This is a genomic window from Qipengyuania algicida (genome assembly GCF_009828025.1).
Taxonomy (GTDB): domain Bacteria; phylum Pseudomonadota; class Alphaproteobacteria; order Sphingomonadales; family Sphingomonadaceae; genus Qipengyuania; species Qipengyuania algicida.
Genome location: NZ_WTYA01000008.1, coordinates 112,943 through 199,368, shown reverse-complemented (window position 1 = coordinate 199,368; position 86,426 = coordinate 112,943). Strand labels below are relative to the sequence as shown.

The 86,426-nt window shown below is 59.3% G+C and carries 74 protein-coding genes, 1 tRNA gene and 5 pseudogenes (1 of these 80 cut by a window edge); 31 read left to right on the top strand and 49 right to left on the bottom strand.

Annotation, left to right across the window (positions count from 1 at the left end; genetic code table 11):
• Positions 1 to 232 (bottom strand): hypothetical protein (locus tag GRI58_RS15685; protein WP_237452267.1); only part of this gene is annotated, 232 nt, incomplete at its 3' end.
• Positions 233 to 341: 109 nt separating this feature from the next.
• Between GRI58_RS15685 and GRI58_RS11605 the strand changes: the two genes are divergently transcribed.
• Positions 342 to 1,337 carry a heavy metal-binding domain-containing protein gene (locus GRI58_RS11605; protein WP_160753757.1) on the top strand — a complete coding sequence of 332 codons (996 nt, stop codon included), beginning with the start codon at positions 342 to 344 and terminating at the stop codon, positions 1,335 to 1,337.
• Positions 1,337 to 2,158, top strand: a complete 822-nt coding sequence (locus GRI58_RS11600) for a heavy metal-binding domain-containing protein (protein WP_160753756.1) — start codon at positions 1,337 to 1,339, stop codon at positions 2,156 to 2,158. Before GRI58_RS11605 ends, GRI58_RS11600 begins: the two co-directional genes overlap by 1 nt.
• A gap of 16 nt (positions 2,159 to 2,174) precedes the next feature.
• Here GRI58_RS11600 and GRI58_RS11595 read toward each other — a convergent pair whose 3' ends face one another.
• Positions 2,175 to 2,891 carry a hypothetical protein gene (locus tag GRI58_RS11595; RefSeq protein ID WP_160753755.1) on the bottom strand — a complete coding sequence of 239 codons (717 nt, stop codon included), beginning with the start codon at positions 2,889 to 2,891 and terminating at the stop codon, positions 2,175 to 2,177.
• A gap of 177 nt (positions 2,892 to 3,068) precedes the next feature.
• Between GRI58_RS11595 and GRI58_RS11590 the strand changes: the two genes are divergently transcribed.
• The gene (locus GRI58_RS11590; RefSeq protein ID WP_160753754.1) at positions 3,069 to 3,788 is read left to right on the top strand and encodes a hypothetical protein; all 720 of its coding nucleotides are present in this window, start codon (positions 3,069 to 3,071) and stop codon (positions 3,786 to 3,788) included.
• A 342-nt stretch (positions 3,789 to 4,130) separates the two neighbouring features.
• Here the strand turns inward: GRI58_RS11590 and GRI58_RS11585 are convergent, their stop codons facing one another.
• Positions 4,131 to 5,306, bottom strand: coding sequence for an alpha-hydroxy-acid oxidizing protein (locus GRI58_RS11585; RefSeq protein ID WP_160753753.1), 1,176 nt, complete (start codon positions 5,304 to 5,306; stop codon positions 4,131 to 4,133).
• A 201-nt stretch (positions 5,307 to 5,507) separates the two neighbouring features.
• Between GRI58_RS11585 and GRI58_RS11580 the strand changes: the two genes are divergently transcribed.
• From GRI58_RS11580 to GRI58_RS11565, 4 genes are all read left to right on the top strand, one after another.
• Positions 5,508 to 6,149: a TetR/AcrR family transcriptional regulator gene (locus tag GRI58_RS11580; RefSeq protein ID WP_337190966.1), complete on the top strand. Its 642-nt coding sequence runs from the start codon at positions 5,508 to 5,510 to the stop codon at positions 6,147 to 6,149.
• Between the two features lie 104 nt (positions 6,150 to 6,253).
• A complete protein-coding gene (locus GRI58_RS11575; RefSeq protein ID WP_160753752.1) occupies positions 6,254 to 8,584 on the top strand; it encodes a TonB-dependent receptor in 2,331 nt (776 codons plus the stop codon).
• Positions 8,585 to 8,602: 18 nt separating this feature from the next.
• Positions 8,603 to 9,508: an MBL fold metallo-hydrolase gene (locus GRI58_RS11570; protein ID WP_160753751.1), complete on the top strand. Its 906-nt coding sequence runs from the start codon at positions 8,603 to 8,605 to the stop codon at positions 9,506 to 9,508.
• The gene (locus GRI58_RS11565; RefSeq protein WP_337190965.1) at positions 9,505 to 10,734 is read left to right on the top strand and encodes a cytochrome P450; all 1,230 of its coding nucleotides are present in this window, start codon (positions 9,505 to 9,507) and stop codon (positions 10,732 to 10,734) included. Before GRI58_RS11570 ends, GRI58_RS11565 begins: the two co-directional genes overlap by 4 nt.
• Before the next feature lie 9 nt (positions 10,735 to 10,743).
• On the opposite strand, the gene GRI58_RS11560 is transcribed toward GRI58_RS11565, so the two are convergent.
• From GRI58_RS11560 to GRI58_RS11545, 4 genes are all read right to left on the bottom strand, one after another.
• On the bottom strand, positions 10,744 to 11,718 hold the full coding sequence (locus GRI58_RS11560) for an NADPH:quinone oxidoreductase family protein (RefSeq protein WP_160753750.1): 975 nt from the start codon (positions 11,716 to 11,718) through the stop codon (positions 10,744 to 10,746).
• Positions 11,719 to 11,727: 9 nt separating this feature from the next.
• On the bottom strand, positions 11,728 to 13,689 hold the full coding sequence (locus tag GRI58_RS11555; protein ID WP_160753749.1) for a flavin-containing monooxygenase: 1,962 nt from the start codon (positions 13,687 to 13,689) through the stop codon (positions 11,728 to 11,730).
• A gap of 64 nt (positions 13,690 to 13,753) precedes the next feature.
• Positions 13,754 to 15,424, bottom strand: coding sequence for an AMP-binding protein (locus GRI58_RS11550; RefSeq protein ID WP_237452266.1), 1,671 nt, complete (start codon positions 15,422 to 15,424; stop codon positions 13,754 to 13,756).
• Positions 15,393 to 16,571 carry an iron-containing alcohol dehydrogenase gene (locus tag GRI58_RS11545; RefSeq protein ID WP_337190964.1) on the bottom strand — a complete coding sequence of 393 codons (1,179 nt, stop codon included), beginning with the start codon at positions 16,569 to 16,571 and terminating at the stop codon, positions 15,393 to 15,395. The genes GRI58_RS11550 and GRI58_RS11545 overlap by 32 nt, the downstream gene beginning before the upstream one ends.
• Before the next feature lie 140 nt (positions 16,572 to 16,711).
• Between GRI58_RS11545 and GRI58_RS11540 the strand changes: the two genes are divergently transcribed.
• Both GRI58_RS11540 and GRI58_RS11535 read left to right on the top strand, forming a co-directional pair.
• Complete coding sequence (locus tag GRI58_RS11540; protein ID WP_160753748.1) at positions 16,712 to 17,839, top strand: CaiB/BaiF CoA transferase family protein; 1,128 nt, start codon at positions 16,712 to 16,714, stop codon at positions 17,837 to 17,839.
• 775 nt (positions 17,840 to 18,614) lie between these two features.
• Positions 18,615 to 19,589, top strand: coding sequence for an IS110 family RNA-guided transposase (locus GRI58_RS11535; protein WP_337190963.1), 975 nt, complete (start codon positions 18,615 to 18,617; stop codon positions 19,587 to 19,589).
• 115 nt (positions 19,590 to 19,704) lie between these two features.
• Here GRI58_RS11535 and GRI58_RS11530 read toward each other — a convergent pair whose 3' ends face one another.
• The 6 genes and pseudogenes from GRI58_RS11530 to GRI58_RS11505 form a co-directional block, all read right to left on the bottom strand.
• The gene (locus GRI58_RS11530) at positions 19,705 to 19,908 is read right to left on the bottom strand and encodes an IS3 family transposase (RefSeq protein WP_160753747.1); all 204 of its coding nucleotides are present in this window, start codon (positions 19,906 to 19,908) and stop codon (positions 19,705 to 19,707) included.
• A gap of 361 nt (positions 19,909 to 20,269) precedes the next feature.
• The gene (locus GRI58_RS11525; RefSeq protein ID WP_160753746.1) at positions 20,270 to 20,953 is read right to left on the bottom strand and encodes a ZIP family metal transporter; all 684 of its coding nucleotides are present in this window, start codon (positions 20,951 to 20,953) and stop codon (positions 20,270 to 20,272) included.
• Positions 20,950 to 21,423 (bottom strand): Fur family transcriptional regulator, encoded by a 474-nt coding sequence (locus GRI58_RS11520; RefSeq protein WP_160753745.1) that lies wholly within the window; start codon positions 21,421 to 21,423, stop codon positions 20,950 to 20,952. Before GRI58_RS11520 ends, GRI58_RS11525 begins: the two co-directional genes overlap by 4 nt.
• Before the next feature lie 90 nt (positions 21,424 to 21,513).
• Positions 21,514 to 23,523 carry a TonB-dependent receptor plug domain-containing protein gene (locus GRI58_RS11515; protein WP_337190962.1) on the bottom strand — a complete coding sequence of 670 codons (2,010 nt, stop codon included), beginning with the start codon at positions 23,521 to 23,523 and terminating at the stop codon, positions 21,514 to 21,516.
• Positions 23,524 to 23,789: 266 nt separating this feature from the next.
• Complete coding sequence (locus GRI58_RS11510) at positions 23,790 to 23,975, bottom strand: hypothetical protein (RefSeq protein WP_202386942.1); 186 nt, start codon at positions 23,973 to 23,975, stop codon at positions 23,790 to 23,792.
• A 98-nt stretch (positions 23,976 to 24,073) separates the two neighbouring features.
• Positions 24,074 to 24,915: pseudogene (locus GRI58_RS11505) on the bottom strand (IS5 family transposase).
• A gap of 264 nt (positions 24,916 to 25,179) precedes the next feature.
• Between GRI58_RS11505 and GRI58_RS11500 the strand changes: the two are divergent.
• On the top strand, positions 25,180 to 26,142 hold the full coding sequence (locus GRI58_RS11500) for a GGDEF domain-containing protein (protein ID WP_160753744.1): 963 nt from the start codon (positions 25,180 to 25,182) through the stop codon (positions 26,140 to 26,142).
• 1,511 nt (positions 26,143 to 27,653) lie between these two features.
• Here the strand turns inward: GRI58_RS11500 and GRI58_RS15940 are convergent.
• Complete coding sequence (locus tag GRI58_RS15940; protein WP_419957044.1) at positions 27,654 to 27,797, bottom strand: hypothetical protein; 144 nt, start codon at positions 27,795 to 27,797, stop codon at positions 27,654 to 27,656.
• 156 nt (positions 27,798 to 27,953) lie between these two features.
• Between GRI58_RS15940 and GRI58_RS11495 the strand changes: the two genes are divergently transcribed.
• Positions 27,954 to 28,940 (top strand): alpha/beta fold hydrolase, encoded by a 987-nt coding sequence (locus GRI58_RS11495; RefSeq protein ID WP_160753743.1) that lies wholly within the window; start codon positions 27,954 to 27,956, stop codon positions 28,938 to 28,940.
• Between the two features lie 244 nt (positions 28,941 to 29,184).
• Positions 29,185 to 30,348 carry a hypothetical protein gene (locus GRI58_RS11490; RefSeq protein ID WP_160753742.1) on the top strand — a complete coding sequence of 388 codons (1,164 nt, stop codon included), beginning with the start codon at positions 29,185 to 29,187 and terminating at the stop codon, positions 30,346 to 30,348.
• Positions 30,349 to 30,495: 147 nt separating this feature from the next.
• Here the strand turns inward: GRI58_RS11490 and GRI58_RS11485 are convergent.
• Both GRI58_RS11485 and GRI58_RS11480 read right to left on the bottom strand, forming a co-directional pair.
• Positions 30,496 to 30,636: pseudogene (locus tag GRI58_RS11485) on the bottom strand (IS3 family transposase); the annotation flags it as partial.
• A gap of 277 nt (positions 30,637 to 30,913) precedes the next feature.
• Positions 30,914 to 31,369: a host attachment family protein gene (locus GRI58_RS11480; RefSeq protein WP_160753741.1), complete on the bottom strand. Its 456-nt coding sequence runs from the start codon at positions 31,367 to 31,369 to the stop codon at positions 30,914 to 30,916.
• Positions 31,370 to 31,552: 183 nt separating this feature from the next.
• On the opposite strand from GRI58_RS11480, the gene GRI58_RS11475 reads away from it, so the two are divergent.
• Entirely contained in the window at positions 31,553 to 32,605 is a 1,053-nt protein-coding gene (locus GRI58_RS11475) for a TIGR00341 family protein (protein WP_160753740.1), read from the top strand.
• 242 nt (positions 32,606 to 32,847) lie between these two features.
• Here the strand turns inward: GRI58_RS11475 and GRI58_RS11470 are convergent.
• Both GRI58_RS11470 and GRI58_RS11465 read right to left on the bottom strand, forming a co-directional pair.
• Positions 32,848 to 33,179 (bottom strand): annotated as a pseudogene (locus tag GRI58_RS11470) (transposase); the annotation flags it as partial.
• Between the two features lie 138 nt (positions 33,180 to 33,317).
• Positions 33,318 to 34,184, bottom strand: coding sequence for a LysR substrate-binding domain-containing protein (locus GRI58_RS11465; protein WP_160753738.1), 867 nt, complete (start codon positions 34,182 to 34,184; stop codon positions 33,318 to 33,320).
• A gap of 107 nt (positions 34,185 to 34,291) precedes the next feature.
• On the opposite strand from GRI58_RS11465, the gene GRI58_RS11460 reads away from it, so the two are divergent.
• From GRI58_RS11460 to GRI58_RS11445, 4 genes are all read left to right on the top strand, one after another.
• A complete protein-coding gene (locus GRI58_RS11460; protein ID WP_160753737.1) occupies positions 34,292 to 35,638 on the top strand; it encodes a proton-conducting transporter transmembrane domain-containing protein in 1,347 nt (448 codons plus the stop codon).
• A gap of 21 nt (positions 35,639 to 35,659) precedes the next feature.
• Positions 35,660 to 38,191 (top strand): putative inorganic carbon transporter subunit DabA, encoded by a 2,532-nt coding sequence (locus tag GRI58_RS11455; protein WP_160753736.1) that lies wholly within the window; start codon positions 35,660 to 35,662, stop codon positions 38,189 to 38,191.
• 15 nt (positions 38,192 to 38,206) lie between these two features.
• A complete protein-coding gene (locus GRI58_RS11450) occupies positions 38,207 to 38,569 on the top strand; it encodes a P-II family nitrogen regulator (protein ID WP_160753735.1) in 363 nt (120 codons plus the stop codon).
• 212 nt (positions 38,570 to 38,781) lie between these two features.
• Positions 38,782 to 39,453 (top strand): SOUL family heme-binding protein, encoded by a 672-nt coding sequence (locus GRI58_RS11445; protein WP_202386941.1) that lies wholly within the window; start codon positions 38,782 to 38,784, stop codon positions 39,451 to 39,453.
• 128 nt (positions 39,454 to 39,581) lie between these two features.
• On the opposite strand, the gene GRI58_RS11440 is transcribed toward GRI58_RS11445, so the two are convergent.
• Both GRI58_RS11440 and GRI58_RS11435 read right to left on the bottom strand, forming a co-directional pair.
• Entirely contained in the window at positions 39,582 to 41,048 is a 1,467-nt protein-coding gene (locus GRI58_RS11440) for a phytoene desaturase (RefSeq protein WP_160753769.1), read from the bottom strand.
• A 349-nt stretch (positions 41,049 to 41,397) separates the two neighbouring features.
• Positions 41,398 to 41,976: a PAS domain-containing protein gene (locus tag GRI58_RS11435; protein WP_160753734.1), complete on the bottom strand. Its 579-nt coding sequence runs from the start codon at positions 41,974 to 41,976 to the stop codon at positions 41,398 to 41,400.
• A 150-nt stretch (positions 41,977 to 42,126) separates the two neighbouring features.
• Between GRI58_RS11435 and folE the strand changes: the two genes are divergently transcribed.
• Positions 42,127 to 42,732 (top strand): GTP cyclohydrolase I FolE, encoded by a 606-nt coding sequence (folE, locus tag GRI58_RS11430; protein ID WP_419957043.1) that lies wholly within the window; start codon positions 42,127 to 42,129, stop codon positions 42,730 to 42,732.
• Here folE and GRI58_RS11425 read toward each other — a convergent pair.
• The 5 genes from GRI58_RS11425 to GRI58_RS11410 are packed head-to-tail and all read right to left on the bottom strand — an operon-like array spanning position 42,716 to position 45,670.
• Positions 42,716 to 43,081 carry a carbonic anhydrase gene (locus tag GRI58_RS11425; RefSeq protein ID WP_337190961.1) on the bottom strand — a complete coding sequence of 122 codons (366 nt, stop codon included), beginning with the start codon at positions 43,079 to 43,081 and terminating at the stop codon, positions 42,716 to 42,718. The genes folE and GRI58_RS11425 overlap by 17 nt on opposite strands.
• 46 nt (positions 43,082 to 43,127) lie before the next feature.
• Positions 43,128 to 43,208, bottom strand: a complete 81-nt coding sequence (locus tag GRI58_RS15935; protein WP_419957042.1) for a twin-arginine translocation signal domain-containing protein — start codon at positions 43,206 to 43,208, stop codon at positions 43,128 to 43,130.
• Positions 43,195 to 44,208, bottom strand: coding sequence for a calcium/sodium antiporter (locus GRI58_RS11420; RefSeq protein ID WP_160753732.1), 1,014 nt, complete (start codon positions 44,206 to 44,208; stop codon positions 43,195 to 43,197). Before GRI58_RS11420 ends, GRI58_RS15935 begins: the two co-directional genes overlap by 14 nt.
• Positions 44,205 to 45,401: a Na+/H+ antiporter NhaA gene (gene nhaA / locus GRI58_RS11415; protein ID WP_160753731.1), complete on the bottom strand. Its 1,197-nt coding sequence runs from the start codon at positions 45,399 to 45,401 to the stop codon at positions 44,205 to 44,207. Before nhaA ends, GRI58_RS11420 begins: the two co-directional genes overlap by 4 nt.
• Positions 45,402 to 45,460: 59 nt before the next feature.
• Positions 45,461 to 45,670 carry an HP1242/YdcH family protein gene (locus GRI58_RS11410; protein ID WP_160753730.1) on the bottom strand — a complete coding sequence of 70 codons (210 nt, stop codon included), beginning with the start codon at positions 45,668 to 45,670 and terminating at the stop codon, positions 45,461 to 45,463.
• A gap of 101 nt (positions 45,671 to 45,771) precedes the next feature.
• On the opposite strand from GRI58_RS11410, the gene GRI58_RS11405 reads away from it, so the two are divergent.
• Positions 45,772 to 46,743 (top strand): hydrogen peroxide-inducible genes activator, encoded by a 972-nt coding sequence (locus GRI58_RS11405; protein WP_160753729.1) that lies wholly within the window; start codon positions 45,772 to 45,774, stop codon positions 46,741 to 46,743.
• A gap of 204 nt (positions 46,744 to 46,947) precedes the next feature.
• On the opposite strand, the gene GRI58_RS11400 is transcribed toward GRI58_RS11405, so the two are convergent.
• Together GRI58_RS11400 and GRI58_RS11395 are read right to left on the bottom strand one after the other, a co-directional pair.
• Positions 46,948 to 48,234 (bottom strand): metallophosphoesterase family protein, encoded by a 1,287-nt coding sequence (locus tag GRI58_RS11400; RefSeq protein ID WP_337190960.1) that lies wholly within the window; start codon positions 48,232 to 48,234, stop codon positions 46,948 to 46,950.
• A gap of 131 nt (positions 48,235 to 48,365) precedes the next feature.
• Positions 48,366 to 50,636 carry a TonB-dependent receptor gene (locus GRI58_RS11395; RefSeq protein WP_237452265.1) on the bottom strand — a complete coding sequence of 757 codons (2,271 nt, stop codon included), beginning with the start codon at positions 50,634 to 50,636 and terminating at the stop codon, positions 48,366 to 48,368.
• 470 nt (positions 50,637 to 51,106) lie between these two features.
• Between GRI58_RS11395 and GRI58_RS11390 the strand changes: the two are divergent.
• A pseudogene (locus GRI58_RS11390) lies at positions 51,107 to 51,337 on the top strand (integrase core domain-containing protein); the annotation flags it as partial.
• 11 nt (positions 51,338 to 51,348) lie between these two features.
• Here the strand turns inward: GRI58_RS11390 and GRI58_RS11385 are convergent.
• Together GRI58_RS11385 and GRI58_RS11380 are read right to left on the bottom strand one after the other, a co-directional pair.
• Positions 51,349 to 51,621, bottom strand: a pseudogene (locus GRI58_RS11385) (IS3 family transposase); the annotation flags it as partial.
• Between the two features lie 32 nt (positions 51,622 to 51,653).
• The gene (locus GRI58_RS11380; RefSeq protein ID WP_160753727.1) at positions 51,654 to 51,917 is read right to left on the bottom strand and encodes a hypothetical protein; all 264 of its coding nucleotides are present in this window, start codon (positions 51,915 to 51,917) and stop codon (positions 51,654 to 51,656) included.
• 142 nt (positions 51,918 to 52,059) lie between these two features.
• Between GRI58_RS11380 and rpe the strand changes: the two genes are divergently transcribed.
• From rpe to dxs, 6 genes are all read left to right on the top strand, one after another.
• The gene (gene rpe / locus GRI58_RS11375; protein ID WP_160753726.1) at positions 52,060 to 52,722 is read left to right on the top strand and encodes a ribulose-phosphate 3-epimerase; all 663 of its coding nucleotides are present in this window, start codon (positions 52,060 to 52,062) and stop codon (positions 52,720 to 52,722) included.
• Positions 52,719 to 54,593 (top strand): heparinase II/III family protein, encoded by a 1,875-nt coding sequence (locus GRI58_RS11370; RefSeq protein WP_160753725.1) that lies wholly within the window; start codon positions 52,719 to 52,721, stop codon positions 54,591 to 54,593. The genes rpe and GRI58_RS11370 overlap by 4 nt, the downstream gene beginning before the upstream one ends.
• 8 nt (positions 54,594 to 54,601) lie before the next feature.
• Positions 54,602 to 56,191 (top strand): bifunctional phosphoribosylaminoimidazolecarboxamide formyltransferase/IMP cyclohydrolase, encoded by a 1,590-nt coding sequence (gene purH / locus GRI58_RS11365; protein WP_160753766.1) that lies wholly within the window; start codon positions 54,602 to 54,604, stop codon positions 56,189 to 56,191.
• Between the two features lie 262 nt (positions 56,192 to 56,453).
• Complete coding sequence (gene msrA, locus GRI58_RS11360; RefSeq protein WP_160753724.1) at positions 56,454 to 57,134, top strand: peptide-methionine (S)-S-oxide reductase MsrA; 681 nt, start codon at positions 56,454 to 56,456, stop codon at positions 57,132 to 57,134.
• Between the two features lie 51 nt (positions 57,135 to 57,185).
• Positions 57,186 to 57,647, top strand: a complete 462-nt coding sequence (locus tag GRI58_RS11355; RefSeq protein ID WP_160753723.1) for a Fur family transcriptional regulator — start codon at positions 57,186 to 57,188, stop codon at positions 57,645 to 57,647.
• Between the two features lie 47 nt (positions 57,648 to 57,694).
• Entirely contained in the window at positions 57,695 to 59,617 is a 1,923-nt protein-coding gene (gene dxs / locus GRI58_RS11350) for a 1-deoxy-D-xylulose-5-phosphate synthase (RefSeq protein ID WP_160753722.1), read from the top strand.
• A 51-nt stretch (positions 59,618 to 59,668) separates the two neighbouring features.
• On the opposite strand, the gene GRI58_RS11345 is transcribed toward dxs, so the two are convergent.
• The 6 genes from GRI58_RS11345 to GRI58_RS11320 form a co-directional block, all read right to left on the bottom strand.
• The gene (locus tag GRI58_RS11345) at positions 59,669 to 61,075 is read right to left on the bottom strand and encodes a right-handed parallel beta-helix repeat-containing protein (RefSeq protein ID WP_160753721.1); all 1,407 of its coding nucleotides are present in this window, start codon (positions 61,073 to 61,075) and stop codon (positions 59,669 to 59,671) included.
• Positions 61,076 to 61,206: 131 nt separating this feature from the next.
• Complete coding sequence (locus tag GRI58_RS11340; RefSeq protein ID WP_160753720.1) at positions 61,207 to 61,989, bottom strand: class I SAM-dependent methyltransferase; 783 nt, start codon at positions 61,987 to 61,989, stop codon at positions 61,207 to 61,209.
• A gap of 169 nt (positions 61,990 to 62,158) precedes the next feature.
• Entirely contained in the window at positions 62,159 to 62,842 is a 684-nt protein-coding gene (locus GRI58_RS11335) for an NnrU family protein (RefSeq protein ID WP_160753719.1), read from the bottom strand.
• A gap of 38 nt (positions 62,843 to 62,880) precedes the next feature.
• Complete coding sequence (locus GRI58_RS11330) at positions 62,881 to 64,224, bottom strand: amidohydrolase family protein (protein ID WP_160753718.1); 1,344 nt, start codon at positions 64,222 to 64,224, stop codon at positions 62,881 to 62,883.
• Positions 64,221 to 65,594, bottom strand: a complete 1,374-nt coding sequence (locus tag GRI58_RS11325; RefSeq protein ID WP_160753717.1) for an amidohydrolase — start codon at positions 65,592 to 65,594, stop codon at positions 64,221 to 64,223. The genes GRI58_RS11330 and GRI58_RS11325 overlap by 4 nt, the downstream gene beginning before the upstream one ends.
• A 28-nt stretch (positions 65,595 to 65,622) precedes the next feature.
• Positions 65,623 to 67,284: a peptide MFS transporter gene (locus GRI58_RS11320; RefSeq protein ID WP_160753716.1), complete on the bottom strand. Its 1,662-nt coding sequence runs from the start codon at positions 67,282 to 67,284 to the stop codon at positions 65,623 to 65,625.
• A 190-nt stretch (positions 67,285 to 67,474) separates the two neighbouring features.
• Here GRI58_RS11320 and GRI58_RS11315 point away from each other — a divergent pair, with 190 nt between their 5' ends.
• From GRI58_RS11315 to GRI58_RS11300, 4 genes are all read left to right on the top strand, one after another.
• The gene (locus GRI58_RS11315; RefSeq protein WP_160753715.1) at positions 67,475 to 67,816 is read left to right on the top strand and encodes a GntR family transcriptional regulator; all 342 of its coding nucleotides are present in this window, start codon (positions 67,475 to 67,477) and stop codon (positions 67,814 to 67,816) included.
• A gap of 177 nt (positions 67,817 to 67,993) precedes the next feature.
• Positions 67,994 to 68,275 (top strand): integration host factor subunit beta, encoded by a 282-nt coding sequence (locus GRI58_RS11310; protein ID WP_160753714.1) that lies wholly within the window; start codon positions 67,994 to 67,996, stop codon positions 68,273 to 68,275.
• Positions 68,276 to 68,348: 73 nt separating this feature from the next.
• Positions 68,349 to 68,433, top strand: a tRNA-Leu gene (locus GRI58_RS11305).
• A gap of 224 nt (positions 68,434 to 68,657) precedes the next feature.
• Positions 68,658 to 69,302 carry a PilZ domain-containing protein gene (locus tag GRI58_RS11300; protein WP_160753713.1) on the top strand — a complete coding sequence of 215 codons (645 nt, stop codon included), beginning with the start codon at positions 68,658 to 68,660 and terminating at the stop codon, positions 69,300 to 69,302.
• Here the strand turns inward: GRI58_RS11300 and msrB are convergent, their stop codons facing one another.
• From msrB to GRI58_RS11280, 4 genes are all read right to left on the bottom strand, one after another.
• Positions 69,303 to 69,803: a peptide-methionine (R)-S-oxide reductase MsrB gene (gene msrB / locus GRI58_RS11295; protein ID WP_160753712.1), complete on the bottom strand. Its 501-nt coding sequence runs from the start codon at positions 69,801 to 69,803 to the stop codon at positions 69,303 to 69,305.
• Positions 69,804 to 69,870: 67 nt separating this feature from the next.
• Entirely contained in the window at positions 69,871 to 71,205 is a 1,335-nt protein-coding gene (locus GRI58_RS11290) for a cytochrome P450 (protein WP_160753711.1), read from the bottom strand.
• Between the two features lie 93 nt (positions 71,206 to 71,298).
• Entirely contained in the window at positions 71,299 to 72,489 is a 1,191-nt protein-coding gene (locus tag GRI58_RS11285; RefSeq protein ID WP_160753710.1) for an ABC transporter permease, read from the bottom strand.
• A complete protein-coding gene (locus GRI58_RS11280) occupies positions 72,486 to 73,493 on the bottom strand; it encodes an ABC transporter ATP-binding protein (protein WP_160753709.1) in 1,008 nt (335 codons plus the stop codon). Before GRI58_RS11280 ends, GRI58_RS11285 begins: the two co-directional genes overlap by 4 nt.
• 45 nt (positions 73,494 to 73,538) lie before the next feature.
• Between GRI58_RS11280 and queG the strand changes: the two genes are divergently transcribed.
• The gene (gene queG, locus GRI58_RS11275) at positions 73,539 to 74,600 is read left to right on the top strand and encodes a tRNA epoxyqueuosine(34) reductase QueG (protein ID WP_160753708.1); all 1,062 of its coding nucleotides are present in this window, start codon (positions 73,539 to 73,541) and stop codon (positions 74,598 to 74,600) included.
• Here the strand turns inward: queG and GRI58_RS11270 are convergent.
• The 10 genes from GRI58_RS11270 to GRI58_RS11225 all read right to left on the bottom strand — a co-directional run.
• Complete coding sequence (locus GRI58_RS11270; protein WP_160753707.1) at positions 74,584 to 75,810, bottom strand: NAD(P)/FAD-dependent oxidoreductase; 1,227 nt, start codon at positions 75,808 to 75,810, stop codon at positions 74,584 to 74,586. The genes queG and GRI58_RS11270 overlap by 17 nt on opposite strands.
• Before the next feature lie 42 nt (positions 75,811 to 75,852).
• Positions 75,853 to 80,577 (bottom strand): NAD-glutamate dehydrogenase, encoded by a 4,725-nt coding sequence (locus GRI58_RS11265; RefSeq protein ID WP_160753706.1) that lies wholly within the window; start codon positions 80,575 to 80,577, stop codon positions 75,853 to 75,855.
• A 196-nt stretch (positions 80,578 to 80,773) separates the two neighbouring features.
• Complete coding sequence (locus tag GRI58_RS11260) at positions 80,774 to 81,754, bottom strand: LLM class flavin-dependent oxidoreductase (protein ID WP_160753705.1); 981 nt, start codon at positions 81,752 to 81,754, stop codon at positions 80,774 to 80,776.
• Positions 81,751 to 82,587, bottom strand: coding sequence for a tetratricopeptide repeat protein (locus GRI58_RS11255; protein WP_160753704.1), 837 nt, complete (start codon positions 82,585 to 82,587; stop codon positions 81,751 to 81,753). The genes GRI58_RS11260 and GRI58_RS11255 overlap by 4 nt, the downstream gene beginning before the upstream one ends.
• A 3-nt stretch (positions 82,588 to 82,590) precedes the next feature.
• A complete protein-coding gene (locus GRI58_RS11250; protein ID WP_160753703.1) occupies positions 82,591 to 83,331 on the bottom strand; it encodes an alpha/beta hydrolase in 741 nt (246 codons plus the stop codon).
• Between the two features lie 39 nt (positions 83,332 to 83,370).
• Positions 83,371 to 84,453 (bottom strand): M48 family metallopeptidase, encoded by a 1,083-nt coding sequence (locus GRI58_RS11245; RefSeq protein ID WP_160753702.1) that lies wholly within the window; start codon positions 84,451 to 84,453, stop codon positions 83,371 to 83,373.
• 2 nt (positions 84,454 to 84,455) lie between these two features.
• Positions 84,456 to 85,541: a YjgN family protein gene (locus tag GRI58_RS11240; RefSeq protein WP_160753701.1), complete on the bottom strand. Its 1,086-nt coding sequence runs from the start codon at positions 85,539 to 85,541 to the stop codon at positions 84,456 to 84,458.
• Between the two features lie 91 nt (positions 85,542 to 85,632).
• Positions 85,633 to 85,830, bottom strand: coding sequence for a helix-turn-helix transcriptional regulator (locus GRI58_RS11235; RefSeq protein WP_160753700.1), 198 nt, complete (start codon positions 85,828 to 85,830; stop codon positions 85,633 to 85,635).
• Positions 85,827 to 86,417, bottom strand: a complete 591-nt coding sequence (locus tag GRI58_RS11230) for a hypothetical protein (RefSeq protein WP_160753699.1) — start codon at positions 86,415 to 86,417, stop codon at positions 85,827 to 85,829. Before GRI58_RS11230 ends, GRI58_RS11235 begins: the two co-directional genes overlap by 4 nt.
• Positions 86,414 to 86,426: the final stretch of a hypothetical protein gene (locus tag GRI58_RS11225; protein ID WP_160753698.1), read on the bottom strand. It continues 173 nt past the right edge of the window; only the last 13 of its 186 coding nucleotides appear in the window; its start codon lies beyond the right edge, outside the window; it ends in the stop codon at positions 86,414 to 86,416. The genes GRI58_RS11230 and GRI58_RS11225 overlap by 4 nt, the downstream gene beginning before the upstream one ends.

Sequence of the window (86,426 nt, the reverse complement as noted above, 5' to 3'; positions counted from 1 at the left end):
ACCAAACGCACTGACGGTGCAATTGAGCGTTGTTCTCTTGGGGTTGCGCTGTTTGTGCCATTGACTGGACAGAATGCAGCACCGTTCGCAAGAGCTGGGCTAATCGATCGATCAATACCGATGTGTTATGGCGGGCCCATCGTATCGATATTTTGAACTTGCTGAACGACGTCCGCTTCCCCCGACATTTCAGCCATTCGGCCTCTGTGCTGAGTTTTCTGAGAGCGGTCAATCATTCAGATCGGAATTTGCCTAAGCAGTCTGGCGATGCGTATCTTCGGCCTCGCACTTGACGGTCTAGGTGGAACATTACCGGTTTGTCATTTGACCAGCATCGCTAAATGACCTTCATTTCCAGTGCATTGTCATATGGGGTCAAACTGAACACGATGACTGCAGAGTCGTTCGGACATGACCGTGAAGCTCGCAATGCAGCTTGGGAAGCTGCACTTGAGCAAGGCGTCTTGCCAGAGTTTGTTCACGATCGGCTCGAGAATGCTGCGTCGGGACAAGGCGCATGGGTCGCTACGATGACTCCAGCAGAATTGCTGTTGGCTCGCAGTCACGGCATTCGGCCTTTGGCGACGGTCTCTGGCACATGCTGGTTCCACTATGGCTGGAGCTGGACCCAAGGGCATGCACAAGGTTGGCATGAAGCACTTGAGCGGTTGCAGCGTGAGGCGATTGCGGTCGGAGCGAATGCCGTCGTCGATGTAAGGATGCGCACACTCAGGCACCGGCTGGCTAACAGTATGGACTACACTCTTATCGGGACTGCAGTTCGGATTGATCGCCTTACTCCCGGCACGGACCCGGTCGTGGCGACCGTTCCAGCACTCGAGTTCGTACGTCTACTCGAAGCGGACATTGTGCCGGTCGGGGTCGCTGTTGGTGCCAGTTATGACTGGCTCAATCGCGTGGGCTATGGGGGGTATGGCGTCGGAGCTTCGTTTAACAATACCAGTTGGCAAACCAACTGGAAGATGCAGTCCTGGTCCAATCAGCCCCTTACAGAACTAACTGATTTCTGGGAGCGCATCCGCCGCGATGCGCATGCTGATCTACGCGAGGCAGCTGGTCGCCAGGGAAACGGCGTCTTGGCACACACTCAATTCGGACAATTGCTTCGGCGCGAACAGGATAAGCAGCCACCAGCCTATCTTGGACGTCATATCGTCATTGGAACCGTGGTTGACACTCATCATGCGGCCGCAATTCCACACGAGATCGAAACAGTAATCGACATGCGCGACGACATCTCGCCACTCAACCAACCGGGCCGCCCGCGCCATTCGGGCTATGAGGCCGAAATTCAGGATCAAGAGGGAGGAATTTAGTGGCCGAAGAACAGTCCATTCCCGAACATGCTCTTTCGCGCCTTGCGGGTTTACGTCGCGAAGGTCATCCCGATGGCATCTTCACCTCTGATTTTTCAGTCAATGAGTTCCTTCTCGTGCGCAAGTCAGGCTTTGAGCCGATTGGTTTGTGCGTTGGAAGCTGCATATACCATGTCGGCTTTCAGTTCGCAGGGTGGAGCTCTTCACAGGAACTCGATGTTCTCTCGACCGCAATGTACGAGGCGCGCGCCCTGGCAATGGAGCGCATGCGCGAGGAAGCCAAGCAAATGGGTGCCGACGGGATCGTTGGGGTCCGCCTCACAGTCAAGCGCATGGAATGGGACTCGAAAGTACTGGAATTCGTCGCCATCGGCACTGGAATCGCCCATGCGAAAGGACATACCGGATTCAAGGGGCCGAACGGCGATCCCTTCACTTCCGATTTGTCGGGTCAGGATTTCTGGACATTGCTTCAGGCGGGTTACCGCCCGCTTGAAATGGTGATGGGAAGTTGTGTGTACCACGTGGCCAGGCGCGGCGCCTTCGCTTCGATGGGGAGTGTCGGTCGTAACATGGAGCTGACCAATTTCTCGATCGCTCTTTATGAGGCGCGTGAACTTGCGATGGAGCGCATGCAGCTAGAGGCGACCCAGGCAGGCGCAGAGGGCGTGGTTGGTGCAAATCTTCACGAAGGCAGCCACGGTTGGTCTACCCATGTGATCGAATTTTTCGCGATCGGCACTGCCGTTGTGCCCATCCAGGGCGGTTCGCATGCAGAGGCGATACCCGACCCCAAGCTCGTCCTGTCGGTCAATAGCTAACGAACAGGCGTACCCGCTAGCAGTTGGAGATCGCGTCGCTTTGATATTTGAGTTCGAGAAAGCGGTCCTGGGTAGCAAGTGAGTCGAAATCACCGAGTGCAAGCTGCTCGGCCATCCGGCTGACCTCCGCGCGTACAATCTCCAGCCCGTTTTGCAGATGATCGTTGGCACTTTGCCCTCCCGATTGAGGCAAATGACGGAGCTGTTCGGGAATCTGGGCGTGCCTATCAAGTAACGCAGGCAGTTCGACAGCCAGCAGCCGCTGTACCGACTGGGCTGCGGGTTTGCCCGGGTTGAGATGTGTCACCTGAGGCTCCATGGCTTCGATTTGCTTCGCAATGTCCAGCGCGAGTGTCTCGCATGGTTGGGGAAGCGATACGCTGCGAGCCTCCAGCCAGGCGCCGGCAGCTCGTGGAAGTTGCGGCAAAGCAATTTTCTGCCGAGATGGCGATTGCAAAACTCGTTCGCGCGAAGTCCACACTGACCAAAAGATCGCGGCGACAAGAGCGAGGGCTGCAATAGATATGGCAGTCGGAAACAATCCGCCGAATACGGTTTCATAGGCAAACAGCGCGCCGGCGATCAACAAGAGAGCGAGGGCAAGCTTGCCAAGCAAAATGGCCCGTCTTTTCTGCAAACGCTTGTGTTCTCGAAGAGCGCGAGCGCGTCCTTCGGGCGACACGCGTCGAAGCATGGCTTGGGCCTGACTGGAGCCTACAAGCGGGTCTGCCATCTATCATTCTCCACTAAACTTGGTTGAGTTCAGACTGAACGCTGTGCACCGGCAAGTTATCATGAGGATTTAGTCCCGACACTTGTCTTGGGTCAGCGTCAAGACGCTGTTTTGTTTGCCCCACCCGTCCTCCAAGTTAAAGCAACCAGAAAAATAATTCCTGCGGAAAGAGTGCGAATGAGTTCGAGGCAAATTTTTGGCGGGATTGCGACGTTGATTGGCGGCCTCGCTCTGGCACTACTCATCATGGTGGCGATCGCCGGAGAGCAAGTCAGTGATCCGATTCTTCTATTGATCACCGCTACGGTTTGCATCGGCGCGTTGATCTGGGGAGCAACTGGAGCATGGCAGCCACCAAAACTGATGAAAGCAGGCCTGCTGGTGCCAGGAATGATGCTTGGAATTTCTGCTCTGATGGAAGCATCGGATCGCTATCCGCCACTGTGGCCCTATTCAATTGGCGTGATGTCATCGTTGATTTTCGGCATATTAATGCTCGCCGTATCGTGGCGAAACATTCGTTCAGCTAGAAACGTGATAGCGGAAAATCCGAACCAACTTTCCCGAGGCGATATCTATTCCGTTTTGTCCGTTGGTGTGCTGGTCGGCGCCATGTTCTTTCAACCGATGTTGCTTCTGGCCAACGGTCAAAACGATGCTCGTGAACCACTCTCGATAAAGGCTCACGTAACGAGCGCATATAAAACAAAAGGAAGTCACTCCAAGGACTACGTTGATCTTTCAGGCCCAGCGAGAAAATTCAGTTCAACAATGACTTCAGGCGAATTTGAGGTTTCGCCTTGGAATTTTCACGATTTTCACGCGGGCGAGAGGGCCTGTCTGATGATACACTCAGGAGTCTTGCGTTTCGACTGGTGGTCCCTCAAGCCTCGCTAAGCTGCAAGCATGCGCGAGAATAAGGCTTGAGACCTCCCACCTAAGCGAATTGAAGGCTCCAGCTGGAACCGAGCGGCGTTACCGTGCCTTGCAAATCGATTGTCTTATCGCTGTCTCAATCAATGAATTGCATTCGGACGGGCGCGATCATTTCGTATTCGTCACGCAAGCGATAATGCGAAGGTTTTCGAGGTTAATTTGCAACCTCTGGACCGGTAGAGAATGGGCACAAAGTCGGCTTATTGACCCCGTTGAATAGAAATTTCCCAATGATTTGAGCGCCCATCACTTTCATGCCGGGTGCGCCATTTTCAGCGATTTACGCGCAGTTTCACCTCGGCGTCACTGCCGAATGCTACATCGTAAGTCTTTAAGACCAGCTTTTCTCACAGAAGCTAGGTCCGGATAACCATTCACAGCCAATAGCAAGTCAGCTTCTGCCAATATGGATCTAAGGACATGAGCTGCACCTTCTGCTCCACCCAGCGCCAGTCCATAGGAATATGGTCGGCCGATGCCGATCGCCGCTGCGCCTGCGGCGATGGCCTTGATGACATCGCTGCCAGAGCGAATGCCGCTGTCGAATAGAACAGGAGTATCTCCGGCAGCTTCCACGACCGCTGGCAACATGTCGATCGCTGCGATCCCACCGTTGGCTTGCCGTCCTCCATGATTGGAACAATAGATTGCATCGATGCCATGATCGACACAGCGCCGGGCATCTTCGGGATGGCAAATGCCCTTCAGGACAATCGGCATCTGCGTTGCCTCGCGGAACCAAGCGATATCGTCCCACGTCAGCACCTTGCCGAAAATCGCGCGCCACTGGCGGACCGCGCCGGCCAGATCATCTTCCGGTGGACGATCCAAACGGGACCGAAAGACCGGATCGCTGAAATAGTTTTCAAGCACCTTCCCGCGAAGTTGCGGGAAATTGGCGCTGTTGAGATCACGTGGGCGCCACCCTGTCAGCCAGGTGTCGAGAGTTATGACCAGCGCTTTGCTACCCGATTTCTCCGCGCGAGAAATAAGGCTTCGCGCCAACTCCTCGTCCTTTGGCGTGTAGAGTTGGAAAAACAGCGGAGTTTGCCCGCTTGCCTGCGATACATCCTCTATCGGTGTATTGGACAAGGTCGAAGCGCAAAACGGGACGCCGGTTGACGCGGATGCCTTGGCCGCGGCGATGTCTCCCTTCCGATCCTGCGTCATTTCTCCGTTCAAACCTATCGGCGCCATGAAAATCGGCGACGGCAAGTCGAGCCCGAACAGGCGAATGGACAAATCCCGAACGGTGCAGTCGACGAGCATTCGAGGCACCATCCCCCAATGATGGAATGCTTCGACGTTCGATCGTTGCGTGTGCTCATCCCCGCAGCCGCCCTGGACGTAATTGAGCAAGTCAGGAGCGATGGCCTGTTGTGCGCGAGCCTCAAGCGTTGCGAAATCGACCGGGTATTTGGGGAGAGTACCGCTTAAGCCGCCAAGATAAATTTCATTCTGGAAATCGCCGTAGTGCATCTCGTCTCATCCCTGCTTATGTAGCTATCTCTTCGATTTCGCAGGCCCATTTGCAAAGCCGAACAGGCTGCAGTCAGTACAATTTACCTAGTGGACTAAAAAACTACTGGGAAGTAGATCAATTTTGACGCATAGTGCTTCGCTAACGATAAGGCGGGAGGCTGGATTGGCAAATGGGCGATGCAAGATGGTGGCGCGAACGTGAAATCTGCGCTTGCCACAAATGATGCGGCGGACATGGGCGATGGAGCTTCGCTCAAGTCGGAGTTCGTTGCATTCAAGACCAATCGCATTGTCGAAGCTGCCAGTCGGCTATTTTACGAACGCGGTTATAGCAGTTGCACGCTCGACCATGTCGCTGCCGAACTTGGGGTGACCAAGCCGTTCCTCTATTCCTATTTCAAGAACAAAGAATCGATCCTGGCGGCGATCTGTGAATTAGGTATCCGCGAGGCGCTGACCGCACTCGAACAGGTCATGGCCGCCGACCATGCGTCGCACCGGGACCTGCTCGCTCAGGTCGTGGCAAAAGTTGGTCGCATCGTGATCCATCGTCAGGAATATGTGGTCGTCTATCAGCGCGAGATGAAGCATCTCAGCAGTGCAGACAGTGACCGCATCTTGCGGATGCGCGCATCGTTCGATCATCAGATTGGGAACCTCATTCGCGACGGCGTGAATGCGGGGGAGTTCGAAGCGGATGTCGATCCCTTCGTGTCGGTGTGGATCGGCGGCCTGATTAGCTGGATTCCCACCTGGTACAGCCGGAAAGGCCAACGCTCGGCCGAGGAAGTTATCGAGCACCTCGTGCAGGCATCACTGCGGCTGGCGGGCGCCAACTAAGACTTACTTTTGATTTCAAGAAGGCAAAAATGGTAAATTCATAACTGAATATACTCACCGGTAGAAAATTATAGAACCGGTAAAATGAGAGGGAGAGAACTGAAATGGCATTCACTGTCAAAACGGCGCTGCTGTGCGCCACCGCGGTTGCCGGACTGCAATTTTCCCAGCCGTTGGCAGCGCAAGAACAAACAGACAAATCCACTGAGTCATCAGTAAAACCGGCGAAGCCGGCCATGGAGTTCGGTGACACTGCAGCCACCCCGAACAATGAAATCATAGTCACCGCAACAAAATCGGGTCAGTCGCTTGAAAATACGGCGGCTGCAATTTCGGTTCTTGGCTCCGATGCGATCGGCCCGGGTGGCATTGAGAATGCCCAGGACCTGTCGACGGAAGTACCAAACGTTTCTGTCGGCGATCAATTTGGAGTCAACCGCACCTTCATTCGGGGTATCGGGCTAACCAGCATCGACCTCGGTGCCGATGGCGCGGTAGCCTTCCTGCAAAACGGCGCAATAATCAGCCGACCCGCAGCCCAACTCAGCGGGTTCTACGACATCCAGCAGATCGAAGTGCTGCGCGGACCGCAGGGAACGACTTACGGGCGCGGGGCTACTGGCGGTGTCATCAACATCGTGACCAAGCGCCCCACGTCCTATTACACTGGCTATGGCAGGGCGACGTACGGAAACTATAATGCCGTAACCCTGGAAGGTGGCCTTGGCGGTCCGATCGCGGGCGACAAGCTTTCATTCCGGGTGGCGGGCAAATACGAAAACCACGATGGTTACGGAACCAATCTGTTCACCGGTAATCCGGTGGACAATAGAAACGCGTGGGCAATCCGCGGATCGCTTCTGGCGAAGGTGACACCTGATCTTGAAGTGCTGGTCGTGGCAGATCACTTCGAGGAGGACGATTACAATTATGCCTTCCACTATTTCGGCCCGACGGTTGTACCAGAGTCGATGCTCGCTTCGACCCTGCTCGGGGGGAAGACGATTTTCGACTATTATGCTGCGCGCGGGGAGAAGCCCAATTTGCGCAATATCTATTCGGATGAAGATGCCATCAACAATCGCAATGGCACTAGCGTCCAGGGCATCATTACACTCGACAAGGGCGATTTCACGCTAGTTTCAACCACGGCCTATCGTAAGTTCAAACGCTTCAACCGCGATGACCTCGATGTCAGCGACATCAACGCCTTCGGTCAGAACAATTACATCGAAGACAGCGATTCCTTCAGTCAGGAAGTAACGTTCACGTACGACAAGGGGCCGATTTCATTGCTCGGCGGGGCGATGTATTTCCAGGAGACGTTGTTCGGTGAAGTGCGCGTCCCGACCGTCAACCTCGCCAAATACTTCAACATCGTTCTTGGAACGAACCTTCCGGGCGACTTGTTCGACAGCGGCAATTACCTCCAGCGCGGTACGGTGAAGACCAACGCTGTGGGCGCTTATCTGGAGGCAAGCTATGAACTGGCCCCCAGACTCAAAGTGACGGCAGGCGCGCGTTACAATTGGGAAAAGCGCGACGGCACAGGACGCTTTACGTTCGAAGCTCAGGGGCTCGACATCCCAACCGACAAGGCCGCCAGCTGGAATGCGATCACGCCAAAATTCCAGATCGAATACCGCACGCCAGGAGGCACCTTGTTCTATGGCAAGGTGACGCGTGGCTTCAAATCGGGCGTGATCAACATCGGCAGTGTCAACGATGTGATCGATCCCGAATTCATCTGGAGTTATGAAGCGGGTATTCGTGGCGAAACGGCGGACCGCACCTTCGGATTCAGTGCCGCAGCATTCTATTACGATTACACCAATCTTCAGGTCGGTTTCGTAAACGCCAACAGCATCGTGGAAACGATCAACGCTGCATCGGCGCGGAACTACGGGATTGAACTGGAGACCACTATTCGCCCGGCTCCGAACACGACCTTCCGGATTTACGGGACGTATCTCAACACGAAATATCTCGATTTCTGCAACGGCTATTATGCCAAGGGTGATTTGACGCGCCGACAGTTCCCGGACTGCCCAACCGATCCGGCCTTGTCGAACCTCGCGGGCAACCATCTCTCAAACGCGCCAACGTTCACGGTGGCGGCTTTTGCGGATCATATTGTCGAGTTGGGCAAGGCGGGGACACTTAAATTATCTGGCGATATTAATTTCCAGGACGAAGTGTTCTTCACAGAGTTCAATAACAGGGATGCACGCCAGCCCGCATTTGCGCTGATCAATGCCAGCATCACCTATCGGACAGCCGACGACCATTGGTCGCTATCGCTGTGGGGCAAAAATCTCACGGACAAGTACGCGCTGGCAAACACTATCATTTCCGCGCCGCTTTACAGCTACGTATCGGTCGGTTCTTTGCGACCGCCGCGTACCTATGGCCTTACCCTTGGATATGACTTCTAGGGCCGGGAGGGCAGTGGCATGGCCGAAGCGTTCCGGATCGGTAAGCACAAGGTTTTCCGAATAGAGGAATGGCAGGGCGGGTTCAGCCCGCCCGAAGCCCTTTTCGCTGAATTCGATGCCGATATCTTTGCCGAAGAGGCGGCGTCCTTCGAACCTGATTTCATGCGCAATGGGTTGATCTACGGATATCTCCAGAGCTGGCTGATCGACACCGGCAGCGAACGCATCCTTGTCGATACCGGGGCGGGAAATGCCAAAGACCGTCCCGGCATTCCGATCTTCGGGAATCTGGACAGCGACTTCCTGAATCGGCTCGCGCAGGCCGGTTTCAGCCCCGGGGACATCGACAAGGTTTACTGTACCCACCTGCATATCGACCATGTCGGGTGGAACACCCAACTGGTCGAGGGGGGCTGGCAACCGACCTTTCCCAATGCGACCTATTACCTGCCGCAAATCGATGAGCTGGCATGGAATCCAGCCAAGGACCAATACGCCTCCATGGCGGGCGCCGGGGTTAATGCCAACGTCTTCGAAGACAGCGTGGCGCCGATCATCGATGCCGGGATGGCAGTCCTGATCGAGGATGGATATCAGATCGCACCAGGTATGACCGCATGGCTTGCACCGGGGCACACACCGGGTCAAATGGTCCTGGAGGTAGAGAATGGCGGCGAAGTCGCGCTCTTCACCGGTGATGTGTTGCATCATCCGATGCAGGTCATACGGCCCGATTGGAACAGCGTCTATTGCGAGGATCGCGAGCTGGCTGCCAAATCCCGCCGCAAGGTCCTCGAACGAGCGGCAGACGCCCGCGCCCGCATCGTCCCGGCGCATTTCGGTGCTCCTCATTCGACCTTCGTCGAACGAACTGCCGAAGGCGGCTTCCGGCCTCGCTACGACGCGATGGGAGATCCGGCGTGACATCCGACACAATTGCACCATTCGCACCCGACGCGCCTGAATTGCACCGCGATCCCTACCCCGTTTTCGCCGATATACGTGAAAGAGACCCACTGCACCGCGCGGAATTCGGCTATTGGGTGGTCAGCCGCCACGAGGATGTTCGCGGTGTGCTGATGAATCGCGAGGATTTCGGGCAGGGCGATTTCACTGAAAATGTAAGATTGTTCTACGGGCCAGAGTTCGATGTGATGGGGCAACCCGCCTACAAGTGGCTGTCGGAAGTCTTCCTGATGCAAGACCCCCCGCATCATACTAGGGTTCGTGGGCTGGTTACCGGCGCGCTGACTGCGCGGCTGGTCCGGGCTATGGAACCACGAATTCGTGAGATTGCAGACGGTCTGATCGATAAGATGATCGCGCAAGGCTCTGCCGATCTGATAACGGACTTTGCCTACCAACTCCCGGTCCGCGTGATGTGCGACATGCTGGGGATCGATCCAGACGATAGCCGCCTTCCCGCCGTGATTGCGGCAATAGCGCAAAGCTTCATCGTGTTCGAAGCGCGCGCGCTCACCCCGGATGAGCTTACCACTGCGAACCAAGAGATTGGTGTCTTGCAGGATTTCTTCGAGTGGCTGTTTGCCGACCGGATGACATCGCCGCGCAATGATCTGGCCACGGCACTGGTCCAGTCGGGCGGGAAGGAAGACTCGCTATCCCATGACGAACTGGTCACGGTCGCCATCGGGCTTTTCGGTGCGGGCTTCGAAACGACGGCTCACATGATCGGCAACGGGGTATTGTCACTCAGCCGCGTCCCTGATCAGTGGCGGTCGCTTGTCAGCGATCCGCAACGACTTGCACCGGGCACCGTCGATGAAACACTGCGTTACGAAAGCTCGCTGATCGCCACATACCGGACTGCGCTGCGGGACACGCAATTGCGCGGCGAACCCATCGTTGCCGGAGAGAAAGTTCTCACCCTGATCGGAGCGGCCAACCGCGATCCGCGTGTTTTCGACAATCCCGACCGCTTTGACATTCAGCGCGATTCCAAAAAGCACATGAGTTTCGGCGGCGGCATCCACTTTTGCGCCGGTGCCGAGCTGGCTCGGCTCGAAGGGCGGATCGCGTTCGAGCAACTCGCGCGGCGCCTCGCGGGGCTTCAAGCCGAAACGGACAATCCGAAGTGGCGCGAAGGCTTCCTGTTCCGAGGCCTGTCTGCACTGCCCGTTAGGTGGTGAGCGTTCTGCCTAAGGTACGACGACGATCTTGCCGATCCGTTCGGGATCTTCGAGCAATGCAAAGGCGTTCGCGACGTCATCCAGTTTGATCACCTGGGCAATAGGTGGATCGATCTTGCCTCGCGCAGCGAGGTTCAGGAGGATGCCTAGAATAGCTCGAACACGGGTCGGATCGCTTTCCCAGAGATATCGCGCATCTACGCCGACGAGTGCGCCCGATTTGAGCAATGGCAGGTTTGCCGGAAGGGTTGGTATGCCGTCACCCGAAGCAAATCCGACCACGAGGTGCTGGCCGTGCTTGGCCAGCGAACGGAAGCATTGCTGAAACATTGAGCCACCGACGGGATCGAAGACTCGGTCGACGCCTTGCGGAAACGTGCGCTTGAGCTGGTCGCGCCAGTCGCCGTCGCGATAATCGATCGCCATCTCCGCGCCCAGTCTCCTGACCAAAGCTTGCTTTTCGGGTGTCGATGCGAGGCCAATCACGCGCGCGGATGCCGCCGACGCGATGGCCACGGCTGCGGACCCCACGCCCCCGGAAGCGCCTGTGACAAGTACGGTCTGTCCCGGTGCAAGAGAGCCTCGATCGAAGAGCCCGTAGTAGGCGGTGAGGTAATCCAGCAGGACGGCCGCAGCCTTTGGCGAGGGCAAATCCTCCGGCACAGGTACGGCATGGATCGCCTTCACCGAGGCTTGATCTGCAAGCCCTCCGCCGAACTGCCAGGCCGCAATACGCTGTCCAGGTGTGAAATCGGCCACTCCCTCCCCCACGGCTTCCACGATGCCGACGATTTCACCACCCGGCACAAACGGCAAGGGAGGCTTCTGCTGGTACAGGCTGCGCATCACGAGCTGGTCGACGAACCCGAGGGCCGTTGCCTCGATGCGGACACGCAGCGCTTCGGGGCCAGGTTGTGGCTCCGATACTTGCGCCAATGCGAAATTGGCGACGTGACCCAGCTCCTGACCGCAGAATGCGCGCAATCGCCGTTCCTACCCTGCCTCGACCTTGTTTTCGTCCGCTGACGCCGGTTCATAGCCAAATGCCAGCTCGGCCTCGTTCGGGCTGCGGGTCATGCGCCAGAATGCATCGTTGCGCCACGGCGTGATGGCAACGACGCGGCCGTTCGAATTGCGATACCAGTTCTCGGTACCTGGATGGGTCCACACCAGCTTTTCATGAGCTTCGTCTATCTTGCGGCGATATTTTTCATAGACATCGCTGCGAACTTCGACCGACATCGCCCCCTCCTTGCGCGCTGCAAGCACGACCTGCCCCGCATAATGCATCTGGTTTTCGATATTGCGGATCATGCTGCCGCCGTGGCCGGATCCGACATTTGGCCCGAGCAGGATGAAGAAATTAGGGAAACCCGGGACCAGCGTGCCAAGATAGGCGGCCGCATCGTCCTGTCCCCATTTGTCATGCAGCAACTGTCCGTCGCGCCCGATGATGTCATACGATCCCAGCACATTGGTGGTCTGGAACCCGGTCGCGAGGATGATCACGTCCACCTCGACAGACTCACCACTCGACGAGATCAGGCGCGATCCTTCGACCTTCGCCAGATGTTCGGGGATCAGGCGCACATGCGGTTTCTTGATCGTCCGATACCACCCATTGTCGAGCAGCATCCGCTTGGCGAAGGGTGGGTAGTCGGGCAGGACATGCTCGATCAGGTCGGGTCGGTCCTCCAGTTCCTGCATGACGTAACGCGTGAACGCTCGCCGATGCCCATCGTTGATCTCATTCACTGCCCTATCGGGATGCGCCCAGTCGGGATCGCGGAACAAGGTCCCATGCACACGATCGTTGAAAGTCCATGACAGGCGCTGCTCCAGCCAGGCGCGGTACAGCGGCATGACCTGCATGAGGTAGCGAACGCCCTCCGGAATATCCTTGTGGAACTGCGGGAATGGCGCGGCCCACTGCTTCGACCGGGCGAAGATCGTCATTTCGGCAACTTCATCGGCAATCGCCGGGGCGACCTGCATTCCCGAAGCGCCATTGCCAATCACGGCAACGCGCTTGCCGGCGACCTGTGCGTCCTTGGGCCAACGACTGGTATGGTAGACCTGTCCTGTGAACCCATCGAGACCTTCGATCTTGGGGTACTGGGGAATATTCAGGATTCCCACGGCGCTGAACAAATAGTCGGCGCTATGCTTTTCCCGCTTACCATCGGGTTTTGTGATCGTGACGTCCCAGCGCCCCGTTCCTTCGTTCCAGCGCGCTTCCTCGACCTTGGTGTTGAACTGCGCGTTGTCGTAAAGGCCGAAACTGTGAGCGGTGTCGATCAGATAGCCTTCGATCTCGTCGCGCAGAGGGAAATATTTCGACCAGTCGTTCGGACGGCAGGAGAACGTATAGGTGAGAGAGGGCGTGTCGACGCCGCAACCGGGATAGCGATTTTCGAACCAGGTGCCGCCGAAATCCTCGTTCTTTTCGAACAACGTATAGGCGATCCCCAACCGGTCGAGCTCGATTCCCGCGCAGATGCCTGACACGCCGCCACCGATAACGATCGCGGTTTTGTTGCTCTCCCCATCGCTCGCCGCGCGCGCTATCGCTTCATACTCCATGCCCGCGGCGATGATGTCGCCATATTCCTGCGGGACGTGTTCGGTCATTGCGACGCTCAACATTTCGGCGAGCCTCGCGTTGTCGGGCCGTGGCACCTTAAGCTTGTTACCCCTGACCCAATCGGCGATCGCCGATTTTGCGGCGGTACGTATCTCCTGCTGGATCGGCTCGGGCAATTGCCCGCTGTCATTGTCGTCAAGACCAGGTGAACGCTTGGGCGCATAGGGTTCGTTCAGCCAGCGCTCGTCTCCGCTCACCTGATAGAGAATCATCAGCAAGGCCGGGATATTGGCCTTGCTGATGCCCGCGTTGAGCAACGTCCAATCGACATCTTCGGGAGCCACCGGGCGGTGGATAAAGGGATGGGTCATTGCGATCGTATTCCTGGATGACGAAGTCGGACCCATCGGTCCGCTGGATTGAATTGGGGTGGGATCACGCGCTGAAACTTTCGCGTCGGACACGTATCCCGGCTGCTTCCCGGTCCCAGGTGTCTTGCGTGATCCCCTCGCTGCGCAGTTCGGCCTTCATCACCTTCGCCGAAGGCGTCTTGGGCAGCTCGTCGAGGATGCGGACATAACGCGGCACCATGAAATAGGGCATCGTCTCGATGAGGAATTCAGCCAGTTCGACGCAATCGATCTGCGTTCCAGGAACAGGCGCGACGATCACCATCACCTCGTCTTCCGAAAATTCGCTCGGCACCGCAATCGCGGCTGCTTCGCGGACGCAAGGGTGGCGGCAGACGTCTGCTTCCACCTCGAAGGAGGAGATGTTTTCACCGCGTCGGCGGATGGCGTCCTTGACCCGGTCGACGAAATAGAAATAGCCATCACCGTCGCGCCGGAACGCATCGCCCGTATGAAACCATCCGTTGCGCCACGCTTTGGCGGTCGCTTCCGGGTTGGCGTTATAGCCGCTGTTCATCGCCCAGGGTCGATCGGTTCGCACCAGCATTTCGCCGATTTCGCCCGTTGGAACTTCGCAATCATTGGCGTCGACCAACCGTACTTCGACACCGTCGCGAACCGTCCCGCAGGTCCCGATCTTCGTCGGATTGGCTTCGGAAACAATCGGAGAGGAAATCTCCGTCATGTTGAAAATCGTGTAGATGTCGACGCCGAACCGCTCGGTAAATGCAGGTGCGTCGCCCGTCAACGGAACCATGAAAGCCTTCTTGACCGTATGGTCGCGATCATTTGGCCCCGGCGGCGCCTTCAGCAGGAAAGTGGCCATCACTCCCAGCAGGAAAACCATCGTCGATTGGGTGGCCTTGGCGACTTTCCAGAATTCGGCGGTGGAGAAGTTGTCGATCATCGCCACAGAAGCGCCGCGAGCAAGCATCACGAAGGGTGGCCCCATACCGCCGATATGGAAGATCGGCGCCACACACATGTACCGATCGTCTTCGCCCACCATGGGCCAGGACTCCGGCCCCGCGTTGGAGAACATGTGCAAGTAGGACGAAAGAACCCCTTTCGAAGGGCCAGTCGTGCCCGAGGTGTAGATAATCGACTGGATGTCCCACGGGTCGATGGGGCGTTCGAGTTCGATCTCTTCGTCCGGGTCGCCGACAAGGTCGTCGAAGCGGTTTACCTCTAGCGGTGGCGCGACAACCTCGAGGTTGGTTGTCACAACAAGACGTTCGAGACCGGCGAGTTCTATTTCATTCAGGCGAGATATCAGGTCGGGGTGAACCAGCAGGAACCGGGCACCCGAATTGGCGATAACATGGGCGAGAAGACCACCGCGATAGGCGGTGTTGAATGGCACGAACACCGCACCGATGTAATTGATCGCGTAGAAGGCGATGAGCGCGTCGGGGCCGTTGGGCAGCCACACGGCGACGTGCTCTCCCTGCCGAACGCCAAGTTCCTTCAGTCCAGCGGCTTTGGCGCGGACCTTTTCACGCATTTTGGCAAAAGACCATTCCTCGCCATCTGCGAAAACGACGTGCGTCTTGTCGGGGCGTTCATGCGCCCACCGATCGAGCAGATAACGCAGCACGCATTCGTCCCTGTTCGGAATGCGTGGATCGCTGAAGTCGCGCGGGCGAGTTTGGCCAATCATCGGTTCAGGCCGCCAATCGAAGGATTTCCATGACATCGTCGGCGGTCTTCACAGGGCGTGGGTTCGTGCGCCCCCAGATGTCGAGCAAGGTGTATTCGGCGACCTGCTGGAAACGACTTTCATCGACACCCACCTCGCCGAGCGTCCGTGGCATACCAAGCCCGCGAATGAAGTGGTCGAGCGCGTCGCCTGCGGTAGCGTGGTCACCACCAAGCACGGCCGCAATCCGGCCCTGCCGGCTGTCATCGTATTCGGCATTCCATTGCAGCACATATGGCGCCATCACACATGAACAATAGCCATGCGGTACATCACAGGTTCCACCAAGGATATGGCCGATGGCATGGCTCGCCCCCATGGGAACGCCGCCGATAATGCTGATCATAGATTGCCATGCACCGATCTGGCACTTGAGGCGGCCACCCAAATCGTTTGGATCGGCTTTGACGCGCGGCAACCCTTCAACCAGCAGCTTCAGCGCGCTTTCTGCAAGCCCGTCCGCAAAATCGTTCGACTTGTCCGACGATAGTGTTTCGACTGCGTGGTCCACCGAACGCACCCCCGTTGAGAGCCACAACCATTCGGGCGTATGCACTGTGATGGCTGGATCGAGTATGACCATCACCGGGGCCATATTGCGATGCTCGTAACCCTGCTTGTGCTGGGTTGCTTCGTCGGTCGAACCGGATAGCGCGTTGAACTCGCCGCCCGATAGCGTCGTCGGCACGCAGATAACCGGGATATCGGGACCCACCTTTACCGGATTGATGACTTCGCCCTCCTCGGTCACATAGGTGCGCAGAGGCTCGAAATCCTCGATTCGACGCACATCGTGCTTGATCAACAGGCTGACGATCTTGGCGGCATCGGTCGCGGATCCGCCGCCGATCGACACGATCAGATCCGCACCTGCATCCCGAGCAGCATCGGTCGCTTTGAGGACGTCCGTTCGCGGAGCGTGCGGTGCAATCCCACTGAAAGTACCTGCATGGCGACTGCCCAGAGTATGTTCGACTTTCGAAATCTCATCGGTCTTCTCGCGCAGAGTGGTCGATACGATCAGGAAAACCTTGCTGCAGCCCATTGCCGATGCCTGATCCAGCAGTGCGTCGGCTACGGGAACGCCCATGGTTACGCGCTCGGTCCGAGTAAAGCGCAGTTCGCTGGGTGTGAATGGGGTCACTTTGCAGTCTCCTCTCAAGATCGGCCGCTTTGTGCAGCTCCTTTTGGGATAGTGACAGGCAATCCACTTACTGGCTAGTATATTTTTCAACTTGCTGGAATATGGACAGCTCAAAACAATGAATTCGAAGGGGTTGGGCGATGGATGCAGGCACAAAATCGCAGGGGACGCCTCTGGCTGGCGTCAAGATTTTGGAGTTCTCGGGACTCGGGCCGACGCCGTTCGGCACCATGTTGTTATGTGACCTCGGTGCCGAAGCCATACGAATCGAGCGCGCTGGCGCTTCCAACCCTCTTGGAGGCGATGCTAGGTTCGATTTTCTCTATCGTGGTCGCCCGGCGATCCATTTAGACCTCAAGTCTGAAAAGGATCGCGACGTGGCACGCGCGCTTGCCCAACAAGCCGATGTCCTGATCGAGGGATTTCGGCCTGGAACGATGGAGCGGCTGGGCCTCGGCCCCGATGACCTGACGACATCGAATGAAGGCCTGATCTATGCTCGTATGAGCGGGTGGGGACAGGACGGGCCATTGCGCGACATGGCAGGGCACGACATCAATTATCTCGCCCAATGCGGCGCCCTGTATCCAGTCGGCCCGATGGATGGGCCGCCGACACCCCCGATCAATCTCGTCGGCAATTTCGGTGGCGGCGGAACGTTTCTGGCGATCGGTGTCCTTGCGGCAATGGCTGAGCGTACACGGTCGGGAAAGGGACAGGTTCTCGACGTTGCCATGAGCGACGGCATAATCGTCCTCCTGACGCAATTGATGGGCTGGAAGCAAATGGGCCAGTGGCGCGATGGTCGCGGTGGAAACCTGCTGGATGGTAGCGCCTATTTTTACCGCTGCTACGAAACTTCAGATGGGCGCCATCTCGCGGTTGGCGCACTGGAAAAGCCTTTCCACGACGCATTCATAGAAGGCCTTGGGCTCCAGCCCGCCGACTTTTCCGATCATTTAAATCCCGCCAATTGGCCAGAACGCGGCGAGCGCATTCATGCAATTATCGCGGAAAAGTCGCTGGAAGAATGGTGCGGCTTGTTTGCCGGACGCGATGCTTGCGTGACCCCGGTACTAAGCGTCGAAGAAGCCGCAGAAAGTGAACTCAATCGCGAGCGTGGAATGTTCGTAAGGTCGAAGCGTTCCTATCAATCGACGCCTGCACCGCGTTTTAGCCGGTCATCAGTTCGGGAGCCTCACCAAACTGTCGAGACTGATCGGGCGCTGAGCTCACTTTCGTCCTGGAATCTTGATGGTATCTTCTGAGCCTGATTGTTTGAGGCAGAGTCGAGACCTCAGGCCAATTCAATTAAACGATCGACATTTCCAAGTCCCGTGGATCATGAGAGCCACATGAGTACATATCAGTAAGCCCGTCTCGTCGAAGAACGGATGCCGGCGGTTCCGGATACGGCACAAATCCGTCGAACTTCCCGGTCACTGAGGCAGAACTGAAAATCCGATCTATTTAGCTGACGCACTCACTTCAACGCAAACTGAAGGGTTGCACTCAAGCTTCTGGCTAATCGTCGCCTCAATTCGAATCAACTTCGCCAAAGGGGTGCCCTCTTGGTGGGCAAGAACCATAAGGGGTTGCGGAGAAACAGTGTTAGCCAAGGTATCTAGAAGAATTCTAAACTGAGCTTCCGTGACTACCTTACCGTTCCATACCAGGTCTCGATCTCGAACTAGAACCAAATTGCTAACCTGGGGCGCGCTCCCCGCAAGAGAACTAGCCTTAGCCCAGCCAGAGCCGTTCGGCTTGCTGGCAGCGACAATCGGCTGAGTCGCAGCCAACCCAGCGATTACGGCTATAGCAATGCGCATCTTCTACCCCCTATCCCAATCCGTGCGAGCGGATTCAGTCGCCCCAGCAACGTTCCCAGGCGGACATTACAGAGTCTACACCATACATCGCCCAGCCTCGCTTATTGAAAAGAAGCGAGTGTTCTACAAGTCATCGTGTAATTTGTGGCTGCTTCCCCGGGCCGGCTGACTGGCGCACCTTCTGGTTGTCGAAGCCTGAAGGAAGGAAGCAGCCGTGAAGAACTATGCCGGATTAGACCTGTCGATGGAAATGACGCATATCTGTGTCATCGATACCGACGGACACAAGGTTGGCGCCGAGTGCGTCGAGAGCACAGCTGAAGCGATCGCCACCGTGCTCGAACAGCTTGGCCCGATCGAGCGGGCGGTTATCGAGACGGGGCGAATGACCCCCGCGATCGCGCTGGGTCTGCGCGAGATTGGCGTGGCCGTCGTCTGCATCGACGCGCGGCAGGCGCATCAGAGCATGAAAGCGATGAAGGCCAACAAGACCGATCCACACGATGCAGCCGGCCTCGCGCAACTGGCGCGCACCGGTTTCTACAAGGAGGTTCACGTCAAGTCGCCGACCGCTCATGGCGTACGCGCGATTATCACCGCTCGAAGCCATCTGGTCGAGGCGCGCGTCCGGCTCGACAATACGATCCGCGGACTGTGCGCAACCTTCGGGATCAGGCTTGGCGTCGGACAGGGCGCGCGGTTCTTGGCAAAGATGCAGGCGGCCGATCAGATCCCAGGTCTCGGCGAAGCGGTCGCATCATTGCTGCGTGCCCGTGAACAACTCGTCGTGGAGATCGGGGAGATGGATCGGCAGCTGAAAGCAATCACCGCCGCATCGCCCGTCTGCCAGGCGCTGATGAGCATCCCCGGCGTTGGCGTGCAGACTTCGGCCGCGTTCGCCGCGGCTGTCGACGACTCGACTCGCTTCAGGCGATCGCGAACGGCCGGTGCCTACTTCGGCCTTGTTCCCCGGCGCCATCAGTCGGGTGAAATCGACTGGACGGGCCGGATCACCAAACAGGGCGACAGCACTGTGCGTAAGTTGCTCTACGAGGCAGCGAACTCGATCCTGACGCGCACCAAACAGAGCTTCGCGCTGAAAACCTGGGCACTGAAGATCGCAATCTGCGAAGGTTACCGGATGGGCTTCAGAGCCCGCTTCGAGTCAATGCAACGTCCGGCCTTGTGAGACCCGATACAGCACCACCGACCTTCGGGAAGGCGAGTGCGGACAGATCCTTGAAACCCTCAAGGGACAACCGCCGAGTAACTGCAAATTACAGATCCTCGGTCCTAATCGTCTATTACGGTTCGAATTCGACGGGCGACAGAAGCCCGTTCCTGGCATGGTTGTGTATCAAGTTACAGAACATCTCGATGTAATCGAACACGCCCTGCCGAGCCTCCTCGCAGGTGTTGGATATCCGGCGCCGGATGGTCTCGTGTTCGGGCGACGAGAAGAAGGTCTCGACTACCGCGTCGCCGCGGCAGATGCCGTGCCTGCTCATCGAGTGCTAAAGTTTGTAAGCACGGATGAGCGCTACCCAGTCCATGCCGGCGAACTGCGAGATCTGATCCTTGCAGATCCGGACCCTAGACAACAGTCCGGAACTGCGGCTTCGAATTGAGAATGGCCTGAAGCCGACATTTGTTCATAAAATCCAGCGCGACAGCTATGCATCCCAATCTAAAATATTCGCGTGGCTGCACAATTTTCTCGAAAACCGGGCATTCATCGTCAATCATGCCAATCGCTGGTCCGAATATCAAAATCGCCTGGCTCGCTGCGGATGCCGGCGCTCGTAAAGACGCGACGGTGCTTCTGTATCTTGATCAAGAGCGTTATACGGCCGCAGAACGCCGGTACGGCTATCCGGCGAGGTGAACCATCAGGCCCGTCACAACCAATCCCAGCACGCTTACTGCGGACGAGAACCACCCGCCTCCAGCGGCGCGGCTGCGCGGCAGAAGCTCAGCGCTGCCGATATAGAGGAACCCGCCCGCAAACAGTGCCAGCAGTAGCGAAAACTGCGAAGGGGTAACCGATATGGATTGACCGATCGCTACGCCGAGAAGAGGAGCAATGCTGTTGACGACCAGCCATGATCGGGCGTTTCGGTGATCCTGAGCCGAAGCGCTCAAAGCTACCATATTGGCGCCATCGGCCATATCGTGGACGAGGATTGCGATCGCAACGATCCACCCAGTCCCGTCCGATATCTGAAACGCCAGACCGATTCCCAAGCCATCCATGATACTGTGCAGGACGAGCGATCCGCGGCCCAGAACTGCGGCTATGGGAAGACGATGCAGCAGGGTCAGCAAAGCGAACCCGACGGCCAGCATGGTGAAGATCGCTGCCGGGGAGTGGACGCCGTAGCCAAGCTCCACGGCATTGGGCATCAGGTCGAGCAGCGCCAGACCAATTACGAAGCCGCTAGTCAGTCCGAACAGCAAGGCATCGTGGCGCAGAAACCGCATCGCCAGAGCGCCGCCGATCAGGGTGAATAGCCCTGCTACCAGTCCCACCGCATAGGGAAGCGATGTCATCATCGGTCGGCAATCCGGTCAATCGAGGGGACGGCGGATTGCCGATCTTTCTGATCCCGGCAAGCATTACATTCCCCGTGAACTTCGACCGGAATGCGGATCGAGCGAAAACTCGCACGGTGCCGCAATTGCGAAAGCGCAGAGGATAATGAGGGCATGGAAACCCGCTTCACTGCCTTGCACCCACCGCAAACCAGAAACAGATCCGTTCCCGGTTTTGCCAGAAGGTAAGCCTTGACGCTTTCGAGACGGAGCACGCGCCCCTGCTCGGAAAGGCGCGCCATGGTCCGGTAGACCTGCATCGGCACGATCGAGTGGCCGTACCGGGCTGCCAGTTCGACAATCTCATAAGCGGTGAGAGGGCGATCGACTTGGCGGAGCAAGCGTTCGACCAGGCATTCAATTTCGGCAGAGTCGCGTTTGCCGGATCGCTTGGGGGTGGCTGCAAGGCTCGGTGTGGAAACGGTTGCCACCCTGATCGCCCACCTTTCATTGTCGTAAAGGGGCAGCAGGGGCGACCTGAACTTGGGTAAAAATTCGATCGCACCTGCTACCGTGTTAGCTCAGAACGTCGCGACGTGCAGCACGAAGCGTACGGAGCGACCGGGCTGCATCACCAGATCCTTGTTGAAGGCGGTCGCATAACGCTGGACATCATCTGTGAGGTTTTGACCGACGACCGAAAGCTCGATCCCCGGGTAGGCCTTGAACGGCCGCACGGTGATATGCGCGCTCAGCTCGTTATAGGATGCGGTCGGCGTGTCAAATACGCCGTAATCATCCTGCCGCCCGTAATGGATCAGCGTGAAGCCGGCATCGACCGGCTTGCTCTTCCAACCAAGCCCGCCACCAATGCGATAGGGCGGAATCCGCGGCACGTTGTTGCCATCGTCCAGCGTCGCACGGGTGTAATCGCCGAGCACGTTTGCCTTGAGCGTCCCACTGTCGGATTTGTAAAGATCGAGGCTGGCCTGACCTTCCACCCCACGGAAATGCGCGCCCTGCTGGAGATAGAACACCTCGCGCAGTTCCTCGCTGTCGCCGACCACGCAATTGCCGCCATCGTCGCAGGTTCGCCCGGTCAGGTCGCCGTAGATGTAGTTGTTGAACCAGGTCGAATAGAGACTGCCTTCGAAGCTGAATGGCCCCTTGTTGACCCTGAGGCTCAGCTCAAGGCTGTTGGCGCGTTCCATCTTGAGGTTAGGATCACCGGTTTCATAGGTCTGCGGTCCATCATGCCCGCCGCGTGCGAACAATTCGGTTAGCGCAGGTGCGCGGCCCGTCGTCGATCCGGTCAGGCCGATCTTCACGCCGGGCGTAACGGTGTAGAGGGCGCCAAGCGCGCCGCTGACCGGAGTATAATCACGCGAAGTGAACACATCGGACAGTGGCGTACCGGTGATATGGACGTTCTCCACCCGACCGCTCGCTTCGAGGTGGAACTTGGGAGCCACATCGATTTCGGAGAACAGATATCCGGCAATATTGTCCGATGTTGCCGGCTCCAGATATGACGCGTCTTCGCCGATCGCCGAAAAATCGCGATGCTGGTATTCGGCGCCCAGAGCCAGATTGCTGATGAAGCCGATCGGATTGATCAGCAATTCGCCGTGGAAATCATATTCCTTGTTCTTGAAGGTCGTGTTGACCGATCCGTCCGGGTTCTTTTCCTGATGCTGGTAATCGGCATAGCTGCCGTCGAGATTGAACGATTTGAGGGCACCGCCTAGTTCGATGACATCGCGCGTCATGATCTTGGTCTGGCGCATGTCGATGAAGGTGGTGTCGCTGGGAATGCCGTATTGCGCATCGTAGTGCGTCACCGCGATCCCGAGATGGCTGTTGCTGTCGGGAATGAAATAGGACCCGCCCAGTGCACCGCCCCAGCCGTGGAAGAAGGAATTTGCCTGGGTGCCGAGTGGCGTATCGTAATCGTCAGCGTGGCGGTAATAGCCATCGGCATGGAGGGCGAAATTGCCGACCTGGCCATTGATCAGGCCTGAAGCTTCGCGCGAATCGTTCACGGTGGTGTAGCTGTCGTTGATTTCGACGCCCAACGGGTCGGAGAAACGCTGCATCGGCACGCGATCGTTCAGCACGTTGACCACCCCGCCGATTGCCTGACTGCCATAACGCAGCGCCGCCGCCCCACGGACGACTTCGATGCTTTGTGCCGATAGCGGATCGATCGGGGTGCCGTGATCGGGACCGATATCCGACACGTCGGAAATGCTGGTGCCGTCTTCGAGCAGGCGCACGCGATTGGCATCCATGCCGCGAATGATCGGACGCGAGGCCCCTTCGGCGAAACCCGATGCCGAAATCCCCGGAACATCCCTCAGCGCTTCGGCGATGCTAGCGCCGCCCGCCCGCCTGATCTCCTCGGCATCAACCTTGGCGGGAATCGCCGGGGTATCGTCGATCGAGCTGTGAAACGGCGTTGCCGTGACGATGATCTGCTGGGGGGTGGCGGCATCGGTTGACGTGTCCGGCTTGTCAGCCGCACGAGCGCCCGTCGCGACCGTGATGCTTCCGACCAGAAGGGTGCTGGCCAGCAGTTTTGCTTTCATCATTTGGGGGGAATTCCTCATTCTACTATTATTCGCGATTGCATGGAGCCACCTGCAAAATGGCTCATATTGCGGTTGATGTTATACCATCACATAATTTCCACACGAAGTCGAGGCTCTCTCGGTTCCAATTGAAATTTAATGTCCGTCGCATCGCGCTGGACGCATTTTGAATTGCATTAATTCAGGCTGGTTGGTGCCGCATAATTGATTGGCATCAAGGCGCGCCGATATTCGGGATAACTGTCGCTAAGGCTGGACCATTGAACTCAAGCAAGGTGGTTGGCAAAATGCTCCTCCATCACAACAGTGACCGGCGGTTGGTCCTTCATGAATCTCGAAAAGGCCGCCCTCGACAGCTTCTTGCGAAACAGCAAGTGCCCCGTACCCGAGGCAGCGTGAAGCTGAAAAACAGACTTTGCCAAATCCACGCCAATCATCGCATCGTTCGTCATGGTTGTCGTCCTTCCCGTTCAGTGGCCTTCAACACCACTATCTTGGCATATTGCGATGCCGTCGAGGGAGGGCGGCAACCACCCCATCTGATTCATAATTATCCGTCATAATTTCCTGCTCTTGCGATACGGCGAGTGAAGAGCTGGATCGAGGCGATGAACAGCCACGCGGTTGCTGAGGCGATGGTCTGCTCGAAGTCCTTGGCGAGGCGGCGGTTGCGACCGAGCCATGCAAAGGTTCGCTCTGCCACCCAGCGCCGCGGTAGCACCTCGAAGCCCTAGGCAGTGTCGGACCGCTTGATGATTTCGATGGTCCACTTGCACTTGCCGATCTTGCGCAGCGCCTGACGAAGCTTGTCACCGGCATACCCACCATCGGCGAGACATGCCGCAGCCACGGGAAGCGATGGATGATCTCGGCCAGCACGAGCGGTGCGCCGTCGCGATCCTGGATCTCGGCGGTGTGGATCACGGCATGAACCAGATTGCCATCGGTGTCGGTCAGGATGTGGCGCTTGCGACCTTTGATCTTCTTGCCGGCATCGTAACCCTGCGGCCCTCCGCTCTCGGTGGTCTTGACGCTTTGGCTGTCGATCACCCCGGCACTCGGGGAGGCCTCGCGGCCTGTCGCTTCGCGCCCGATCAGCAGCAGTGCGTGGTTGAGCTAAAGCCATAAGCCGTTATCTCGCCGTAGGTAGAACCAGCGCCGCACCGTCGAGACCGGCGGAAAGCACGGTGGCAGCATTCGCCACGTCAGGCCGCCGCGCAGCAGATACAGGATCGCTTCGACAATCCGTCGCAGCGGCCATTTGCGCGGGCGCCCCACATGCGAAGGTGGCGGGAATAACGGCTCGAGCACTGCCCATTCGGCATCGGTCAAATCGCTTGGCAAAGTCAGCTGCGCACGGGCATACTGGGCCCGAGTGGTGTCGGTCCACATCGTTGATTTCCTTGGTTCGTTGCAAAACCTCAGAATCAGCGACTTGGGCTGGCGTCAAGCTAACCTGCTGACACCACTCAACTTAATTTCGGATCAGGCTCTTACATTCGGAAACGGTCCATTATAAATTACGAAGAAAGCGATCGTAAGGCGGCCACAACATGGGAGTACTCCCGCTGGGTTGATTCAAGCCAACGATTGATCTGCTTTCGAAACGAACTCTTCACAAGTTGGTCTTAGACTTCCGAAATGCAGATGGCCCCGTTGAAAGCCAGCGCCGTGCAGCGCGCTTTTGACCTGATGGTGCGTCTGCGCCCAGCTCACGCGTGGACTTTGATAGTACTATGCACGACCGCAACTGCTCTGGCCGATTGGCTAACGGGGGCAGACCTTTGGTTTGGACCTGTCTATCTGCTTGTCATGTGTTTTGCCGCTTGGTCGCTCGGATGGCGAGCTGGGCATATAGTTGGCATTAGCTGCTTAGTTCTGACGTTCGCCATCAACGGGTTCGATCTTTATCCATATGGTGGAATCGCTTTAGCCTGGAATCTGGGAATGCGATTTCTCGCCTTATCCATAGTCATCTCCGTCATTGCTGGAGCGCGCCGTACCTACAAAAGGGAATGGTGGCTTGCGAGGAGTGATGCACTCACCGGAGCATTCAATCGTAAAGCGTTCTTCGAACTTGCTTCTTCGAGTATTGGAGATCAAAGATGGCGTCTCCTTATTTATGCTGACCTTGATGGGTTGAAGCAGACAAACGACACGCGAGGCCACGCAGCCGGCGATGATTGCTTACGAGCCTATGGCAGCACGATATCGAAAAGCATTCGTCGCAATGACATGTTTGCCCGGCTGGGCGGTGATGAATTCGTAGTTTTTATGAACGTGAAAGACGAGGCAGCCGCAAGAACAACAGCCTCAAGATTGCACCAGGCTATGAACGCAATTGATGTTGAAGGTTGCCCTCTGAAGTGCAGCGTTGGAGCATTGGTCGTTCCGCCAGGAGCTGTGGCAGTTGACGAACTTGTACGCCGGGCAGACCATCTGATGTATGAAGCCAAGTTACGAGGAGCTTGTTTGCAACTCGGAATAGCATCTCAGGTGGAGCCTGCTGTACAAGCAGGTGCAAGGGCTACTCCGCGCATTTTGAATGTCTGGTCGCAAGGCGATGGGAAAGTCGCCATTGAACGGCGCTCTAACTCAGCGAGCCATCTTAGAATATAGTCATCGCAAATGATGAGTTTGAGGCGATATTCATAGCTCATTGAGTGGATGATTGATGAAGTGACCATCGCAAGTGCTAACCCATTCGCAAGTCAACGGAAGGAAATTTGGGTATACCGACGAGGTTGGCTCCATAACTAATATATGCTTCGATCGGTGACAGATAAGTTCGCCAATGGCAGCTATTTGCGTTGGAATCATTGAAAGCAACCAGTCTGGGATTGGCGGCATAGAGTCTAGCTGAGTCCGACTCTAATTCCAGACCTAGTCGTCTGGCGCGAAGCATCCTAACAACGAAATTTCAGGCGAAGGCATAGGCGGGTCACATTAGGCCGGTTCCATCATTGATAGGACTGCAATTCGGCGGACTTTGGGGGGCTGTCGCCACAATTGCGCTTCCTCAAGGAGCTCAGTCCATTGCCCTTGCCTTTAATGCGCTTTTCACCACCATACTGATATGCTGGATTTGGTTTCAGTGCTCAGTTGAGTCTAGCCAAAACCTATTCCGGGCTAAGGCATAGTGGATCGCCGTGGCGTTAGAAGTCGGAGCGACTTATCTCGCGTCCATCGTGTTGCCGAAATTCGGATTGCAGTCGTATTTCCTACAAACCATTGGCGTCATCGTGGGATTACATTTCATTGGGCTGTGGTCGGCAACAGGGTCCCGAAGGTTTCTTGCCATTTCTGCCGGCATGGTTTTCACCTCTGCAAGTGCCTGCTTTCTTTCTGCACGCTCATCGGGACGGAACCCACGCGACTTCGTGACCGGGTTGGGAAATGCTGTCATATTGTGGGCGGCCGCCAGCGGCGCACTTCAATATTTGGCGTCCACGAATGGGCGGGCAGCTTAATGGCAGTCCCCACAATATATGCGCCGTTTAGGCCACAAATTGTGGGTCCTATTTCGGCCGAGCGGTGCTCATCCGCTGTAGGTGAATGTAGGGCCGCTTTCGACAGCGCGAATTGGGCAACTAAATGATTGCCTTGTCGGCGACTGCGGCCCCGATCATTGTCTCGCCCGAATGGCGGCGTTCCGCCGGCAGCCTACCAAAAGCCGCCAGTCCGGAACCGGCCCACTTCCGGCCGATGAGAAAATGGCTCGCGACGTCCGCTAGCCCCAACATTCCGGTTATTCAGCTCTATACCGCACATTACCGAAAGATGACGTTCAATCAGGTCAGAAATTTGTCCCCGCGCTCTAGGGTTAGTCCGATATCCTCGCTGTCTCCGCAGAAGCAAGATTGGGAACTAAGAGCTGGATCCATGCCGGTGCTACAAGATAAGCCGCACCGCAGATCATGAACATTGGCACATAGCCGCCCATAGGCTGCGCGCTGCGCGAACCAAAGATTTTCGCCTAATCTCCTACACCAGGGTCGGTATGAATGACCGGTAGCTTTCAGCAAGGTCGTGTGAGTTGCTCATCAGCAGTAATACGGGCTACTGCTGAATGGCGATACGGCAAAATGCTGCCTGCGTTCGTTCGCCAATAGGGCCGAGCGCGGCCCAGGTCAGCCTGCGGTGTGTAGTTGCTGGCGCAGTTCTCGTGGCGGAATTGAGCAGTAATGGCGCCAAGCGCGGCGCAACTGTCTGGGAGAGCTGAAGCCAGCCCGTTTCGCGATCGCCTCCATGTCGAGGCGAGTCGAGCTGAGCAGGTCGCGGGCGAGGGCCGTTTATCGACTCTGTTGTGGCGCTGGCAGAACTTTTCCGACCCGGGTGGCGCCTGACGGCTAAGACAGCCCAACGCTTCAGAAGTCCGCCTGCTCGCGAATTTAGTTGGGGGCGATTCCTCTGTCTTAGGATTATGTCAGTTGATCGAACTGCGTATGCCACTCACGGTTCGCTTGTTCCTTGTTCTTACGATGTTCGGCCTCGTCGCCGCTTCGCCGCCGGGCGGGGCCATGGGCGCACACCAGATCCGGACTCAGGATGGAATAGAGCTTTGGTATCGAGTAGCGGGCCAAGATGCCGGGATCCCTGTCGTATTCCTTCATGGCGGTCCAGGAGAGGGCAGCCAGGTGATGCAAGCTCTTGGCGGTCCCGCACTCGAGCGTCGGCTGCACATGGTCTATCTTGACCAGCGCGGATCCGGCAGATCCGAAAGACCAAGTGGGTCGAAATTCTACTCTATGCATCTGCTGGAAGCAGACGTCGATTTGGTGCGCCACGAACTGGGCGTGGACAAGATCGTGCTGCTCGCCCATAGCGCCGGAACGACTATCGCGCTGGACTATGCGGCGGACCATCCCGACCATGTCGCCGCATTAATTCTTACGGGCGCGGTGCCGGACCTCCCGGCTGCTATCGATAACCTTTGCGATCGGCTAAAGTCCGTTCATCCCGAGCTTTACGCAAAGGCGGTGAAGGCACGGGAGTCGGGGCGCAAATGCAATCCATTTGCGGTCTTTGGCGACAAGCAGCGCCAGGCCTTCTTTGACGACAACATGTTTCCGAACCGCATCGTGCGCGAACGCGTGAACTGGCTCGACCATATCCCTTCGCTCGCCAACAGTGGCCAGTTAGGAGAGGCGCTCTCTGCCCAGGGCTTCATGGACTATCGCTTCGACCGGCCTGAACGGCTGTCCATGCCTGTGCTGTTTATAGCTGGCGGCCACGACTTTCAGACTGCTCTGGGGCCTCAACGTACGCTTGCAGCAAAGCTGAAAGATGGCCGCGTCCTCGTCTATCCAAACTCTGGGCATTTTATGTTTGCAGACGAGCCCGAACAATTCGCCAGCGATGTCAGCGCGTTCGTATCGCGGGCCACTCGTTCGCTTTCCGATCACAGCGAACCTTAGAGAAAACGGCGTCGCTCGCTCGCTCCTACTTCGCATCCCATTCGAGGATTTAGAGAAGGGAGCATCCTCGAACGCGCAAGGGATCTGCCAAGGCGTACACGATACCCGCGATCGGTGATCTGCGCCACCGCATCACGCTTGAACTCATCACTGAAATTTGGCTTCCCCATCGTCGCCTCCTGTCCTCAAAATTAGGAAAGAAAGCGTCTACAAATCTAGGGGCTATTCAACCCGCGCAAGAGCCATGGTCGCTGAATCCGGACTCCAATATCTCGATAGTCTCGCAAAAGATCGACATGCGCCGAACGAAGTACGTGCAGAAGTCGGCCGCGGATATGTTCGTCTGGCTGATGTGACCGGCACCAGCAGCGGGTCCAGCCTTGGGCGATTTCGGGAGGGCGGAAGACTTTTAGCAGAAGCGCGTGCGATCATTGAGCCGCTCTACAGGGCCAGCCCAAAAGATCCCGTGTTGACCAATGATTTTGCAGACGTGCTTACGCGCCAGGCAATCGACGAAATGTATAACAACGGCAGGATCGATCATGGTCGGAAACTGGCGGATGTGGCGCTGGCTGTAATATCACCACTGGCCGCTAAGAACCCTGATGCCGCCGGCACCTTCATCAAGGCCTTGACGGCTAGAGGGGACGCGAATGGGTGGAACAATGAATTTGAAAAGGCGAGCGAATTCTACGAACGGGCCGAGAGCTTTGCCACAGAGTTGCCTGCTAATTTCATCACCGCGCAAACAGTGGCAGCTCGAGCTCATAACTTCAGATTGCTGGCAGAGAGTTATCATAATTCGAACCGCGAACTTCAGGCTCGTAAAGCCCTCGACCATGCGATTTCGCTGGACGAGCAAATGTATAAGGCCGACCCGCTGAATCCTCGCAAAGCCCGAGGCTTGATTGTCGCACTATGGTACAGTGCTGTGCTCGATCGAACTGCGCAACGACCCAAACAGGCGCGGCGAGAAATTGGGCGAGCTATGCAACTCGTTTCCGGTCTTCAGGAGCGAAATCCCGGCGACGCGGATATGATCAAATTGTATTCCACGGTTGCCGAAGTCGATGCACAACTCCTTGCAGATCGGGGTGACTATAGGGCGAGTTATGCTCTCACCGACAAGATCATCGAATTGAATCGCAAGAAAGTCGAGATCTCTGAGAATGTATCAGGAGCCCGACGTTCTCTCGCCGAAGTTCTGAGAACCGGCGGAACCAATCACCATAATGGCGGTGACTATGCCGGAGCCTGTCGCCTGTGGAAGGAAGCCTACGAGATTTGGCAAGCTCTGGATGCAAAGGGCGAGTTGTCTGACTGGGACAAAGACAGCACCAACGAAATGCGACAGCTACTCGAGAAAGGCTGCGATCCACCACGCAAAATTAGTCGGCAGCCAATTTAAAAGACTGGCGGTTGACGGCCGTGAAACAGGATGTTCAAGAATTACGTTAGCTCGCTGAACGAATGGCCGGTTTTGACGATCAAGAGCGTATCACCGGAAGGCCGCTTAATACAGGCTCTGCGCAATGCCTTCCTTACGGCGCAGCTAGGCAATGGAATCATCGCCGCGCAGGCCTTCGAGCACGATGCGGATCTTGTCCTCAGCGGAGAAGTGCCGACGGGTCCTTCGGAGGATGTCCTTAAACACCTGCTCGGCAGGCTTCTTGGAGCTAGAGGATTTGGGATTCATCTTCGTTCCTTCGTCACTACGACGAAGCCCAAATCCTCCTTAAATCACAACCTCAAATCTGTGCCATAGGCGCTGACGGGGGACAATCAAATGTTTCGATCTTGATCGTCGAAACCTGCCATTCATTCATGCGGGCTGATACGACAATGAACGGCCGGCTTTCGGCAGCGCCTGGAGTGACCTAATCTGCTGCAATGTTGGGGATAGGCGAAGCGGCAATATGATTCGCAGAAACCCGTGCCGGGCACTAGAGCAGCTCTCGGCGGAGGCGAGAGCTTCAAGCTGCTTCGTGCGCAGCAATCGTCTCAATCACATCATCCGTTGTATGGCCTGCAATATCCTTGTCGATTTCTGCAATCAAGCGTTCGGCCGTTTCACGGCCATAGTGCTTGCGCAGCTCACCAAGCGTTCTTGGCGCGGCGATGACAATGACAATGATTCCGGCATCGGGAGCGGTGATTGCCATTTTTTCAAGGGTGGCTGCTGCATGCTGTGCGAAACTATCTTCGGCTTGCTGATGCCAGTCGGTCTCGTCGTAACTGCTGCTTGAGGCGCCTATGCGAGAATGTGTGCGGCCGGGTGTGTCAGTGCCTTGCTCATGGGTGGCAGGATTGTCCTGTTGCTGGTGTGTGAGAGTTTCGAGGACGGCATATTTCCGATCCCCCTCGTTTCTGAACAGCAGCAGCCTGGTGCCATCAGCCACCACCACCAGGGTTCCGTGTGCAATCTTCATTTGCGTTCCCTCCAAGCTCAACTGAGCGGCTTTCTGTCTCTATGTCAGTCGGCACGATTGGGCGGGAGGGTAGCATAAAATCCAGATCAGTCTTTGAAATAAATCAAAGGAAATAAGTCTTGATGATCTGAATCCTCTTAAATGCTAATCTGATGCGGCACATGCATATACAGGAGTGTATAAATGGCTGCCAGATTCGTCCAGATATACCTTCCTGAAAATCAGATCGAAATTCTCGAAACGATTTTGCTTCGTCATACAAGGCGTTTCTGGCGTGAGACGGTGCCTGGTTCACAGGAAAAATACACGTGCCTTGTTCAGCAACGCTATACTGAGCGATTACTCGCTGATCTTGCAGATGCTTTTTCCAACATACCATCTTTCGCCGCATATGTCGCAAAACTTGAAGCTGTCATGCCGCCGGTAGAAGAAACCCCTGCGACAGAGTTGCGCCTTTGCGAAGACCTGTCACCCCCGACGCGGCTCGAACGGTTCTTTAGCCGCGATCGCCTTAGCACCGACGAACTTTACGACGACATCGCAGCAAGCCTGCATCTGCGCCCATCCTTCATGCTGACAGTCACCTTGTCGGCCATCATCGCTGGCCTCGGTATGCAAAGCGGGCAAGTTGCTGTTGTTATCGGCGCCATGATCATCGCTCCGCTGCTTGGTCCGACGATGGGACTGGCGCTGGCGGCCACGGTCGGCAATGGGCGGTTCGCCAAGCAGTCGGCTGCGACCTTGATTGTTGGCTGTGTCCTGGCGGTTCTGGCGGGTGTTGTGATTGGCATGACAGTGGCCATTGACCCGCTTGCCCCCGAACTGAAAAGCCGGACTCTCGTCCAGCCTTCAGACATTGCCCTTGCGCTGGCCTGTGGAGCTTCCGGCGTCCTTGCGTTCAGTCGCGGGGCGTCGCTCGCGCTGGTCGGGGTGATGATCGCAGTAGCTCTTGTCCCGCCTTTGACTGCGGCAGGCATCTATTCAGGTGCCGGATTTCCCGGGGCAGGGTTCAGCGCGCTGTTCCTGTTCGCGTTGAACCTCGTGTGCGTGAATGTAGCAGGCATCGTCATGTTTCTTGTCCAGGGTCTGCCGCCGAAAAGCTGGAGAATGACAAGTGGCGTGATTTTGGTGTGGGTGCTTTTGCTGGTTATGCTGGCTTCAATGATGGTTGGCCACATCTTCATCGGCCTTGGTTCCTGGGAAACGCTGACCGATTTTCCTGTTCCGCGCAATTGAAGTGCGTTGGCTTTGTCGCCGAGCCATTGGCTGCTTTTGCAGATCAAATCACCCCGGCCGAATGTGACGATCAAGCCCCTCGATTTGGAAGCTTGGTCATGACAGGCAGCAGCCACATTCATGTCCTCTGTGGATGGCTCCCGCGTTGCAAGTGGTGATTTGAGGGTTTGGCGTTTTGGTCGGGTACAGTCTTCTGTCCGGCCTGTTTGTGCGGTCGAACATTTGACCGCTGGCCATGATGGTACACCCAATGCCTCCTGCACATGATCGATGGCCAGCCGACGTCGTGAAGGGCTTAGTACTTTCCCTCGACGACCTCCTTCAGGATCAACGCATCCAGTGTTAGATCAGACACAGCCTTCCTTAGTCGCTGGTTCTCCTTCTCGAGATCCTTCAATCGCCTCGCCTGGCTGACCTTTAAGCCGCCATACTCGCGGCGCCAACGGTAGTAGCTCTGCTCCGAGATCCCAAGTGACCGGCTGATCGCGCCAACCTTCTCACCCTGCGACAACCGATCTTCGGCCTCTCGCAGCATCGTGATAATCTGTTTAGGCGTGTATCTCTTCCGTGCCATTCATCAGCTTCTTTCAAGCCGTAAAGACCCGAAATCCTAACTCTCAGCGTGGGCCACTTCTCGGGGGGCAGGTCATGGGCACTTGCTAGCTTCAAATTTGAAGTTTGAAAAAGACACCGAGCAAAAGTAAGGGTCTGCTTATCGGCTACGCTCAAGCGCAGCGACAATATGCTGACCAAGACGGTGTGCTGTGTCCGACAGTCCAGGTGCCTCAATGAGTGCCATCTCAGTGTCGTGAAGGGGCGGCAAATCGAGGTCACCCGTGATTGGAATAAGACTTTCCGGGACCATTTCCCGGGGAAGAACGGTAATTCCCAAACCTTCACTCACCGCTAAGAGGCTGCCTGAAAGGCTGGTCGAAGTATAGGATACACGCCAGCACCGCCCTATAGCATCAAGTGCATCAGTGGCGCGTTTACGATACACACATGGCTTAGGCGACACCACTAAAGGTACGGACTCCATATCTCTAACAGAGAGCTCATCGCGTGCCACCCACACCAGTGGTTCGCGCCAGACCCGAACCCCTTCAAGCGGCACAGAGGGCTCCCGCTTTACCAAAGCTAAGTCGAAATCACCGTCGTGGAATCTGTCGAGCAGGTTAAGGGTCAAGTCACAGGTCACTTCCAAATCGACCAAAGGATGCGAACGAGAAAAATCGGATAGGACCGATGGCAGATGCGCTGTTGCAAAATCCTCTGGCACGCCGATGCGAACGTTCCCGCTCATGTCCGGTTCGAACAATTGAGCTATCGTAGTATCGTTTAGCCTTAGCATCTGCCGCGCAGGGCCGAGCAGCCGCTTTCCCTCCTCGGTTAAGCTCATCGATCTTGGTGTTCGCTGTAGCACCGTGCGGCCAATTTGCTCCTCCAGTCGCTTGATTTGGAGGCTGACTGTCGATTGGGTCCGACCCAGCCTTTCGCCGGCACGAGTAAAGCTACCTGTGTCCGCTATAGTGACGAAGCAGCGCAGTAGGTCGAGATCGAGTGTGCGAGTGCTCGGCATTATCGGGTACTACCTCAAACATTTAATATGTCAATAGTTGATATTTTAGAAATTCGTTTCATAAATAATGAATCGTTTGCCATGCGCTGCTTCCGAAAGGAGTTGCGATGTTAGCTGGCACTGTTCCGAACCGACGGTTGAAAGTCTCCCATGTGGTGGTCGCCTTGCTCTGGGGCGGGCTATTCGCCCTGCCGTTCGGAGACATCTTGAATGTGAGCGGGCTGTCCCTTGCGCTTGCCGCTCTGACGTTGTTTGTCGGAGCGCTCACGGCGACCTTCTCCTGCCGATATATGCGCAGCGACCCGCATTCAGGCCACTTCTTCCTGACTTTGGGTTTGCTCGTCGTTTCGGTATTGGTGTTCGTCTTGTCCACCAACCTGCTGCTATTTGCACTTGGCTGGTGCGCCAGTGGCTGGCTGCTGGCAAAACTTGTTGGCCATGTCCGCAGCTGGCCTGAAGCACAGGCCGCCCGGCGACGGACATGCTTGTCCTTCCTCGTCGGTGACAGCGGGCTAGTTGCTGCGCTGATCATCTTGGCGCTGCACGCTAATTCTCTCGACCTTGCGACAGCGCTGGAACGAAGCATGGAGCTTTCGCCCAATATCCTGGCACTGGTGACTATGGCCTTGATCGCGTCTGCCGCCGCGCGCTGCGCCTTACCTCCATTCTCCGGTTGGTTGATGTCATCTATGACTGCGCCAACTCCAGTGTCAGCCTTGATGCATGCAGGCCTCGTCAACGCGGGAGGCTTCCTGTTATTGCGCTTTGCGCCGCTGTTCGAAGCCGCTCCGCTTTCTCGCTATACGGCGGTGACACTTGGCCTGATAGCTGCCGTTTGGGGCATCGGCGTGATGGTAGTGCGGTCCGATATCAAGGGATCCATCGCCGGTTCCACGATCGCCCAGATGGGCTTCATGATTATGAGTTGTGGCCTCGGGGCCTATTCTGCAGCGCTGTGGCACCTGGTAGCACATGGTCTGTTTAAGGCGTGGCTTTTCCTTGGCTCCGGCTCTGCGATCGGCATGACCAGCAATAAGCACTCCAACCTTATCAGCCATCGTTGCGCCGGCGTAATAGCGGGACTCGCAGTAGTCGGTGCCGGGCTTGCAGTTTTCTCAGGTCAAACCAACGGAGAGGTTATCCCACTGACACTCGGCATGGTGACCGCCGCTGCTACCTTAACAAGCATTGGAGGCATCAAAATTCTCAGAACGACCCGGTTATGGCTAGTAGCTCTCATCATTGTCCTAGTCTCATTCAATATCGGCGGCTTTATGCTTGCACGTGAGGCTATGGGGCACGACGGGCCGGATCTGCTCGGTCCATGGACGCTTCTCGCTCTTCTCTCTGCATTCCTAGCCAGTTGGCTATGGCAACGGGGCCGCTTCGTTGCGCGCAAGCCGCTCTCGTCAGGGCTTTACGTTCACCTGCTTAATTCTGGCGCCCTGCGCTGAGTATCGAAAGGAAACTTCGCCATGAACAAGTTGCACTCCACTGCATCCATGGACCGAATCCTCACTCGCTCGGAAGTCGCAGGACTGGTTGGTCTCGCCTCGCGCAGCGTGTCACCGCTGTGGCCGCTTGAGAGCGCTATCGCGGTCAACCCGCTGGCTGCTTTTGAGGACCTGCCATTCGCCGATGCTGTCAGCAAGGCAGCCAAGCAGTTTGGCGCACGAAAGAGCCTTCCCCTTCCTGCCTGGCGCCAGCTGATGGAGCGTGAGGAAATAGACTATGATACGCTGCGCGATGCAGCGATCCGGCATCTGGGCGGCATATATGATGCGCTGGCAACAATCGTACCTGGAGCCACCGCGCTGGACGTGCTGATGGTCCGCCTTATCGAAATCGAAACGCCAAAACAGCCGGAGACAGTCGACAGGTTGCCACTCGATGCCGCGTTCATCGCCAAGTGGTGCGCTGCATTCTTCGATCAGGGGCTGGCGGCCGTTCCGATGCCACATCGCGAACTCGGCCTGTATCGAGCTGTCCTTGCGATGGCGAGCAAAGATCGTGATTACAACCAACTTACAGGCGCTGCAGGAAAGAAATTGCTTCTGACAGTTCCGCGGGACCCGCTGGAAGCTATCGCCGAGGGACTTGCAGTGACCGATCAGAATAGAGGTGATCTCGAATATCTCAGAAGTCTCGTTGTGAGACTGCCAGGCTGGGCCGGACATATCCGTTGGCGGCGCGAACATGCCGAACAGGATTTTGCCAAGAACGCACCAGCTTCGATGGCCGATCTTCTCGCTCTGTGGTTCTTGATCGAGCGTGCCGGTAGCCTCTCACAAGTCAGTAAACCTGCAGCTGAGGTCGAAAACTTCCCCTCGCTCGCCCGCCATTTCAATTTCGATCCGGTAACGCTCAAGGATACACAGGCTAAGCGCTTCAATCAGATCGCGGCGATGACCGAAGATGAGCTTGGCGCAATCTTTATGCAGGCTGCAGAGTGGAGCTACGCCAATTCGTTGGTTCCCAAGCTCCAAAAAAGCGTTCTACACGGTCTTAATAAGATCGAGGCCGACGCGCAGCTGGTGTTTTGTATCGATGTTAGGTCCGAACCCTTCCGTCGGGCACTGGAAGCTGAGGGAAATTACCAGACCTTTGGCTATGCCGGATTCTTTGGCTTACCGATATCACTGAAGTCGTTCCAAGATGATCGTAGAAAGAAGCTATTACCGGTTCTGCTGACGCCGCAACACGAAGTACAGGAAGCGATAGTCCCCGGTAGAGAATCTCTGGCTCGCAAGCTTGTCAGAGCCAATGCGCGCGACGCGCGAGCAGGTCAGCTATTCAATGCCGCAAAGTTGGGCACGTCCACTACCTTTGCGACTGCAGAAGCAATGGGTCCGCTCGGCGCGATGGTCATGATCGCCCGCACCTTGTTGCCACAAGCAACGAAGCGCGCTTTATCGGGCTTTGGTCCTGACCAGAGCGAGATCATTGCGCCCGATGTCGGCAGCTGTTGTGGTGATAATGGCCACAGGCCCTTCACTCTAGAAGACAAGGTTGGATACGCTACTACCCTGTTCAAACTGACTGGCATGCCGAGTGAAACCGCCCGATTGGTGGTCCTGACGGGGCATGGCGGCAGGGCCGTCAACAATCCTTATGCATCTGCGCTCGATTGTGGTGCCTGTGGAGGGCATTCCGGTGGCTCCAACGCTCGCATCCTCGCGGCTATCCTCAACGATCATGAGGTTCGCGATGCTCTTGCGGCAACAGGCATTGTACTTCCAGAAACAACGTGGTTCCTCGCCGCTGAACACAATACCACTACTGACGAAGTCATTATCTTCGATCGCCAATCGATTCCTACGAGCCACCAGCCCGATCTTGAAAAGTTGACCAATAGCTTAGCGCGCGCAGGCGCATCAAATAGGACGCGTAGAGCAGAAAAGCTCGGCCGGTCGGCTGACGATTTGATGAAGGGGGCGGAGCACTGGGCCGAGATTCGACCCGAATGGGGACTAGCCGGCAATGCTGCGTTTATTGTCAGTTCGCGAGATGTAACGCGCGAGATTGACCTCGACGGCAGAGCATTCCTTCACAGCTACGATTGGAAAGCGGATAAGGATGGGACTGCTTTGACCACTATCCTCACAGCCCCGATGATCGTCGCGCAATGGATAAATTGTCAGTATCTGTTTTCGACCATCGACAACACACGCTACGGCTCCGGAGACAAGACTACGCACAATGTGGTCGGAGGCGTAGGAGTGCTCCAGGGCAACCGCGGCGACCTTCAGATTGGACTGCCGCGTCAATCGCTATTTGCCGACGACGGCGCGCCATACCATGTCCCGCGGCGCCTGCTGACAATAGTCGTGGCGCCGCCCAAACGGGTTAAGGCAATCGTCGAAAGCAATGAAGTGCTGACTCGCCTGTTCGAAAACGCCTGGGTCCAACTAATCGTAATTGATCCTGAAACCGGAAAGGCGCGCCGGTGGAGCCCGCGCGGGGTGCCTTCACAGGAAGGTAGCAGCCCGTTTTCCATCACCGCATAATCTGGAGAGCAATACATGAAAAATGACACCAATTCTGAGCTACAACTGCATCGACGCCGCAAGATTGAAGTGGTGGTACATGCCGAGGATCGTGAGCTAGTTGAAGACATCTTGAGGGCTGCCGGTATCGCTGGCTGGAGCATTATCCGCGATGTGTCTGGTATGGGCCACAGCGGTTTCCACGAAGGCAAGTCTATCTTCAATGATAAGACCGGATTAGTGATGTTTTTAGGTGTTGGAAGCAACAAAGCTATAAACGAAGCTGCAGTAGGGCTTTCACATCTATTTGAACAGAATGCTGGAGTAACCTTCTTGTCGGATGTGGAGGTAATCCGTTCTGACTATTTTTCATCGCGAGACACTGATGAGATTGTCTGACTTTTAATTGAATTTTTTGGCTAAATATTGCTCGACTGACCAGCTTGCGGTCACATTTTGACTAAGCGCCAAATCTCTGATTACAGCCATGAAGGGCCTATCATACAGTGAATGGTAATCATTTATCGGTGTCGGTATTTAGTTCAACGCGCCCCCGTAGGCGTGTGTGGAACAATTGATTCAAGTACAAGTTGTTCAATGGTCAGTCCTATATGTCAGCCTCCAACCTCTCACTTTCAAGAAAGCTCACGAAGATGCGGAAAAAGTTAGTCCTTCTGACTGGAGCCAGCTTGGCCGGGTTGGCAGCAATTTCTTGGAGCATTTTAGGTAGCGATGTCGAAACACCCGATTATGAGTTGATCAGCAAGACGGGCAACATCGAAGTTCGCAGCTACGCGCCGATGATCGTGGCAGAGACAACCGTTGAAGGGGATCGCGAAGAAGCAATACAACGCGGATTTCGTATCATTGCTGATTACATCTTCGGAAGTAACAGATCTTCAGAGAAAGTTGCGATGACCGCACCTGTCACGCAGCAGTCGAGTCATTCGATTGCGATGACTGCGCCCGTTACTCAGCAGGCTGAGGGAAACTTGTGGAAAGTGCGATTTGTGATGCCTTCCAAATATAGAATGGAGTCTCTGCCCCAACCCGTTAATTCTCAAGTCGTGCTTGTCCAAGTTCCGGAAAAGCGCTTTGCTGCAATCCGCTTCTCAGGGTTGGCCGGGAAAACTTCTCTAAAAAATCACGAGGCAGAGTTAAGGCAATTCATATCCGAAAACGGGCTGGAATCTGCAAACTCACCTGAGTACGCTTTCTACAATCCGCCTTGGACATTGCCATTCATGCGTCGCAATGAAATCTTGGTTGAACTTGCAAGTTAAGGCGGCTTTGAACGTTGCTGATACAGATCTCGGATTGCTCAAGCTAACTTACACCAGATAGCGTTCAGCAATCTCAAGGCCATTCACCGACTGATCGCCAAATGCGGTTATGGGATGGTGTTACTGGATCAAAGGATCAGACTGGCCGTTGCCTTAGCACTTGCAATTACACCGGGAATGCCTGCACCCGGATGGGTTCCGGCACCGACAAAGTAGAGATTGGAAAAATAATCATCGCGATTGTGTGCTCTGAACCAAGCACTTTGGGTCAGAACTGGCTCGAGGCTGAAGGCGCTACCCAAGTGAGCTCCCAGGTCCTGGGCAAAATCGCTCGGCGTGTAATGAAAACATACGTCCAATTGCTTGTGGAGGTCGGGGATCAGAACATTCTGAATCCGCTTCAGGACAATGTCACGGTAGCGCGGTCCCTCAATCTTCCAATCCACCGGCGCGCGGCCCAAGTGTGGAACAGGCGCGAGAGCATAGAAAGCGGACTTACCGGAGGGCGCCATTTCAGGATCGGTTGCACTGGGATGGTGCAGGTAAAGCGACGGGTCTTCGGGAAGATGGCCGTGCCGGTAGATGTCGTCTAGAAGCGGCTTATAGCGATCAGAAAACAGGATTGTGTGGTGTGCGATTTCAGGGAAGTAGCCATTTAATCCGAAGTGGACGACGAACAGGCTGGGCGAGAACCGCTTGCGACGCAGCGACCTTACCTTGCGGCGTGCATAGTCAGATCCCGCAATGAGGGAATAGCTTTGTACAAGATCACCATTGGTTGCCACAATATCAGCGGTCCATGCCTTACCGGCAGATGTAACTACACCAGTTATGCACCGACCGGCATGCTCTAGTCGAACAACCGGCTCGGCTAGTATTAGGGTACCGCCAAGCCTTTCGAAGAGCGCGACCATCCCATTTACCAGCGAATTCGTCCCTCCCCTCGCAAACCATACGCCACCAGTTTTTTCAAGTTGGTGGATGAGAGCATATACACTGCTGGTCTTCATCGGATTGCCTCCGACGAGCAAAGTATGAAATGACAGCACCTGACGCAGTTTCTCGTTCCGCACGAAGCTAGAGACTATCGAATAAACTGAACGCCAAGCTTGGTGCCGCACGAGTGCCGGCGCTGCCTTAAGCATCGACCCGAAGTTGAGGAACGGAACTGATCCCAGCTTTACGTAGCCCGTCTCATAAACGGCCTTCGAAAATTCAAGAAAACGGGCATAACCTTCAACATCGCTCGGATCGAGTCGGGCTATTTCCAAGTTCAGTAGAGCCGCTACGTTCGAATAGTCAAAGTCCGTTCCATCATTCCAAACCAAACGGTAGAAGGGATTGACCGGGAGCAGTTCAACATCGTTCGCCATGCTGCTGCCGGACAACATCCATAGTTCCTCGAGGGATTGGGGGTCGGTAATGACCGTGGGACCGGCGTCGAATATATATCCGTCCCCCTTCCATGCGTAGGCCCGACCGCCGGGCTTGTCGCGAGCTTCGACGATCGTTGTAGCTATTCCGGCACTTTGGAGCCGAATAGCCAATGCAAGACCGCCAAATCCGGATCCGATGACGATAGCAGTTTTGGGCATGCTCATGACGTCGATTTATCCTTGGCAAAATCAGATGCAATCTGTCCCAAGGGACGCATTTCCGCGCTGAGCAAGAAGCGTTATACACACAGTATCAGAGGGCTTCTCTCATGATCGATCATGCCCTTCGGATCGGGGACGACGTGCTGTAGTCAATCGGCGATAGGAAAGGCGGTCCGGAAAGAAAAGCAGTCTCTACGACGGAGTGCCGACTCAGTACTCGAGATGGAGTCCACTAGAGAAGGAAACTAGCACAAGTTTGCCAGCATGCGCTCGGTCGTTCCGCGCAAGCAACTCATCCTTGAGTTATTCAGCCAAATTTGCTGTCAATCGGACAAATTGAGTATCATCAAAGACCTGCCTCTACGGCGATTCTGATCGCCTCAGCCACGGTTCGTACATCAAGAGACTTCAGCAGAGCGGCCCGGTGCATCTTTATCGTGCGTTCAGTCAGGCCTAGCTCGTGGGCGATCTGCTTGTTCAGCTGCCCCTTGACCAGAAATTCTATGATTTGTCTCTGGCGGTTGCTTAGACTGCCGATCTTGCTTCGTGCCTTCTGCCGTCGGATTTCTTGCCCATCGTCGATCGCGATTTGCGATCCCAGAAAGTACTGTAAGCTTCCATCGTCATCAAACAGCGGCGCTATCATCACGGCATTACGAAATTTGCTGCCATCCTTTCGATAGTTGACCAATTCTACCATCGCTGGACGCCGCTCCTGGATCGCTTGGCGGAGCAATTCAGTCTTTTGGGGTTCGGTCTTTTCGCCGCGCAGGAAACGACAATTGCGGCCGATTACTTCAGCGTGTTCAAATCCAGTCAGCCAAATGAAGGCCTCGTTGCAAGCAACAATTGGATTATCTGGTAGTCGCGGGTCGCTGACCACTGCGGCAACGGCACTTTTTGAAATCAAGATTTTCGGCGACATCAGGCCTTCCGCATCCGTTTTCCTGCCCCAAGGGCCATATCGCAGAAAGCGATTGTCAAGCCTACCTAAATGTCAAGCGGTCGTCTGCCCTCTGAGCCACCGCCAAACGAACAGCGACCTATCAGCAGCAAAGAGATTCTCATGAACTTCATGCACAAGCTTCCGGATCCTGACCAAATTAAGGAAAAAATGAGCGTTCCGGACGAGGTTCAGGAAGCCGTACGTGTGTTGCTGCGGTGGTCGGGCGACGATCCTGATCGGGAGGGCTTAGTGGACACTCCGTCCCGCGTCGGCAGGGCTTGGAAAGAATATTGTTCCGGATATGAAGAAGATCCCGCGACCCACCTTCAGTGTACTTTCGAGGAGGTTGAAGGTTACGATGAGGTAGTATTGCTGCGAGACATTCCATTCCACTCGCACTGTGAACATCACCTCGCACCTATCGTTGGTAGAGCGTCGATCGCGTATCTGCCAACTGATCGGGTCGCGGGTATTTCCAAGTTAGCGCGCGTCTTGCAAGGATTTGCCCATCGCTTGCAGATCCAAGAGCGCCTGACATCCCAGGTAGCTCACTGCATTTGGGAAAATCTCAATCCGCAAGGCGTCGCTGTTGTTGTCAAGGCGCAGCATGGTTGCATGACCGGTCGCGGGGTGCGGACGCACGGAGTCGACATGGTGACGAGCAAGATGCTTGGTTGTTTCCGCGACGACCCGGCAAGCCGCAAGGAAGTCCTAGCGCTCATGGGCCGCGCCTAAGCTGACAGCAAATATAGATGATCGTTGGCGTTATTGGGTCGGGACTTGCCGGGCCGTTTTGCGCCGCAAAGCTTGAAACATATGGAATTGCCAGCGTCATCTTCGGCAAGGGCATGCGTACAATAATGCCGGGGAATGTCGCATTGTCGTCCACCACAGCCTTGATGGCTTTCACGGCGCCGCAAGCTTCGTGCCCCATCACTACGACCAGAGGCACGCCTAGTTGGGCGCCAGCGTATTCGATGGGGCCGAGGTCCACCGTGTTACCCGCATGGCGGATGATGAAAAGCTCTCCAAGGCCACGGCCGAACAGAAATTCCGGCGATACGCGACTGTCCGAGCAGGTCACATAAGCCGCGAACGGCGCTTGCCCCTGTGCGATCTCCAGTCGGCGCTTACGCAGCAGCGGCTCCGGTGCCGACAGTCATTGCTCCACCTACGACTGCGGCACCGGCTAGAATGTTACGGCGAGACATCATGGTATTCTCCTTCATATCCGGCATTGGAAATCAAATAGGAAAAATAGGCGCAATAGGTGAACAGCAGCGCTATCGCATAAAGACGAGGCACACCGCGAAAGAGAGCGAGCGCAAGGATTGCGACGGCGGTCAACAGCACCAAACTGATATCCAGCGGCAGCAGGTTGCTAGGAATAGCCCCGGGCGAGAGCAGCATGGTCGCACCGCCAATGCCCAGAATGTTGTAGATATTCGAGCCCACGACGTTGCCGAATGCAACTCCGGATTCGCCCTTGCGAGCGGCGATCACGGAAGTGACCAATTCCGGCAGAGAGGTGCCAATGGCTACTATAGTCAGGCCGATCAGCGTCTCGGTGAGACCGGCAAGGCGGGCCAGATCGATCGCGCCGGAGACGAGCAACCTGCCGCCGCCCACAAGGACGGCAAGGCCCACCAAGGTGAACAGGACCGGTTTGGTCCACCCTACCACAGCAGGATGCAACCAAGTATCCGCCATTTCGAGCGCCTGCGCCCGGTTGTAGGGCGCGTTGTGAACGATGGCGGGCTCAGCCAATCTTTCTTCGCGGTAACACCAAGCGATATAGCCGAAGAGGCCGGCAACAAGTGCCGCGCCGATCAACACACTGCCCGTTCCGGATACCGCAAGCAGCAGCAGTGTCACGCTCGCACCTAATGCGACGCCCGGATCGCGCCAGCGGTTCTTGGATGTTATCGCCAACGGCGCGACCAGCGCGGCGGCGCCGAGGATGAGCAGGCTGTTGGCGATGTTCGAGCCTAAGACGTTGCCCCAGGCAATGGCCGGGGATCCAGCCATCGCGGCGTCGACGCTGGTGACCAGTTCTGGCATGGAGGTGCCGAAGCCGACGATGGCGAGGCCAATGACCAGAGGGCTGACCCCCGCTTTTTCGGCGAGACCGACCGCTCCTCGGACTAGCAGCTCGCCGCCCACGACCAACAAGACGAGACCGGCAGCGACGAGGGCGATAGCCGTAATCATGCGCCGTGCGCTTCTTCGTTGTTCCGCGATGCCATTCGCAGGACGAACACGCCTGTAAGCGCAGCGACAAGCGAACCGCTAAGCACGCCCAGCTTGACTGCCGCGATGCTGCCGGGATCGGCAAAGGCGAGGTTGCCGATAAACAAGCTCATGGTGAAGCCGATACCGGCAAGGCACGACAGGCCAAAGATATGCCGCTTGGCTATTCCCGGTGGCAGGCTGGCCAAGCCGGTCCGCACCGCCAGCCAGCACGCGCCGAAGATTCCGATCTGCTTGCCCACGACCAGCCCCGCCGCGATACCGAGCGAAATTGGAGCAAGAAGCGCGTCCAGCCCGGCGCCAGCAATGGAAACTCCCGCATTTGCGAAGGCGAAGACGGGCAGGATCAGGAAGGCGATCCAGGGATGAAGCGCGTGCTCCAGCCGCTCCAGAGGACGTTCGTCACCCGCCGCGATGGGCACGAACATGGCCGTGACAACACCGGCCAAGGTCGCGTGAACGCCCGACTTGAGCACGCAGATCCACAGGAAAGCGCCGAGCAGGAAGTAGGGGATCGTCCTGGCGACCTTAGCGCGGTTGAGCAGAAGCATCCCTGCCGCCGGCACCAGCGCCAGAACAAGGGCGCCGACATCCATGTTCTCGGTATAGAACAGCGCGATGATCGCAATTGCGCCAATATCGTCGATGATCGCGATGGCGAGCAGCAAGGCTTTCAAAGCAACCGGCACGCAGCTTCCCAATAATGCCAGAAGACCAAGCGCAAAGGCAATGTCGGTCGCGGCCGGGATCGCCCAGCCACGGATGTTCTGAGGTGATCCCGCATTTATGGCTATGTAGACGAGCGCTGGCACAATCATTCCGCCGAGCGCAGCGAAGACCGGCAGCGACGCCTGTTTCCAGCTGCGCAGCTGGCCGGTCACGATCTCGCGCTTCACCTCCAGCCCGATCAGGAAGAAGAACAGGGCCATCAGCCCGTCGTTGATCCACAATAGCAAGGGCTTGTCGATGGCGACGAGATCGCCTGCACCGAACAGAACCGGCGTGGCCAGCAGATTCTGGTAAGTCGGAAACAGTGGTGAATTGGCGATAACCAATGCCAAGGCGGCAGCGATCATCAGAATGATGCCGCCGGCACTTTCACTGGCGATGAAATCGCGCAGCCGCTCTACGGAAGTGGGATTGGTATTTTTCATGACAGGGAGGGCGGCGACCGGCGCAGTCTTGGGGAAGGTTACCGGGTCGCCGCGCCGGATCAGCCAACCAGGCCGCGCCCGTAATAATGGCGTTGCAGCGCAGCAATCTTGTCCTTGAGCCCGATACGGACGCGCTTCATCGCCTTGACCTGTTCGCTGGCGCCGAGCGCCTTGGTTGTGTCGATCATGCGGTTAAGCGCGCGATGCTCCCGCATAAGTTTGCACAAATAGGGTTTCATGATCTTCTCGTCGGGGGACTTGTGGGTCATAGCACTCTCCATCGTTTGACGAGAACAATCTAAGAGTGCTTTCTGTGATTATCCAATTCGAAATATTGGAACGTCGCGATAAGTTTTGCTAATTGCTCTGAATGCCTACTCTCAAGCAGATCTCGATTTTCGCCAAGCTCGCCGCAACTCGGAATATGGGCGAGGCGGCAAGAACCCTTGGACTGAGCCAACCCGCTCTAAGCCAGCAATTGATGGCGCTCGAAACCGAGCTGGGGGTAAGGCTGTTCGAACGCGTTCCTAAGGGGATGCAGCTCACCCCGGGCGGCCGTAAGATGCTTCCTGCAGCCCTTACCGTCCTAAGCGCGGCACGCGAGTTCGGCGACGTTGCCGATCATGTAGCACGAAGGTTTTCCGGCTCGATCCGGTTCGGGGTGACGCCGACTCTCGGGCCATACCTCATGCCTGCGGTCATCAAGCGGCTTCACCAACGCTACCCCGGAATGCGGCTGTTCATTCGGGAGGGTATTCCGGAATTGCAGCAGGCCGAACTTGCGGCCGGACAACTCGACATGGTGCTCTCGCCCCTACCGATCGAGGGGCGCGGCTTGCATATCGAACCCCTCTTTCGCGAGCCGCTGCATATTATCGCGCCGCCGGACGATCCGCTCCTGACCGGCGATCGGAACAGTCAGACGGATTTCGCAGGCCGGACCTTCCTGACTCTCGACCATCGGCATCACTACCATCGACAACTCGAGAACACCTGCCGAAACCTCGGCGCCACGATCCTGTCCGATTACGAGGGCACGAGCCTCGATGCTCTGCAGCAGATGGTCGGGTCGGGTGTGGGACTTGCAATCCTTCCCGAACTTTACATCAGGTCCGGCGCAGGCGGACTTGATATGGTGGTGGTCACCAACCCGCCAGGGTGGACTGAATTTCGCAGCATCGGCGCCACGTGGCGATCGAGTGCCGCCTTTGCCGATCTTTACCGGGAGATTGCGAAGGTCATCGCAGCGGAAGCGCGGCTGAAGATGAACGATGTTCGGGAACCAACATCGCTAGCTGCTTCACTATCTGGAGATGCGGAGAGCAGCAGCCATGACCGGTAGGAATGGCTGCCATTCAGGATCAAAATTCCGAACTTCCTGCCAAGAGGAACTCATCAGCTTTTGCTACGCCGACACTCTGCTGATCTAGGACTCATCGTGGCGCAACAAATCACCTTCGACATTGCGGCCCGGAGCGCAACAGCGGCACGCAGTTCGTCCTGATCATCGCAAGCCGCAGTATCCTATGCTGATCAGCTAATATGCTCAATGGGCCGAGCATCTCGATGCCCGACCGCTAATATAGCAAACTTTCAAAACGCTGCCGTCAATCGCGTTCACTTTTGCTTTCCATGAGAGCTTGCCGATGCGTTCCAATGTCATGTAACCGAACTTGTCGACGATCGATGAGAACTGCCGAACTGATGCATCGGGGGCTGGCGTGACACCGGGCGGAAGCTGCTTTGGCAGCGGTACGATATCCTCCTGTGTGCCGGAAAAACCGGCAACGAATTGGCTCGGTTGCCGACCAGCGAAATCGACTTGTTCCCAGACGTGGATATGACCGGATAGCAATGTGTCCACCCCTTTGGGCAGTATGTGCGGATCGAGCGCGGAAAACACCGATTGCAGGGCCTGGTTGCCCGGATACAGCTTTATTGCATCATGCTTGCGTTCGGCGGCCACACCAAAAATCGGGTAGTGATCTGCTGCAAATGTAAAGCGTGCCTGCTCGGTGAAGTACTTCAGCGCAACCGAGGTCTGTTTGTACTGCTCGAAGCGCGGATCACTTGGTGCGATCGGTTCTTCGCCTGCGTGCGACAAATCCATCACAACGACTTGTGCGCCTTTGCCGAGCGGGACTGCGTAAGGTTGGCTGTAATCACCTGTCACGTCATTGGCAGGGTCGTTGCAATCACGCCCCGGCTCGAGTGCGCGCGGGTCGAGGAAACGCCACCAGCCTTGCCCGGCGCGCACGCAATTCTCGTGATTGCCACGCACCATTACCCACGGGGCTGCCTCCAGCAACTTGCGCGCAGGAGTAAAAAAATCGGCGTCCCAGGCGTCCCAGCCATAGCCCCACGGCGAACCCGCACAGCCTGACTGTCCGGCAGGACAGGGGTTTTCGCGATAGAGGTAATCGCCAACATGGATCACCAGATCAGGCTTCCACGCCGCAGCACGGGCGGCGATGCGTGCAAAGGGATAGGCGGCAGGATCATTGCAGGCCTGCCAGGCATCGTCCGCCGCTTTCAGCCGACATCCCGTATCGCCGATCACCACTATCCTGTTGGCGTTGACCTTTGGAAGGGCAAGCCTATGTCTGCCGACCGTCGCCGAGCGGACTTTCGCGGGAATACGCGCTTCGCAGGTCAGCACCGGAAAGCGCGAGGGTTTAGAAAGATCGGCTGGCGAGGCGGTCGGTCGCTTCGGCTCGATCGCCGGTCCAGCGCGCACTGCCATGTCATGTGTTTTGCCATCAAGGTTGAGGGAAGGACATTGATCTGCCTCGGTGACCGCCCGCGCCTCGATTGCTCCGTCTGGTCCCAGCACGGTCCATGCAGCCTCAATTCGATCGTGTCGCGACGATGCGTGCGCAGATACGGAAGTGCAGAGACTGACCGCAAGCCAGCCTCCGCACACCACGGTAATTTTTGCAAATCGATGAAGGAGGTTGTCAGCCATCAGATTTTAGCCGTCAGGCTGATGCTCCACTCGCGTCCGGGTTGGAAGTGATACTGATCATTGCTGTTCATGACATCTCCCGGAGGGCCATCGTTGATGTCGATCTTGTTGACCGCTGTGCTGTCGAACAGATCGGAGACCGTCGCCTGCACGCCGAACCGACCGAAGCTGTAGCCTAGCGAAGCGATCGTGGTGTTGTATGCGGGGATACGATAAGCGCCGGTGTTGGCATCGTCGGCGTATTGTGCGCCGGTTACCTTGTCGATCACCGATGCCTTGACCGGGCCATGGTGGAACAGCACCCCGGCTGCCGCGGTCATATAGGGCGCATCCTTCACCTGCAGGCCGGTGTCGTTTGCCTCGGCGAAGTTGCGCGAGGCGTTGACAAACAGCGCCAGACCATTGTCGAACGCATAGGTCGCCTGACCTTCCACGCCTTTGTAGGTCACGCCGCCCTGATTGTAGAACACTGTGTCACCATTGATTTTCTGGCTGGCGAACTTGTTGTTGAAATCGATCTTGTACACATCTGCGTCGAGCGACAAATGCGATCCGTGGAAGACGAACCCCAGCTGATAGTTGGTGGAGGTTTCTGGCTGGACCGTGTTGTTCGACGGATCGTAATTGTACAACACGCTCAGCGGCGGCGCGAGGAAGCCCTTGGCGTATTGGGCATACAGCGCCAGCCGGTCGTTGGGCTGCCAATTGACCGTCAGGAACGGCAGCGTGTCGCTCCAGCTGGCGGTGAAGTTCGCCGGTGAGTGCGTTTTCTGATTGGCGATTGCGTTCAACTTGCGGGTAAAGTCGATATATTTGATCCCCGGCGTGATCTTGATCGTCGAGGTCGGGCGCAGTTCGAGTTCGGCGAACACCTGTTCCTGATTGCCGCGCGAATCCTGATCGTAATTAATGTATTTGGGGACACCGACAGGCGTTTTCTGGTTGTAATCGTAAGCCATCGCATCCGGCCCGCCATCGGTCATATCATACTGGTAGCGCTTGCGATGGGTGACGTTCCACTCGATCCAGCCACCCACTGTCAGCGTGGCCGGGCCGAGATCGAAGATACCCTTCAGGATATCGCCATAGGTGCGGTAGCTGTTGAGCTTGGTGTAGCCGGGGATGTGACCAATGTTCTTCGTGCCATCGGCGTTAGTGGTGGCATTGTCAGGACCAGCCGGAACCGTCGTATCTGCGACAGAGATCGTCGCATTGTTGTAGAAATAGGTATAGGCGCGGTTTTCGAGGCGCGATCCCGGCGCGATGTCGGCTTCGAGTGTCGCCACCTCGAAATCGGTCGTCTTGTCGGTGTAGTTGTAGCCGAAATATTGCGGGCTGTTCGGGTCGTTGTTGAGCTGGAACGTCTTGCCGTACTGGGCCTCTTGCGCCAGCGTGATCCCGTCATTGTCCGGCTGGTTGAAGTGGTTCTTGTTGTAGGTGGACAGCAAGGTCAGTGTGACCGACGGACCGATCGGGATGACGGCCTTGCCGAACAGATTGGTCTGGTGATAGCCCGAATAGGTCAGCCTCCCGTCGGTGGTGACATATTGTCCGCCGAGCAGCACTTCGGTACCGCCGAGGCTATCGATCTTACCCGATTGCACCATCGCGCGACCGAGGAAGGTATTGAAGCTGCCGTATTCGGCGCGGGCAGTCATTCCGGCATCGGCGCGCGTGGCGCGGCTGAACAGGTTGACGCTGCCGCCGAAGGTCGCCTGGCCGAGATTGGACGCATTGCCCGGGCCGCGATCGACCACCACCGTTTCGACCGTGTCGGACGGGAAGAAGGTGTTAGAGTGGTGCGAGGGATCATTGGTGTCGCCAAAGGGCACGCCGTCGTAGGTGATGTTGTATTCGCCGTCCTGGAAGCCGCGCAGACGACCTTTGCTTTCGCTGATCCCCATGCCGCCGTTGCCGCCACTGGTCGAAAAGCTCGGTGTAATCAGCGCAAGCTGGTTGAAATCGGCGGTTGCAGGCAGCGAATCTTCGATGAAGGAGCGCGACACAATGGCCTGCGGCTGGGTCGTTTCGAGCGAGGATGTAACCGGGGCGATCTCATTGGCGAGCGTAGCGGTAACAACGATGTCCGACCCCTCGGCGATACCGTTGTCGACTGGCCGCGATTGCGCGCTGTCGGTGGCGGCAGAGGCATCCGCTGCGGGGGCATCGGCAGCCGATGCGGGCTGTGCAATGATCGCGCCCCCGGCAATCAAAACCAATGTCGTGGATGTGAGCAGGCGCAATCGCGCCAGAGTGAAAGAGCTGCGCAAGACCGGATCCCTTATCCAAGCGGTGACGAGGGCTTGCGAGCTAGAATTCGACGGTGACAGTGTAGCTACGGTTTGATGACAATTTGACTATTACCGAAATGTAATTTTCATCCTCTCGAATGCGCCACATCCGAATGTTTCAGCCAAGTCTTTTCCAGTCCGCGCTCGATGAAATGTTTGCTTCCTGCATAAGCACACCCATAAGCCGATGGTATGTGTGCGGCCCAGTTTTCCTCACCAGTCTGTACCTGAATTGTCCCCCGTCAGCGCCTTTGGCACAGATTTGAGGCTATGATTTAAGGATGATTTGGGCCTCGTCGTAGTGAAGAAGGAACGAAGATGAAGCCCAAATCCTCAAGGTCCAAATTGCCTGCCGAGCAGGTCGTAAAGGACATCCGCCGTAAGACACGTCGGCATTTCTCTGCCGAAGACAAGATCCGCATTGTGCTCGTTGGTTTGCGCGGCGATGACCCTTCCATCCGCAGACCCAAGGCAAGATCGAGCGCTGGCACCAGACGCTCAAGAACCGCGTGCTGCTGCAGAACTACTTCCTGCCCGGTGATCTCGAAGAGCAGATCGAGGACTACAATCACCAGCGCTATCACGAGCACCTCGACAATGTGACACCCGCCGACGCCTACTTCGGCAGAGCACCCGCGATCATCAAACGACGAGAAAGGATCAAGCGAAAGACTGAGTAGCCCCGAGTTTTCTATACGCCTTCCGCTTTCAAAATCTGCTGCCGTTCGAACTCAACGGGCGACAGCATCCCGTTCTTGGCGTGCTTGCGCACCGGGTTGTAGAACATCTCGACGTAATCGAACACATCCTGCCGGGCTTCCTCGCGTGTTTTGTAAGTCCAGCGCCGGATGCGCTCGCGCTTGAGCGACAAGAAGAAGCTCTCGGCGGCGGCATTGTCATGGCAGTTGCCGCGTCGGCTCATCGAGTGCTCAAGATTGTGAGCCCGGATGAAGGCTGCCCAGTCCATTCAGGGTGCGCCACCTTCCGGCGTTCTCATCAGTCCCCTTCGTCGCTCATGGCCATCAGATCCATGAAATTGCGCGCGGCATCGCGTTCGGTTTCGTTCTCGAAAGCGACATCGAGGGCGGGTGCGTCGTCGAACATGTATAGCACGCACCACAGCGCGAAGCGCTTTGCACCTTCTTTCTCCAGGCCAAAGTCTACGTGGATTCGTTCGAGACCGGCAGCGACAGCGCGTGGCGTATGATCGCTGAGGTCGATGGTGGCGAAATAGCGCTGGAGCAGGTCGTCAAAGTTCATGGCGCCAACCGTGACGCTTCCACGCGCCCATCGCAAGTCGTATATAGTGCGGATTGCCTGTGGGGAACCGGGGATGACGCGTGGCAATTTGTCGCTGTGCTGCCTATCGCTGAAGCGTGTACACCAAGCGACAGGCACTTCCATGGCCGCTCCGCTGATAGCCCCTTCGATCCTCTCGGCCGACTTCGCGCGGCTTGGGGAAGAGGTGCGCGCGATCGATGCGGCGGGGGCGGATTGGATCCATATCGACGTGATGGACGGGCATTACGTGCCCAACCTTACCATCGGCCCGGCAGTGGTGAAGGCCTTGCGCCCTCATACCGACAAGCCGTTCGACGTTCATCTGATGATCTCCCCGGTCGACCAATATCTCGAGGCTTTCGCCGAGGCGGGGGCCGATCACCTGACGATCCATCCCGAGGCGGGGCCGCATATCCATCGCTCGCTGCAGGCTGTAAAGGCGCTCGGCAAGCAGGCGGGCGTGGTGCTCAATCCGGGTACGCCGGTCGATACGCTCGATTACGTCCTCGACATGGTCGATCTGGTGCTGATCATGAGCGTCAATCCCGGTTTCGGCGGCCAGAGCTTCATTCGCAGCCAGCTGGGCAAGATCGAGACCGTTCGCCGCATGATCGAGGATAGCGGGCGCGCGATCCGGCTGGAGGTCGATGGCGGCGTGGACCCGCAGACGGCGCGCGATTGCGTCAGTGCGGGGGCGGATGTGCTGGTCGCGGGGTCAGCCACTTTCAAGGGCGGGCCGGATTGTTATGCCGCCAATATCGCGGCGTTGAGAGGTGAGGCATGAGCGCAGCGGGTGAGGCTCTCAAGCGGGCGGATGCAGGATCGCAGGATTCCGACCCGACCCAGCCCGCGCTCCCGCTTTCGGCTGCGCGAGCCGAACCGCTCGCGGTCCCTCCACCCAAGGTCCCGGCGCCGACCGAACCGCCCGCCGAGCCGAGCCGCGCCTTGGTGGCGAGCGATTTCAGGCCACCTTCGGGCAATGCGCTCAACCGCGCAATCGTGTGGGCCTATCGTCTCGGCGTGCCCTGCGCGGTGCTCGCCGCGCCACTGCGGAAGCCGCAAGGTCTGCGTTTGCTCGGGACGGTCGAAACGCCACTTCAGGGCGATCGTGCGCAGGGTACGGCGCTGCGCGCGGGGCATTTCCTGATCTATGGCGCGCGCGTCGCGATCGGGGAGATGGATTTCGCGTCCTCGACCCGCACGCCGGCGCCGTTCCAGCGCGTCGTTCACGGGTTCGGCTGGCTGCGCGATCTCGCCAGCAGCGCGCCGCGCCCGCAATGTACCGCTACGGCCGAACGAGTCCTTCAACGCTGGATGGACCTCAATCCTGCCCCTGCGAAAGGTCCGGCATGGAGCGTTGAGCACACCGGCCAGCGTCTGCTTGCATGGCTTGTTCATGCGCCACTGATCCTTTCGAGCGAGGACAAACGCGAACGCCGCAGGATCCTGTCCGCGATGGACGAAACCGCGCGCTGGCTCGACCGGCAGATGGGCTCCGCCGAGGACAAGCTCGCCGCGCTGGCCGGATGGTGTGCGATCACTGCTGCCGGGATACTGTTGCCCGATGGCAAGCCGCGCCGCCTGTTCGGCGAATCGGGGCTGGTAAAGACGCTGGGCGAACTGGTCAGCGAGGATGGCGGCACGCTTTCGCGCAGTCCTCTGGCGCAGATGGATGCGATCGCGCTGCTGATTGATCTCAAAGCCTGCTATGCTGCGGTCGGGCGCACTCCGCCGCGCGCCATCGATACGATGCTGGGGTTGCTGGTGCCGCCGCTGCTCGCGCTGAGGCACGGCGATGGCGGGCTCGGTTCATGGCAGGGTGCAGGGGCCATTCCCGCCCACCGTCTTGCGTCATTGATCGAGGCCAGCGGAATCCGCACCCGTCCGGCGCGCGACACCAGGCACTGGGGTTATCAGCAGGTCAGCGCGGGGCGTTCGACCTTGCAAATCGATACCGCCCCGCCGCCGCGCCCGCGCGATGCGCGTTTCGGCTGCGCGTCGACGCTGGCGATGGAATTTTCGAGCGGCACCCAGCGGCTGATCATCAATTGCGGCGGCGCGGCCTGGGCCGGCGGACAGGTGCCGCTGCGCATCGAGCAGGGGCTGCGCGCCAGCGCGGCGCATTCGACGTTGACGCTGGACGATGCCAATTCCACCGCGATCCTGATCAAGGGCCAGATCGGCAAGGGCGTCGATACGGTCGACGTCACGCGCAAGACGGTGGAGGTTGGCGGCCGCCCGGCAACACGGATCGATGCCAGCCACGATGGCTATGTCTCGCGTTTCGGGCTGCTCCATCGGCGGATCCTGTTGCTGTCGGCCGATGGCGAGGAATTGCGCGGCGAGGATGTGTTGGAGCCGTACGCAAGGCGCGGTAAGCGCGGCAAGATCGGCTTTGCGATCCGCTTCCACATCGGGCCGGGGATCGAAATCGGCCTCGCCGAGGATGGGCGCGGCGCAGGTTTGGCGCTGCCCGACGGAAGTTACTGGCAGATGCGGCTCGGCGGCGATAATGCCGATGCGCAACTGACCCTGGAAGAAAGCCTGTGGGTCGATGGCGAGGGACGGCCGCAGCCGACCCAGCAACTTGTAATCGAGGGGCTAACCTCACGCGGCGGCGGAAGTTTCCCGTGGTTGCTCAAGAAAATGGGATAATAGTGAACATGACTGCCGTGACGATCCGCCGGGCGCTGCTTTCGGTGTCCGACAAGACTGGGCTTGTCGACCTTGGTCGCACTCTCGCCGCACGCGATGTCGAGCTGGTTTCGACCGGTGGCACTGCCAAGGCGCTGCGCGAAGCGGGGCTTGATGTGCGCGATGTTTCGGACCTTACCGGTTTTCCCGAAATGATGGACGGGCGGGTCAAGACGCTGCACCCGATGGTTCATGGCGGTCTGCTGGCGGTGCGCGACAATCCCGAACACGCGGCGGCGATGGAAGAACACGCCATCGGCGCAATCGACCTTGTGGTGGTCAATCTCTATCCCTTCGAACAGACCGTGATGCGCGGTGCGGGGCGCGACGAGGTGATCGAGAACATCGACATCGGCGGGCCGAGCATGGTGCGCAGCGCGGCCAAGAACCACGGCTTCGTGACGATCGTCACCGACCCGACAGATTATGCCGCGCTGACGGAAGAACTGAATTCAAGCGACGGCGCGACCTCGCTCGACTTCAGGAAGCGCATGGCAGCAAAGGCCTTTGCCGCAACCGCCGCCTATGACGCGGCGATCAGCCAGTGGTTCGCCTTTGCCGATCAGGGCGAGAAATTCCCTGCGCAGGTCAGCATGACCCGCGTTCTCTCCGGCTCGCTGCGCTATGGCGAGAACCCGCATCAGCAGGCTGCGCTGTATCTCCCGCGCGGGCCGCACACGCCCGGTCTTCCGCAGGCCGAACAAGTGCAGGGCAAGGAGCTGAGCTACAACAATTACAACGACGCCAATGCCGCGTTCGAACTGGCGGCGGAATTCCGCGGGCAAGCTCCGGCGGTGGTGATCGTCAAGCATGCCAACCCCTGCGGCGTGGCCCAGCGGGGCACGCTTCTGGAGGCGTGGGAAGATGCGCTGGCATGCGACAGCGTCTCGGCCTTTGGCGGGATCGTCGCGACCAATGTGCCGCTCGACGGGCCGACGGCGGAAGCGATCTGCCAGATCTTTACCGAAGTGGTCGTCGCGCCCGGCGCAGACGATGCGGCGAAGGCGGCTTTTGCAAAGAAGAAGAACCTGCGCCTCCTGCTGACCGACGACCTGCCCGACCCGCGTCGTTCCGGTCAGATGATGTCGATCGTCGCCGGGGGCATATTGGTGCAGGATCGCGACAATGGCGCGATCGCTGCCGATGACCTGAAGGTCGTCACCAAGCGTGCGCCGACCGAGCAGGAATTGAAGGATTGCCTGTTCGCCTGGACCGTGGCGCGCCACGTCAAGTCGAACGCGATCGTCTATGCCAAGGACGGCGCGACTGCCGGGATTGGCGCGGGCCAGATGAACCGCCGCGATTCCAGCCGCATCGCGGCAATGAAGGCAGCCGAAGCGGCGGAGAAATACGGCTGGGCGCAATCGCATACGGTGGGCAGCGCTGTGGCTTCGGACGCGTTTTTCCCCTTCGCCGACGGTCTGCTGGCCGCCGCAGAAGCGGGCGCGACGGCGGTGATCCAGCCGGGTGGTTCTATCCGTGACGAGGAGGTGATCGCCGCCGCCGACGAGGCGGGACTGGCGATGGTCTTCACCGGGATGCGCCACTTCCGCCACTGATCCCGGCTTTCAGCGGACGCATTGGAAGGCATGCGACCTAAAGAAATTCTTGCCTGAATGCGCCACAACCGGCGCGTTCACCACCTTGTAACGCTTGATCGCGTAACCAAGTGGCATATTGAAACGCAATACACGCAGAAGACAAGATCATGGCATTTTTCAGGACAGACCTCGCCCGCAATCTGGGCATCGGCTTTTTCGCCGGGACGATTCTCGCAATCGTTGCCAATCCCGCGTTTGCCCACGCGGTGACGTCGATCCTGTGAGCGACTGGGGCCGCCTCGCACTTGCCATTGGACTCAGTCTGACGCTGGGTGCCTGTGCGCAGGCGGTGTCCGCCGAGCCGGTTGTCCAGGCACCCGCTGCCACCCGCACCTCACATGAAACCGGCGGGCTTAAAACGGCGATTTTCGCTGGCGGTTGCTATTGGGGTGTCGAGGATGTCTTCAGCCATGTGAAAGGTGTGAAGAGCGCCGTTTCGGGCTTCCATGGCGGCAAGGCTTCGACTGCGAATTATGGGCAGGTTTCTACCGGCACCACCAATCATGCCGAATCGGTCAAGGTCATCTATGATCCCAAACAGGTGCGTTACGACCAGCTGTTGCGAGTGTTTTTCTCAGTCATCGCCGACCCGACGCTGAAGAACCGCCAAGGCCCCGATGTCGGACCGCAATATCGTTCCGCGCTGGTCCCACTATCGGCGGAGCAGAACGCTGTCGCCAAGGCCTATCTCGCGCAACTCGGCAAGTCGGGGCTGTGGAAGCGTCCCATCGTGACCCGGATCGAGCGCGGACAAGCGTTCTATCCTGCGCCAGCCTATCATCAGGATTTTGCCGAGAAGAACCCCAACAACGGCTATATTCGCCGCTGGGATGCGCCGAAAGTGGTGGCGCTGCAAAAGCTCTACCCCGCACTCTATACCCCTCGCTTCCAGCCCAATTGAACCGGTGCTTGGGTCTTGCACCCGCGGCACCGAGAGCATAGCTGGAACAGTATGAGCGGGCACAGTCACCAGGAACATTCGGGCGAGGATCTGCTTGCTGCGGCGCAGAACGCGCTGACCGGCAACGGTGAGCAATGGACCGGAATGCGCGAGGCAGTTTTCGCCGAGCTAGCGCGGCACGAGATTCCCGCCTCTGCCTATGATATTGCCGACAATCTGTCGCAGGCGCGCGGCAAGCGCGTGGCCCCCAACACCGTCTATCGCATCCTCGACCTGTTCGTGCGGACCAACCTCGCCAACCGGATCGAAAGCGCCAACGCCTTCCTCGTCAACACCCATCCCGGCTGCCATCACGACTGCATTTTCCTGATCTGCGACGATTGCGGAAAAGCCACCCATCTCGACGACGAGCGCGTCACCGGTGCGCTGCGCGAAGCGGGCCGCGACGCCGGTTTTGCCGATGTCCGCCCGGTCGTCGAACTGCGCGGATTGTGCGAGGATTGCGCCAACTAGCGCTGCCAATCGACAGCGTCGAGAAGCCGGTGTAAGACCTTCTGCTTATGAGTGAACGTCCCGAAACTCCGTTACTGGATACGATTGCAACGCCGCAGGAATTGCGCCGGCTGGACAAGAGCCAGCTGCGCCAGCTGTGCGACGAATTGCGTGCCGAAATGATCGACGCGGTGGGCACCACCGGCGGCCATCTGGGTTCCGGCCTCGGCGTGGTCGAACTGACCGCGGCGATCCATTATGTCTTCAACACGCCCGATGACCGGCTGGTATGGGACGTGGGCCATCAGGCCTATCCGCACAAGATCCTGACCGGGCGGCGCGACCGCATCCGCACCCTGCGCCAGGGCGGCGGCCTCAGTGGTTTCACCAAGCGCAGCGAGAGCGAATACGATCCTTTCGGCGCAGCGCACAGCTCCACCTCGATCAGCGCGGCGCTGGGCTTTGCCGTCGCCAACAAGCTGACCGGATCGCCCGGCAAGGGGATCGCGGTGATCGGCGACGGTGCGATGAGCGCCGGCATGGCCTATGAGGCGATGAACAACGCCGAGCAGGCGGGCAACCGTCTGGTGGTGATCCTCAATGACAACGACATGTCGATTGCCCCGCCCGTGGGCGGGCTGTCGGCCTATCTCGCGCGGATGGTGTCCTCCAGCGAGTATCTCGGGCTGAGGAGCCTTGCGTCCAAGCTGGCGAAGAAGCTCTCTCGCCGGGTGCATTCGGGTCTCGAAAAGGCGGAGGAATACACCCGCGGCATGGTGACCGGCGGGACCATGTTCGAGGAATTGGGCTTCTATTACGTCGGCCCGATCGACGGGCACAATCTCGATCATCTGATCCCGGTGCTCGAAAACGTGCGCGACAGCGAGCACGGGCCGATCCTGGTCCATGTCGTGACCACCAAGGGCAAGGGCTATGCCCCGGCGGAAAACAGCGCCGACAAATATCACGGCGTCGCCAAGTTCGACGTGATCACCGGCGAGCAGAAGAAAAGCTCCGGCGGCCCGCCGTCGTACCAGAACGTGTTCGGCGAAACGCTGGCCAAGCTGGCAGAAACCGACGACCGCATCTGCGCCATCACCGCCGCCATGCCGAGCGGGACGGGCGTTGATAAATTCGCCGCCGCGCATCCCGAGCGCGCCTTCGATGTCGGCATCGCAGAACAGCATGGCGTCACCTTCGCTGCCGGGCTCGCCGCGCAGGGGATGCGGCCGTTCGCAGCGATCTATTCGACCTTCCTCCAGCGCGCCTTCGACCAGGTGGTTCACGATGTCGCGATCCAGAATCTACCGGTGCGCTTCGCGATCGACCGCGCCGGGCTGGTCGGCGCCGACGGGGCGACCCATGCGGGCAGCTTCGACATCACCTATCTTGCAACCCTGCCCAATTTCGTGGTGATGGCCGCCGCCGACGAGGCGGAGCTGGTCCATATGACCTATACGGCGGCCGAATATGACGACGGCCCGATCGCCTTCCGCTATCCGCGCGGGAGCGGCGTGGGCGTGCCTCTGCCCGAGGTTCCGGAGAAGCTGGAAATCGGCAAGGGCCGCGTGGTGCGCGAAGGCACCAAGGTCGCGCTGCTATCACTGGGCACCCGCCTGCACGAGGCGCTGAAAGCCGCCGACCTGCTGGAGGCCAAGGGGCTTTCGACCACGGTCGCCGATCTGCGCTTTGCCAAGCCGCTCGACACCGATCTGATCGACCGACTGATGCGCAGCCACGAGGTGGTGGTGACGGTCGAAGAAGGCAGCATTGGCGGCCTCGGCGCGCATGTGCTGACCCACGCCAGCGATACCGGCATGACCGACACGGGACTCAAGATCCGCACCATGCGCCTGCCTGATATGTTCCAGGACCAGGACGATCCGACCAAGCAATATGACGAGGCGAAACTCAACGCCCCGCATATCGTGGACACGGTGCTCAGCGCGCTGCGCCACAACAGCGCGGGGGTCGAGGAAGCGCGGGCTTAGTTGCATGGGACCGATGTCGTCGGCGGACGGTTGGCTATCGGGCTCCGCAGCTCAATTCGGGGAACGGGGCGTATTTCTGCGAGAATAAGAACCGCCGACAATTCGGGTGTTACGACAAGCGGACATCCGTAGCGCATCAAAACCCTGCGCAATGGCGACATTGTTCTCCAGCATCGTGTTGTCGCATCCGGCGAGGTCGATGGCATAATTGGTGTGGCCTGTATTGCGTGCGGTGATGCCTACAATCCTGATTCCGGAAAGAACGTTTGTGCCATTGCCTGTCAGGCCTACAGTAGAAGCGGATGCACTGAGATATTGACCGCCATCGATGTCGATGCTGGATTGCGAGGCGTCGTCCGCATATGCGAAAAAAGCACGCCCGCCGCCAAGCGCGCTGACATTGCAGCGGGCGACGCTGACGTTACTGCTGTCATGGATGTAGATACCGCTGCCCTGCAGCGCCAGGCCGCCGGGGCCTGAACCATTGTTTTCCGGAGGCAGTTCAACCGTGTTGTCCGCCAGCGCTGCGCCGCCAGACGAACTGGATATCGTAATACCGTCGCCTTGGACCATACCCATTATCTTGTTGTTCGACACGATGATTTGATCTGGGCCAGCCGGAACGCCGTTGATGCCGATTGCGGCGGGAACAAGCGTTCGAATTCTCGTCTCGATACAACAATTGGACACCGTGTTGGACACGATGACCGTTCCACCGGCAAAGGAGCCGACGACATAGATGCCGGCGCCCTTCGCGCCGCCACGTGCTGATCCGCTAATGGCATTGATGCGATTGGCAATGATCCGGTTGCGCGAGTTGTCGCGCCCCCCAACGCCCGGAAGATAGACCGCAACGCCATAGGCTTTGTGGCCCCGTATTTCGTTATGTGCGACGAGATTGTCGGTCGGGATTCTTCCCGCGTAGGGATCCTGAATCAAGATCCCGTGATCAGCGCCCCCTGCGCACTCGTTGTCGGTTATCACATTGTTTTTCGCCTCATTGTAGATGGTGATATCGGCGCTGTCTTGAAGTGTGGCCTGAAAATCTTGGAAGCGATTTCGAGCTACCAGGCAGCGGTCAGATTCGTTCAGCAACACCCCTGACCATTGCATGCATGTGAAGATGCAATCCTCGACGGCGCATAATGTACAGTTCTGGAAATGGACCGCGCCCACGCTTGCCGATTTGCCCTGCGTCGCCTGCACGAAGGCGATCCCAGAGATCCGCACCGCCGATTTGCCGACTGCGGCGACGATATTGATATCCGGCGTGGTCAGGATGATGGTCACGCCCTTGCCGCCGATCAGCTCCGTACCAGCGCCACAAACGAGGGTAGCTCCGATGTGATAAGTTCCGGGCGCGAACATAACCTTCCGCGATCTGTTGATCGCCGCCTGGATCAATTTGGCGTCATCGCTATGGCCCGGCGAGACCGTGATTGATGCAGGATCGGACATTGCGGTTCCCATGCAAAGATGTGGATGTATCCAAGCTGTAAAAGACGCGGCGGCGTCTTTGACCAAAACGTAGTACTTGATATGCCTTGCCGGTGCCGGTCAACGCAGTCATGCTGAGATTGGGAAGGATCCTAATCGCGCCAAGCTGTAATAAGGCGCAGCGGGCCAACGAAGAACGGCTGGGTTCGCAGCTGGCCATACCTTGCATCCCATGTCCCGCTTTCGAGATCGCGCGATAGTTCGCGCACGAAGCGTTCCACAGCCGCCTCTGGCACAAGGCTCCAGCTTGAACACGCCAGCCGCGCTTCGGGATCGAGAAACGCCTCGGGTCTTCCGTAATAGGCTTCGTTGAACCCGTCGTGGCAATCGAGTGGAATGGGCACGGGTTGCACCTCGACATCGCCACCCAGTCCCGCTGTCAGTCGGGCAATCGCAGGAAAGCGGCTTGCCTCTACTGCGCGCACTTCGGGGATGTAGTCGTTGAGCCAGTAATCCTGCATCCGCTCGGGGTCGCAGACCAGCAGCACCACCGGCCCGCGCGTGACGCGGCGCATTTCGGCAAGGCCCTGTTCGAGGTCGGACCATTGGTGGACCGTCACGCTCGCCATTGCGGCATCGAAACTGTTGTCGGGAAACGGCAGGTCTTCGGCGACCGCATCGATAGCGCGGGTGAGATGCGCCGGACGTTGCCCGCGCATGGAGGCCGATGGCTCGACCGCCGTAACCTCGCGGTCCGAGGGTTCGTAGGAACCTGCGCCCGCCCCGACATTGAGCACCTTGCGCGCATTGCCCAATGCGGCGAGTATCTGCGCGGCGATTGTCGGGTCGGGCTGGCGATAGCGCGCGTAGCTGCTGCCGATTTCGCCATAGTCGACGTCCCCCGCGCTGCCATCCGTTCGACGTTGCCGTGTCATCGTGACCCGTTTCCTACCCCGCGCCGAAACCGTAGCGTGTCCGGCGCTCTTTCTCACTGTCGATCTGCTCGAACATAGCCCCAATCAGGCCGGGACTTTTTACGCTCAGGACCGTGTTCCATGTGTTCCATATCGTTGGACTGGCACGGCGCGAAATCCTCTTTCCGTCCTACAGGAGCCAGCGCCAGATGCCCGCAGGCACGCCGGCCGAGCTGATATGGACCCAGGTGAACACAAGCCAGCCGACGATTGCGGTCAGCCACAGCATCCCGCCAGCGCGGGGGAGCTGGCTCAAGCGCGGCCAATAGCTGGTCCTGGCTTCCCACGCGGCCCATCCTTCGCCCATCAGCGCAGCCTTCTTGCGGTCTTGCAAATGCGCGCCGACCAGCGCCAGCACCAGCACGGCACCCGCCAGGATCACGGTGCGCCAGTCCCACCACAACACGATATGGGCGATGGCCCAAAGCGCAAAACCCCACATCATCGGGTGGCGCGTCGTAAGGAAGGCGCCGGTCGGTTCACGGCTGGCCGCGAGCGCGTCCGCACCCGGTGCGGGCATGGCCGGATTCTTCCAGAAGGCGCCGAACAGCAGCACCAGCGCGGGCAGAGTCAGGACGGTGGCGATTATCCAGCCGATTTCTCCTGTCGCGCCGCCCAGATCGCCTGCCGGCGCGGCGCGAAACGCCAGCACCATCCAGCCGAGCGTGGCGAAGGCCACCAGCGAATAGAGCAGCATGAATCCTGTCTCGCCGATTGCCCGCACCAGTGGCGCGCGCAAAGGGTGCGACAGCGCGAAATGCGTGCCGACGAAGGCAATGCTCGCTGCCAGCAGTGAAGTAAGCGCAGGTTCCATGTTTCGTCTTCCCCCGAACGACCCTGCCTTACCCCATACTACCAATCATAGGCTTTCGGTAGCTGGCTGGTGTCGAGCGTCTTGTAGCGGTCACGTAGCCGGGTCTGGTGGTTGTCGCGCGGCTGTTCGACCCCGTCGATGAACACCCGTTCGGGCGCGGTCGACAGTTCGAGCGGGTCGCCGTCCCATATCACCACATCGCCCGCCGCACCCGGCTTGAGCACGCCGAAGCGGCCGCTATAGCCGGCGATCTGCGCCGGGACCGAGGTGATCGCGGCCAAGGCCTGCCCCCAGCTCAGTCCGCTGGCTCCGGGGATTTTGGTCAGCGCGACCAGATTGCCCGCGAATTGCGGCAAATTGCGCGGCTGGTCGCCGGTGGTCCCGGCAAGATTTCCGACCGCGACGGTCACGCCCGCGCGCATCATCCGACCGACATTGCTCTGGGTCGCGGCAAGCTGTTCGAAGCTGGCGGGCAGGTCGTCGAGCGCATCGGCGATCACCGGAACCTGCGCCGCGGCAATGGCATCGGCGGCACGCCAGCCTTCGCTCGCGCCGACCAGCACCAGCTTCAGCTTGGGAAATTCCTGCTTCAAGCGCAGGACCGAGCGAATATCCGCATCGCGCTCGACATGCACATAGAGCGGCTGTTCACCGTTCACCACCGGCACCAGTGCGGCGGCGTCGAAACGGTTGAGCAGCGCATCCTCTCCGCGCGCCACGCCATTGTCGACCATGCGCGGGTCGCTCTTGCCGCTCGCAAGCTTTGCGTCCGCGCCATATTGCCGTGCCTCGCGGAGCGCGTTGCGCAGTTCGGCCTGCGCGCTCACCCGGCTGCCACCGGCAAGCCGCGCGCCATATTCGCCCAGCGCGACCAGTTGGAAGGCGCGCGGGCGCACCACCATGTCAGGGTCCGCGCCAAGATCGACCACCGCGCCCTGCCCGCCGAAAATCGAACTGGCGGGCCGTTCATATACGCTGGCGCGGGTCACCCCGCCGTCGCGCGTTACCGCCACGCCCTGCGACCACGGATTGAGCGCAGGCGTCACATCGAGCGCCGCACCGAAAGGCGAACCGCGCGCGGCTGTGTCGTTCGATTCGGACACCCCGTCGACATCCGACAGGCCGAGGGTGGTCATCGAAGCGAACAGGCCGGGGGTCACCCATTTGCCGGTCCCGTCGATCGCCGTGACGCCTTGCGGCACGGCCACATCCGGCCCGGCAGCGATCACCTTGCCGCCGCGAACGAGGACTGTGGCGTGCTGGATCGGTTCGGAACCGTCGCCGGTCGCGACGGTGGCGTTGGTGATCGCCAGATCCTGTGCCATCGTCGGCGATGCGAAGGCCGCGAGCGACGCGGCGGCGAGCAAGCTGCGGCGGATCATTTCACGTCTCCTTCGCCAACCTGGCCAAGCTCGAAATCGCTCACCGGGCGCAGTTTACGGTTGTCGGCATCATACAGCAGCGCGCCGTCGATCCAGACCTTTTCGGGCCGCGAATAGACGCTCAGCGGATTGCCGTTCCACAGCACCACATCGGCCATCTTGCCCGCTTCCAGGCTGCCGGTCATCGCGTCGATGCCCATCGCGTGCGCGGGGTTCAGCGTCAGCCAGCGGATCACTTCGGCGTCGGGGATCACGATCCCCATCCGGCGCCCGGCAGCCTGCGCCTTGGCGGCTTCCTGATTGAGGCGCTGGATACCGTTCTCGTCGTCCGAATGGATGACGACGCAGGCCCCTTCCTTCCACAGCAGCGCGGCGTTTTCGGGAATGCCGTCATAGCTTTCCATCTTGAAGCCAGACCAGTCCGCCCAGATCGCCGAACAGATATCGTTCTGTTTGAGCAGGTCGCCGATCTTGTAGGCTTCGACCGCGTGATGGAAGGCGGTGACGCGATAGCCCATCTCCTTGGCCATATCGATAACCTGCGCCATCTCGTCGGCGCGATAGCAGTGATTGTGCACCAGAATCTTGCCGTCGAGCACGCCCTTGAGCGTTTCCTTGCCCAGATCGCGCTTCTTGCCGTCGTAGCCCTTGGCATCGAGCCAGGTCTGGCGATCGACCGCGAAATTGCCCATCCGGGTCGAAGGCATCCGGCCCTTGGAGCCATAGACGCGCTTGGGGTTCTCCCCGCAGGCCATCTTGAAGCCATAGGGCGCGCCGGGGAACTTCATTCCCTGAACCGTGCGGCTGGGCACATTCTTGAGGATCGCCGAACGCCCGCCCATCAGGTTCGCCGAACCGGGGAGGATCTGCAGCGCCGTCACCCCGCCATTGGCGAGCGCACGGCTAAAACCGGGGTCCTGCGGCCATACCGAATGCTCGGCCCAGACCTGCGGCGTGGTCGGTGCGGTGGCTTCGTTGCCATCGGACTGCGCGCTCACGCTGGGGCTGGGATAGACGCCGAGGTGGCTGTGGATGTCGATGATGCCCGGAGTGACGAACTTGCCGGTGCCGTCGATCCGGTCATAGCCTTCGGTCGATAGCGAGGCATCGCCGACCGCAACCAGCTTGCCGTCGCGCAGCAACACCGTGCCGTTGTCGATCCGCCCGCCCTTGCCGTCGTACACCGTGGCGCCGACCAGCGCGGTCGGTCGACCCGGATAGGCGCGATAGGTCGATGGATAGGGGTCGGCCTGCTCAGGCGTGAGCGCGGCTGCATTGCTCGCCGTTTTCGGGCCGTCTCCGGCATAGGCCGTGGCGCAGGCGGATAGCGCGAGCGCCAGCCCGCCTGCAATCAAGCTGTTCCTAAGCATCGTATCTGTTGTCCCCCTCACATGGACGTTATTGTCGTGTGGCTGGATGCGCCCCCGGCCCCATCGGCTCACCCACCTCGCTCTCGCCCGACAGATCGTCCGAGACATCGTCGTCGGTCAGCTTGTCGAGATGCATCAACCGCTTCACCAGCGGGCTGACCAGTACGACCACCGCGCCGATGCCGATCGCGAGCAGACCGATCTGCCAGTAGACGTGCAGTGCAGCCTCGCGCGTGATCTCTCCGCCATCGCCTTCGCCCATGATGGTGCCCAGGAAGCCGGCAAAGTAATTGCCTCCCGCGGTACCGAAGAACCAAGCGGCCATCATCAGGCTGGCCATGTGGCGCACCGACAGGCGGTTGATCGCCGACAGGCCGACAGGCGACAGGCACAGCTCGCCGGTGGTCGAGAACAGGTAGAACAGGAAGATGAACACCACCGGCACCAGCGCGGTCGGGCCGACGGCGTTCGCGCCCCAGACCAGCACGACGAAGGCGAAGCCCATCTGCACGATGCCCAGGCCCATCTTGGCCGGGGTGGACGGTTCCCAGCCCTTGCGGATCAGGAACTGCCACAAGGCGGCAAAGACGGGGCCGAGCAGGATGATGTAGATCGGGTTGATCGACTGGAACAGCGAGGCAGGCACGCCTTGCCGGTCGACGAAGCGATCGGTGAACAGATTGATCGAACCACCGGCCTGCTCGAACAGGCCCCAGAACACCGGTTGCAGCAGGATGAAGAAGATCATCGCGAACACCCGGTCACGCGCTTCCTTGTCGAGCTTGAACGCCTCCATCAAAACGTAGAGCAGCAGCGCGGCGCCCGAGATCAGCATCAGCCAGCCGACGACCGACTGGTACTGGATCAGCGCCCAGATGATCGCGACGCCCACGAAACCGGCCAGATAGAGGAACCATTCGAGGTTCATCCCGGCAACCTTGTTCTTCAGCAGCGCCGGGGTCGGCGGTTCGCCCTGACCCAGCAACAGCGGTTTGCCGATCACGAACACCACGAGGCCGAGCAGCATGCCGAAGCCGGCAGCGCCAAAACCGTAGGACCAGCCCAGGGTCTCGCCCAGATAGCCTGCGATAATCGTGCCGATCGCCGCGCCGACGTTAATGCCGATGTAGAAGATGGTATAGGCGCTGTCGCGGCGAATGTCGGTGCGCGGATAGAGCTGGCCGACGATGACCGAGATATTCGCCTTGAGGAAGCCCGAGCCGACGATGATGAAGGCCAGCGCCAGCCAGAAGACGTTGATCGCCGGGTTGTTCTGGTAACCGGCTGCCGCTTCGCCTTCGAAGGCCATGAAGAAATGGCCCAGCGTGAGCAGCAACGCGCCGAACAGCACCGCCTTGCGCTGCCCCAGATAGCGGTCAGCGAGCCAGCCGCCGAGGACCGGGGTGATATAGACGAGGCTGGTATAGGCCCCGTAGATCATCGTCGCATCGCCGTCGGAATAGAGCCAGTGCTTGACGAGATAGAGCGTCAGCAGCGCGCGCATGCCGTAATAAGAGAACCGCTCCCACATCTCGGCGAAGAACAGGACGTAAAGCCCCTTGGGGTGACCCGCAAATTCGGGTTCCTTGCGCGTGACGGCGAAGGCGCCAATGGCGAGGAACACCAGCAGCGCGATCGAGCCGATCGCGGCGATCCAGTCTGCCTCGTTCCACAATGCGACAGGCTTCATGCGTGAATTCTCCCAACCCCAATTTGTTTTCGCGCCTCCAGGGCGTCAAACCGCGCACCCTAGCGCCTCGATCTGTCATGTGAAGCATTAGTTACAACCGCTACTGTATTGCTTCTGGCTGAATGGCCGCGCGAGGCTTGCGCGCCACGCTGTATTATGGCACTGACGCAGTGATCCAACGGAAAGCTCCATGACCAGCCAATCGAAACCCGTCTATCTCAAGCTGCGCGACATGATTGCCGCGGCGATCATAGACGGTCGCTATGGCGAAGGTGAGATGCTTCCCTCCGTGCGTGCGCTGGCTGCAGAGCAAGGTGCCAATCCGCTGACGGTCGCCAAGGCATACCAGCAATTCCAGACCGACGGTCTGGTCGCGGTGCAGCGCGGTGTGGGCATGTATGTGGTCGAGGGGGCTGCCGAGCGGTTGCGACATAGTGAGCGTGAGGAATTCCTACGCAGCGAGTGGCCGATGATCCGTGAGCGCATCGCGCGGCTGGGGCTGACCGCCGACGAGTTACTCGAACGAGCGTGATTCACGCATCGATCCATCGCTTTTGGTTCAAAAAGAGACAGTTTTGAGCGGTTGTGCGACTTGCGGCATTGCCCCGAGTCTGGCACATAACAGGCTAGGGAACGGGCGACGACCCGACCGCCTCGAAGGGTCGCGCCTTGGAGGAGCTGGCGGATCACCACCTGCCGGATGATGGATATGATAAGATCAGAACTGTTGACTGCACTGGCCAAGGACAACCCGGATCTCCGTTCGGAAGAGGTCGAACAGATCGTCGATATCTTTTTCGACGAAATCATGGAGCGGCTGGTAGAGGGTGGCCGAGTGGAATTGCGCGGTTTCGGGGCTTTCTCGACGCGTGAGCGCGAAGCACGTACCGGGCGCAATCCGCGTACTGGCGAAACCGTATCGGTTCCGGCCAAGCGCGTACCCTATTTCCGCCCCGGGAAGGAAATGCGTCGGGCGCTCAACGAAAATTGATCGTCCCGCTTTTTCTGCCGTCGAATTCTTGTCATTGCCCGCGCCTTGCCCAGCGACTATCGCCGCGCGGCACGCGGGTGTGGCGGAATGGTAGACGCCGGGGACTTAAAATCCCCTGAGCTTTGCTCGTGCGGGTTCGAGTCCCGCCACCCGCACCAGATATCGCCAGCAGGTCTTGTCGCCAGAGGTCGCTTCTCTGCGCTGATGGCCGCTTGCCGTAATCCCTTTCCTCAATCGTCCAGAGATCGAGATTGGGGCAGGTGCAAATCCGGTAACAGCGTTAGAAGCATGTTAACTCCGCCACGATAGGCATGGGAGGTATCGAAGAGCGCGAGTTTCATGGGGAAGCCCGCGTCGCATGCTTCGAGGGGAATTCGCTGCCATGGACAATCTGGCCGTCGGAAGGACAGAGTCCCACGAGTTCGACGCGCTGCCGGAACAGCGTTCCGCCAAGCGCTTTACGTCGCTCATCCGCGCCGCCAAGCTGATCTCCAGCCATGGCGAGTTCGTTTGCGTCCTGCGCGACGTTTCGAGCAGCGGCATCCGCTTGCGCTGCTTCCATCAGATCCCGCAGGATGCATCGATGGCGCTGGAGCTGGGCAATGGCGACATGTTCGAAATCCAGCGTGTTCGCAGTGAAGGACTGGAGGCGAGCTTCACTTTCGACGGGGCGGTTCCGGTCGAAAAGCTGATCCGGGAAAGCTGGAACTATCCCCGCCGCCAGCTACGGCTCGGGATCGTGCTTCCGCTGACCGTGCGCACGCTTGTCGGTCGCTCGGAAGCAATCACGGAAAACATGTCGCAGCAGGGTTGCCGCATCGAGTGTTCGACAAGCTTTGCGATGAACCAGCCGGTCTATATCGAAAGTCCGCAGCTGCGCGATATCCGCGCCAAGGTTCGCTGGCGCAAGGACGATCACTACGGGTTGGTGTTCGACAATACTTACAGCCTGCGCGACTTTGCCCTGCTCGCCGCCAGTGCGCAGTGTCCCGGCTTGCTGAGCGACCAGGCGACACCTGGCGCCTGATCAGGCTGGCAGGAATTTCAGTGCCACACCATTGATGCAATGCCGCTTGCCGGTCGGCTTGGGGCCATCGTCGAAGATGTGCCCTAGATGCCCGCCGCAACGCGCGCAATGGACTTCGGTCCGGGTATAGACCAGCTTGTGGTCGGCCTTGGTCCCGATCGAACCGTCGATCGCGGCCCAGAAGCTGGGCCAGCCGGTGCCGCTGTCATACTTTGTTTTCGACGAATAGACCTTGTTGCCACACCCCTGGCAGGCGAAGATTCCGGCGCGGTGCTCCTTCAGCAGCGGGCTGGTGAAGGGGCGCTCGGTAGCTTCCTCGCGCAGCACGGCATATTGTGCCGACGTCAATCGCTTGCGCCATTGCTCGGGCGTGAAGTGCACCGGATAGGTTTTCGCCTCCGCCGGGCTTTCGCCGCAGGCTGCAAGGGTTGTCGCGGCTACTCCCACCCCAAGATAGGCGAGAAACCGGCGGCGATCGGTCGCGGTGAAGCGTTCAAGCATGATCTGGTCCTTCTGCTTCTTCGTCCATTAATACGGACGAAACGGCGCAAAGGATGCAGGGCAGCCTTCAGAAATCGGTGATTTCGACCTCGAGTTTGCGGAAGCCATGGACGAAATTGGCGCGCACGCGCTCCACATCGCCTGCGACATGTACGCGCATCCGCCGCTTGTGCATTTCTTCGAGCAATACCCGCAGCTGAAGCTCGGCCAGCCGCGCGCCGACGCAGCGGTGGATGCCATAGCCGAAACTGAGGTGCCGCCTGGCGTTCTCGCGCGCGATGTCGAGCTTGTCGGGGTTTTCGAACACCTCCGCATCGCGATTGGCGGAGAGATACCACAGGACCAGCTTGTCGCCCTTCCTGATCTGCTCGCCGAACAGTTCGATATCCTCGGTCGCGGTGCGGCGCATGTGGGCGAGCGGGGTCTGGTAGCGGATGCATTCCTGCACCGCATTGGGAATGAGCTCGGGCTTCTCCTCGAACAGTTTGCGCTGGTCGGGGAACTTGTCCATCGCATGGATGATCCCGCTCATGGTGTTGCGCGTGGTGTCGTTGCCGCCGACGATCAGCAGCACCAGATTGCCCATGAATTCCTGTGGGTCCATCTGGTTCATGGCGGGTGAATGGATCATCATCGAGATGAGATCGGTGCCGCCCTCGTCCTGCGCGCGCTGCATCCACAGCATCTGGAAATATTGCGCCATCTCGCGCAGAATGCCCTGGCGCTGCTCGTCCAGCGAGCGGACCATGGCCAGCTCGGTATCGCCCGCCCAGTCGGACCAGAAGGTCAGCAGGCGGCGGTCTTCCCACGGAAAATCGAACAGGATCGCCAGCATTCCGGTGGTCAGTTCGATCGAGACCTTGTCGACCCAGTCGAAAGTTTCGCCGCGCGGTAGCGAATCGAGCAATTCGCCGGTGCGCGCGCGGATTTCCTTTTCCATGTCGCCCATCGCGCTCGGGGTGAACTTGGGCGCGACCGTTCGGCGCTGGCCGGTGTGCTTGGGCCGGTCCATCGCGATGAACATCGGCAGTTCGAAGCGTTCGCGCCCCATCTCGACCAGCTGTTCGTCGTCGAGCCGGTCGAGGATGGTGATCCCGCCATACTCCCAGCTCGAGGAGAACAGTTCCGGCAGCGCCTCGACATGGCCGATCGCCTTGTGGCTGACGACGTTCCAGTACGGCCCGACGGGGCTTTCATCGACGTAGTGTAGCGGCCCCTTGGCGCGCATTTCGGCGAAGATCGGTCCCCAGCGGTCCTCGTAATAGATGTCAGACCGACTCGTATCATAGGGGTGCGGGTGCTGCCATTGCTCCTCGGGATGCTCCGCCAGATGCGCGACGAGCGCCTCGTAAGCTTTTGGTTCCGTGCGGAATTCGGGCTTTTCAGGGGCAATGGTGGCCATGTCTCTCTCCGTTCCGGGCGTTTTTTGCACTCCGGTATCGCGCCATGCTGCACTAGCTGACACAAGTGTCAATAGGGCGTGGCGAAATGAAACCTATTTCGCGCGAACCGGTTTGCTCCGGCCAGATTTCATCACGCGCCGCTTGAACAGGCTCGCGCCGAAACGCACGAAGATCAGCACGCACAACCCCTGCCAGGCCAGCGCCAGCAGATGCGGCCACAGAGCGCCCGATTGGGCCGCCCGGGCAAGCATCGCAAAGGGTGACGAGAAGGGGAAAATGCATACGGCAATTTCCAGCGGCGAGCCCGGCGCGGTCAGCGTGTAGGCGGCGAGGAAGAACACCAGCAATTGCACCATGGTCACCGGCATCGACAGCGTCTGCACTTCGCGCACGGTGGTCGCCAGCGATCCGATCGCGAGGAAGACCGATCCCAGCAGCAAATATCCCATCGCGAAATAGGCGATGCCGAGCACAATGAAGAGCGGCCATCCCAGTGCCGGTTCGGGCAGCGCGCCCAGGCCATGGCCACTGGCGAGCGCAAAGGCACCGATGGCTGTGCCCCATACCGCGATTCCGACGAAGCTGACCCCCAGCATGGCGACCAGCTTGCCCATGAACACCGCGTCCATGGGGATGGCGGCGGCGAGCACTTCGATGATCTTGTTGGCCTTTTCCTCGACCAGATTGGACAGGACCATGCCCGCCAGCAGCATCGTCAGCAGGAACAGTAGCAATTGCCCGGCCTGCGCGGTGCGGATGCGGTCCGAGCGGTCGGATGCCGCGCTCTGGGTCACGGTATCGAGCTCCATCGGTGCGAACCTCAGCTTTGCCTCACCCGCCGCCGATGCGGCGAGCAACGAAAGCGGTCCCTTCCAGCGCGCCAGTTGCGCGTCCGGCCCGGTCAGGACGGGTGCCGAAGGGGTTCCGCTGAGCACGGCGCCATAGGCGTGGCCCGGTTCGGCGAGGATGGCCTTGGGGTCGGTCCCATCGGCGCGCACCAGCGCTGGAAGCGCGCCGTCGAGTTCCGGCCCGATGGTCTGCAGCGCGTCCATGACGCGGGTCGAATCCTCAGGGCTCATGGCCAATGCGACGACATGGGTCTGCGCCTGCTGCTGGACCTTGCCGCCGATCGATCCGGCGAGCGAGCCGACCACCAAAGGGAACAACGGGCCGAGCAGGAAGAAAAAGAACGCGCGGCTGAACAGGATCGCGAGAAAATCGCGCCGGGCAATGACCCACGCGGCCTGCCAGTTGGACAGGCGGGTGGCGGCGGCCTCGCTCATCGGCTCGCCTCCTCGACAGGAGAATTGCGGCCCAGTTCGCGCGCGGCGGCCTCGCCCGCGATGGCGACGAAGGCATCGTGCAGGCCGGCGCGCTCGATCGACAGCGAAAGAATCCCGGCCTCGCCTTCTATCAGTGCGCGCAGCAGCGCCTCGGTGCCGCTGTCGGGCAGGGAAAAGGTCCAGAAATGCCCGCCGCCCGACTTCGTCTCGTGCCGCGCGCTTTCCGGCAAGGCACGGCGCCAGACCCCGTCGCCCTTTACGGTTTCGAGCCGGACCTGCGCGGGAATGCGATCGCGCGCCACATCCACCGATCCGGCGTAGGGCACCTTGCCCCCGGCGATAATCGCGACCTCGTTACACAGGCGTTCCGCGTGGTGGATGACATGGGTCGAGAAAATCACGGTCGTGCCCTGCGCAGCGAGATCGCGAATCATCACCTCCAGCTTGCCCTGGTTGATCGCATCGAGCCCGCTGAACGGTTCGTCGAACACCACCAGCCGGGGATGATGCACCAGCGTGCCGAGCAATTGCACGGTTTGCGCCATGCCTTTGGAAAGCTGGCGAATCTGGCGATCGATGGCATGGCCGAGCCCGTGGTTCTCGAGCAATTCGCGCCCCCGCCTGCGCCCTTCTGCCAGCGGCAGGCCGCGCAGGGCACCGAGGAAGGCGATGGCCTCGTCGCATTTCATCGCCGGGTACAACCCGCGCTCCTCTGGCAGATAACCGATCTGGCGGGCGATCTCGTGTGGCCGGTCATGCCCGAACACGCGGCGCACGCCTTCGTCGGGATCGATAATGCCGAGCAACATCCGCAGCGTCGTCGTCTTGCCCGCACCATTGGGGCCGAGCACGCCATAGATCGCGCCTTCGGGGACGGTGATATCGACGCCGTCGACTGCGAGTATGCCGTCGAAACGCTTTATCAGCCCGCGCGCCTCGATTGCGAGTGGGGATGGTTTAGAAGACAATTCACCTCGCGGGCGCTGCTCTGCTTCGGTAAGCATTCGCCGCGCACTATAGGGCGTCCATGAACAGGAGCATCAGGAAGTTTGGTTAAACCGGCGGCAACTACGGCGTTTCAGGATGATTTGCGGAGCGAGGCGCTCAATCTGGGCTTCGCGCAGATCGGTTTCGCACCAGCGCAAGGCTATCGCCTGCAGGGCGAGCGGCTGGAACGCTGGCTGGGCGAGGGCAATCACGGATCGATGGAATGGATGGAGGCGCGCAAGGCCCAGCGCGGATCGCCGCAAGGGCTCTGGCCCGAAGCGAACAGCGTCATTGCGCTGGGGATGAGCTATGCGCCCGCTGTCGATCCGCTCGCGCTGGAGGGCGATGAGGAAAAGGCGCGGATTTCAGTCTATGCGCAAGGGCGCGATTATCACGACGTCGTCAAGAAGGCGTTGAAGGCGCTCGCTCGCTGGATGGTGGCGCGCGAGCCGGACAGCGAGTTAAAAGTGTTCGTCGACACCGCCCCGGTGATGGAAAAGCCGCTTGGCCAAGTGGCTGGGCTGGGCTGGCAGGGCAAGCACACCAATCTCGTCAGCACCAGCCACGGGAGCTGGCTGTTCCTCGGTGCGATCTACACCACGCTCGATCTTGCACCTGACGCGCCGCATCGTGACCGTTGCGGGTCTTGCCGCGCGTGCCAGGACGCCTGCCCGACCGATGCGTTTCCCGAACCCTACCGGCTCGATGCGCGGCGCTGCATTTCCTACCTCACGATCGAGCACAAGGGGCCGATCGCAGAGGAGTTCCGGCCAGCACTCGGCAACCGCATCTATGGCTGCGACGATTGCCTGGCGGTGTGCCCGTGGAACAAGTTTGCCTCCGCCGCGCAGGCGAATGCGAAACTGCTGCCGCGCGACGAGCTGGTCGCGCCCGATCTGGCGGAATTGCTAACGCTCGACGACGCGGCATTCCGGGTGAAATTCTCCGGCTCGCCGATCAAGCGGATCGGGCGGGACCGGTTCGTCCGCAATTGTCTTTATGCAGCGGGTAACAGCGCCAATGCCGCGCTGCTGCGGCAAGTCAGGCCACTTCTCTCGGATCCCGATCCGGTGGTGGCCGACGCCGCGCACTGGGCCGAAGCGAGGCTTACAGCATCTCCTTGAGCTGCACTTCGGTATCCGCCAGCAGCGCGGGATCGACCACGCTGCGTGCTTCGACCAGCTTGCGGCCCTGCGCATAGTCGCGCGTCATGTTCACGCAGTCGAGCGCGATCACTCGCCCTTCGCGCAGGTACACGACCGAGAACTTGCGCTCCTCGATGGAGCCGCGGATGACCTCCTGATCGTAATCCATCGACAGGCCGACTGTCTGGAGGCGCAGATCGTACTGGTTCGACCAGAACCAGGGCACCGCATTATAGGGTTGCTTGTCGCCCATGATCGCGCGCGCTGCACAAGTGGCCATGTCGTTGGCGTTCTGCACCGACTCGAGCCGGATCACCGCGTTCCCGGCGTATGGATTGGCGTGCGCCGCACAATCCCCGATGGCATAGATGTCGTCGAGTGTGGTGCGGCAGAACTCGTCGACGTCCACGCCATTGCTGCCGGACGCCCCCGCGGCGATCAACGGGCCGACCGAAGCGACGATGCCGATGCCGACGATCACGATCTCGCAAGGGATGGTCTCGCCGTCGCCGGTGATCACGCCGGTCACATTGCCGGCCTCACCCTCGATCCGTTCGACCGCAACCGAGGTCCTAAGATCGACCCCCTGTCGCCGGTGTTCGTCGGCAAAGAACTCGCTCAGCGCTTCCCCGGCTACCCGGCCGAGCACGCGCGGCTGCATTTCCAGCAAGGTCACCGTACAACCGAGCTTGCGCAATACGGCAGCAGCCTCGAGGCCTATATAACCGCCGCCGACCACTACGGCACGGCGCGCGCCGCCGTCGATCTGTTCGCGCAGTCGATCGATATCGTGGCGATGCCGGACCGTGTGGACGCCTTCGAAATCCGATCCCGAGCAGGACAGCCGCCGCGCGTCCCCCCCGCCTGACCAGATCAGCTTGCGATAGCCGATCCGCGATCCGTCGCCGGTGACGACCTCATGCGCCATCCAGTCGATCTCTGTGACATTGGTCTTGAGCCGCAGGGTAATGTCTTTGCCTGCCCAGAAATCCTCGGGCCGGATCAGGATCCGCTCCAGCGGTTTTTCTCCGGCGAGATATTCCTTCGACAGCGGTGGGCGTTCGTAAGGAGGCGTGGAATCGCGACTGAGCATGAGGATGCCGCCCTCATGCCCCGCCTGCCGCAGGGCGATAGCGGCCTGCGCGCCGCCATGCCCCGATCCCACGATTACAACGTCCGATGCTTCCATGCCGCGTTGGTTCGCTACAATCGCGGTTCAGGTCAAGAGCGCTCAGCGTCCCAGCAGGTTGCGCGCCATGCTGGCAATTTGCGCGAGCATGGCCGGTGCGACCGGGCTATGCGACTGCGCACGGGTGACCATCTTGCGAAATTGCGAAACGCCGGTCGACTGGTTGTCGAGCCATTGCTTGACTGCTGCCGGCATGTCGTCCTTCGCACCGCGACGGCGAGCGAGGCGGCGCAGGAAATCGAACCGCATCTGCTGGAAATCGCGCGCGAGACCAGCGACCAGCAGGCGCTCCCACACGTCCGAAGGGTTCATCAGCGCGGCGGTCCCCTGCGTCCAGTCGAGCCCGAGCGTCACGCCAAGCTCGGTGAAAGCCTTGGTCACTTCACTGATGTCGATTTCGGAATTGCGGGCAAGCTGGGCAAGGCCGATCGCGCCGTCCATCTCGAACAGATGTGCGACGCGCGAGGCAAGCGCATCGGGTGCACCGGCAGCGGCGAGTTCGGACTTGAGGCGATCGGACTGCTGGCGGCCTTCCGGCGCAAGCAGGTTTTGTGCCTCGTCCGATAGCCTGGTCACGCCGGTCTGCAGATCGGACAGTGCCGCGCTCATTCCTCCTGCCGTCACACCCGCGCAGAGCAGGTCGGCCATCTGGATACGCAAACCCTTGGCGGCCTGTTCGAGCAGGAGCAGGCGGGCGCTTTCGGGCATCTGCGCAGCGTCGATATCCGCCCACAGCGCTTCGCTGGCGAACAATTTTTCTGCCACCACGAATGTGGCGGCGACATCGGCAAGCGTCGCCCCTTCTTCCTCCGCCAGTTCGAAGGGATTGACGAGGCCAAGCCGGTTGACGATGCGATTGGCAAGCTTCGTCGCGACCAGCTCACGCCGCAAGCGGTGATCGAGAATCTCCTTGCGGAACTTCGTCTGCATCGGCTCGGGGAAGGCACCGAGCAGCAGCGGTTCGAGCACGCTGTCACCTGACAACGAACTCTGTTCGATCGCCGATTGCAAAGTCAGCTTGGTCGAAGAGAGCATCACCGCCAGCTCTGGCCGTGTGAGGCCAAGCCCGTCGCGTGCGCGGCGACCGAGCGTTTCGTGATCGGCGAGCCCTTCGGTCCGGCGGTCGAGATCGCCGCGCTCTTCGAGCGTTTCGATCAGCCGCAACTGCGCTTCGACGACCCGCGCGCCACCTGATTCCGCGATCGACAGGGCCAGCGCCTGCAGGCGGTTATCCTCGAGCACCAGCGCCGCAACCTCGTCGGTCATCGCACTCAGCAGATCGTTGCGGCGCTGTTCGGAGAGCTTACCGGAACGTCGCGCAGCAGCCAGGGCGATCTTGATGTTCACTTCATTGTCGGAACAGTCGACCCCGGCGGAATTGTCGATGAAGTCGGTGTTGATCCGCCCCCCGGTGTGTGACGATCCCGCGAGGGCGAATTCGATCCGGCCTGCCTGGGTAATGCCGAGGTTGGCCCCTTCGCCGATCACCTTGGCACGGATATCCGCGGCGTTGACGCGCAGCGCATCGTTCGACGGATCGCCGACCTGGACGTTGTTTTCCACCGAAGCCTTCACATAGGTTCCGATCCCGCCGAACCACAGCAGGTCGACCGGCGCCGTGAGGATGGCGGAGATCAGATCGTCGGGTTCGATCTCCTTTGCCGTAATCCCCAGCGCTTCCTGCGCGCGCTTTGGCAGCTTGATGCTCTTGGTCTCGCGCGACCAGACGCCGCCACCCTTGGAGATCAGGCTCTTGTCGTAATCGTCCCAGCTCGAACTGGGCAGGTTGAACATCCGCTTGCGTTCGGCCCAGCTGGCCGCCGCGTCGGGATCGGGATCGATGAAGATATGACGGTGATCGAAAGCTGCGACGAGGCGGATCGATTTCGACAGCAGCATTCCGTTGCCGAACACGTCGCCCGACATATCGCCGCAACCGACCACGCGCACCGGATCGGATTGCACGTCGACGCCCATTTCGAGGAAATGACGCTGGACCGATACCCATGCGCCGCGCGCGGTGATGCCCATCGCCTTGTGGTCGTAGCCATGCGAGCCGCCGCTGGCGAAGGCATCGTCGAGCCAGAAATTGCGGCTTTCTGCGATAGCGTTGGCGACGTCGGAGAAACGCGCCGTGCCCTTGTCCGCAGCGACGACGAAATAGGGATCTTCGCCGTCATGGATGACGACCGCTTCCGGATGGACCACCTTGCCGTCGACGATGTTGTCGGTGACCGACAGCAGCGTGCGAATGAAAATCTCGTAGCTCGCCTGCCCTTCGGCAGCCCAGCCGGCGCGGTCGCTGGCGGGATCGGGGAGGAGCTTGGGATAGAAGCCGCCCTTTGCCCCGGTGGGGACGATCACCGCGTTCTTGACCCGCTGGGCTTTCATCAGACCGAGGATTTCGGTGCGGAAATCGTCGCGGCGATCGGACCAGCGCAGGCCGCCGCGGGCAATCGGTCCGGCGCGCAGGTGGATGCCTTCGACACGGCGCGAATAGACGAAGATCTCGCGCCAGGGGATCGGCTTGGGCAGGTTCGGAACCAGTTTCGATTCGATCTTGAACGCCAGTGCTTCGTGCGCGGCGGGCGCGAACGCATTGGTCCGCAGGATCGCATCGATCAGCGAGTGGTAGAGCCGCAACAGGCGATCGTCGTTGATGGCGGCGACCTTGGTCAGCGCGCGTTTGATACTTGCCTTGGCGGTCTCGATCGCCTCATCGCGCGATCCGCCGAACTCCGGATCGTGGCGTGCATTGAACATTGCGATCAAGGCGCGTGTAATCTCCGGCGCGCGGCTCAGCGCATCGACGACGGTGTAGATGGTAAAGCCCATCCCGGTCTGGCGCAGATAGCGATAGAAGGCGCGCAGCCAGTTGGTTTCCTGCGCCGACAGGGCGACTTCCGGGACAAGCCGGTTGAAGCAATCGTTCTCCGCCTCGCCGTTGAGCACTCCGGCGATCGCTTCCTCGATCGCTTCGGCGCGAGCGATCATGCCCTGCGCATCATTGCCTTCGGCGAGCGCAAGGCGGAAATCGTGGATCGTGCCGAGCCGTCCTTCGTCGAGCTCGGTCGGCATTTCGGTCAGTACGTGGAAGCCGAAGTTTTCGAGCGTCGGAACCGCGTCGCTCAGCGGCAGACTGCCTTCTGCCTGATACAGCTTGAGCCGCAGGCAATTGGGTGCATCGCTATCGTGACGGTAGAGCCGCGCGTCGCGCTGGCGCGGGGAATCGCTGTCGGAGTGCTGGCCAAGAGCGCGCAGCCGGCAGATATCGCGTGCGGCCTCGGCGGCTCCGAAACGGGCACGGAAAGGGGTCGGGAACGCTTCCGCCCAGCGTAGCGCGATGGCTGCTGCGCGGCCGGGTTCGGCGAGTTCGGCCAGCTCGCTTTCGACGGCATGGGTCCAGCCTCGAAGCATCGTCTGCAAAGCGGCATCGAGCGCGGCTTCGTCAGGGTTGGAAGCGCCCTCACGGATGTCGAGGACGAAACGCAGCAAGGCGATGCTGCCGCCTTCCACTTCCAGGCTCCAGTCGAGCAGGTGGGCGTTGGCGCCTTGTTCGAGCAGCGCGACGATCTCGTGGCGCACCTGGGTCGCAACAAGGTCGCGCGGCAACCAGACGAAAGCGAACAGATGGCGCGCCAGCGGTGCCTGAACCAGCGTGAGCCGCGGCCTTGGCCGATCCACCAGGCTCATCATGGTGGTGGCGACGCGCTCGGCATCGTCGGCGCGGAAACCGATCAGCAGATCGTGCGGAAGCGAGGTTAAAGCATGGACCAGCGCCTTGCCCGTATGACCGGTTTCGTCGAGATCGAGCCGCTGCATGACCCGCGTCAGCTCTTCGCGCAGGCGCGGCACACTCTTGGGCGGGGCCGCAAGCGCGGCGCTGGTCCATACTCCGGCATGGACCGAGAGCGCTGTCACCTTCGCCCCATCCATGATCGGCACGATGAAGAGGTCGAGCGGCGTGCGCCGGTGCACGCGGGAAACATTGTTCGCCTTGACGATCAGCGGGACCGGCCGCTTCTTGCTTCCCTCGAACCATGCGAAAGCGCGATCGAACGATGCATCGGCAAGCAGCCGACGCGTGTTCTGGCGACAAATGCCCAGCGCTTCGCTGGTAGTGCCGTCGCGATGGCGAAGCTGATGGCCCAGCTGGGTCAGCATCCCACCGTTCAGCCAGTCGAGCAGGGCGGCGCCTTCGGCATCGACGCCGTCGATGCGCTTGGCGTCTTCGCTCATGGCGTCCTGCATCCGGCGCCAATCGCCGACGGCGGCGCGCACGTCGGCCATCGTTTCCTTGAGTTCGGACTGCAATTCGCGCCGCTGCCGGGCGTCGACGCGCGACGTTTCGAAATAGATCATCGATTCGTAATCGGCGTCGTCCGGGTCGTCAGGCAGGATCCGGGTGAGCTTGCCTGTCGAATCGCGCTTCACCGGGACGACTGGGTGGATCAGCGTGTCGATGGCAATACCCAACCCGGCGAGTGCTGCGGCTGCCGAATCGACGAGAAACGGCATGTCCTCGTTGACGATGGCGATGCGCATATAGCGCCGCGTGTCGCTGACCGTTTCGAGTGCGATTGCCGACTGGCCGCGCTTGCGCTGGATCGCTGCGGAGAGGATGAAGCGCGCCGCGCCGTCCATGTCCAGTTCTTCGGTGTCGCATTCGCCGGGAAGCAGAGATTCCTGCATGCGGTCGGCGAGTTGCTTGGTCAGCTTGGCGGGAATTGCGGGCGTCTGCCCATCGTCGGAAGTGCTGCGAGCCATCCTGTCCTCTCGGGGCGGCGCCAGCGAAACCGCAGGGCCGCGCTATTCTGCATGGGCACCGCGCCAATGCGGGCGGGCCATCAACCCGCCGCCCCTAGGCCCATGACAGCGCGCCTGCAAGCGAGCAAGGACACGCGGTATATCTGTAATGTCTTGTTCGGAAATGCGTAAGAAACTTGCGGGACAAGACCCGTTTTTAAGCGAGATGGCGCATTGCGAGGCCGAGCGATCGAATCCGCGCTTCGGGATCGAAGGTCGGACCGGCGAAGATGATCTCATCCGCTCCGGTCCGGTCTATGAACGCATGCACCGTTTCTGCGACCTGTTCCGCGGTTCCGATGGCCGAAGCCTGACCGATATGGGCGAGCATCGCCTGCGCATTGGCAGGCAGGCTGCCGCGATAGCCTTCGACCGGCGGCGGAAGGCGTCCCGGTCTTCCCGTCCGCAGGTTCACGAAGGCTTGCAATTGGGAAGAGGCGACAAACTCGGCCTCCTCCTCGCTGTCGGCGGCGAACAGGTTCATCGCCGTCATGACATGCGGTTCGGACAGCGCCGCCGAAGGCGTGAAGTCACGGCGATAGAGTTCGAGCGCTGCATCGAGGTGATCGGGCGCGAAGTGACTTGCGAACGCATAAGGCAGGCCAAGCTGGGCGGCGAGGCGCGCGCCGAACAGGCTGGAGCCCAGCATCCACATCTCGACCTCGCTGCCATGGCCGGGGGTGGCGCGGATCGGAAGTTCGGGCTCGCCGGTCAGCAGCGCGCGAAGCTCGGCGACGTCCTGCGGGAACATTTCCGCCGCGCGGTGAAGGTCCTTGCGCAGCGCGCGTTGCAGCTCCGGCCCTGCTCCGGGCGCACGGCCCAGCCCCAGATCGACCCGACCGGGAAACAATGCAGCCAGTGTCCCGAACTGCTCGGCAATCTGGAACGGGGTGTGGTTGGGCAGCATGATCCCGCCCGACCCGACCCGGATCTTGCTGGTAGCGTTACCGATATGCGCCAGCACCACCGAAGTCGCGCCGCCGGCGATGCCGTGCATCGCATGGTGTTCGGCCACCCAGAACCGCTTGCACCCCAATCCTTCGGCGGCCTGGGCGAGGCTTGTGGCGTCAGCGAAGGCCTGTTCGAGCGTTGCGCCCTCGCGGACGGGAACGAGGTCGAGAACGGAAAAATCGGTCATGGCTTGAGCTGGTCCAGATAGCCCTGCGCCTGTTTCGCCTGCTCGCTGTCGGGGGCAAGGGTAATCACCGACTGGAAGCTCTTGCGCGCGTTCTCGTCGCGTCCGGCGAGCGCGGCGATCACCCCGGCTTCAAGGCCGACCGAAGGGTCGCGAGGGCTCAGGATGGCGGCCTGTTCGATCTGGGTTTGCGCCTGTGCAAGATCGTTCATCCGGCGCGAGAGGGTGGCGGAGAGCAGCCACGCTTCGCCGTTCTTGGGATCGAGGGTGCGCGCACTGGCCAGCGCTTCGGCGGCCTGTTCGGGCTGCTTCAGGCTGACCAGCGCGCGAGCACGATCGAGTTCGATCCCCGCGGCCATCGGGTTGTCGTCCGCAGCCTTGGCATCGGCCAGCGCGGTTCCCGCCTGCGCCAGTGCGGCCTTAGCGTCACCACCGGCCAGCGCGGCATTGGCGGCCATCGCGCCGAGCCGGGCACGGTCGACGCTGCCCTCGGGCGCTTCGGCACGGGCGGAAGCGAAGACGTCCTGCGCCTCGCCGAAACGCTCCAGCCCGACCAGCGCCATGCCCTGACATTCTGCGGCCTGCGCACGCTCTGAATTGCGCGCGATCCGGCGCCAGTCCTTGGCAGTCTCGAGCGCCGATTTGGGATCGTTCGATGCCTGCTTGAGGCAAGGTTCGAGCCGCGCAGATGGCTTGTCCTTCTCGATCGACTTGATCGCCGATCGCTGTTCGCGTGGCGGGCGATTGCGCAATTCGTCCGGGATGCCGGGGATAGCGCCGCCGGTCGGATCGACGCCGACCTGCGCCATCATCAATAGGGGAGCTAGAGCGAGCATGAATCAGGCCTTGGTAAGTGAGGAAACGATGCGCAGCAGCAGTTCGATATCCTGCGGCCGCGAAAGGCGGTGATCGCCGTCCTTGACCAGCGTCACCTGTACCGCGTCCGAACACAGCGCCTCTGCCAGCCTGAGGCTGATCTCCCATGGTACGTCGGGATCCTGCTGGCCATGCAGCAGGTGGACCGGGCAGGTGATTCGGACATCCCTGTCGAGACACAGAAGACTTTGCCCATCGCGATAGAAGCCCGCATGCATCGGGGTCGGCTCGGCACCGTAGGGGTTGGGATCATAGATCGTCTCGCCAGCGTCAAACTGCGCCTTTTCCTCTTCACTGCGGCCCCATTGGGTGAAATCTGGCGCTGCGGCTATGCCGACCATGCCCGCCAGCCGCTCGCCCAGGGCTTCGCCGATAAGCAGCATCAGCCAGCCGCCCATCGAAGAACCGATCAGCACGATTGGCCCCTCGACCTCCGCCTCAATCAGCGAAACGGCTTCGTCGCGCCAGCGCGACAATGTGCCATCGGCGAAATCACCGGGACTCGCGCCACAACCCGAATAATCGAACAGCAGGCAGGCACGGCCGTGCTCGCCGGCCCAGTCGAACAGCGCCGTCGCCTTGGACCCGCTCATGTCGGACATGTAGCCGGGCAGAAAAACGAGGGTCGGTCCAGCGCCGGGCAAATGGCGAAAGGCGATGCTGCGCCCGTCGGATAGCGAATGAGACAGAACATTCCGGGTCATAACCTTAAAGTCATGATCCCAAAGCGCGATTGCAAGCGGTCAGAAGAAATCGAAACCCTGGACGTCTTTGTCGTTCTTGCAGGCAGACTTCAGTGCGGCGAATTCCTGGGGCGTCAGTGCGGGATGATACTTTTTGCCCGACACGGCGCTGCTGCGAAATTCCTTTTCCCTTTCAACCGAGGATGGGTGAGATGCGAGCCAGCTTGCAATTGAGGCATCATCTCCGTCATCGCCGGTCTTATTCGCCATCCGTGCAAAGAAATTCGCAGCCCCCATCGGTGAGATATCTGCCCGTGCCAGCGATGCGCGCGCATCGGCATCGGCTTGCCGTTCTGCGGCGCGCGAATAACTCATCGAAGCGACACCGAATGCAGTGTTGCCGACATTCGTGTTGGCTCCCGACAATAGGATCGACAGGCCGAACTGACGCAATAGCGCGGTCATGACGTGACGTTCCTGTACATGGCCCACCTCATGCGCCAGCACGCCTGCAAGCTCGTCAGGACTCTTGGCTTGCTGGATAATCCCATTGAACAACAGGATATGTCCGCCCGGTAAGGTCACGGCATTGACTATCCCGATATTCGCGATGCCGACCCGGATCCTGCGGTCTCCGGGATCAATCTCTCCCAGCAGTTTCGCCAAGGCCCGGTCGCTTTGTGGAGTTGAACAGAGCCGATTGCCGAAATTTCCAACCATCGCATCGCCGAGCCGCTGTTCCCAGCTCCATGGTATCATTGGGCCGAGCCACTGCGGCGCGGTCATGAACAAGGCGGCGCAGGCGGCGCTGAAAACCGCCAGCACGGCCGCTGCCCGCCAAAGCCCAAACCGATCAATCCACTTACCGTAGACACTGGCGGCAGGCAGGAGCCGGGCAAGATCTTCTGGGAGTTCGCGCGGCAATCTCAGCCGAAAATCGGGTATGCTGGAACGGCTGTAGATTCGTCGATTGCCGATGACTTCGGCAAACCGCAGATCATCCAGGGGGCATTCCAACAGCTCGCCGTTGCTCTCGACCAGCTGCAGGACGGCAGGGCGATCCCAATGCACTTCGCCTTGGTGACGCAAGGCGTTCACCCCGTCGTACCAGACGGCGCTTACCGCATCATTGGGATCGCTCATCGTTAGATCGCGCCGATATCGAAAGCGTCGAGCAAGCCTTCCCCGTGTGTAGCGGTACGGGTCGTCGATTGCGTCAACTCGTCGAGCAGGATCTCTCCGGATGCTTCCATGTGAACCATGAAGAACTTCCAGTGGCGATAGGACAGAAAAATGATCCCAATACCAAGGGTCAGGATCACCAGCGCGATGTCGCCCAGCAGCAGTTTCACCCAATCACCGGTCGATGCTTCGAACGAGAACTGCAGCTCGCGCCAGCGTGTTGAACCGACCGCTTCGCGGTAGAATTTCGCGTAGAACGCCACCGCGATCAGCCCCAGCCCGAGGTAGAAAAATAGCACCAATGCGACGATGGTGAGTCCCATGCCGACCTTGGCGCCAGCATCGCCCCCCATCCCGTATCCGGCGAGAGCGCCGGTAGCCAATACTACTGCCATGCCGATGAACCCGAGCAGCGGGGCAAGATAAAACAGCAGGAAGCGCTTGAAGACGGGTTGCCACGCGGCATCTGCTTCGAACGGGAAAGGTCCAAAGCTCATCGCACGCCAGCGCTCGTTCCACAATCTGGTCATCGACCAAGGTATCATCAGCCCAAAAACGATGGTGCCGACGAACGTCTTCCACATATAGCTAAGGCCGTATGCGAAACCTTGGTTGTCGGTACCGCCGCGAATGCCGCGCCAGCGCGTGCGTGACAGGCGATATCGGATGGCGCGAAAGCGTGCGACGCCGCCGAGATAGTAGATTGCCAGAACCGCCATCGCCGACACTATGCCGCCAAGCACACTTTGTCCGCGAATGAGTAGTGCTTGGGCGACCTGCGAGAGGATGAAAAAGGGCGCGATTACCAAAAGGACTACCAGCAGAAACCCGAAAAACAGTTCCTTGCCCGTCCCGGTCCATTCCAGATTCTCGTCCACAAACCGGCTACGCGACCACAGGTAACGGCGTGTCCGTGCCGTTGCCCAGAAGCGATAGATACCGAGTGTGACGATAGTGAGCAGTAGATTGGTGAAGGCGATTGGCGCGTACTCACGCCAAGTGCCTTCGAATGTGAAGGCGCTTTCGCCTTCAGAACCGACCCCGTGCATCGATTGTGCCCCTGTTCTATTTTCCCCGCAGCGATGATTGCACATGCTTTAGGGAAGTCAAGATGTTAGGCGGCAGTGATGCGGGCTGTGTTTACTCCAGGCCGGGTTCGAAGATATCTTCGATCGGCTTTTCGAAAATTGCTGCAATACGAAACGCAAGCGGGAGAGATGGGTCGTAGCGCCCCTTCTCGATCGCGTTGACGCTCTGGCGGCTGACGCCGAGCCGGTCGGCGAGATCCTGCTGACTCCAGTCGCGCTCGGCCCTGAGCACTTTGAGGCGGTTGTTCATTCGCCCGCCTCCCGCCGATCGCGCCAGCCCAGGATTCCTTGCGCCAGCCCCATTGCGATGGCCCAGATCGGCAACGCCCACCAGCCATAGGCGTGCGGCACCAGCCGGAACTGCTCGAGAAAGCCCCAGAAGGACGCAATCCCCAGCACGGCGGCAAGCCCGATGAGCGCAGCCATGATCGCCCGATGACGCAGGAATTCGTCCTTTTCCTCTATGATATAGCGCGCCATCGCCCAGATCATCCCGAAGATCGGCAGCACCGGCAACAGCGCAATGACAAGAGCCATCGCACCGGTCAGCTCCATGCGCCGGTCGAGCGTGATGGCGATGCCCAGACCCAGCACATAGAGCAGCGAACTGATCACGATGCGCCTGGTATATCGGACAGAAGCCTGATTCGCTCCGCTTGAGCGGCTGCGCGCCAGTGCACGCTGAAACGGTATCAGCAGTAGCATCGCAACCGCCAGCAGGATGAAGCCGGTGGTAGAATCGATGGCCCCGGTCAGCTTGAGCACGCTGATAACCGCCGCAGCAATCACGAACAGCACGATCCATTTGCGCGCTGCGGAGTTGGCGGTGGACGTCATGCCTCGGTC

Coding starts and splice junctions, on each gene's coding strand:
- GRI58_RS11605 (WP_160753757.1), top strand. CDS start 342: ATGACCTTCATTTCCAGTGCATTGTCATATGGGGTCAAACTGAACACG.
- GRI58_RS11595 (WP_160753755.1), bottom strand. CDS start 2,891: ATGGCAGACCCGCTTGTAGGCTCCAGTCAGGCCCAAGCCATGCTTCGA.
- GRI58_RS11590 (WP_160753754.1), top strand. CDS start 3,069: ATGAGTTCGAGGCAAATTTTTGGCGGGATTGCGACGTTGATTGGCGGC.
- GRI58_RS11585 (WP_160753753.1), bottom strand. CDS start 5,306: ATGCACTACGGCGATTTCCAGAATGAAATTTATCTTGGCGGCTTAAGC.
- GRI58_RS11575 (WP_160753752.1), top strand. CDS start 6,254: ATGGCATTCACTGTCAAAACGGCGCTGCTGTGCGCCACCGCGGTTGCC.
- GRI58_RS11570 (WP_160753751.1), top strand. CDS start 8,603: ATGGCCGAAGCGTTCCGGATCGGTAAGCACAAGGTTTTCCGAATAGAG.
- GRI58_RS11555 (WP_160753749.1), bottom strand. CDS start 13,689: ATGACCCATCCCTTTATCCACCGCCCGGTGGCTCCCGAAGATGTCGAT.
- GRI58_RS11550 (WP_237452266.1), bottom strand. CDS start 15,424: ATGTCATGGAAATCCTTCGATTGGCGGCCTGAACCGATGATTGGCCAA.
- GRI58_RS11540 (WP_160753748.1), top strand. CDS start 16,712: ATGGATGCAGGCACAAAATCGCAGGGGACGCCTCTGGCTGGCGTCAAG.
- GRI58_RS11530 (WP_160753747.1), bottom strand. CDS start 19,908: ATGAGCAGGCACGGCATCTGCCGCGGCGACGCGGTAGTCGAGACCTTC.
- GRI58_RS11525 (WP_160753746.1), bottom strand. CDS start 20,953: ATGATGACATCGCTTCCCTATGCGGTGGGACTGGTAGCAGGGCTATTC.
- GRI58_RS11515 (WP_337190962.1), bottom strand. CDS start 23,523: ATGATGAAAGCAAAACTGCTGGCCAGCACCCTTCTGGTCGGAAGCATC.
- GRI58_RS11510 (WP_202386942.1), bottom strand. CDS start 23,975: ATGACGAACGATGCGATGATTGGCGTGGATTTGGCAAAGTCTGTTTTT.
- GRI58_RS11490 (WP_160753742.1), top strand. CDS start 29,185: ATGGTCGCTGAATCCGGACTCCAATATCTCGATAGTCTCGCAAAAGAT.
- GRI58_RS11480 (WP_160753741.1), bottom strand. CDS start 31,369: ATGAAGATTGCACACGGAACCCTGGTGGTGGTGGCTGATGGCACCAGG.
- GRI58_RS11475 (WP_160753740.1), top strand. CDS start 31,553: ATGGCTGCCAGATTCGTCCAGATATACCTTCCTGAAAATCAGATCGAA.
- GRI58_RS11465 (WP_160753738.1), bottom strand. CDS start 34,184: ATGCCGAGCACTCGCACACTCGATCTCGACCTACTGCGCTGCTTCGTC.
- GRI58_RS11460 (WP_160753737.1), top strand. CDS start 34,292: ATGTTAGCTGGCACTGTTCCGAACCGACGGTTGAAAGTCTCCCATGTG.
- GRI58_RS11455 (WP_160753736.1), top strand. CDS start 35,660: ATGAACAAGTTGCACTCCACTGCATCCATGGACCGAATCCTCACTCGC.
- GRI58_RS11450 (WP_160753735.1), top strand. CDS start 38,207: ATGAAAAATGACACCAATTCTGAGCTACAACTGCATCGACGCCGCAAG.
- GRI58_RS11445 (WP_202386941.1), top strand. CDS start 38,782: ATGTCAGCCTCCAACCTCTCACTTTCAAGAAAGCTCACGAAGATGCGG.
- GRI58_RS11440 (WP_160753769.1), bottom strand. CDS start 41,048: ATGCCCAAAACTGCTATCGTCATCGGATCCGGATTTGGCGGTCTTGCA.
- GRI58_RS11435 (WP_160753734.1), bottom strand. CDS start 41,976: ATGTCGCCGAAAATCTTGATTTCAAAAAGTGCCGTTGCCGCAGTGGTC.
- folE (WP_419957043.1), top strand. CDS start 42,127: ATGCACAAGCTTCCGGATCCTGACCAAATTAAGGAAAAAATGAGCGTT.
- GRI58_RS15935 (WP_419957042.1), bottom strand. CDS start 43,208: ATGTCTCGCCGTAACATTCTAGCCGGTGCCGCAGTCGTAGGTGGAGCA.
- GRI58_RS11420 (WP_160753732.1), bottom strand. CDS start 44,208: ATGATTACGGCTATCGCCCTCGTCGCTGCCGGTCTCGTCTTGTTGGTC.
- nhaA (WP_160753731.1), bottom strand. CDS start 45,401: ATGAAAAATACCAATCCCACTTCCGTAGAGCGGCTGCGCGATTTCATC.
- GRI58_RS11410 (WP_160753730.1), bottom strand. CDS start 45,670: ATGACCCACAAGTCCCCCGACGAGAAGATCATGAAACCCTATTTGTGC.
- GRI58_RS11405 (WP_160753729.1), top strand. CDS start 45,772: ATGCCTACTCTCAAGCAGATCTCGATTTTCGCCAAGCTCGCCGCAACT.
- GRI58_RS11380 (WP_160753727.1), bottom strand. CDS start 51,917: ATGAACTTTGACGACCTGCTCCAGCGCTATTTCGCCACCATCGACCTC.
- rpe (WP_160753726.1), top strand. CDS start 52,060: ATGGCCGCTCCGCTGATAGCCCCTTCGATCCTCTCGGCCGACTTCGCG.
- GRI58_RS11370 (WP_160753725.1), top strand. CDS start 52,719: ATGAGCGCAGCGGGTGAGGCTCTCAAGCGGGCGGATGCAGGATCGCAG.
- purH (WP_160753766.1), top strand. CDS start 54,602: ATGACTGCCGTGACGATCCGCCGGGCGCTGCTTTCGGTGTCCGACAAG.
- GRI58_RS11355 (WP_160753723.1), top strand. CDS start 57,186: ATGAGCGGGCACAGTCACCAGGAACATTCGGGCGAGGATCTGCTTGCT.
- dxs (WP_160753722.1), top strand. CDS start 57,695: ATGAGTGAACGTCCCGAAACTCCGTTACTGGATACGATTGCAACGCCG.
- GRI58_RS11345 (WP_160753721.1), bottom strand. CDS start 61,075: ATGTCCGATCCTGCATCAATCACGGTCTCGCCGGGCCATAGCGATGAC.
- GRI58_RS11340 (WP_160753720.1), bottom strand. CDS start 61,989: ATGACACGGCAACGTCGAACGGATGGCAGCGCGGGGGACGTCGACTAT.
- GRI58_RS11335 (WP_160753719.1), bottom strand. CDS start 62,842: ATGGAACCTGCGCTTACTTCACTGCTGGCAGCGAGCATTGCCTTCGTC.
- GRI58_RS11330 (WP_160753718.1), bottom strand. CDS start 64,224: ATGATCCGCCGCAGCTTGCTCGCCGCCGCGTCGCTCGCGGCCTTCGCA.
- GRI58_RS11325 (WP_160753717.1), bottom strand. CDS start 65,594: ATGCTTAGGAACAGCTTGATTGCAGGCGGGCTGGCGCTCGCGCTATCC.
- GRI58_RS11320 (WP_160753716.1), bottom strand. CDS start 67,284: ATGAAGCCTGTCGCATTGTGGAACGAGGCAGACTGGATCGCCGCGATC.
- GRI58_RS11315 (WP_160753715.1), top strand. CDS start 67,475: ATGACCAGCCAATCGAAACCCGTCTATCTCAAGCTGCGCGACATGATT.
- GRI58_RS11310 (WP_160753714.1), top strand. CDS start 67,994: ATGATAAGATCAGAACTGTTGACTGCACTGGCCAAGGACAACCCGGAT.
- GRI58_RS11300 (WP_160753713.1), top strand. CDS start 68,658: ATGGACAATCTGGCCGTCGGAAGGACAGAGTCCCACGAGTTCGACGCG.
- msrB (WP_160753712.1), bottom strand. CDS start 69,803: ATGCTTGAACGCTTCACCGCGACCGATCGCCGCCGGTTTCTCGCCTAT.
- GRI58_RS11290 (WP_160753711.1), bottom strand. CDS start 71,205: ATGGCCACCATTGCCCCTGAAAAGCCCGAATTCCGCACGGAACCAAAA.
- GRI58_RS11285 (WP_160753710.1), bottom strand. CDS start 72,489: ATGAGCGAGGCCGCCGCCACCCGCCTGTCCAACTGGCAGGCCGCGTGG.
- GRI58_RS11280 (WP_160753709.1), bottom strand. CDS start 73,493: ATGCTTACCGAAGCAGAGCAGCGCCCGCGAGGTGAATTGTCTTCTAAA.
- GRI58_RS11270 (WP_160753707.1), bottom strand. CDS start 75,810: ATGGAAGCATCGGACGTTGTAATCGTGGGATCGGGGCATGGCGGCGCG.
- GRI58_RS11265 (WP_160753706.1), bottom strand. CDS start 80,577: ATGGCTCGCAGCACTTCCGACGATGGGCAGACGCCCGCAATTCCCGCC.
- GRI58_RS11260 (WP_160753705.1), bottom strand. CDS start 81,754: ATGACCGATTTTTCCGTTCTCGACCTCGTTCCCGTCCGCGAGGGCGCA.
- GRI58_RS11255 (WP_160753704.1), bottom strand. CDS start 82,587: ATGCTCGCTCTAGCTCCCCTATTGATGATGGCGCAGGTCGGCGTCGAT.
- GRI58_RS11250 (WP_160753703.1), bottom strand. CDS start 83,331: ATGACCCGGAATGTTCTGTCTCATTCGCTATCCGACGGGCGCAGCATC.
- GRI58_RS11245 (WP_160753702.1), bottom strand. CDS start 84,453: ATGAGCGATCCCAATGATGCGGTAAGCGCCGTCTGGTACGACGGGGTG.
- GRI58_RS11240 (WP_160753701.1), bottom strand. CDS start 85,541: ATGCACGGGGTCGGTTCTGAAGGCGAAAGCGCCTTCACATTCGAAGGC.
- GRI58_RS11235 (WP_160753700.1), bottom strand. CDS start 85,830: ATGAACAACCGCCTCAAAGTGCTCAGGGCCGAGCGCGACTGGAGTCAG.
- GRI58_RS11230 (WP_160753699.1), bottom strand. CDS start 86,417: ATGACGTCCACCGCCAACTCCGCAGCGCGCAAATGGATCGTGCTGTTC.